This window comes from Polaromonas glacialis (genome assembly GCF_000709345.1).
Classification (GTDB): domain Bacteria; phylum Pseudomonadota; class Gammaproteobacteria; order Burkholderiales; family Burkholderiaceae_C; genus Polaromonas; species Polaromonas glacialis.
This window is the reverse complement of the sequence record NZ_KL448323.1, coordinates 3,176,858-3,287,740: the sequence shown is the minus strand read 5'-3', so window position 1 is coordinate 3,287,740 and position 110,883 is coordinate 3,176,858. Positions and strand designations below refer to the sequence as shown.

Annotated in this window: 107 protein-coding genes, 3 pseudogenes and 1 riboswitch (2 of these 111 only partly in view); of the genes and pseudogenes, 63 read left to right on the top strand and 47 right to left on the bottom strand. The window is 64.4% G+C overall.

Going from position 1 to position 110,883, the window contains the following annotated elements:
* Positions 1 to 259, top strand: partial view of a hypothetical protein gene (locus EC86_RS0116115; protein WP_029526788.1) — the 3' portion only. It extends 41 nt beyond the left edge of the window; 259 of the gene's 300 nt are visible here — the last part of the coding sequence; its start codon lies beyond the left edge, outside the window; it ends in the stop codon at positions 257 to 259.
* 98 nt (positions 260 to 357) lie between these two features.
* Positions 358 to 1,653, top strand: coding sequence for an acetyl-CoA hydrolase/transferase family protein (locus EC86_RS0116110; protein ID WP_029526787.1), 1,296 nt, complete (start codon positions 358 to 360; stop codon positions 1,651 to 1,653).
* A gap of 146 nt (positions 1,654 to 1,799) precedes the next feature.
* Here EC86_RS0116110 and EC86_RS0116105 read toward each other — a convergent pair whose 3' ends face one another.
* The 3 genes from EC86_RS0116105 to bktB form a co-directional block, all read right to left on the bottom strand.
* The gene (locus tag EC86_RS0116105) at positions 1,800 to 4,490 is read right to left on the bottom strand and encodes a bifunctional acetate--CoA ligase family protein/GNAT family N-acetyltransferase (RefSeq protein WP_029526786.1); all 2,691 of its coding nucleotides are present in this window, start codon (positions 4,488 to 4,490) and stop codon (positions 1,800 to 1,802) included.
* A gap of 109 nt (positions 4,491 to 4,599) precedes the next feature.
* Positions 4,600 to 5,526, bottom strand: a complete 927-nt coding sequence (locus EC86_RS0116100) for a histone deacetylase family protein (protein WP_029526785.1) — start codon at positions 5,524 to 5,526, stop codon at positions 4,600 to 4,602.
* Positions 5,527 to 5,761: 235 nt separating this feature from the next.
* Entirely contained in the window at positions 5,762 to 6,946 is a 1,185-nt protein-coding gene (bktB, locus tag EC86_RS0116095) for a beta-ketothiolase BktB (protein WP_029526784.1), read from the bottom strand.
* Between bktB and EC86_RS28915 the strand changes: the two genes are divergently transcribed.
* On the top strand, positions 6,945 to 7,112 hold the full coding sequence (locus tag EC86_RS28915) for a hypothetical protein (RefSeq protein ID WP_156955338.1): 168 nt from the start codon (positions 6,945 to 6,947) through the stop codon (positions 7,110 to 7,112). The genes bktB and EC86_RS28915 overlap by 2 nt on opposite strands.
* Positions 7,113 to 7,160: 48 nt before the next feature.
* Here the strand turns inward: EC86_RS28915 and EC86_RS0116085 are convergent, their stop codons facing one another.
* On the bottom strand, positions 7,161 to 7,760 hold the full coding sequence (locus EC86_RS0116085; RefSeq protein ID WP_029526783.1) for an NADPH-dependent FMN reductase: 600 nt from the start codon (positions 7,758 to 7,760) through the stop codon (positions 7,161 to 7,163).
* Positions 7,761 to 7,857: 97 nt separating this feature from the next.
* Here EC86_RS0116085 and EC86_RS0116080 point away from each other — a divergent pair, with 97 nt between their 5' ends.
* From EC86_RS0116080 to EC86_RS0116040, 9 genes are all read left to right on the top strand, one after another.
* Positions 7,858 to 8,103 (top strand): type II toxin-antitoxin system Phd/YefM family antitoxin, encoded by a 246-nt coding sequence (locus tag EC86_RS0116080; RefSeq protein ID WP_029526782.1) that lies wholly within the window; start codon positions 7,858 to 7,860, stop codon positions 8,101 to 8,103.
* 10 nt (positions 8,104 to 8,113) lie between these two features.
* The gene (locus EC86_RS27125) at positions 8,114 to 8,536 is read left to right on the top strand and encodes a type II toxin-antitoxin system VapC family toxin (protein WP_198026806.1); all 423 of its coding nucleotides are present in this window, start codon (positions 8,114 to 8,116) and stop codon (positions 8,534 to 8,536) included.
* On the top strand, positions 8,536 to 10,554 hold the full coding sequence (mnmG, locus tag EC86_RS0116070; RefSeq protein WP_029526780.1) for a tRNA uridine-5-carboxymethylaminomethyl(34) synthesis enzyme MnmG: 2,019 nt from the start codon (positions 8,536 to 8,538) through the stop codon (positions 10,552 to 10,554). Before EC86_RS27125 ends, mnmG begins: the two co-directional genes overlap by 1 nt.
* Positions 10,551 to 11,219, top strand: coding sequence for a 16S rRNA (guanine(527)-N(7))-methyltransferase RsmG (rsmG, locus tag EC86_RS0116065; RefSeq protein ID WP_408633925.1), 669 nt, complete (start codon positions 10,551 to 10,553; stop codon positions 11,217 to 11,219). The genes mnmG and rsmG overlap by 4 nt, the downstream gene beginning before the upstream one ends.
* 29 nt (positions 11,220 to 11,248) lie before the next feature.
* On the top strand, positions 11,249 to 11,875 hold the full coding sequence (locus tag EC86_RS0116060; RefSeq protein WP_029526776.1) for a LysE family transporter: 627 nt from the start codon (positions 11,249 to 11,251) through the stop codon (positions 11,873 to 11,875).
* Positions 11,876 to 11,930: 55 nt separating this feature from the next.
* Positions 11,931 to 12,695: a ParA family protein gene (locus EC86_RS0116055; RefSeq protein WP_029526775.1), complete on the top strand. Its 765-nt coding sequence runs from the start codon at positions 11,931 to 11,933 to the stop codon at positions 12,693 to 12,695.
* Between the two features lie 124 nt (positions 12,696 to 12,819).
* A complete protein-coding gene (locus tag EC86_RS0116050; RefSeq protein WP_029526774.1) occupies positions 12,820 to 13,380 on the top strand; it encodes an RBBP9/YdeN family alpha/beta hydrolase in 561 nt (186 codons plus the stop codon).
* 56 nt (positions 13,381 to 13,436) lie between these two features.
* Positions 13,437 to 14,372 (top strand): ParB/RepB/Spo0J family partition protein, encoded by a 936-nt coding sequence (locus tag EC86_RS0116045; protein WP_029526773.1) that lies wholly within the window; start codon positions 13,437 to 13,439, stop codon positions 14,370 to 14,372.
* A 213-nt stretch (positions 14,373 to 14,585) separates the two neighbouring features.
* Complete coding sequence (locus EC86_RS0116040; RefSeq protein ID WP_029526772.1) at positions 14,586 to 15,341, top strand: alpha/beta fold hydrolase; 756 nt, start codon at positions 14,586 to 14,588, stop codon at positions 15,339 to 15,341.
* A gap of 298 nt (positions 15,342 to 15,639) precedes the next feature.
* On the opposite strand, the gene EC86_RS0116035 is transcribed toward EC86_RS0116040, so the two are convergent.
* Both EC86_RS0116035 and EC86_RS28910 read right to left on the bottom strand, forming a co-directional pair.
* Complete coding sequence (locus EC86_RS0116035; RefSeq protein ID WP_051675986.1) at positions 15,640 to 16,221, bottom strand: hypothetical protein; 582 nt, start codon at positions 16,219 to 16,221, stop codon at positions 15,640 to 15,642.
* Between the two features lie 50 nt (positions 16,222 to 16,271).
* Positions 16,272 to 16,595, bottom strand: coding sequence for a hypothetical protein (locus tag EC86_RS28910; protein WP_156955337.1), 324 nt, complete (start codon positions 16,593 to 16,595; stop codon positions 16,272 to 16,274).
* Positions 16,596 to 16,792: 197 nt separating this feature from the next.
* Here EC86_RS28910 and EC86_RS29965 point away from each other — a divergent pair, with 197 nt between their 5' ends.
* A complete protein-coding gene (locus tag EC86_RS29965; RefSeq protein WP_232229916.1) occupies positions 16,793 to 17,542 on the top strand; it encodes a L,D-transpeptidase in 750 nt (249 codons plus the stop codon).
* A gap of 174 nt (positions 17,543 to 17,716) precedes the next feature.
* Here the strand turns inward: EC86_RS29965 and EC86_RS27120 are convergent, their stop codons facing one another.
* Together EC86_RS27120 and EC86_RS0116015 are read right to left on the bottom strand one after the other, a co-directional pair.
* A complete protein-coding gene (locus EC86_RS27120) occupies positions 17,717 to 20,416 on the bottom strand; it encodes a CHASE3 domain-containing protein (protein ID WP_051675984.1) in 2,700 nt (899 codons plus the stop codon).
* 418 nt (positions 20,417 to 20,834) lie between these two features.
* Complete coding sequence (locus tag EC86_RS0116015; RefSeq protein ID WP_029526765.1) at positions 20,835 to 22,256, bottom strand: FAD-binding oxidoreductase; 1,422 nt, start codon at positions 22,254 to 22,256, stop codon at positions 20,835 to 20,837.
* A 138-nt stretch (positions 22,257 to 22,394) separates the two neighbouring features.
* Here EC86_RS0116015 and EC86_RS0116010 point away from each other — a divergent pair, with 138 nt between their 5' ends.
* Positions 22,395 to 22,988 (top strand): cob(I)yrinic acid a,c-diamide adenosyltransferase, encoded by a 594-nt coding sequence (locus EC86_RS0116010; protein ID WP_029526764.1) that lies wholly within the window; start codon positions 22,395 to 22,397, stop codon positions 22,986 to 22,988.
* A 267-nt stretch (positions 22,989 to 23,255) separates the two neighbouring features.
* On the opposite strand, the gene EC86_RS0116005 is transcribed toward EC86_RS0116010, so the two are convergent.
* Entirely contained in the window at positions 23,256 to 24,806 is a 1,551-nt protein-coding gene (locus tag EC86_RS0116005) for an acetyl-CoA hydrolase/transferase family protein (protein ID WP_036772275.1), read from the bottom strand.
* 311 nt (positions 24,807 to 25,117) lie between these two features.
* On the opposite strand from EC86_RS0116005, the gene EC86_RS0116000 reads away from it, so the two are divergent.
* The 8 genes and pseudogenes from EC86_RS0116000 to EC86_RS28905 form a co-directional block, all read left to right on the top strand.
* Positions 25,118 to 25,468: a HesB/IscA family protein gene (locus tag EC86_RS0116000; RefSeq protein WP_029526762.1), complete on the top strand. Its 351-nt coding sequence runs from the start codon at positions 25,118 to 25,120 to the stop codon at positions 25,466 to 25,468.
* 72 nt (positions 25,469 to 25,540) lie between these two features.
* Positions 25,541 to 26,977: a Fe-S cluster assembly protein SufB gene (gene sufB / locus EC86_RS0115995; RefSeq protein WP_029526761.1), complete on the top strand. Its 1,437-nt coding sequence runs from the start codon at positions 25,541 to 25,543 to the stop codon at positions 26,975 to 26,977.
* The gene (gene sufC / locus EC86_RS0115990) at positions 26,974 to 27,774 is read left to right on the top strand and encodes a Fe-S cluster assembly ATPase SufC (protein ID WP_029526759.1); all 801 of its coding nucleotides are present in this window, start codon (positions 26,974 to 26,976) and stop codon (positions 27,772 to 27,774) included. Before sufB ends, sufC begins: the two co-directional genes overlap by 4 nt.
* On the top strand, positions 27,771 to 29,087 hold the full coding sequence (gene sufD, locus EC86_RS0115985; RefSeq protein ID WP_029526758.1) for a Fe-S cluster assembly protein SufD: 1,317 nt from the start codon (positions 27,771 to 27,773) through the stop codon (positions 29,085 to 29,087). The genes sufC and sufD overlap by 4 nt, the downstream gene beginning before the upstream one ends.
* Positions 29,084 to 30,337 (top strand): cysteine desulfurase, encoded by a 1,254-nt coding sequence (locus EC86_RS0115980; protein ID WP_029526757.1) that lies wholly within the window; start codon positions 29,084 to 29,086, stop codon positions 30,335 to 30,337. The genes sufD and EC86_RS0115980 overlap by 4 nt, the downstream gene beginning before the upstream one ends.
* The gene (gene sufU, locus EC86_RS0115975; protein ID WP_029526756.1) at positions 30,337 to 30,786 is read left to right on the top strand and encodes a Fe-S cluster assembly sulfur transfer protein SufU; all 450 of its coding nucleotides are present in this window, start codon (positions 30,337 to 30,339) and stop codon (positions 30,784 to 30,786) included. Before EC86_RS0115980 ends, sufU begins: the two co-directional genes overlap by 1 nt.
* Before the next feature lie 19 nt (positions 30,787 to 30,805).
* Positions 30,806 to 31,366, top strand: a complete 561-nt coding sequence (locus tag EC86_RS0115970; RefSeq protein ID WP_029526755.1) for a NifU family protein — start codon at positions 30,806 to 30,808, stop codon at positions 31,364 to 31,366.
* A gap of 314 nt (positions 31,367 to 31,680) precedes the next feature.
* Positions 31,681 to 31,944 (top strand): annotated as a pseudogene (locus EC86_RS28905) (lipoyl synthase); the annotation flags it as partial.
* 184 nt (positions 31,945 to 32,128) lie between these two features.
* Here the strand turns inward: EC86_RS28905 and EC86_RS0115960 are convergent.
* Entirely contained in the window at positions 32,129 to 32,551 is a 423-nt protein-coding gene (locus tag EC86_RS0115960) for a hotdog fold thioesterase (protein ID WP_029526752.1), read from the bottom strand.
* A gap of 108 nt (positions 32,552 to 32,659) precedes the next feature.
* Here EC86_RS0115960 and EC86_RS0115955 point away from each other — a divergent pair, with 108 nt between their 5' ends.
* Positions 32,660 to 33,979, top strand: a complete 1,320-nt coding sequence (locus tag EC86_RS0115955; RefSeq protein WP_232229915.1) for an AsmA family protein — start codon at positions 32,660 to 32,662, stop codon at positions 33,977 to 33,979.
* A 118-nt stretch (positions 33,980 to 34,097) separates the two neighbouring features.
* Positions 34,098 to 34,478: a hypothetical protein gene (locus EC86_RS0115950; RefSeq protein WP_198026805.1), complete on the top strand. Its 381-nt coding sequence runs from the start codon at positions 34,098 to 34,100 to the stop codon at positions 34,476 to 34,478.
* A 9-nt stretch (positions 34,479 to 34,487) separates the two neighbouring features.
* Here the strand turns inward: EC86_RS0115950 and EC86_RS0115945 are convergent, their stop codons facing one another.
* The 3 genes from EC86_RS0115945 to EC86_RS0115935 form a co-directional block, all read right to left on the bottom strand.
* On the bottom strand, positions 34,488 to 35,774 hold the full coding sequence (locus tag EC86_RS0115945) for a solute carrier family 23 protein (protein ID WP_029526747.1): 1,287 nt from the start codon (positions 35,772 to 35,774) through the stop codon (positions 34,488 to 34,490).
* A 125-nt stretch (positions 35,775 to 35,899) separates the two neighbouring features.
* Positions 35,900 to 37,393, bottom strand: a complete 1,494-nt coding sequence (locus EC86_RS0115940; protein ID WP_029526745.1) for an iron-containing redox enzyme family protein — start codon at positions 37,391 to 37,393, stop codon at positions 35,900 to 35,902.
* 112 nt (positions 37,394 to 37,505) lie between these two features.
* Positions 37,506 to 38,474 (bottom strand): methyltransferase, encoded by a 969-nt coding sequence (locus tag EC86_RS0115935; protein ID WP_029526744.1) that lies wholly within the window; start codon positions 38,472 to 38,474, stop codon positions 37,506 to 37,508.
* A 309-nt stretch (positions 38,475 to 38,783) separates the two neighbouring features.
* Between EC86_RS0115935 and EC86_RS0115925 the strand changes: the two genes are divergently transcribed.
* The 6 genes from EC86_RS0115925 (at position 38,784) to EC86_RS0115900 (ending at position 43,552) form a co-directional block, all read left to right on the top strand.
* A complete protein-coding gene (locus EC86_RS0115925; protein ID WP_029526743.1) occupies positions 38,784 to 40,028 on the top strand; it encodes an efflux RND transporter periplasmic adaptor subunit in 1,245 nt (414 codons plus the stop codon).
* A 16-nt stretch (positions 40,029 to 40,044) separates the two neighbouring features.
* Positions 40,045 to 41,310 carry an ABC transporter permease gene (locus EC86_RS0115920; protein WP_198026804.1) on the top strand — a complete coding sequence of 422 codons (1,266 nt, stop codon included), beginning with the start codon at positions 40,045 to 40,047 and terminating at the stop codon, positions 41,308 to 41,310.
* A gap of 97 nt (positions 41,311 to 41,407) precedes the next feature.
* A complete protein-coding gene (locus tag EC86_RS0115915) occupies positions 41,408 to 41,737 on the top strand; it encodes a type II toxin-antitoxin system RelE/ParE family toxin (RefSeq protein WP_029526740.1) in 330 nt (109 codons plus the stop codon).
* On the top strand, positions 41,730 to 42,053 hold the full coding sequence (locus EC86_RS0115910) for a helix-turn-helix domain-containing protein (RefSeq protein ID WP_232229914.1): 324 nt from the start codon (positions 41,730 to 41,732) through the stop codon (positions 42,051 to 42,053). The genes EC86_RS0115915 and EC86_RS0115910 overlap by 8 nt, the downstream gene beginning before the upstream one ends.
* Positions 42,054 to 42,233: 180 nt before the next feature.
* Positions 42,234 to 43,295, top strand: coding sequence for a PDDEXK nuclease domain-containing protein (locus EC86_RS0115905; RefSeq protein ID WP_029526737.1), 1,062 nt, complete (start codon positions 42,234 to 42,236; stop codon positions 43,293 to 43,295).
* Positions 43,292 to 43,552, top strand: coding sequence for a hypothetical protein (locus EC86_RS0115900; protein WP_029526736.1), 261 nt, complete (start codon positions 43,292 to 43,294; stop codon positions 43,550 to 43,552). Before EC86_RS0115905 ends, EC86_RS0115900 begins: the two co-directional genes overlap by 4 nt.
* Before the next feature lie 123 nt (positions 43,553 to 43,675).
* Here EC86_RS0115900 and EC86_RS0115895 read toward each other — a convergent pair whose 3' ends face one another.
* Positions 43,676 to 44,344 carry a phosphatase PAP2 family protein gene (locus EC86_RS0115895; RefSeq protein WP_084181392.1) on the bottom strand — a complete coding sequence of 223 codons (669 nt, stop codon included), beginning with the start codon at positions 44,342 to 44,344 and terminating at the stop codon, positions 43,676 to 43,678.
* 200 nt (positions 44,345 to 44,544) lie between these two features.
* Here EC86_RS0115895 and EC86_RS0115890 point away from each other — a divergent pair, with 200 nt between their 5' ends.
* Positions 44,545 to 45,240: an ABC transporter ATP-binding protein gene (locus tag EC86_RS0115890; protein WP_029526734.1), complete on the top strand. Its 696-nt coding sequence runs from the start codon at positions 44,545 to 44,547 to the stop codon at positions 45,238 to 45,240.
* A gap of 196 nt (positions 45,241 to 45,436) precedes the next feature.
* On the opposite strand, the gene EC86_RS0115885 is transcribed toward EC86_RS0115890, so the two are convergent.
* Positions 45,437 to 45,883: a YybH family protein gene (locus tag EC86_RS0115885; protein WP_084181390.1), complete on the bottom strand. Its 447-nt coding sequence runs from the start codon at positions 45,881 to 45,883 to the stop codon at positions 45,437 to 45,439.
* Positions 45,884 to 46,316: 433 nt separating this feature from the next.
* Between EC86_RS0115885 and EC86_RS0115880 the strand changes: the two genes are divergently transcribed.
* From EC86_RS0115880 to EC86_RS0115865, 4 genes are all read left to right on the top strand, one after another.
* A complete protein-coding gene (locus tag EC86_RS0115880) occupies positions 46,317 to 46,715 on the top strand; it encodes a nucleotidyltransferase domain-containing protein (RefSeq protein ID WP_084181388.1) in 399 nt (132 codons plus the stop codon).
* 279 nt (positions 46,716 to 46,994) lie between these two features.
* On the top strand, positions 46,995 to 47,969 hold the full coding sequence (locus tag EC86_RS0115875; RefSeq protein ID WP_029524292.1) for an IS1595 family transposase: 975 nt from the start codon (positions 46,995 to 46,997) through the stop codon (positions 47,967 to 47,969).
* Positions 47,970 to 48,218: 249 nt separating this feature from the next.
* A complete protein-coding gene (locus tag EC86_RS0115870) occupies positions 48,219 to 48,656 on the top strand; it encodes a hypothetical protein (protein ID WP_156955336.1) in 438 nt (145 codons plus the stop codon).
* Positions 48,657 to 48,658: 2 nt separating this feature from the next.
* Entirely contained in the window at positions 48,659 to 48,964 is a 306-nt protein-coding gene (locus EC86_RS0115865) for a hypothetical protein (protein WP_029526730.1), read from the top strand.
* Between the two features lie 134 nt (positions 48,965 to 49,098).
* On the opposite strand, the gene EC86_RS0115860 is transcribed toward EC86_RS0115865, so the two are convergent.
* Positions 49,099 to 49,431, bottom strand: coding sequence for a four-helix bundle copper-binding protein (locus tag EC86_RS0115860; RefSeq protein WP_029526729.1), 333 nt, complete (start codon positions 49,429 to 49,431; stop codon positions 49,099 to 49,101).
* A gap of 171 nt (positions 49,432 to 49,602) precedes the next feature.
* Positions 49,603 to 50,415 (bottom strand): annotated as a pseudogene (locus tag EC86_RS26240) (IclR family transcriptional regulator).
* On the opposite strand from EC86_RS26240, the gene EC86_RS0115850 reads away from it, so the two are divergent.
* Positions 50,369 to 50,860: a GMC family oxidoreductase gene (locus tag EC86_RS0115850; RefSeq protein WP_084181575.1), complete on the top strand. Its 492-nt coding sequence runs from the start codon at positions 50,369 to 50,371 to the stop codon at positions 50,858 to 50,860. The pseudogene EC86_RS26240 and the gene EC86_RS0115850 sit on opposite strands and share 47 nt — an antisense overlap.
* A gap of 173 nt (positions 50,861 to 51,033) precedes the next feature.
* A complete protein-coding gene (locus EC86_RS0115845) occupies positions 51,034 to 53,109 on the top strand; it encodes an acetoacetate--CoA ligase (RefSeq protein WP_029526727.1) in 2,076 nt (691 codons plus the stop codon).
* Between the two features lie 12 nt (positions 53,110 to 53,121).
* Here the strand turns inward: EC86_RS0115845 and EC86_RS0115840 are convergent, their stop codons facing one another.
* The gene (locus tag EC86_RS0115840) at positions 53,122 to 54,630 is read right to left on the bottom strand and encodes a CYTH and CHAD domain-containing protein (protein WP_029526726.1); all 1,509 of its coding nucleotides are present in this window, start codon (positions 54,628 to 54,630) and stop codon (positions 53,122 to 53,124) included.
* A gap of 277 nt (positions 54,631 to 54,907) precedes the next feature.
* Between EC86_RS0115840 and copM the strand changes: the two genes are divergently transcribed.
* Positions 54,908 to 55,312 carry a CopM family metallochaperone gene (gene copM / locus EC86_RS0115835; RefSeq protein ID WP_029526725.1) on the top strand — a complete coding sequence of 135 codons (405 nt, stop codon included), beginning with the start codon at positions 54,908 to 54,910 and terminating at the stop codon, positions 55,310 to 55,312.
* A 37-nt stretch (positions 55,313 to 55,349) separates the two neighbouring features.
* Here copM and EC86_RS0115830 read toward each other — a convergent pair whose 3' ends face one another.
* The 3 genes from EC86_RS0115830 to EC86_RS0115820 form a co-directional block, all read right to left on the bottom strand.
* Entirely contained in the window at positions 55,350 to 56,408 is a 1,059-nt protein-coding gene (locus EC86_RS0115830) for a DMT family transporter (protein ID WP_029526724.1), read from the bottom strand.
* A 155-nt stretch (positions 56,409 to 56,563) separates the two neighbouring features.
* Positions 56,564 to 57,052, bottom strand: a complete 489-nt coding sequence (locus EC86_RS27115; protein WP_269635744.1) for an ADP-dependent NAD(P)H-hydrate dehydratase — start codon at positions 57,050 to 57,052, stop codon at positions 56,564 to 56,566.
* 227 nt (positions 57,053 to 57,279) lie between these two features.
* Positions 57,280 to 58,050, bottom strand: a complete 771-nt coding sequence (locus EC86_RS0115820) for a histidine phosphatase family protein (RefSeq protein WP_036772265.1) — start codon at positions 58,048 to 58,050, stop codon at positions 57,280 to 57,282.
* Positions 58,051 to 58,559: 509 nt separating this feature from the next.
* Here EC86_RS0115820 and EC86_RS27110 point away from each other — a divergent pair.
* Positions 58,560 to 60,818, top strand: coding sequence for a PAS domain-containing protein (locus EC86_RS27110; protein WP_198026803.1), 2,259 nt, complete (start codon positions 58,560 to 58,562; stop codon positions 60,816 to 60,818).
* Between the two features lie 63 nt (positions 60,819 to 60,881).
* Here the strand turns inward: EC86_RS27110 and EC86_RS0115810 are convergent, their stop codons facing one another.
* The 4 genes from EC86_RS0115810 to EC86_RS0115795 all read right to left on the bottom strand — a co-directional run bounded on the left by EC86_RS0115810 (position 60,882) and on the right by EC86_RS0115795 (position 64,329).
* Positions 60,882 to 61,784, bottom strand: a complete 903-nt coding sequence (locus EC86_RS0115810; protein ID WP_029526721.1) for a DMT family transporter — start codon at positions 61,782 to 61,784, stop codon at positions 60,882 to 60,884.
* 84 nt (positions 61,785 to 61,868) lie between these two features.
* The gene (locus EC86_RS0115805) at positions 61,869 to 62,387 is read right to left on the bottom strand and encodes a flavin reductase family protein (RefSeq protein ID WP_029526719.1); all 519 of its coding nucleotides are present in this window, start codon (positions 62,385 to 62,387) and stop codon (positions 61,869 to 61,871) included.
* A gap of 172 nt (positions 62,388 to 62,559) precedes the next feature.
* Positions 62,560 to 62,856 carry a hypothetical protein gene (locus EC86_RS0115800; protein WP_029526718.1) on the bottom strand — a complete coding sequence of 99 codons (297 nt, stop codon included), beginning with the start codon at positions 62,854 to 62,856 and terminating at the stop codon, positions 62,560 to 62,562.
* A 105-nt stretch (positions 62,857 to 62,961) separates the two neighbouring features.
* Complete coding sequence (locus EC86_RS0115795) at positions 62,962 to 64,329, bottom strand: D-amino acid dehydrogenase (protein WP_029526717.1); 1,368 nt, start codon at positions 64,327 to 64,329, stop codon at positions 62,962 to 62,964.
* Positions 64,330 to 64,438: 109 nt separating this feature from the next.
* Here EC86_RS0115795 and EC86_RS0115790 point away from each other — a divergent pair, with 109 nt between their 5' ends.
* The 3 genes from EC86_RS0115790 to EC86_RS0115780 all read left to right on the top strand — a co-directional run bounded on the left by EC86_RS0115790 (position 64,439) and on the right by EC86_RS0115780 (position 70,814).
* The gene (locus EC86_RS0115790) at positions 64,439 to 65,353 is read left to right on the top strand and encodes a LysR family transcriptional regulator ArgP (RefSeq protein WP_029526716.1); all 915 of its coding nucleotides are present in this window, start codon (positions 64,439 to 64,441) and stop codon (positions 65,351 to 65,353) included.
* 58 nt (positions 65,354 to 65,411) lie between these two features.
* Positions 65,412 to 66,650, top strand: coding sequence for an ABC transporter substrate-binding protein (locus tag EC86_RS0115785; RefSeq protein WP_029526715.1), 1,239 nt, complete (start codon positions 65,412 to 65,414; stop codon positions 66,648 to 66,650).
* A gap of 114 nt (positions 66,651 to 66,764) precedes the next feature.
* Positions 66,765 to 70,814, top strand: a complete 4,050-nt coding sequence (locus EC86_RS0115780; protein WP_029526714.1) for a PAS domain S-box protein — start codon at positions 66,765 to 66,767, stop codon at positions 70,812 to 70,814.
* 109 nt (positions 70,815 to 70,923) lie between these two features.
* On the opposite strand, the gene EC86_RS0115775 is transcribed toward EC86_RS0115780, so the two are convergent.
* On the bottom strand, positions 70,924 to 71,346 hold the full coding sequence (locus EC86_RS0115775) for a universal stress protein (protein WP_029526713.1): 423 nt from the start codon (positions 71,344 to 71,346) through the stop codon (positions 70,924 to 70,926).
* A gap of 182 nt (positions 71,347 to 71,528) precedes the next feature.
* Positions 71,529 to 72,395 (bottom strand): metallophosphoesterase, encoded by an 867-nt coding sequence (locus tag EC86_RS0115770; protein WP_029526711.1) that lies wholly within the window; start codon positions 72,393 to 72,395, stop codon positions 71,529 to 71,531.
* 216 nt (positions 72,396 to 72,611) lie between these two features.
* On the opposite strand from EC86_RS0115770, the gene EC86_RS29520 reads away from it, so the two are divergent.
* The gene (locus EC86_RS29520; protein WP_198026855.1) at positions 72,612 to 72,755 is read left to right on the top strand and encodes a hypothetical protein; all 144 of its coding nucleotides are present in this window, start codon (positions 72,612 to 72,614) and stop codon (positions 72,753 to 72,755) included.
* A 36-nt stretch (positions 72,756 to 72,791) separates the two neighbouring features.
* On the opposite strand, the gene EC86_RS0115760 is transcribed toward EC86_RS29520, so the two are convergent.
* Positions 72,792 to 73,766, bottom strand: coding sequence for a LysR family transcriptional regulator (locus EC86_RS0115760; protein WP_029526709.1), 975 nt, complete (start codon positions 73,764 to 73,766; stop codon positions 72,792 to 72,794).
* 130 nt (positions 73,767 to 73,896) lie between these two features.
* Here EC86_RS0115760 and EC86_RS0115750 point away from each other — a divergent pair, with 130 nt between their 5' ends.
* Entirely contained in the window at positions 73,897 to 74,421 is a 525-nt protein-coding gene (locus tag EC86_RS0115750; protein ID WP_029526708.1) for a hypothetical protein, read from the top strand.
* Positions 74,422 to 74,580: 159 nt separating this feature from the next.
* Here the strand turns inward: EC86_RS0115750 and EC86_RS0115740 are convergent, their stop codons facing one another.
* The 3 genes from EC86_RS0115740 to EC86_RS29515 all read right to left on the bottom strand — a co-directional run bounded on the left by EC86_RS0115740 (position 74,581) and on the right by EC86_RS29515 (position 77,752).
* A complete protein-coding gene (locus EC86_RS0115740) occupies positions 74,581 to 76,449 on the bottom strand; it encodes a phosphoenolpyruvate carboxykinase (GTP) (protein WP_029526707.1) in 1,869 nt (622 codons plus the stop codon).
* A 339-nt stretch (positions 76,450 to 76,788) separates the two neighbouring features.
* A complete protein-coding gene (locus EC86_RS0115735; protein ID WP_232229913.1) occupies positions 76,789 to 77,436 on the bottom strand; it encodes an ABC transporter ATP-binding protein in 648 nt (215 codons plus the stop codon).
* 148 nt (positions 77,437 to 77,584) lie between these two features.
* Positions 77,585 to 77,752, bottom strand: a complete 168-nt coding sequence (locus EC86_RS29515) for a hypothetical protein (protein WP_198026802.1) — start codon at positions 77,750 to 77,752, stop codon at positions 77,585 to 77,587.
* A 104-nt stretch (positions 77,753 to 77,856) separates the two neighbouring features.
* Between EC86_RS29515 and EC86_RS0115725 the strand changes: the two genes are divergently transcribed.
* Positions 77,857 to 78,333, top strand: coding sequence for a glycine zipper family protein (locus tag EC86_RS0115725; protein ID WP_232229912.1), 477 nt, complete (start codon positions 77,857 to 77,859; stop codon positions 78,331 to 78,333).
* Between the two features lie 10 nt (positions 78,334 to 78,343).
* The gene (locus EC86_RS0115720; RefSeq protein WP_029526704.1) at positions 78,344 to 78,922 is read left to right on the top strand and encodes an MOSC domain-containing protein; all 579 of its coding nucleotides are present in this window, start codon (positions 78,344 to 78,346) and stop codon (positions 78,920 to 78,922) included.
* 106 nt (positions 78,923 to 79,028) lie between these two features.
* Here EC86_RS0115720 and EC86_RS0115715 read toward each other — a convergent pair whose 3' ends face one another.
* Positions 79,029 to 79,514: an Lrp/AsnC family transcriptional regulator gene (locus EC86_RS0115715; RefSeq protein ID WP_269635725.1), complete on the bottom strand. Its 486-nt coding sequence runs from the start codon at positions 79,512 to 79,514 to the stop codon at positions 79,029 to 79,031.
* 98 nt (positions 79,515 to 79,612) lie between these two features.
* Here EC86_RS0115715 and mdeB point away from each other — a divergent pair, with 98 nt between their 5' ends.
* From mdeB to EC86_RS0115680, 7 genes are read left to right on the top strand one after another with little or no spacing between them, the layout of a single operon-like run.
* Entirely contained in the window at positions 79,613 to 82,309 is a 2,697-nt protein-coding gene (mdeB, locus tag EC86_RS0115710) for an alpha-ketoglutarate dehydrogenase (RefSeq protein ID WP_029526702.1), read from the top strand.
* A gap of 53 nt (positions 82,310 to 82,362) precedes the next feature.
* The gene (locus EC86_RS0115705; protein WP_029526700.1) at positions 82,363 to 83,379 is read left to right on the top strand and encodes a methionine ABC transporter ATP-binding protein; all 1,017 of its coding nucleotides are present in this window, start codon (positions 82,363 to 82,365) and stop codon (positions 83,377 to 83,379) included.
* The gene (locus EC86_RS0115700; protein WP_029526699.1) at positions 83,379 to 84,056 is read left to right on the top strand and encodes a methionine ABC transporter permease; all 678 of its coding nucleotides are present in this window, start codon (positions 83,379 to 83,381) and stop codon (positions 84,054 to 84,056) included. The genes EC86_RS0115705 and EC86_RS0115700 overlap by 1 nt, the downstream gene beginning before the upstream one ends.
* A gap of 47 nt (positions 84,057 to 84,103) precedes the next feature.
* Positions 84,104 to 84,877 (top strand): MetQ/NlpA family ABC transporter substrate-binding protein, encoded by a 774-nt coding sequence (locus tag EC86_RS0115695; RefSeq protein ID WP_029526697.1) that lies wholly within the window; start codon positions 84,104 to 84,106, stop codon positions 84,875 to 84,877.
* 47 nt (positions 84,878 to 84,924) lie between these two features.
* Entirely contained in the window at positions 84,925 to 86,070 is a 1,146-nt protein-coding gene (locus EC86_RS0115690; protein WP_029526696.1) for a trans-sulfuration enzyme family protein, read from the top strand.
* Positions 86,067 to 87,296, top strand: a complete 1,230-nt coding sequence (locus EC86_RS0115685) for an MFS transporter (protein WP_051675972.1) — start codon at positions 86,067 to 86,069, stop codon at positions 87,294 to 87,296. The genes EC86_RS0115690 and EC86_RS0115685 overlap by 4 nt, the downstream gene beginning before the upstream one ends.
* An 11-nt stretch (positions 87,297 to 87,307) precedes the next feature.
* Entirely contained in the window at positions 87,308 to 88,492 is a 1,185-nt protein-coding gene (locus EC86_RS0115680; protein WP_029526694.1) for a M20 metallopeptidase family protein, read from the top strand.
* 156 nt (positions 88,493 to 88,648) lie between these two features.
* Here EC86_RS0115680 and EC86_RS0115675 read toward each other — a convergent pair whose 3' ends face one another.
* Entirely contained in the window at positions 88,649 to 89,851 is a 1,203-nt protein-coding gene (locus EC86_RS0115675) for a threonine ammonia-lyase (RefSeq protein WP_029526693.1), read from the bottom strand.
* 204 nt (positions 89,852 to 90,055) lie between these two features.
* On the opposite strand from EC86_RS0115675, the gene EC86_RS0115670 reads away from it, so the two are divergent.
* A complete protein-coding gene (locus EC86_RS0115670) occupies positions 90,056 to 92,425 on the top strand; it encodes an ATP-binding protein (protein WP_029526692.1) in 2,370 nt (789 codons plus the stop codon).
* Positions 92,426 to 92,477: 52 nt separating this feature from the next.
* Here the strand turns inward: EC86_RS0115670 and EC86_RS27845 are convergent, their stop codons facing one another.
* The 3 genes from EC86_RS27845 to EC86_RS27105 are packed head-to-tail and all read right to left on the bottom strand — an operon-like array spanning position 92,478 to position 93,532.
* Complete coding sequence (locus EC86_RS27845) at positions 92,478 to 92,930, bottom strand: helix-turn-helix domain-containing protein (protein ID WP_156955334.1); 453 nt, start codon at positions 92,928 to 92,930, stop codon at positions 92,478 to 92,480.
* 6 nt (positions 92,931 to 92,936) lie between these two features.
* Positions 92,937 to 93,311, bottom strand: a complete 375-nt coding sequence (locus EC86_RS0115665; RefSeq protein ID WP_029526691.1) for a type II toxin-antitoxin system VapC family toxin — start codon at positions 93,309 to 93,311, stop codon at positions 92,937 to 92,939.
* Entirely contained in the window at positions 93,308 to 93,532 is a 225-nt protein-coding gene (locus tag EC86_RS27105; RefSeq protein ID WP_051675970.1) for an AbrB/MazE/SpoVT family DNA-binding domain-containing protein, read from the bottom strand. Before EC86_RS27105 ends, EC86_RS0115665 begins: the two co-directional genes overlap by 4 nt.
* Before the next feature lie 349 nt (positions 93,533 to 93,881).
* On the opposite strand from EC86_RS27105, the gene EC86_RS0115655 reads away from it, so the two are divergent.
* Positions 93,882 to 94,139, top strand: a complete 258-nt coding sequence (locus EC86_RS0115655) for a PepSY domain-containing protein (RefSeq protein ID WP_029526690.1) — start codon at positions 93,882 to 93,884, stop codon at positions 94,137 to 94,139.
* Entirely contained in the window at positions 94,136 to 94,666 is a 531-nt protein-coding gene (locus EC86_RS0115650; protein ID WP_029526689.1) for a cytochrome b/b6 domain-containing protein, read from the top strand. Before EC86_RS0115655 ends, EC86_RS0115650 begins: the two co-directional genes overlap by 4 nt.
* A gap of 131 nt (positions 94,667 to 94,797) precedes the next feature.
* On the opposite strand, the gene recQ is transcribed toward EC86_RS0115650, so the two are convergent.
* The 6 genes and pseudogenes from recQ to EC86_RS26225 form a co-directional block, all read right to left on the bottom strand.
* Entirely contained in the window at positions 94,798 to 96,693 is a 1,896-nt protein-coding gene (recQ, locus tag EC86_RS0115645; protein WP_029526686.1) for a DNA helicase RecQ, read from the bottom strand.
* A gap of 94 nt (positions 96,694 to 96,787) precedes the next feature.
* The gene (locus EC86_RS0115640) at positions 96,788 to 97,294 is read right to left on the bottom strand and encodes a hypothetical protein (protein ID WP_156955333.1); all 507 of its coding nucleotides are present in this window, start codon (positions 97,292 to 97,294) and stop codon (positions 96,788 to 96,790) included.
* A gap of 33 nt (positions 97,295 to 97,327) precedes the next feature.
* The gene (locus tag EC86_RS0115635; protein WP_029526684.1) at positions 97,328 to 97,678 is read right to left on the bottom strand and encodes a hypothetical protein; all 351 of its coding nucleotides are present in this window, start codon (positions 97,676 to 97,678) and stop codon (positions 97,328 to 97,330) included.
* A gap of 129 nt (positions 97,679 to 97,807) precedes the next feature.
* A complete protein-coding gene (locus tag EC86_RS0115630) occupies positions 97,808 to 98,131 on the bottom strand; it encodes a helix-turn-helix domain-containing protein (RefSeq protein WP_029526681.1) in 324 nt (107 codons plus the stop codon).
* A gap of 104 nt (positions 98,132 to 98,235) precedes the next feature.
* Positions 98,236 to 98,772: a hypothetical protein gene (locus EC86_RS0115625; RefSeq protein WP_029526680.1), complete on the bottom strand. Its 537-nt coding sequence runs from the start codon at positions 98,770 to 98,772 to the stop codon at positions 98,236 to 98,238.
* A pseudogene (locus EC86_RS26225) lies at positions 98,769 to 98,990 on the bottom strand (transposase domain-containing protein); the annotation flags it as partial. The gene EC86_RS0115625 and the pseudogene EC86_RS26225, both read right to left, overlap by 4 nt.
* A gap of 104 nt (positions 98,991 to 99,094) precedes the next feature.
* On the opposite strand from EC86_RS26225, the gene EC86_RS26220 reads away from it, so the two are divergent.
* Positions 99,095 to 100,000: a transposase gene (locus EC86_RS26220; RefSeq protein ID WP_232229911.1), complete on the top strand. Its 906-nt coding sequence runs from the start codon at positions 99,095 to 99,097 to the stop codon at positions 99,998 to 100,000.
* A gap of 32 nt (positions 100,001 to 100,032) precedes the next feature.
* Complete coding sequence (locus tag EC86_RS30565) at positions 100,033 to 100,458, top strand: transposase (RefSeq protein ID WP_198026728.1); 426 nt, start codon at positions 100,033 to 100,035, stop codon at positions 100,456 to 100,458.
* A gap of 445 nt (positions 100,459 to 100,903) precedes the next feature.
* Here the strand turns inward: EC86_RS30565 and EC86_RS30400 are convergent, their stop codons facing one another.
* The 3 genes from EC86_RS30400 to EC86_RS30390 all read right to left on the bottom strand — a co-directional run bounded on the left by EC86_RS30400 (position 100,904) and on the right by EC86_RS30390 (position 102,001).
* On the bottom strand, positions 100,904 to 101,029 hold the full coding sequence (locus EC86_RS30400; protein ID WP_269635724.1) for a hypothetical protein: 126 nt from the start codon (positions 101,027 to 101,029) through the stop codon (positions 100,904 to 100,906).
* Positions 101,030 to 101,096: 67 nt separating this feature from the next.
* Positions 101,097 to 101,336, bottom strand: a complete 240-nt coding sequence (locus EC86_RS30395; protein ID WP_269635723.1) for a WCX domain-containing protein — start codon at positions 101,334 to 101,336, stop codon at positions 101,097 to 101,099.
* Positions 101,321 to 102,001 (bottom strand): helix-turn-helix transcriptional regulator, encoded by a 681-nt coding sequence (locus tag EC86_RS30390; protein WP_269635722.1) that lies wholly within the window; start codon positions 101,999 to 102,001, stop codon positions 101,321 to 101,323. The genes EC86_RS30395 and EC86_RS30390 overlap by 16 nt, the downstream gene beginning before the upstream one ends.
* Positions 102,002 to 102,165: 164 nt before the next feature.
* On the opposite strand from EC86_RS30390, the gene EC86_RS0115600 reads away from it, so the two are divergent.
* Positions 102,166 to 103,212, top strand: a complete 1,047-nt coding sequence (locus tag EC86_RS0115600; protein ID WP_029526679.1) for a homocysteine S-methyltransferase family protein — start codon at positions 102,166 to 102,168, stop codon at positions 103,210 to 103,212.
* A 28-nt stretch (positions 103,213 to 103,240) separates the two neighbouring features.
* On the opposite strand, the gene EC86_RS0115595 is transcribed toward EC86_RS0115600, so the two are convergent.
* Complete coding sequence (locus tag EC86_RS0115595; RefSeq protein ID WP_029526677.1) at positions 103,241 to 103,825, bottom strand: cyclic nucleotide-binding domain-containing protein; 585 nt, start codon at positions 103,823 to 103,825, stop codon at positions 103,241 to 103,243.
* Between the two features lie 65 nt (positions 103,826 to 103,890).
* Positions 103,891 to 103,982: riboswitch (S-adenosyl-L-homocysteine riboswitch) on the top strand.
* Positions 103,983 to 104,044: 62 nt separating this feature from the next.
* Between EC86_RS0115595 and metH the strand changes: the two genes are divergently transcribed.
* Entirely contained in the window at positions 104,045 to 106,828 is a 2,784-nt protein-coding gene (metH, locus tag EC86_RS0115590; RefSeq protein ID WP_029526676.1) for a methionine synthase, read from the top strand.
* 16 nt (positions 106,829 to 106,844) lie between these two features.
* Here the strand turns inward: metH and EC86_RS0115585 are convergent, their stop codons facing one another.
* Positions 106,845 to 108,389: a YifB family Mg chelatase-like AAA ATPase gene (locus EC86_RS0115585; protein ID WP_029526675.1), complete on the bottom strand. Its 1,545-nt coding sequence runs from the start codon at positions 108,387 to 108,389 to the stop codon at positions 106,845 to 106,847.
* A 337-nt stretch (positions 108,390 to 108,726) separates the two neighbouring features.
* Here EC86_RS0115585 and glnK point away from each other — a divergent pair, with 337 nt between their 5' ends.
* The 3 genes from glnK to EC86_RS0115565 form a co-directional block, all read left to right on the top strand.
* On the top strand, positions 108,727 to 109,065 hold the full coding sequence (glnK, locus tag EC86_RS0115575) for a P-II family nitrogen regulator (protein ID WP_029526674.1): 339 nt from the start codon (positions 108,727 to 108,729) through the stop codon (positions 109,063 to 109,065).
* 36 nt (positions 109,066 to 109,101) lie between these two features.
* On the top strand, positions 109,102 to 110,649 hold the full coding sequence (locus tag EC86_RS0115570; protein WP_029526673.1) for an ammonium transporter: 1,548 nt from the start codon (positions 109,102 to 109,104) through the stop codon (positions 110,647 to 110,649).
* Between the two features lie 138 nt (positions 110,650 to 110,787).
* Positions 110,788 to 110,883, top strand: the 5' portion of a protein-coding gene (locus EC86_RS0115565) for an SMP-30/gluconolactonase/LRE family protein (protein WP_029526671.1). 831 nt of this gene lie beyond the right edge of the window; the window shows 96 of its 927 coding nt (coding positions 1-96); the start codon lies at positions 110,788 to 110,790; the stop codon falls past the right edge of the window.

Below are 110,883 nucleotides of genomic sequence, written 5' to 3'. Positions count from 1 at the left end.
TTGCACCGAAGCCGAGTGGCTGGGCTGGCTGTCCGCCGCGCTGGGCGACCACGCCTGGCAGCGCGACGGCGCCAGGGTGGAGGTCCGCATCGGTCCGGGCAGCCTGCGGATTGCCTGGCAATCCGCCCCGCCCCGGATGCTGGGAAGCGTCCGGATTCCGCGCCTGCTGGCAGGGTTTTCTTTTACCGGACTCGACGAGCGCCAGCGCTACACTTTCATGAAGCGCTTTGACCTTTACATGCAGCGCGGCGGCGGCTGATCCGGGTTCCGGCCAGGGCCAGGCTGTCCATTGACCCCCGGGCTTCCCGATGGCACGCGGTGCCATGGCCCCAAGCCATTTAACCCAGAGAGCTGCCCTTGTCCATTCAAACCCTGTACCAGCAAAAACGCATGTCGGCCGCCGACGCCATCGGTGTCGTCATGAACGGCGACACCATCGTGGTGCCTACCGCCGTGGGCGAGCCGCCGGCCCTGCTCACGGCGCTCTCAAGCGCGCGCCGCGAATTCCGCAACGTGCAGGTTTCGCAAATCCTGCCGGTGCGCAAATACGACTACTTCGACCCGGACACCACCGGCCATGTGCGGCATGCGGCCTATTTCTTCAGCGGCATTTCACGCGCCGGCGGGCAGGAAGGCTGGATCGATTTCATCTCGGCGAACTTCTCCGAACTGCCCGACCTGCTCGGCCGCAAGCTGCTGCCTGCCGACGTGGTGCTGTCCATGGCCTCGCCGATGGACGCGCACGGATTTTTCTCGCTGTCGCTGGCGCCCGACTACACCATGGCGGCCATTGCGCAGGCCCGGGCGGTGGTGCTCGAAGTCAACCCGAACGTGCCGTTTGCCAACGGCAACTGCCACATCCACATTTCGCAGGTCACCGCGCTGACGGAAAGCGGGGACCCGCTGCTAGAAGTCGGCCTGCCCAAGATCGGCCCGGTGCAGGAAGCCATCGGCAAGTACGTCGCCGACATGATTCCGGACGGCGCGACGCTGCAGATCGGCTACGGCGGCATTCCCGATGCGGTGGTGATGCAGCTGACACACAAGCATGACCTGGGCGTGCACACCGAGATGATCGGCGACGGCATCATGACGCTGGTCGAGGCCGGCGCCATCACCAACCGCAAGAAGAATTATTTGCCCGGCAAGATGCTGGCGACCTTTGCGCTGGGCTCGAAAAAGTTGTACGACTTTTTGCACCGCAACCCGTCGGTCGAGATGCACCCGGTCAATTTCACCAACGACCCGTTCCTGGCTGGCCAGAACGACAACCTGCACGCCATCAATGCAACGATGCAGATCGACTTCATGGGCCAGTGCGGCTCGGAAAGCCTGGGCTTCGCGCCCTACTCCGGCACCGGCGGCCAGACCGACTTCGTTCGCGCCGCCAACCGCTCCAGCGGCGGCAAGGCCTTCATCGTGCTGCCCTCGACCGCCAAGCACGACACCATCTCGCGCATCGTGCCGGTACTCTCGCCCGGCACGCATGTCAGCACCAGCAAGAACGACATCAACTACGTGGTGACCGAATACGGCGTGGCCCAGCTGCGCGGCAAGACCGCGCGCCAGCGCTGCGAGGCGCTGATCGCGATTGCGCACCCGGACTTTCGCGCCGAGCTGCGCGATGCAGCGAAGAAGATGAAGCTGCTCTGAGGCAGGCGGGGCCATGGAAACCCTGCCGCACTGCAGGCAGGGTTTTTGCAGGTTTCAATGAAGAAATATGTCTTTTGCGCAGTCTGTATAAGCGCAAGCAGCTATTTTATCCATAGCAAATATCCGTTGGCTGGCCTGTCGCCAACTTACAGCGTATGCGTCACCAGCTTGAAATCGGGGTCTTCGGCAAACGGCTTGATGGTGTAGCCCAGGCTTTTCATGAGCTTGAGCATGCCGGGGTTGTGCGCCAGCACCAGGCCCTCTATTTCCGACAAGCCCTTTTCCCGGGCCACGTCCATGATGCTGAGCATCAGCCGCGAGCCCAGGCCCTTGCCGCTGAAGTCGTCGGCGACCACCAGCGCGAATTCGCAGCTCGACTGGTCGGGATTCGTGACGTAGCGTGACACGCCGACGATGCGCTCGGTTTCCGGCACCTCGCTGCTGGCGCCCGAGCGGCGTTCCTTGAACACGGCGACCAGCGCCATTTCGCGGTCGTAGTCGATCAGCGTGAAGCGCGCCAGCATGCTCGGCGGCAGCTCGACCATGGAAGAGACGAAGCGGAAATAGCGGCTTTCCTGCGACAGGTGCGACATCATTTCCTGCAGCATCTGGGCATCGTCCGGGTGGATCGGGCGCACGGTGTATTCGCCGCCGCCACGCAAGGGCCAGACCTGCTCGTAGCGCGCCGGGTACGGCAGGATGGACAGGTGGCTGTAGGTGTTGGCGCGGCCGCTGATGGCCTGCGGCGCATTGTCGATCGCGATGCGCGCATCGACCGCCACGGCGCCGGATTCGTCCACGATGATCGGGTTGATGTCCATCTCGCGCAGCTGCGGCAGCTCGCAGACCATTTCCGAGACGCGCAGCAAAATTTGCTCCAGCGCCTTCATGTTCACCGGCGTGGCGCCGCGCCAGGCGCCCAGGGTCTCGGCCACGCGCGAGCGGCCGATCAGGTGGCGCGCCAGGAACTGGTTGAGCGGCGGCAGCTCCATCGCCCGGTCGTCGATCAGCTCAATCATGGTGCCGCCCGCGCCAAAGGCAATCACCGGGCCGAACGGGTCGTCGGTGACCAGGCCGACGCAGACTTCGCGGCCACGCTTGGCGCGCGCCATGGTCTGCACCGTCACGCCGTTGATGCGCGCATTGGGCTTGAGGCGGGCGACGGTCTGCATCATCTCGGTGAAGGTGTCGCGCACGCCGGTGGCGTTCAGGATGTTCAGCGCCACGCCTTCGACGTCGGACTTGTGGCTGATGTCGGGCGAGTCGATCTTCAGCGCCACCGGAAAGCCGAGCTGCGTGGCGATCATCATGGCTTCGTTGGCGGTGCGCGCCAGGATGGTCTGCGTGACCGGAATGTGGAACGCCGACAGCAGCGTTTTCGACTCCATCTCGGTCAGCACCTTGCGGCGCTCGGCCAGCACGTTCTCGATGATCAAGCGCGCGCCCTCGATGTCGGGCTTGGCCAGCGTCGACAGCGGCGGCGGCGTTTGCTGCAGCAGCTGCTGGTTCTTGTAGAACGAGGCAATGTTGCCAAACGCGCCGACCGCCGCTTCCGGCGTGCGAAAGGTCGGAATCGCCGCATCGTTCAGAATCCCGCGCCCCGCCACCACCGACGCATCGCCCATCCAGCACGACAGCAGCGGCTTGCCCATGCTGCGCTTGACCTCGGCCAGCGTGCGCGCCACTTCGGCGGCATCGATGCCTTCCTTGGGCGAGAAGATCGCCAGCACGCCGTCGACCTGCCGGTCCTTGCCGGCGGCCTCGATGGCGGCCTTGTAGTGTTCAGGCGTGGCTTCCTCGGACAGGTCGATCAGGTCGGACAGCGACGCCAGTTCGGGCAAGAGCAGCTTCAGGGCGCTGGACGATTCCGGCGACAGCTTGCCCAGTTCCAGATGGATTTCATTCACCCAGTCGGCCGCCAGCACGCCGGGTCCGCCGCCGTTGGTGACGATGGCCAGCCGGTTGCCGACCGGGCGGTAACGCGAGGCCAGGCACTTGGCGGCCGAAAAAAGCTCGACAAACGAGCGCACGCGCACCGCGCCGGCGCGGCGCAGGGCGGCGTCGAACACATCGTCGCTGCCGACGATGGCGCCGCTGTGGGTTTGCGCGGCCTCGTTGCCGGCCGGCCGGCGGCCGGCCTTGAGCACCACCACCGGCTTGGCGTTGGCGGCCGAGCGCAGCGCGCTCATGAAGCGGCGCGCGCTGGAGATGCCTTCAAGGTAGATGACGATGCTCTGGGTGTGCCGGTCGTTGGCCAGGAAATCGAGCACCTGGGCAATATCGACCGAGGTGTTGGGCCCCAGCGACACCACCGATGAAAAGCCGACGCCGTTCTTGCTGGCCCAGTCGAGGATGGACGACGTCAGCGCGCCGGACTGCGACACCAGCGCCAGCGAACCCGCCCTTGCCATCGGCCCGGCGGCGCTGGCGTTGAGCATGAGGTGCGGGCGCTGCAGGCCCAGGCCGTTGGGCCCCATCAGGAAAACCCCTTCACGGCGCGCAATCCGCTTGAGTTCGGCGGCGCCGTCGGCATTGATGCCGCTGGTGATCACCAGCGCCGAGCGGCAGGTCATGCGCCCGGCAATTTCCAGCGCGGCGGCGACTTCCGCCGGCGGCAGCGCAATGATCGCCAGGTCGGCGCCGGTCTGCGCCAGGTCGGCCAGCGTGCCGGTGGTGTGGATGTCCAGGAACTGCAGGGTGCCGGTGTATTTCTGGGCGCGCAGGGCCTGGTGCAGCACCCGGGCGCGCGATGTCAGGCTGTCCGGGTCATCGACCTGGCCGGCAAAGACGACGATGGACTGCGGGGCGAAAAGCGGGGTGAGGTAGTGTTTGTCCATAAGAGGGCTTTCATTTCATTGCTATTTTTAGATTCGTTGGGCCGTGGCCCGCCCGCCCTGCACCGGCACTGGCCGCGACGATGCGCGTGCATCGTCGCGGCACGGGAAATCAGTCGGCGCCAATCAGCACCTTGACATGGGCCGCCACGCTGCGCGCCAGCGGGTTCAGCACATAGCCGCCTTCCAGGCAGGATATGACCCGGCCCTGGCAGTGCTGCACGGCCACTTTCATGATCTGCTTGGTGACCCATTCGTAGTCGGCCTCTACCAGTCCCAGGTTGCCCATGTCGTCCTCGCGGTGGCCGTCGAAGCCGGCGGAAACATAGATCAGCTCGGGCTTGAAGGCATTCAGGGCGGGCAGCCAGTGGGTGGTGACGGCTTCGCGGAACTTGTCGCTGCCCGAGCGCGACGGCAGGCCGACGTTGACCATGTTCGGCCCCGTGGCGTTTTCGCCGGTGAAGGGGTAGATGCCCTGCTCGAAGATCGAGCACATCAGCACGCGATCGTCGCCGCGAAAGATGTCTTCGCTGCCGTTGCCGTGGTGTACGTCGAAGTCGATCAGCGCGACGCGCTGCAGGCCGTGCCGGGTCAGCGCGTGGCGGATGCCGACGGCCACGTTGTTGAAAAAGCAAAAGCCCATGGCGGCGTCGCGCTGCGCATGGTGGCCGGGCGGGCGCACGCAGCAAAAGGCGCTGGGCGCTTCGCCCGTCAGCACCAGGTCGGTGGCCAGCACCGCCGAGCCGGCTGCGCGCAGGGCTGCCGTGACGGTGAACGGGTTCATGTCGGTGTCGGGATCGACCTTGTGGTAGCCCTCGGCCGGCGATGCGGCCATGAGTTCGCTGACATAGCGCGAGGAATGGGCATGGGCCAGCTGCTCTGGCGTGGCCAGCGGCGCGTCATACGGATGCATGTAGTCGAGCAGGCCCTTGACCAGCAGCATGTCGTTGATGGCTCCCAGCCGCTCCGGGCACTCGGGATGGTGCGCGCCCATTTCGTGGCGCGCGCAATCGGCGTGGGTGATGTAGGCAGGCAGCATGGTTTTGTCTCCTTGGGGGGTGCTCTGGCGACTGCGGCCAGATGCGCCTTTTAGTCTAGTCCGGCCTTGCTGCTGCATCTTGATGTAAAACAAATATCAAGGGTTGGCACGCACTCGGGACGCGGCATGCAGCGCTGGAAAAAAATGGAATCTGAATGTAAAAACGCCCCAGGCCGTTTCGAGGCGGGCTGGGGGCGCTGTCAATGACGCCTTAAAAAAGGGATGTCCGCACCAATCAGATGCGCTCGAAGATCGCCGCGATGCCCTGCCCGCCGCCGATGCACATCGTCACCAGCGCGTAGCGGCCCTGAATGCGCTGCAGCTCGTACACGGCCTTGACGGTGAGCAACGCGCCGGTGGCGCCAATCGGGTGGCCGAGCGAAATGCCCGAGCCGTTGGGGTTGACCTTGGCCGGGTCCAGGCCGAGGTCGCGCGTGACGGCGCAGGCTTGAGCGGCAAAGGCTTCGTTGGCCTCGATCACGTCCAGGTCGTTGACGCTCAAGCCGGCTTTTTTCAGCGCCATCTGCGTGGCTGGCACCGGGCCGATGCCCATGAACTTGGGGTCCACGCCAGCGTGCGCATAAGCGACCAGGCGGGCCAGCGGCTTGAGGCCACGGGCCTTGGCCACGCTAGATTCCATCAGCACCACGGCCGCCGCGGCGTCGTTGATGCCCGAGGCATTGCCGGCAGTCACCGTGCCGTTTTCCTTGATGAACACGGGTTTGAGCTTGGCCATGTCGGCCAGCGTGCAGTTGGGTCGGAAATGCTCGTCGGTGTCATAGGCGACTTCGCCCTTGCGGCTTTTCAGCATGACCGGGACGATCTGCTCCTTGAAGTAGCCCGCCTCGATGGCCTTCTGGGCGCGGTTGTGGCTTTCAACGGCCAGCGCGTCCTGCTCTTCGCGGCTGATGCCCCACTTGGCGGCAATGTTCTCGGCCGTCACGCCCATGTGGATGGTGTGGAAGGGGTCGTGCAGCGCGCCGACCACCATGTCGATCATCTTGGTGTCGCCCATGCGCGCGCCAAAGCGGGTGGCCAGGCTGGCGTAGGGGCCGCGGCTCATGTTCTCGGCGCCGCCGCCGATGGCGATGTCGGCATCGCCCAATAAAATGCTCTGGCTGGCCGAGATGATGGCCTGCAGGCCCGAGCCGCACAGGCGGTTGACGTTGAACGCCGGCGTGCCTTCGGCGCAGCCGCCGTTGACGGCCGCCACGCGCGACAAATACATGTCTTTTGCTTCAGTGTTGACCACATGGCCGAACACCACGTGGCCGACATCCTTGCCCTCGACGCCGGCGCGCGAGAGCGATTCACGCACCACCAGCGCGGCCAGTTCGGTGGGCGGCGTGTCCTTCAGGCTGCCGCCGAAGGTTCCAATGGCGGTGCGCACACCGCTGACAACTACAACTTCACGGGTCATGAATATCTCCTGGGTTTTAAAAAGCCGCTTGAAGTGTGAACCGTTTTGGCTACGCCCGGCTGACACGGGAATTGGCAAGAGTCAGTATGGCATTGATGGCGAAGACGGGCCGGGCATCCCGTTGATTTTCATCATTTGCAAGCTAAAAATGGCTTTTGCGCAATAACGGCGTGCGTTGACTGCTATCAAAAAATAAGAGGCCGAACCTGCCCGTTCACGCCGTCAGGCGCTGCGCGGCGAACAGCACCTGGTCAATCACTGCCTGCACTTTCTGGCGGTGGCTGTCGTTCACCAGCGCGCCTTGTGTATCGAATGCAGCCCCCGCGTTGCCCAGCGCAAAGGTCGTGGGCGCCACCCAGCATTGCGAATTGAACAGCAGCGGCACCAGGTGGCTTTGCGAGCGCAGGCCGCCCAGCGCGCCGGGCGAGGCGCTGAGCACGCCCACCACCTTGCCGGTGAAGGACTTGAAGCCGTCGCTCCAGTCCGCATCGCCCTTGACCGGGCTGGACACCCAGTCGATGGTGTTCTTCAGCAGCGCGGTGTAGCTGCCGTTGTATTCGGGCGAGCAGATGATCCATGCCGGGTGTGCGTGCATCATTTCCTTGAGCTTCATCACGTCGGGCGGCGTTCCACGCGCTTCCAGATCGGCGTTGTACATCGGAATGTCGAAGTCCACCAGTTCAATGTGCGTGACTTCGGCGCCGCTGGCGCGTCCCAAGGCGGCGGCCACGCCGGCCAGCTTGCGGTTGAACGAATCGAGGCGGGTGCTGCCGGCAAAAACGAGCAGCCTGGGGAGGGGTTTTGGAAGGGTCATGGAATTGATTTCATCACAGCCCGGCAGGCGAATGCCCTGGTGGTGGTCCGTTTTGGGAGGAAACGATAAAATGTACAAATAACCTTACTTGTACAAAATGCATACCATTCCCTTGAGCGAATTTCGCGCCAATGCATCCGCCATGATTGACCGGGTCGAGCGCGGTGAAACCGTCCTGATCCTGCGCCATGGCAAGCCCGTGGCCGAACTGGTGCCGGTCCGGGCCGACGTGGCGGCTGAGCTTCCCAGCTACAAGCGCCCGTTTGAACCCTTGCTCCAGCTGCCGCCCGGCTATTCGGCGGTCAAGGCCTTGCTCGATGAGCGTGACAGCGCACCGTGGTGAAAAAGCCTGCATGAAAATTCTTTTTGACACATCGGCTTTGCTCAAGCGCTACCTGCCTGAAAACGGCCGCGAGGCCGTCTTGAGGCTGGTGGCCAGCGCCACGACGGCGGTGGCCGCGCCGCATTGCAAGGTCGAGCTTTATTCGGCCCTGAACCGGGTGCGGCGCGAAACCCAGGCCAGCGACGCCTCCTACCACGACACCTGCGCCGAGGTGGAGCGCAATTTTTCCGACATGCAGGTGGTGCCCTTGAGCGCCGGTGTCGAGCGCTATGCGATCCGGGCGCTGGAAGCCAGTGCCATGCGCGGCATGGATGCCCTGCATGTGGGCGCCGCGCTGTCGGCCGGAGTCGATCTGTTCGTGACGGCGGATGTCCGCCAGTTCAACGGCGCCCAGGCGCTTGGCCTGAATGCCACTTTATTGAAGGATGCGTGATGACCTCACCCTATGTTTATCCCCAGGAATTTGACGTGATCGTGGTCGGCGGCGGCCATGCGGGCACCGAGGCCGCGCTGGCCGCAGCCCGCATGGGCTGCAAGACGCTGCTCTTGAGCCACAACATCGAGACGCTCGGGCAGATGAGCTGCAATCCGTCGATAGGCGGGATCGGCAAAGGCCATCTGGTCAAGGAAGTGGACGCCATGGGCGGCGCGATGGCGCTCGCCACCGACGAAGGCGGCATCCAGTTCCGCATCCTCAATTCCAGCAAGGGTCCGGCCGTGCGCGCCACCCGGGCGCAGGCCGACCGGATTTTGTACAAGGCGGCGATTCGCCGCATGGTCGAGAACCAGCCCAACCTGTGGCTGTTCCAGCAGGCGGTCGATGACCTGATGGTCGAGGGCGACCGCGTGGTTGGCGCGGTGACGCAGGTCGGCATCAGGTTCCGTTCGCGCACCGTGGTGCTGACGGCCGGGACTTTCCTGGACGGCAAGATCCATGTCGGCCTGAGCAACTATGCGGCGGGTCGCGCCGGCGACCCGCCGGCCGTGTCGCTCAGCAGCAGGCTGAAGGAGCTCAAGCTGCCGCAAGGCCGGCTGAAAACCGGCACGCCGCCGCGCATCGACGGCCGCTCGATCGACTTCAGCAAGTGCGGCGTCCAGCCGGGCGACGGCATGCCGGGCGGCACGCCCGGGCCGGTGCCGGTGTTCAGCTTCATGGGCGGAAATATTCCGCATCCGAGGCAGATGCCCTGCTGGATCACGCACACCAACGAGCGCACGCACGACATCATCCGCTCGGGCTTTGACCGCAGCCCGATGTTCACCGGCAAGATCGACGGCGTCGGGCCGCGCTACTGCCCGAGCGTGGAAGACAAGATCAACCGCTTTGCCGGCAAGGACAGCCACCAGATTTTCCTGGAGCCCGAAGGCTTGACGACGCACGAAATCTACCCCAATGGTATATCGACCAGCCTGCCCTTCGACATCCAGTACGCGCTGGTGCGGTCGATGTCTGGCATGGAAAACGCGCACATCCTGCGGCCCGGCTACGCAATTGAATACGACTATTTCGACCCGCGCGCCCTCAAGACGACATTCGAAACCCGGGCGATTGGCGGGCTGTTCTTTGCCGGCCAGATCAACGGCACCACGGGCTACGAGGAAGCCGCCGCCCAGGGCATGTTCGCCGGCATCAACGCAGCATTGCAATGCCAGGGCAAGGATGCATGGCTTCCCAAGCGCGACGAGGCTTACCTGGGCGTGCTGGTCGATGACCTGATCACCAAGGGTGTGACCGAGCCCTACCGCATGTTCACCAGCCGCGCCGAGTTCCGCCTGATGCTGCGCGAGGACAATGCCGACATGCGCCTGACAGAAAAAGGGCGCGAACTGGGCCTGGTCGATGACGCCCGCTGGGACGCCTTCAACCGCAAGCGCGACATTGTTTCACGTGAAACACAGCGCCTGCGCTCGCTCTGGATCAATCCGAACAACCTGCCCGCCAGCGAGGCCGAGCGCGTGCTGGGAAAGGCGATCGAGCGCGAATACAACCTGGCCGATCTGCTGCGCCGCCCCGATGTGAATTACGCCGGGCTGATGTCGCTCGATGGCGGGAAATATGCCAACCCTGAAATTTCGACAGGCGATTCCGATGTTTCACGTGAAACATCGACGGGCGAAGCATTGCCGGCAGATTTGATCAAAAGCGTGATCGAGCAAATCGAGATCACCGCCAAGTACGCCGGCTACATCGACCTGCAAAAAGTCGAGGTCGAACGCGCCGCGCATTACGAAAATCTCAAGCTCCCGGCTGATCTGGATTATCTGCAAGTCTCGGCATTGAGTTTTGAGGCGCGGCAGACCCTGTCCAAGCACCGGCCCGAAACCCTTGGACTGGCATCGCGCATCCAGGGCATCACGCCGGCCACCATTTCGCTGTTGCTGGTGCATTTGAAAAAGAATTTGTGGAAGAACACGGTTCCCCTGAAATCCACTGAACAGGCGGAAGTCTGATGGCGGCTACAGAAAAAGACCTGCGCGCCACTTTGCTGGCTGGACTCGCCGAACTGCGGTTGCAATTGAGCGAGCCGCAAATCAGCCAGTTGCTGGACTACCAGGCGATGATCGGCAAATGGACGCAGGTCTACAACCTGACCTCGGTGCGCGATCCCGCAGAAATGATGACGCATCATTTGCTCGACAGCTTGTCGGTGGTGCCAGCCTTGCAGCGCTACCTGCTGGGGGCCGGGCTGGCGCAGGGCAGCCGCTTGCTCGATGTGGGCTCGGGCGCGGGCCTGCCGGGCGTGGTGATTGCGATTTGCTGTCCGGCCGTCAGCGTGACCTGCGTGGACACCGTCGCCAAAAAGGCAGCCTTCATCAAGCAGGCGGCACTTGCCTTGAAGCTGCCGAACCTTGCCGGACTGCATGCGCGGGTCGAAAGCATCACCGAGCCCTTCGATGTGATCTGCTCGCGGGCGTTTGCCTCGCTGGCTGATTTCACCAATTGGTCAGTGGGTGCGCTGGCGCCGCAGGGCGTGTGGATGGCGATGAAGGGCAAGCATCCAGCCGATGAGTTGCTGACTTTGCCCAAAATCATTGCGATGTTTCACGTGGAACAATTGAAGGTTCCCGGCCTGGATGCCGAGCGCTGCCTCCTCTGGCTGCGGCCCGTGTCGTAAACTCAGGGTCTCTACTATTGGAACCATCCATGCCGGCTTCGTTCGTTGGTGTTGCCGACTATGGCGCTTTTGTTGTTGCCATCCTGGTCTTTCTGGCCATTCCCGGTCCCGGCAACCTGGCGTTGATCACCTCGACCGGCAAGGGCGGCATTGCCGGCGGCATGGGCGCTACCCTGGGCGTGATTGCCGGTGACCAGGTGCTGCTCTGGGCGGCCGTGGCGGGCGTGTCGGCCCTGATGGCGGCCTACCCTTCCGCTTTTCATGCCGTTCAGTGGCTGGGCGCCCTGTACCTGGCCTGGCTGGGTTTGAAGATGCTGCTGGCCAAGCCTGGCGCGGCCCCGATCCTGCAGATCAAGCCGCGCCACTATTTTCGCCAGGCGCTGCTGATCACGCTACTCAACCCCAAGGCCATCGTGTTTTACCTGGCTTTCTTTCCGCTGTTCGTCGATCCGGCGCAGCACCAGGGCCTCAAGACCTTTGGCGTGATGGCTGCCACCATCGCGGTGCTGACATTTCTTTATGGCCTGACGGCCGTGCTGCTGACCTGGAAACTGGCCGCGCGTATTCGGGCCAATCCCAAAATATCGATGATGCTTGAAAAGGCAGCCGGCATGTTCCTGATTGCCTTTGGCATCAAGCTCGCCCTTTCCCGGTAAATCGGACACTGCAATCCTCGATTCCCTCAACGGAACGACAACTCAACAAGACGCTATGGCCAAAATATTCTGCATTGCCAATCAAAAGGGCGGCGTGGGCAAGACCACCACCACCGTCAACCTGGCCGCCGGACTGGTCCAGGTCGGCCAGCGGGTGCTGATGGTGGACCTGGACCCGCAGGGCAATGCCACCATGGGCTCGGGTGTTGACAAGCGCAAGCTGGCCATGACGGTGTATGACGTGTTGCTCGAAGCCGCATCCATCGTCGATGCCCGGGTCCACAGCGAGAAAAGCGGCTACGACGTGCTCGGCGCCAACCGCGAGCTTTCAGGCGCCGAGATCGAGCTGGTGGCGCTGGAGCGCCGCGAAAAGCGTCTGAAGCAGGCACTGGCCAAGGTGGACAAGGACTACGATTTCATTTTGATCGACTGCCCGCCGTCGCTGTCGATGCTGACCCTCAACGGGCTGTGCGCGGCGCACGGCGTGATCGTTCCGATGCAGTGCGAGTACTTCGCGCTCGAAGGCGTGACCGACCTGGTCAACACCATCAAGCAGGTGCATGCCAACCTGAACAAGGACTTGCAGATCATCGGCCTGCTGCGCGTCATGTTCGACCCGCGCATCACGCTGCAGCAGCAGGTCAGCGAGCAGCTCAAGGGGCATTTCGGCGACAAGGTGTTCAACACCGTGATTCCGCGCAATGTCCGCTTGGCCGAAGCGCCGAGCTACGGCCTGCCCGGCGTGATTTTCGACCCGTCCTCCAAGGGCGCGCAGGCCTTCGTGGCCTTTGCGCAGGAGATGGTCGGGCGCATTTTGTAGGCACGACGCGTCATTTATTGATTAAAACCATCGTTTGCGCATGTCCAGCATGCATGAGTAGCTATAAAAAATGTAGCAAACGCATGATTTTTGCGTTTACCGCCCTGAAGGTTGGACCCGACCCATGAATCCTCGCAACGTATTGATTCTTCCCGGCTGGCAAGGCAGCAGCCTTGAGCACTGGCAAAGCCGCTGGGAGCGCCTGCACGGCTACACCCGGGTCGAGCAGCACGACTGGATGCGCCCGCTGCGGGGCGACTGGATTGCGCGGCTTGAGGATGTGCTGCTGTCGTGCGATATCGAAGGGGATGGGCCGGCCGTGCTGGTCGCGCACAGCCTGGGTTGCCAGCATGTGGCCGCCTGGGCCGCGCACAGCCGCAACACCCACCGGGTGAAGGCCGCGCTGCTGGTCGCGCCGCCCGATGTCGAGCGCGACGATGTGCGCGCGCTGCTGCCCAGCTGGTCACCGGTTGCATTGGGGAAACTGTCTTTCAGGACGGAGCTGCTTGCCAGCAGCAACGACCCCTTCTGCAGCCTGGAGCGCGCCCGGCAGTTTGCCTCGGCCTGGGGCGCCGACCTTGTCGATGCCGGCGCGTGCGGCCACCTGAATGCCGAAAGCGGCCTCGGCGACTGGCCGCAGGCGCATGCGCAACTGCTCAAGCTGATGCGTGATACTTCCGCCTGAGCGCGACCCGACCGCGCTACCGTTCATACCGATTCAAAGAAAGACAAGACAACGCCATGGTCACCAAAAAACAAAAAGGGCTGGGTCGCGGACTCGAAGCGCTGCTCGGCCCCAAGGTCGATGACTCGCCCGAGGCTGCCCAAGCCCTGAGCGCGGCCAGCAGCCCCGGCCTGCCGGCGTCGCTGCTGCTCGACGACCTGGTGCCGGGCCAGTACCAGCCGCGCACCCGCATGGACGAGGGCGCGCTATACGAGCTGGCCGAATCGATCAAGGTGCAGGGCATCATGCAGCCCATCCTGGTGCGCCGCCTCAAGGGCGGCAGCAACAGCGGCAAGTACGAGATCATTGCCGGTGAACGGCGCTTCCGGGCGGCGCGGCTGGCCGGGCTCGACAGCCTGCCGGTGCTGATCCGCGACGTGCCCGACGAGTCGGCGGCCGCCATGTCGCTGATCGAGAACATCCAGCGCGAAGACCTCAACCCGCTGGAGGAAGCGCAGGGCCTGCAGCGCCTGGTGAAGGAGTTCGGCATGACGCACGAGCTGGCGGCGCAGGCCGTGGGCCGCTCGCGCAGCGCCGCGTCCAACCTGCTGCGCCTGCTGAACCTGGCCGACCCGGTGCAAACCATGCTGATGGCCGGCGACCTGGACATGGGCCATGCGCGCGCGCTGCTGGCGCTGGACCGGGCCACGCAGATCACCGCCGCAAACCAGATCACCGCGCGCAAGCTGTCGGTGCGCGAGGCCGAAAGCCTGGTCAAAAAGCTCGGCAGCGAGTTTTCGCTGACGCCGAACCAGGCCAGGCCTGAAAAGGCGCGCGACACCCTGCGGGTTGAGGAAGAACTGGCCGACCTGCTGATGGCCGATGTCGATGTCCGCATCAAGAAGCAGGTCAAGCGCAACGGCAAGCGGGAAGCCGTGGGCGAGCTGGCGATCCAGTTCTCGTCGCTCGACGAGATCAACGGGCTGATCGAACGCCTGCGCCGTACCGCCTGACGCCCGTAACAAAGTTTCAGTAACCAGGTTACAGCGCCATTTCGCAGTGGAATACCGCGATGTTCCGGGCAGGCTGACAGCGCCAGGGCTGACGGTATGGCAGCTTGGCTGGCTTTATTCCTACGTTGACTAGGGCTTATTCCCGTTTTTTTTAAGCAGCCGCAGGCCTGAGCATGAAGGCATTCGAAACTTTTGGCCCATGCCCTTCATGCCATGCCTTCCACCGCCAGCCTTGAAATCTGCCGCCCGCCCTTGACGCTTCTGGCAACCGAACCGTGGCGCGCCGCGCTGGAGTTCCTGTCTTCCAGGTTCAGCGATGTCGGGCAAAGGAAGATGGTCCCCGCAGGCGACGGACACCCGGTCATCATTTTTCCGGGCCTTGCCACCGACAGTTCGGCCATTGCCCCGTTGCGCGACTACTGCGAATCCCTCGGCTACAGCACGCTGGACTGGGGCAGGGGTTTCAACACCGGCCCCAAAGGCGACCTGGACCGCTGGCTGGCAGACCTGGCCGCGCACACCGCCGATCTGCTGGGCGGGCACCAGGGCAAAGCCACGCTGATTGGCTGGAGCCTGGGCGGCATGTATGCCCGCGAAGTGGGAAAGCTGCTGGCGCCGCAGGTGCGCCAGGTCATCACCATCGGCACGCCGTTCAATGCCGAGGCGGACCACACCAACGTCGGCTGGCTGTTCCGGCTGCTCAGCGGCACGTCGGCGGCCATCGATCCGGCGCTGAGCCAGCGACTGCGCACGCCGCCGCCGCTGCCCACGACCTCGATCTACAGCCGCTCCGACGGCGTGGTGGCCTGGGAAACCTGCCGCCATGCGCGTCCCGCCAGGCAGGTGCAGGACATCGAGATCAAGGGCAGCCACATCGGCATGGGCTGGAACCCGGCGGTGCTGCAGATCGTCGGCGACCGCTTGGGCCAGCATCCGGCCAACTGGCAACCGTATCAACACGCCGCCTGAGTGTTGCGCTGGGTTGCGCGATTTTTCGGGCAGCGCTGCGCTGTAGGCAGCGTGCTTCATCCTTGCGCAAGGCTCCTTGGGCGCTATCCGGTTCGTCATCCTTGAAAATAGCGCGGCTGCGCATGAATCCAGTGGCAGGCCAGCACACCGCCAAGCCGCCGCGCTGCCGTCAATCGAAAGCTTCTATGCCCCGGCGCATCCGGAGCAAGACACAAAAAAGCGGCGCTCCCTCAGAAGAGCGCCGCTTTGTCAGCCTTTGCACAAGCCCTTTAGAAGGGCTCGACGCTATCGTTACTGCTTAACGATAAATATGCTGGCCGCCGTTTTGCTTCCACTCGTTTTCAAAGTGCAGCGCATCCTCGTCATTGCGGGTCTTCACACCCATCAGGATGCCGCCGTTCTTGACGCCTTCTTCGTATTCCTTGACACGCTCTTCGGGAATGTTCCAGCCGATCAGGGCACCCACCAGGCCGCCGCTGGCGGCACCGGCGCCGGCGCCCATGGCAGCAGCAGCCAGGGGGCCTGCAATGACCAGGCCAAGGCCCGGCAGGGCAATGCTCGTGCCCACGGCGGCAATGCCCGCCAGGATGGCGCCGATGGTGCCGCCGATGGCGCCACCGATGCCGGCGCCTTCAGCGGCCTTGTTGCCCAGTTCGGTTTCCTTGCCCATCGCGCTGCCGTCGGCAAAGTGGCGCTTGCGCGTGTCGTCCGACATCACCAGGTTGACATCGTCTTTTGAATAGCCGCGCGTATGGGCTGCGTTGTAGGCCGCTTCGGCGCTGGCGCGGTCAGGAAATAGGCCGGTCACCATGTTGCTGCTTCCCGTGGTGGAAGTTGCGGTGCTGCCGGTGTAAGGGGTGGCGTTGGTGTTCATGTTCATGACGATCTCCTTTTAATATCAACTTAGAAAAACAAAGCGAATTGCGGCAATCAGTTGCGGTCGGCGCGGGCTGCACGGGTCGTCCCCGTGGCTGTGTTGCCTGTCGTGCTGTTCATGGCCGCCGTGCCCCCGGTGGTGTTGCCAGTCATGGCACCACTGGCACGCTGCGCGGGCGACGGCGCGGTCCGCACCACGGTGGCCGTATCGCTGCGCGGCACGGCCTGCTGGTTGGCTGTCGCCGCTTCCTGCGGTGTCACGCCCACCGTGGCGGGCGCTGATGCAGCAGCTGCCGGCGCTGCCGTCTGGGCGGATACGCTGGCTACCGCAAGTGCCAACAAAGCCCCCAGGGAAATTGATCTGATGTGAAGTTTCATGGTCCTGTCCTTCTGAAAAAGTTTGCGGCCAACACGCATGGCGTGTCTTCGATAAGCTTCAATTGCAAGCTGGGTAGACTATAAAAACCGCAGCTCTGGTTGCGTTTCAGAGCTGGCCTTATGGCGCCGTAGGAGAGGGCCGCTAATCTTTCATGTCCGGTTTCCGACATTTTGACAATCAATTACCATTCCTTTCCATGAACGCCTGCCCTCTTGCTTCGCCGCTGAAAACCCGTTTCCCCCCCTGGCCGCGCACGCTGGCGGGCGCATTGCTTGTCGGGGGGCTGGTGGCGCTGCTTGGCCTTCCGCAGCCGTCGCGGGCGGCCACCCCGGCGGTCTTGGCCGCAGAAAACATTCGGCTACAGCCGCTTTCCGTAGGACAAGACGTGCCACGCATGACAGCCTGGATTCGCGCCACGCGCAATCACCAGGGCCTGCCTTTTGCCGTTATCGACAAAAAGGCCGCCATGCTGCATGTCTTCGATGCGGCCGGCAGCCCGCTTGGTTCGTCGCCGGTGCTGCTGGGCCTGGCGGTCGGAGACGACTCGGCGCCCGGCATCGGCACGCGCAAGCTGGCCGACATCCGGCCCGATGAACGCACCACGCCGGCAGGCCGCTTCGTGTCCGAGCCGGGCCGCAACCTGCAGGGCGAGGACATTGTCTGGATCGACTACGACGCGGCCGTCTCGATGCACCGCGTGCGCGCCAGCAACAAGGCCGACCGCCGGCTGGAGCGCCTGGCAACGCCGACGGCGGCCGACAACCGGATTTCCTACGGCTGCGTCAACGTGCCTGCCGCCTTTTATGACGCGCTGGTCAAGCCGGTGTTCGGCGCCCGGCCCGCCGTCATCTACGTGCTGCCCGAAACCCGCCCCGTGGGCACACTGCTCGGCCTGGGCGACGGCAGTGCGCGCGATGTTGCCCCGCTGGTGGCCGCGGCACCTTGAGCCAAGGGCCGCGAATCCAGCGCGCCCGTTTCAGCCCGCCGACACTTTTCAAGCATAAAAAAAGCCTTTTTCGCACGACCAGTATGCGTAAGCAGCTATGAATATAGTAGCAAAGAGATGTCCGGCGGCTGGCGCCGTGATGCAAAAGCTGGGTGATTTTTCGCCAGCGGGGCGCTACGCCACGGCCAGCAGAATCTTCTCTATGTCGCTGAAATCGGCGGGCTTGACCAGGTGGTGGTCGAAGCCTGCATCGTGCGAGCGCTGCCGGTCTGAATCCTGGCCATAGCCGGTCAGCGCCACCAGCACAACGTTTTCAAGCCCGGCCTGCTGGCGAATCCGCTGCGCCACCTTGTAGCCGTCGAGCCCCGGCAAGCCGATGTCCAGCAGCACCACGTCGGGCCGGTAGTCAATCGCTGCCTGCACCGCAGCCGGGCCGTCGTGCGCCTGCCGGGTGACATGGCCGGTCATTTCCAGCAGCATGGCCAGGCCCTGGGCGCCATCGACGTTGTCATCGACCACCAGAACGCGTTGCTGCGCCTTTGCGGGCGTCCTGGCGCTGTCGCCCAAGGCTGGCGCTGCCGGCGCAAGCGCCGTCAGCATGACCGGCAGCCGAACCACAAACTCGCTGCCCCGGCACAGCGTGCTCGACACCGTGACCGTGCCGCCATGCAGTTCCACCAGCTGCTTGACCAGGCTCAGGCCAATGCCCAGCCCGCCTTGCGAGCGGTCCAGCGAACGGTCCGCCTGCGCGAACAAATCAAAAATGCGCGGCAACAGCTCTGGCGCAATGCCCAGGCCGCTGTCGCGCACCCGGATCGCCACCATGGGCACGGCTGCATGCTCGCCGCTGGCCGTCGGCTCGTTTTCAACGCTCAGCCCGATGCGTCCGCCGGGCGAGGTGTATTTGGCCGCATTGGTGAGCAGGTTCATCAGCACCTGCTCCAGCCGCGTGGCATCGGCATGCACGAACACCGGCTCTGGCGGCAGGGACACCGTGAGTTCGTGCCGGTGTTCGGCGATGAGGGGGTTGGCCGCATCCACGGCGTTTTCCACGATGCTGTCCAGGCTGGCCTGTGCCAGGCGAAGCCGGACGTTGCCGGTCGTGATGCGCGAGACTTCCAGCAGGTCGTCCACCAGATGCTTCAGGTGCCTCAGCTGGCGCTCCATGATGCTGCGGCTCTGTAATTGCAGCGGGTCGGCGCCGGCGGGCAGGCGCAGCAGTTGCACCGCGTTGGAAAGCGCCGCCAGCGGGTTGCGCAATTCATGGCTGAGCATGGCCAGGAACTCGTCCTTGCGCCGGTGCAGGTCGGTCAGCGCCTGCGCCTGTTCGGCGGTCTCGTGCTGCAGGCGGGTGCGTTCGGTCACGTCATAGCAGCAGGTGATCGCGCCGGTGATCTCTCCCGCCTTGCCGATCAGGGGAACCACATGGGCCATGACGGTCATGCTCGGGCCGTCAGGCCGTTCGATCACGAACGCTTCGTCGTAGACCGCTGCAATGTTGCCCTTGAGCACCTCGGCCGTGCGGGACAGCAGGGTGGGCGCCAGCGTGCCGTCGGGCAGACGGGCTGGCGGCGCCTTGAAAAATGCGCTGTCGCCTTCGCCAGCCCCGGGCTCGGCGCCCCAGAGTTCCAGCGCGGCGCGGTTGCATTCCTGCAGCCGCCCGGCGACGTCGGATGAAAAAATGGCAATCGGCCCCCAGTCGAACAGGGCGCGAAAACGCGCCTCGCTCTGGCGCATGGCTTCGGCGGCTTTCATTCGCCCGGAAATGTCCCTGAAGAGCACCGCCACGCGTCCGCTTTCGGGTCCACCGAGCCGGAAGGCATAAACATCGAACCAGCGTCCCTGCATTCCCTTGGCTTCGTTGACAAAGCGATGCGGCTCGCCGGTCAGCGCGACCTTGCCGTAGATTCCAAACCAGTGCGCCTCCATGTCGGGAACCAGCTCCAGCATTCGCCTGCCCTTGGCGTCCGACATGCCGGTCTGCCGTTCAAAGGCCGGGTTGACCTCCAGGAAGCGATAGTCAACGGGCTTTCTGCCGTCATCAAAGATAAGTTCGACGATGCAAAAGCCTTCGTCAATCGAGTTGAACAGCATTTGATACCGCGAGGCGATATGGCGCAGTTCCTTTTCTGCCCGGTAGCGGCTCGCAAGTTCGCGGCGCAGGCAGACAAACAGCAGCAGCAGCGCCAGTGCGCCCAGCGTGCCGCCGAGCAACACCGCTTGCAGCGTGCGGCGGATGTCCGCGTCGCTTTGCGTTGCATGGATTTTCAGGTTTTCGGCTTCTTCGGCCTTGCCCTGTGCCACCAGCGCGCGAAGCTGGTCCATGCTTTTCTTGCCGGCCAGCAGCGTGACTGTCTGGCTGGCGGCCGGCAGGCCCTGGCTCTGGCTCTGGCTCTGGCTCTGGCTCTGGCTCTGGCGCAGCGCAATGGTTTCCTTCAGGATCGCCATTCTTTCCCCGGCCACCTGCGAGAGGACGGCAAGCCGCTGCTGCTGGCGGGGATTATTTGTGGTCAGCAAACGCAGGCTCTTCAGCCGCGCCGCCAACAGGTCCACGGAGGCATGGTAGGGCTCCAGGTATTGCGGCTGCCCCGTGATGAGAAAACCCCGCTCCCCGGTTTCCGCATCCTTGAGGCTGGACAGGAATTCATCGAACTGTGAAATGACCGCGCGGCTATGCGCTTCGCGCTGTCCCGATTCGGTCGCCGCCTGCATGCTTCGATAGGCCAGCCCGCCGACGCCGACCAGGCAGGCCAGCACCAGCATCAGCAAGCCGTTGATCAGTCTGCGCTTGACCACATCGGGCGGCACGCCGCTGGCGGCGATGTCATGGTCTTGCTGCAACGTTGGGTCGGCTGCCAGTTCAGCCGTGGTCATGGCCGCACCCCGCCCCGGGATCTGGCCATGTGCGCTGGCTGCGGTAGCGCGGTGACAGCGGGCTGTTCGCAAAAGTGAAAGGGAAGGGGTGTCATCAACAGTAAAAAAAGTAAACCGGTCAGGCGCTGAAGGCATCTTGACAGGGAATCACTCCCCCCACGCAACGCCTTGTACCAACGGCCATCCAGCAGCATTTGCTGAAGGCGCTGCAGCGCCGGGTTTTGTTGCTATTGTTTAAGTAGCGCAATGCGGCATGGTGGCTACATCGGGGCCAACGAGCGATGCGCTGTGCCGCAGGCAGGGCTTCGGGCCGGGCGGTGCAGAGTGTCTATTAATGCTGTCTTGAAAAAGACAAAATGCTACATTTAAACTGATAAAAGCGATAAATAACCAACAATTCAAGTCAATCAGTTTACATTCACAGCGAAAAAATCTTGCCCGGATTCATGATGTTCTTCGGATCAAGCGCGCGCTTGATGGTGCGCATCATGTCCACCGCTCCGCCGCCGGTCTCGCTCAGCAAAAAGTCCATCTTGCCCAGGCCGATGCCGTGCTCGCCGGTGCAGGTGCCTTCCAGCCGCAGGGCCCGGGCCACGAGCTTGTGGTTCAGGTCTTCGGCGGTTTCGCGCTCGGCGGCGTTGTCGGGGTCGATCAGGTAGCCGAAGTGGAAATTGCCGTCGCCGACATGGCCGACCAGGAAATAGGGAATGCCGCTGGCATCGGCCTCGGCCACCGATTCAAGCAGGCAGTCGGCCAGGCGCGAAATCGGCACGCAGGTGTCGGTCGAAATCGCCCGGCAGCCGGGCTTGCTCTGGATGGCGGCAAAGTAGGCGTTGTGCCGCGCGGTCCACAGCCGGGTTCGCTCTTCGGGCGTGCTGGCCCATTCAAAGGCATTGCCGCCCTGGCCGCTGGCGAGTTCCTGCACCAGCCCGGCCTGCTCCTTCACGCTGCCCGGCGTGCCGTGGAACTCCATCAGCAGCATCGGCTCCTCGCGCAGGCCGAGCTTGCTGTGGGCGTTGACCATGCGCACGGTGTGGGCGTCGATCAGCTCGACGCGCGCAATCGGCACGCCGAGCTGGATGATCTCGATGGTCGTGCGCACCGCCGCCTCGATGCTCGGGAACGAACAGATCGCCGCCGAAATCGCCTCGGGCAGCGGGTACAGCCGAACGGTGACTTCGGTGATCACGCCCAGCGTGCCTTCGCTGCCGACCATCAGCCGCGTCAGGTCGTAGCCGGCGGCGGACTTCTTGGCGCGCGTGCCGGTGCGGATGACGCTGCCGTCGGCGGTGACGACTTCCAGCGCCAGCACGTTTTCGCGCATGGTGCCGTAGCGCACGGCGTTGGTGCCGCTGGCGCGCGTGGCGCTCATGCCGCCCAGCGTCGCGTCGGCGCCGGGGTCGATGGGAAAGAACAGGCCGGTGCTCTTGATTTCTTCATTGAGCTGCTTGCGCGTCACGCCGGGCTGCACCGTCACCGTCAGGTCTTCGGCATGGATGGCCAGCACCTTGTTCATGCGGCTCACGTCGATGCTGATGCCGCCCTGCACGGCCAGCAGGTGGCCTTCAAGCGAGGTGCCGACGCCAAACGGAATCACCGGCACGCCGTACTGGCTGGCCAGCTTGACGGCGTCGGCCACATCCTGCGTGCTTTCGGCAAACACCACCGCAGCGGGCGGCGGCGAAGCGAAGGACGATTCGTCGCGGCCATGCTGCTCGCGCACCACCAGGGCGGTCGAGCAGCGTTCGGCAAAGCGGGTTTTGAGGGCATCGATCAGCGCCTGCGGCGTCTCGCGCTGGAGGATGCCGGGCAGCAGGTGGCCGGGCAGCGGTGCGTTCATGGCGTGTGTCTCCTGATGTGAAACCGGAGTTTACGGCTTGGGGCGGTGTGCGCGCTGGCCGCGCCGAAGCTTGATAAGCTTGCGGGCTTGCCCCATCAACCTTTTCAACCCACTGCGCCTTCAGCGCACTTCACTCCCATGGCCAACAGACTTTCACAAATTGCCACCCGCACCGGCGACAACGGCACCACAGGACTGGGCGACAACACCCGAGTTTCCAAGGACAGCCGGCGGGTTCACGCCATGGGCGACGTGGACGAGCTGAACTCGAACATCGGCGTGCTGCTGTGCGAAGACATGCCCGCTGACGTGCGCGACGTGCTGGTCGAGGTGCAGCACCAGCTGTTCAACCTGGGCGGCGAGCTGTCGATTCCGGGCTTCGAGCTGCTCAAGCCGGAAGCCTTGCTGCAGCTGGACGAGGCGCTGGAAACCTACAACGCCCAGTTGCCGCGCCTGGCCGAATTCATCCTGCCTGCCGGCAGCCGGGCCGCGTCGCTGGCCCATGTGTGCCGCACCGTCGCCCGCCGCGCCGAGCGCGCCGTGGTCGCCCTGGGCCAGCAGGACGCGCTGAAAGACACGCCGCGCCAGTATCTGAACCGCCTGAGCGACCTGATGTTCGTGCTGTCGCGCGTACTCAACCGCATGAACGGCGGCGACGACGTGTACTGGAAAAGCCAGCGCATGGCACGCATGGCGCAGGACGACGCGACAGGCGCGCAAACCGCGTCCTGAATGCGGCGGCCGCTGCGTTGAATTGCTATTGAAAAAATAGCTGTAACCGCACGCCCAGTATGCGCAAACGGCCTGAAAGGCTTGAGAATCGTAGTGATTCAGCGCATTGTTGAAACGTCTTTTTTCCCCTCTGTCATTGCGGGCTTGACCCGCAATCCACAGCACTCCAACCGGGCCGCAGACAGGCAACGGCTGCAAGTCACCGCACGGTTGACTGCGCGCGCATGGATTTCCCCGGATCAAGCCCGGGGCAGGCTCCCCAGCGCCTCAGACCAGATGCACCGGCTCCTGCGAGGCCGTGACCGGCAGCATGTCGCCGGTGGCCAGGTAGCGCGCATGCCAGGACAGCGCCTCGTCGAGCAGGTGCGGCGTGTGCTTGCCGGAGGCGCCATGCAGCGAGCGCTCGAAGTAGTCGCGCAGGGCAGGGCGGAAATCGGGATGCGCGCATTTTTCAATGATCAGCCGCGCCCGCTGCGTCGGCGACAGGCCGCGCAAATCGGCCAGGCCCTGCTCGGTGACGATGATCTCCACGTCGTGCTCGGTGTGGTCCACGTGCGAGGCCATCGGCACGATGCAGGAAATGGAGCCGTTTTTGGCGACCGATGGCGTCATGAAAAACGACAGATACGCATTGCGCGCAAAGTCGCCCGAGCCGCCAATGCCGTTCATGATGCTCGACCCCATGACGTGGGTGGAGTTGACGTTGCCGTAGATGTCGGCCTCGATCATCGCGTTCATCGCGATCACGCCCAGGCGGCGCACCACCTCCGGATGGTTGCTGATTTCCTGCGGCCGCAGCACGATGCGCTCGCGGTAAAAATCGATGTTGGCATTGAAGTCGGCCAGCGCGTCGGGGCTGAACGACAGCGCGGTGGCCGACGCCATCACCAGCGTGCCCGAGCGCAGCATGTCCAGCATGCCGTCCTGCAGCACCTCGGTGTAGGCCGACAGGCCGGTGAACGGCCCGTCGTTCAGGCCGGCCAGCACGGCGTTGGCGATGTTGCCCACGCCCGACTGCAAGGGCAGGAGTTCGGCCGGCAGGCGGCCGAGTTTCACCTCCTGCTGCAGGAATTCAATGATGTGGCTGGCAATGCGCCGCGAGTTTTCGTCCGGCGCGGCAAAGGCCGAGTTGCGGTCGGGCTGGCGCGTCGGCACCACGGCAATCACCTTGCTCAGGTCGCACGTCAGGTAGGGCTGGCCGATGCGGTCGCCGGGGCCGGTCAGCGGAATCGGCATGCGGTGCGGCGGCAGGCGGGTGCCGTAGTAGATGTCGTGCATGCCCTCCAGACCGGCGTTTTGCAGGCTGTTGACTTCCAGGATGATCTTGTCGGCCTGGTCCAGCCAGGTCTTGTTGTTGCCCACCGACGACGACGGAATCAGCCGCCCGTCGGGCAGGATGCCGGCGACTTCGACCACCGCCACGTCGAGCTTGCCCAGAAAGCCGAACCAGACAAACTGCGCCACGTTGGACAGGTGCATGTCGGTGTACTGCATTTCGCCGGCGTTGATCTGGCGGCGGCAGGTCGGGTCCGACTGGTAGGGCAGGCGCATGTCGATGCCGTGGACCTTGGCTAGAGCGCCGTCGAGTTCGGGCGCGGTCGAGGCGCCGGTCCACAGGCCGATGCGGAATTCCTCGCCGGCGGCATGCAGGCCTTCGATGCGCCTTGCCAGCGCCTGGGGCACGGCCTTGGGGTAGCCGGCGCCGGTAAAGCCGCTCATGCCGACATGCGCGCCGGCGGGAATCAGCGCGGCGGCCTCGTCGGCCGACATGATCTTGGTTTGCAGGGCAGGGTTCTGTACGCGGTCGGCGAAAGACATCAGGGCGGCTCCGGGGGTATGGGGACAGCGCGGCAGCGCAAGCGGGCGATTTTAGCAGGTGACGTCGTCAGAATCAGGGTTAACCCTAGGTCGGCACCGCACGCCATGGTTCATGTCATAGGAGCGCCCCAGGCACCCAGTGCCCTTCACTTTTCAATGTCAAAGGGCTGATAGTTGACTGATACAGTCGGGATATTTATAGTTGAGCAAATAAGTCAGGTATCGATTTTTCCATCAGGGACATCCCTCCCGAAAAAAACCGCCAGGCGGTCGCCCACAAGCGGCCTGGCCGCAACCCAGGAGTTTGACCCATGACCATGACACTGACTGAAAAAGCCGCGCTGCAGATCCAGCGCCAGCTTGAAAAGCGCGGCAAGGGAATTGCCCTGCGCATCGGCGTCAAAAAAGTCGGCTGCACCGGCCTGGCGCACACCTTTGACCTGATCGACGAGGTCGGGCCGGGCGACCACAGCTTCGAGTCGCACGGCGCGCGCATTGTGGTTGATGACCACAGCCTGGTGTACCTCGACGGCTCCAACATCGACTTTGTCACTGACGGCCTCAAGCAAAGCTTCAAGTTCGACAACCCCAACGTTGACAGCCAGTGCGGCTGCGGCGAAAGCTTCAACGTCAAGAAAAAGGCCGGCCCCGCCACAACATAAGCGACGCAAGCGACGTCAAGGCTTCACCGCCCGCGTTTTCTTCAAGCCATATCACCCGCCAGAAGGAACACCATGAGTGCAGTACTGCAAAATCTCGTCAACCAGCCCTACAAGCACGGCTTTGTCACCAACATCGAATCCGATGTCGCGCCCAAGGGCCTGAGCGAGCAAACCATCCGCATGATTTCGGCCAAGAAGAATGAGCCCGCGTGGCTGCTCGACTTCCGGCTCAAGGCCTACCAGGCCTGGCTGCTGATGACCGAGCCGGCCTGGCCCAACGTGCATTACCCGAAGATCGATTTCCAGGCCATCAGCTACTACGCCGCGCCCAAGCAAAAGCCCAAGCTGAGCAGCATGGACGAGGTCGATCCCGAGCTGCTGCGCACCTTCGAGAAGCTCGGCGTGCCGCTGCACGAGCGCATGGCGCTGGCCGGCGTGGCGGTCGACGTGATCTTTGACAGCGTGTCGGTGGCCACCACCTACAAGGCCAGGCTGGCCGAGGCCGGCATCATCTTCTGCTCGATGTCCGAGGCCGTGCTGGAACACCCGGAACTGGTGAAAAAATACCTGGGCACGGTGGTGCCCACGGGCGACAACTACTACGCCGCGCTCAACTCGGCGGTGTTCACCGACGGCTCGTTCTGCTTCATCCCCCGGGGCGTGAAGTGCCCGATGGATTTGTCGACCTACTTTCGCATCAACACCGAGGAGTCGGGCCAGTTCGAGCGCACGCTGATCGTGGCCGAAGAGGGCGCCTCGGTGTCTTACCTTGAAGGCTGCACCGCGCCCGCCTTCAGCAGCAACCAGCTGCATGCGGCGGTGGTCGAGCTGGTAGCGCTGGACAACGCCGACATCAAGTACTCGACGGTGCAGAACTGGTATGCGGGCGATGAAAACGGCGTCGGAGGCATCTACAACTTCGTCACCAAGCGCGGCCTGGCCAAGGGCGTGAACTCGCGCATTTCCTGGACCCAGGTCGAGACCGGCTCGGCCATCACCTGGAAGTACCCGTCGGTGATTCTGCGCGGCGACAACTCGGTCGGCGAGTTCTATTCGGTGGCGGTGACCAACCACCACCAGCAGGCCGACACCGGCACCAAGATGATCCACCTGGGCAAGAACACGCGCAGCACCATCGTCAGCAAGGGCATCTCGGCCGGTCAGTCGAACAACAGCTACCGCGGCCTGGTCAAGGTGATGCCCACGGCCACCGGCGCGCGCAATTATTCGCAGTGCGACTCGATGTTGATCGGCGACAAGTCGGGCGCGCACACCTTTCCCTACATCCAGGTGCGCAACCCGACCGCGCAGGTCGAGCACGAGGCCTCGACCTCCAAGATCGGCGAGGACCAGCTGTTTTATTTTGCCCAGCGCGGCATCAGCGCCGAAGCGGCGGTGTCCATGATCATCAATGGATTCTGCAAGGACGTTTTTCAACAATTGCCGATGGAGTTCGCGGTCGAAGCGACCCAACTGCTCGGCTTCAAACTCGAAGGAGCGGTCGGATGATCCACCCCAACAGCCCGGTATTGCTGGAAGTGCGCGGCCTGTGCGCCAGCGTCAACGGCATCGACATCCTCAAGGGCCTGGACCTGACGGTCAGGCGCGGCGAAGTGCATGCCATCATGGGGCCCAACGGCTCGGGCAAGAGCACGTTTGCCAAAGTGCTGGCCGGCCACACGGCCTATGAAGTCACGGCCGGCACCGTGCTATTTGAAGGCCGGGACCTGCTGGCGCTGGCGCCAGAAGCGCGCGCGCTGGCGGGCATGTTCCTGGGCTTTCAGTATCCGATTGAAATCCCCGGCGTGGCCAACAGCCAGTTTTTGCGCCTGAGCTACAACACGCTGCAGGCGCAGCGCGGCCGGGAAGAGCTGGACCCGCTGGAGTTCGACGACTTCGTGCGCGAGAAAATGTTGCTGCTCGAGATGAACCCCGATTTTCTGGACCGCAGCGTCAACGAAGGCTTTTCGGGCGGCGAGAAAAAGCGCAACGAAATTTTGCAGATGGCGCTGCTGGAGCCGCGCCTGGCGATTCTGGACGAGACCGATTCCGGCCTGGACATCGACGCGCTGCGCATCGTCTCGCAGGGTGTGAACCAGCTGATAACGCTTGAGAACGCCGTCATTCTGGTCACGCATTACCAGCGGCTGCTGAACTACATCGTGCCCGACTTCGTGCATGTGATGGAGGCCGGCCGCATCATCAAGACCGGCGGCAGGGAACTCGCGCTGGAACTCGAACAACGCGGTTACGACTGGGTCAGCGCCGAGCACCAGGCCGGGAGCGGCGTGGCGGTTAGCGCATGAGCACCCATACCGCACTTCGCCCGCCCACGGTGGACCACCTGGGCGCGCTGCTGGCCGGCCAGCCGCTGCTGGCGCCCAGCCCCTTGGCGCATGTCAACGCGCTGCGCGAACAGGCGCAGACGGCGCTGGGCGCGCTCGCCATGCCGACGCTGCGCGACGAAGCCTGGCGCTTCACCAGCCTGGCGCCGCTGCACCGGCTGACGTTCCAGCCGGTGCTCGCAGCCGGCCGGCTGCAGCCCGCCGACATCGCGCCGTTTGGCCTTGACGACGTCGCCTGCCGGCTGGTGTTTGTCGATGGCGTTTATGCGCCGCAGCTGTCCAGCCCTGCCACCGAGAGCGGCCTGCTGGTGACTGACTTGCCAACCGCCATGCTCACCCATGCGGCGGCCCTCGAGGCGCAACTGGGCCGCCCCCAGGCGCTGGGCGACAACGTGTTTGCCGCGCTCAACACGGCTTTTTTGCAGGATGCGGCGGTCGTGGTGGTGCCGCGCCACGTGGCGCTGGCCGCGCCGGTGCACCTGCTGTTCGTGGCGACGCAGGCGGGCGCGCTCAGCCACCCGCGCTGCCTCGTTCTGGCCGAAGCGGGCAGCCGCGTGACGCTGATCGAAGACTATGTGGCGCTGCAGGACGCAGCCTACCTGGTCAATCCGGTGACGGAAATCGTGCTGGCCGACCAGGCGCAGCTCACGCATGTGCGCGTGCAGCGCGACGGCCGGCAGGCGTTTCACATCGCCAACTGCGCGGTGTCGGTGGGGCGCTCGGCGAACTACCAGTCGGTCAGCGTGGCGATGGGTGCGCAGCTGTCCCGCTACCACCTGAGCGTGGTGCTGGGCGAGGGCGCCGAGTGCGCGGTCGACGGCCTCGCGCTGCTGGCCGGCAGCCAGCTGGCCGACACCCACAGCTGCATCGACCACGCCCAGCCGCACGGCACCAGCCGCCAGCTGCACAAATGCATTGCCGACGGCAGCGCGCATGCGGTGTTCAACGGCAAGGTGATCGTGCGCCCCGGCGCCCAGCGCACCGACTCCGCGCAGTCCAGCCGCAACCTGCTGCTCAGCAGCCGGGCGCAAGTGGATACCCAGCCGCAGCTGGAGATTTTTGCCGACGACGTGAAATGCACGCATGGCGCCACGATTGGCCAGCTCGACGCCGAGGAAGTGTTCTACCTGCAGAGCCGTGGCCTGTCCGACGGCGTCGCGCGACAGCTGCTGACCTATGCGTTCGGCGCCGAGATCATCGAGCGCATTCCCGTCGCCTCTTTAAAACACCAGCTGCAGCAGCGCATGCTGGCGCAAACCGGCAGCCAGCCATGAACGCCCGCGCCGAGCCAACACACGTCACGCCCGCCTTTGATGTCGAACGCGTGCGCGCCGACTTTCCCATCCTGCAAATTGAGGTCGAAGGCAAGCCGCTGGTCTACCTCGACAACGCCGCGTCGAGCCAGATGCCGCAGCAAGTCATCGACCGGCTGGTGCGCTACCAGAGCACCGAGCACGCCAACATCCACCGCGCGGTGCACACGCTGTCGGAACGCGCAACCGCTGCGTACGAGGAAGCGCGCGCCAAGCTGCAGCGCTTCATCAACGCGCCCGACGCGCGCGAAGTGATCTTTACCAGCGGCACCACCGAGGCCATCAACCTGGTGATGCACGGCTACGGCCGCAAGTTCATCAAGGCCGGTGACGAGATTATTTTGACCACGCTGGAGCACCATTCCAACATCGTGCCGTGGCAGATGCTGGCCGAGGAAACCGGCGCCATCCTCCGCGTGCTGCCGATCAACGACGCCGGCGAGCTGTGCCTGGACCAGTTCGAGCCGCTGTTCAACGCGCACACCAAACTGGTCGGCGTGAGCCATGTTTCCAACGCGCTGGGCAGCATCAACCCGGTCAGGCAGATGATTGCGCTGGCGCACGCGCGCGGCGTGCCGGTGCTGGTCGATGGCGCCCAGGCCGCGCCGCACATGCCGGTCGACGTGCAGGACCTGGAATGCGACTTCTACGCCTTCTCGGGCCACAAGCTGTGCGGCCCGACCGGCATTGGCGTGCTCTACGGCAAGGCGGCGCTGCTGGAGAAAATGCAGCCCTTCAAGGGCGGCGGCGACATGATCTTGTCGGTGTCGTTCGAGAAGACTATCTACAACACGATTCCCTACAAGTTCGAGGCCGGCACGCCGCCGATTGCCGCCGCCATCGGGCTGGGCGCGGCGGTCGATTACCTGTCGGCCATCGGCATGGACACCATCGCCCGCCACGAGCACGCGCTGCTGCAGTACGCCACCGCCCAGCTCAACGATTTGCCCGGCCTGCGCCTCATCGGCACGGCTGAAAACAAGGCGGCGGTGCTGTCCTTCACGCTGGACGGCATCCACCCGCACGATGTCGGCACGCTGTTGAACCAGGATGGCATCGCGGTGCGCACCGGCCACCATTGCGCGCAGCCGGTGATGGCGCGCTTCAAGGTGCCCGCCACCACGCGCGCCTCGTTTGCGTTCTACAACAGCATGGCCGAAGTCGATGCGCTGATCGCTGGCATCCGCAGTGTGCAGAAAGTGTTTGCGTGATGGCCGACTACAAGGCGCTCTACCAGGAAGTGATCCTGGACCACAACAAAAAGCCGCGCAACTACGGCACTTTGGCCCACCCCAGCCACCACGCCGAAGGCCACAACCCGCTGTGCGGCGACCACCTCAGCGTGGCGCTGCAGCTGCAGGGCGAGACCATAGACCAGATCGCCTTCCACGGCGAGTCGTGCGCGATCTGCAAGGCGTCGGCCTCGATGATGACGGCCGCCGTGAAGGGCAAGACACGTGAGCAAGCCCAGGCGCTGACCCGGGAGTTCCTCGCCATGGCGACCGGCAAGCTCGACCTGAGCCAGCCCAACCAGATCGGGCGGCTGGCGGTGTTTGCCGGCGTGCGCGACCTGCCGACGCGTGTCAAGTGCGCGATCTTGCCGTGGCACACGCTGCAGGCCGCCTTCAATTCGCAGGGCACGGCCAGTACCGAAGCGTGATGTTTTCCAGGAGATCCAGATGCCGAAAATTGCCGAAATCGACGACACCCCGAACCCGAACGCGGTCAAGTTCACGCTCCGCGAGCCGCTGACCTGGGGTGTTTCGCATTCCTACGAGAACGCAGAGCAGGCCAGGGACGACGCGCTGGCTTCCGCGCTATTCGCCATTCCGCATGTCAGCAACGTGTTCTACGTGGACCGCTGGCTCACCGTGACGCAGGACGGTGGCGCCGACTGGCCCGAGCTGGTGCGGCTGATTGCCGTGCCGCTGCGCGCCGCACCGGCCGCCGCCGCGCAGTCGGCCGCTGCCGTGTTTGCCGCGCGCGCGTCCATCGCCGACATGAGCGAGGAGGACCAGGCGCGGCTGGAAGTCATCAGCGAGCTGCTCGATGAGCGCATCCGGCCGTCGCTGCAGGCCGACGGCGGCGACCTGCATGTGGTGGGTCTCGCCGGCAACTACCTCAGCATCCACTACCAGGGTGCCTGCGGCAGCTGCCCGAGCTCGATCTCGGGCACGCTGGGCGCGATCGAGAACCTGGTGCGCACGATAGAGCCCGACCTCGCGGTGGTGGCGGTGTAGCCTGCTGCTGCGGCGCGCCAGCAGACGACAGCCTCCGTTTCAATCGCTGTTTCAACGCCCTGCGCATGGCAAGGCTAACCAGGACTCCCTGCAACATGACCGTTGAAACCATCCGCTTCAGAAACATCGTGTCGGAGTTGCCGCAGGCGTCCGCCTTTGCCCCCCGGCCGGACCAGCAACGCGGCAGCCTCAAGACCAAGCGCGAACCGGCCGACCCCGGCGACCGCCTGGCCAAGCCCGACTGGATTTGCGTCAAGGCGGCGATTCACACGGGCCGCTTTCGCGAGACCAAGGACATCGTGCGCGCCCAGCAGCTGGTGGGGCTGGGCGAGACCGACGACGAAATTCTGCAGGTGCTGCGCGCGCTGCGTGCCCAGCGCGTGGACATGCTGACCATCGGCCAGTACCTGCAGCCGTCCGGCGGCCACATGCCGGTGCGCCGCTATGTGGATCCGGACAGCTTCAAGCGCTATGCGGACGCCGCCTGCGCGATGGGTTTTGTGCACGCCGCCTCGGGTCCGCTGGTGCGCATCTCCTGCCATGCCGACCAGCAGGCGCATGCGGCAGGCGTGTTTTAAGGCTTGGCTTGGCAGGCCCCTGACGCCCTCTGGCGCTGGCGGCTCACCGGGGCCGGGCGGGCTGCATGATGCTATGAATTCAATAGCTGCCTGCGCCCGCCTGGATTGCGCAAAAGCCTGAAATGACGTAAAAATTCAGGCTGGCGCTGGCCCGACCCGGCCCGGCCAGTGCCGATTCACCCGGTCATTTCGCTGCCAGCACCGCCATCGTGATGCGCGACACGCAGGTCAGCTCGCCCGCGTCGTTGCGCAGCTCGATCGCCCAGACCTGCGTGCTGCGGCCAATATGCACCGGCCGGGTGATGCCCGTGACCCAGCCGCCGGTCGTTCCCTTCAGGTGGTTGGCATTGATGTCCAGGCCGACCACGCGCTGGCCCGCCGGCGCGCAATAGGCCGCGCCGCACGAGCCCAGCGTTTCGGCCAGCACCACCGACACGCCGCCGTGCAGCAGGCCGTAGGGCTGGACGGTGCGCGCATCGACCGGCACGCGGGCGCGGATGAAGTCGTCGCCGACTTCGAGAAACTCGATGCCCAGGTGGGGAACGGCGGTGTTGACGCTTGAGGCGGTGAGCAATTCGACAGAGATGGGCTGCTTCCAGATGCGCATGACGGGTTCCCTAAAGAGACAAAAAACCCATGACTATAAGGCGGTCGCCTACAGCCGATGGGTCGCTTGTCGTGCCGGCCGCCAGACCGGCCGATATATGCTGGAGCCATGGCAAGGACCGCACCCGCATTCATGACGCGCCGCCGCAAATGGCTGGCCGGCCTGGGTATCGCCCTGGGCGCGCTGGTCTTGCTGGTCATGGTCCTGGTCCGCCTGGTTCCCCCGGATGAGGAACTGGCGCAGCGCGCGTCCACCGAACTGGAGGCGGCGCTGGGCGTTCCGGTCAGCGTAGGGGCGCTGCACTGGCAGTTGCGGCCGTCCCCCCAGGTGGTGATCGAAAACGTCGTCACGCGGCAGCCGCAGCCGGTCGAGATCAAGAAGCTCACGCTCTACCTCGACACGGCGGCACTCTGGCAGCGCCGCCTGAAGGTGGACCGCGCCGAACTGCAGGGCGCGGTGCTGCCGCAGCTTTCCCTGCATGACCTGGGCCGTAGGGCGCCTGCTGCAGCGCCGCAAGAACAGCGCAGATTCAGCCTTGACGCGCTGCCCCTGGCGCAGATCGCCTTTCATGACGTCACCTGGATTTCGCGTCGCGGCAGCCGCATTGTTTACGATGGGGAAGCAGCCTTCGACGCGAACTGGCGGCCGCGCACGGCCCGCCTGTGGCGCCCGGGCGTCGTGCCCGCCGCCGAGATGACGCTGACCCGCCAGGGGCAGGACGACCGCTGGGATGCGCGCACCAACGTGGGCGGCGGCACCGCCAACGGCGAGCTGCAGCTGCAGACCCGGGACGATGGCGGGTTGCGCATGACCGGCAAGCTGCAGCCGCGCAACATCGAGGCGGCCAGCGCGCTCGAAGCCTTCATGCGCCGCGCCATCGTGGCCGGCAGGGTGTCGGGCGAAACCACGCTGTCGGCCAGCGGCGCCACGCTGGCCGAACTGGCGCGGTCGCTGCACACCCGCACGGCCTTCAGCATGGGCCGCTCAAGCTTGCTGCGCTTTGACCTGGACAAGGCGATTCGCAGCGCCGGCAAGGAGCATGCGGGAAAAACCCCGCTGGATGCCATCACCGGCCAGCTCGACACGCAAAACACGCAGCAGGGCATGGTGGTGGAGCTCACCCGGCTCAAGACGAGCTCGGGCGTGCTCAGCGCGTCGGGCCAGGCCAGGGTCGCCAACGAGCGCATCGAGGGCGAATTTGCCGTCGATCTGGTCGATGGCGTGGTCGGCGTGCCGCTCCAGGTCAGCGGTCCGCTGGAGCAGGTCCAGGTGTCGGTGCCCGCCAGCGCCCTGGCCGGCGCCGCCGTGGGAACGGCCGTGCTGCCGGGCGTCGGCACGGCCCTGGGCGCTCGCATCGGGTCGGCGATTGGCAGGCTGCTCGGTTCGCAGCCCGAGGGCCAGCGGCGCCTTGCGCCGGTTGAAAAATAGCCCGCCTGCACCGCGCTTTCCCCGCCGTCTGTCGGACAAGGCCTGCAGCTGCGTGTCTTTTTGGAGGGTCTGATAAGCTTTGCGCTTTTAATCGGATATCTTCTTGCAGGCTTTGACCATGTCATCACATTCGAACGCTTTACTCACGCCCACGTCGCTGGAGCATGCGCTTGACCAGAACGAGGCGATTCAGGAAGCTGTTGAACAGTCGGCCGCCGAGTTGTGCGTGGTCAACGCGGTGCTGACGCAGGAAGTCCCGGCGCACCTGCAAACCGGCGAGGTCGCCCAGGCCATCGAGCGCACCGAGGAACTTGAAAGCCGCATCCAGAACTCGGCCGACGAACTGGCGCAGGTCAACCTGGCGCTGAAGGAAGAAATCAGCCTGCGCGCCGACCTGGAGCGCCAGCTGGCCTCCACCCAGGCGGCGCTTGACCAGGTGCAGGTGCAGACCCAATTCAAGGCAAAAGACATTCCCGCCCAAGGCTCGGCTGCCCGCTAGAGCGCCCGGTTATTTCCTGCGGTCAAGCAGCGCGTAGAGCAAGATTGCGCCAAAAGTCGCGGTGCCGATGCCGCCCAGCGCGAACTGGCCGAACTTCAGCGTGAAGTCGCCGGTGCCCAGCACCAGGGTGATGGCAGCGACCAGCAAATTCTTGTTGTCCGAGAAATCGACCTTGTTCACGACCCAGATCCTGGCGCCGGCGACTGCGATCAGGCCGAACACCACGATGCTCACGCCGCCCATCACCGGTAGCGGAATCGCCTGGATCAGCGCGCCGAACTTGGGGCTGAAGCCCAGCACCACGGCAATCAGCGCCGCAAAGACAAACACCGCCGTCGAATAAATCTTGGTGGCCGCCATCACGCCGATGTTTTCGGCATAGGTGGTCACGCCGGTGCCGCCGGCGCTGCCCGATACCATGGTGGCAATGCCGTCGCCGATGAAGGCGCGGCCCATGTAGACGTCCAGGTTCTTGCCGGTCATGGCTGTCACCGCCTTGATGTGGCCCAGGTTCTCAGCCACCAGAATCACCACCACCGGAACGATCAGCAGCATGGCATTGGCGGTGAACACCGGCGCGGCAAAGCCGGGCAGGCCGAACCAGTCGGCGGTCGAGATGCCTGAGAGGTCAATCGGCTTGCCCAGGCCCAGGCCGTTGGTCAGCAGCGCATAGATCAGCGACGAGATGATGAGGCCGATCAAAATCAAGAGGCGCTGCAGCATGCCGCGCGTCATCACCGCGACCAGCGCCACGCTGACGAAGGTGACGACCTGCATCCACGAGTCAAAGTTGCTGGCCGCCATGTTCTTGATCGGGATGCCGGCCAGGTTCAGGCCAATGACCGCCACCACCGCGCCGGTCACCACCGGCGGCATGACCCGCTCGATCCAGCGCGTGCCCACCACCTGCACCAGCGCGCCAATGGCCGCATACACCGCGCCGCAGGCAATGATGCCGCCCAGCGCCACGCCGATGTTGGCATTCGGCCCCTTGCCGGCGTAACCCGTGGCCGCAATCACCACGCCGATAAAGGCAAAGCTCGACCCGAGGTAGCTGGGCACCTTGCCGCCGGTGACAACAAAGAAAATCAGCGTGCCGATGCCGCTCATCAAAATGGCGATGTTGGGGTCGAACCCCATCAGCAGCGGCGCCAGCACCGTGGCGCCAAACATGGCAATGACGTGCTGGACGCCCATGAGCGCCGTCTGCGGCCAGGGCAGCCGTTCATCCGGCCCGATGACACCGCCTTGCCCCAGCACCGCGCTGCTTTTTTCCGTCCAGTCCAGCATGCCCATTGATTGCTCCAGTTTTGAAAGTGGGGCAATGCTAAGGGCAATTGACGCGCCCGTCCCTCAAAGGCGGGCGCGGGGCAAAGAAACCGCGTTGCGCCAAGGGCGCGCCAGCCTGAAATTAATAAGCTTCAGGCGGCCAATTGCATGAACCGGCGCGTGGCGTACAGGCCTGCCGGCGTCCAGTGCAGGTCGGGCGACATGGCCCGGACCAGCAGTTGCCGATGCTGTCTGGCGTCAACGCTCGCAGCGAGTCCGGCCTTCAACGCCTGGAGGTCGGGGTCCGGCGCTTCATCGTGCAAGTTGTCCAGGACTTTTAGCTGGCCGGGATTGGAAGCACTGGCCTGATGCTGCTTCAAACGGGACTGCGCACGGAAGCTGGCACGCCTGCGGCCGGGCGGCATCGCGGCCTCGTTGTGCGCCTGGCCGTCGGCGCTGGCATCGCCGCGAATCCAGTCGTGGATGACCTGCACTTCATACGGGCTGAACACGCCGAACATTTCGGCCCTGTCGCCCTGCAGCAGTTTCCAGAAGCGGCTTTCCTGCGCCGGTGCATGGCGTTTGATCCAGCCGGCCTGCTCCAGCGCCGCCAGAAAGGCCGGAATACCGTCGGGCCGCGCCAGCCAGTCGTTGACGCTGCGGCCCGCCACCCGGCAATAGTCGGAGTGCGCGCCCTGGCCTGACATGCGTTTGCGCGAAAGAATGTTTTCCACTTCGCGCTGAATGTCGAAGCCGGCAATCACCTCGGTCGTGCCGACGCCGGCATTGCTGAGCTTGCAGCCACCTTGCACGCGCCGCCAAAAATCGGCGCTGTCGCCAAAGCGCGTCAGCGTGTCATGCACCGCCTGAACCGCCCGCTGCGCATGGCCGCTGTCGGCGTTGTCCACCGTGATGTGCAGGGTGAAGTAATACGGGTCGACGCCCAGCTCGTTCAACTCGTAGGCGGTGATCAGCAGGTGCAGCGGCAGCTGTTCATAGCCCAGGTTGAAGCCAATGATCTCGGGCAGGAATTCATCGGCGTTCCCTCCCAGTGCAAGTTGCAGCACGCCCTGCGTGTAGAAAGCGTCCGGCAGGCCGTGCAGCGGGTTCAGGCCGTGGCGCTCCAGCAGTTGGCGGTAGAGCAGCACATGGTTCTTGTCGGCGCGGCCTTCGCCAAGTTCCTCGACGTAGGTGGCGATCAGGTCGGTGAAGCGCGGATTGTGCGCATGTGCCAGCAGGCCGTACAGCCAGGCGCCATCGACCAGCTTGGTCGGCGCCACGGCGCGCAAAAAATACAGCGCATGGGCGCGGTTCTGAAAATACCGGCGTGGTGCGCCCGCCTTGCGCGCTTCAAGGTAGTCGCGGTAGCTGGCGCCGGCGCGCTGCGCCGAATCATGCATCCAATTGGCAAGTTCGCCCGGCGATTCGGGCAGGCCGCTCTCGTCGCCCTGCGTGTCGTGCAATGCCTGGCGCACAAACGCAATGGCGTCGTTCCTGGCGGTGTCGTCAAGCAGGCCGCCGGCCAGCCGGTCATACAGCTGACGCGTCCTGTCGTGGTCGTTGGGCGCTGCCATGCGCCTGGGCGATCCGGCGGGGCCGGTGGCCGCGTCGCCTGGCAAGGTCCATTCATGGGCTGCAACAAACATTGGCTTTTTCTGAAGTTGAAGAGCTTTCAGTCTGGGCCGGACAGCGCTGCCGTTTTATAGGTTCGCGGCCCTATTGCCCGTGGGCGTGCACCTACCGACGGCGTCGGCGCCGTCAGGCGGGCGGTGTCGCCACCAGCGCCACGGCGGCGATGCGCTCGACGCCGGCATAGGCGGGCAAGTCAAGTTCTTCGCCAAACACGTCGGGGTCGATTTCGCGGTAACTGAAAAGGCCGCCGGCTTGTTCCACCAGCGGCGCCACCTCTTTGAGGAACGGATCGTTTCCTTCGACGATGGGCGCGCCGGTGTAGAGGATCAACCTGCCGCCGGGCGCCAGCCGCTCCAGGCTTTCAGCCGCGATCCGCACCGACAGGCCGCTGCCCAGCGCACCGCCGCCGTGCCTGTAGGCGCGCTCGCCGGCATCGACCAGGTAGGGCGGGTTGGCAACGATGAGATCGAACCGGCCTTCAATCGATGCAAACAGGTCGCTTTGCACAAAACGCGCATCCAGCAGGCCCGCCAGTTGCGCATTGGCGCGTGCAAACGCCAGCGCCTGCGGGTTGATGTCAGCCAGAAACAACTCGGAGTCAAGGCTGGCCAGCGCCGCCGCGATGCCGCCAGGACCGGCGCCGCAACCGATGTCCAGGATGCGCGCGCCCGGGCCCAAGGGCTGGTGCCCCAGCTCGGCTTCAATCAGCGACACGAAGCGGTAGCTGTCGGGGCCGAAGAACACCGCGTCCGCCTCCAGCGTCGGATAGGCTGAATGCGCGTAGAGCTGGCCGCCCAGCGTGGAAAAACGCACCCGGCTGCGCAGCCCGCCGCCGCCTTGTTTCCCTTGCTCCCGTTGTCTGTCTTCCTGCAGCAGCCCGCCGCCCTGCAGCCAGTCCAGCGCCTCGGCAGGCAGCAGGCCGGCATGAAACGGCCGGCTCCAGCCGAACACATCGCGCAGGCTGCGCGCCATGTCAGCGCCGCTGCGCGCATTGACCCGCGCATGCGTGGCCGGCGTGACGCTGGTGAACTGATAGCCGGCGGCCTGCAGCCAGCGGCCCAGCAGCACCAGTGCGTCGGAAAGGGGAAGCGTCATGTGCGGCGAATCGGTTGGAAAAGAAGATTCGCCAGACTCTAGGCGCCCTGGGGTCCGCCGCCTGTCGGCAGGCCCGCCAAAGGCGCGTAGGAAGCGGCAGGCGCCTGGCGCGGCATCATGGCCTTCAACGCATGATGCTTGTGTGCTACTGAATTAATAGCTGCTAGTGCCCTCTGCTATTGCGCAAACGGCTCTTTTTATGCTGAAATTAATGAAAAAAAACGGCTAACGGCCCGCAGTGGCGAATTTCCGCCGCGCATTGACCCAGCACAGGCTTGCGCGGCCGTTCAACTGCTACGCTTGCCGGCTATGAAACCTCTTGTCAAATGGGGCGTCGGCGCGGCGCTGGTGCTTGCCCTGGCCGCCGCCGCTGTCTTGTCCAGCCGGCGCGGCACGCCGGTGCAACTGGTGCCGGTGGCGCGCACCGGCATCGTCCAGTCGGTCGTCGCCACCGGGCGGCTCAATGCCCCGGCGCGCATGGACATCGGCGCTGAAGTTACCGCCACGGTACACGAAGTGCGGGTGCGCGAAGGCGACCGCGTCAAGGCCGGCGAGGTGCTGCTGCGCCTGTCGGATGCCGAATCCCGCGCAGCCTTGCAGCAGGCCCGCGCGTCCCTGGGTGAAGCGCGTGGCCGCGCCCTGCAGCAGTCCACGGTGGCCGCGCCCGTCGCCAGCCAGGCCGTGGTGCAGGCCGAAGCCGCGTTCACCGCCGCCGAGCGCGAACACCAGCGCGCCCGGGACCTGGTGGCGCAGGGTTTCTTTTCGCAGCAAAAGCTCGACGATGCCCGGCGCGCACTCGACACGGCCAGAAGCGCGCTGCAATCGGCCCGCGTGCAGGCGCAGGCCAACCAGCCCAGCGGCATCGAGCACACGCTGGCCGCGTCGCGCATCGACCAGGCGCTGGCGGCGGTCGGCGTGGCCGAGGCCCGGCTGGCGCGCCTGCGCATCACCAGCCCGGTCGATGCCATCGTGCTGACGCGCGGCGTCGAGCCCGGCTCCATGGCCCAGCCCGGCCATGTGTTGCTCACCCTGGCCGCGCAGGGCGGCACCCGCATCGACGCGAACGTCGATGAAAAAAACCTGCGACTGCTCACCCCCGGCATGCCCGCCAGGGCGGTGGCCGATGCCTATCCCGGCCAGTCCTTCGACGCGCAGCTCAACTACATCGCCCCGGCCATCGATCCGCAGCGCGGCACGGTCGAGGTGCGGCTCGCCGTGCCGAACCCGCCGCCCTTTTTGCGGCCCGACATGACGGTGTCGGTCGAGCTGGTCGGCGGCCTGAAAAAAGACGCTCTGGTGCTGCCCTCTGGCGCGGTGCGCGATGCTGACCGCGAAGCGCCGTGGGTGCTGGCGCTGCAAGGCGGCGTGGCGGTGCGCGTGCCCGTCAAGCTGGGGCTGCGCGGCATCGGTTCGGTGGAAATCACCGAAGGCTTGAGTGAAGGCGACGCGGTCATTCCGCAGACCGAAAAAGCCGTTGCCGGCGACCGCGTGCGGCCCGGCCCGGTGCTCGCGCCCGTCAAGGGCATGGAAACGCCGTCCTTCATTTCGCGCTGAGCCGGAAATATCAACCATGGCCACTTCCCGACACCGCCCCGCCCTGAGTTCCTGGACCCGCTGGATGCCGTTCGAACTGCTGGTGGCGCTGCGCTTTCTGCGCGAAGGCCGCATGCAGAGCGTCTTGATCCTGGCCGGCGTGACCGGCGGCGTGGCGGTCATCATCTTCTTGACGCAGCTGATCAACCAGCTGCAATCGACCATCATCGACCGCGTGCTCGGCTCGCAGGCGCATGTGGTGATCCGGCCATTGGAAGAAGTCACGCAGCGCGCGCTCACGCCAAGCCAGGACCGCGCCGTGGCCGCCGTGGTGCAGCCGCGCGACCAGCGTCTGCGCTCGGTGGACCAGTGGGAGCGCATGGCCGCACTGGCCGCCGCCACGCCCGGCGTGCTGGCGGTGTCGCCCGTGGTCAGCGGCCCGGCATTTGCCTCGCGCGGCAACAGCAACAAGAGCGTCGCGCTGCTGGGCGTGCAGCCCGACGCCTACCGCCGCGTGGTGAAGATGGACGACTACATGACGCGCGGCCGCTTCGACGTGACCGGAACCAATGCCCTGATTGGCACCGACCTGGCGAGCGACCTGGGCGTGACCGTCGGCGACAAGCTGCGCGTGACCAGCGCCAGCGGCCGCAGCGAAACGCTGGACATCACCGGCCTGTTCGACATGGGCAACCGCGACCTGAACCGGCGCTGGGTCTTCGTCACGCTGAAATTGGCGCAGACGCTGCTCGACCTGCCCGGCGGCGTGTCGAACATCGACGTCACGGTCAAGGACCTGTTCGGCGCCAACGAAGTCGCCGACGCGGTGCGTGCCCAGACCGGCCTGACGGTGGACAGCTGGATGCAGACCAACTCGGGGCTTTTAAATGCCTTGTCGAACCAGACGGTTTCCAACAACCTGATCCGCAGCTTTGTCATCATCATCGTGGCGCTGGGCATTTCCAGCGTGCTGGTGGTCAGCGTGGTGCAAAAGCAGCGCGAGATCGGCATCCTGCGGGCGATGGGCACCGGGCGCCGCCGCATCATGATGGTGTTTTTGCTGCAGGGCGGGCTGGTCGGGCTGGCCGGCTCGGTGCTCGGCTCGGCGCTGGCGTTCGGGTTGCTGGTGGTGTTCTCGCACGTCTTCAAAAGCCCCGACGGCGGCTCGCTGTTTTCGGCGCAGCTGGACCCGATGCTGGTGCTGCTGGCGTCGGTGGTGGCCTGCGGCGTGGGGCTGGCGGCGGCGGCGATTCCGGCAAGGAGCGCGGCGAGGATGGACCCGGTGCAGGCGATTCGGGCTTGAGGGGCAAGGCGTCACATCGCCGTAGCACTGGTCAAGTCAGCACTCCGCACGCGGTAATTTTGTCATAGTATTATACGCCATTGACGTATAATTTCTCGTGCTAACCGTCGTTGAAACCCCCATCTTCCAGCGCACCTGGCCCCACTACTGGACAGAAGAAGAGCGCGGCGAGTTCTGTGCCTACGTTGCCGTGAACCATGAAGCAGGCGATGTGGTTGCCCAGTCGGGCGGCGTGCGCAAGCTTCGCTGGAGCCGTGCCGGCTCCGGCAAGTCTGGCGGCGTTCGGGTGATCTATTTCACCCGCACCGAAGCCGGCGAAGTTGTTTTGTTGATCATGTACGCCAAGAGCAATCTGGACACGCTCAAGGCATCCACCTTGAAGGAGTTGAAAAATGCCATCGAAAAAAGTCTCAAGGCCCATGACTGACGCCGAACTGGAGGCGTGGGAGTCGAGCCGCGACCTTGACGCCGAATTGATCGAGTCGGTCCGCCAGATGCTTGATGGCAAGACTTCGCTGGCTTACTCCCCTGTCATCGCTGCGCGCAAGGCCTCGGGGTTTTCTCAGGCCCAGTTCGCCGTCCTGCTGGGCGTGTCAGTCAGGACGCTGCAGGGTTGGGAGCAGGGACGCAGGCAACCCACGGGCGCGGCCAAAACGCTGATCGCCATCGCGCAAAGGAATCCGGAGGTGCTTGCCGCGCTTGCCGATGACGAGCGGTTTGCCCTTGCGGGTTCAATTATTTGATGCAAGCTGTTTTCCGAGTGGCTAGGGGCGATCCCGAAAGAGTGCGGGAAGGCATGACCACCCCGCCCACCGGTTCAAAAACGACACCGAGCGGCTCGAAAAGTGGTTTGATGTTTACACCAGGATGACGACGGCGGACAAGGCCAAAACAACACCGAAAGCGACAAAGGGAAAAAAAGCATGAGCGACAAGCCTGTCAGCCTGACTTCACCACCCGCCGGCTATGCCGACTGGCTGGCCGAGCTGAAAAACCGTATCCACACGGCCCAGCAGCGCGCCACGCTGGCGGTCAACCGCGAACTCGTGCTGTTGTACTGGCAGATCGGGAGTGACATTCTGGCAAGGCAGGCCGCACAGGGCTGGGGCGCCAAGGTGATCGAGCGGCTGGCGCATGACTTGCGCGTCGCCTTTCCTGAGATGAAGGGGTTTTCGCCGCGTAATCTCAAGTACATGCGCGCTTTTGCCGAGGCCTGGCCGGATGCGCAATTTGTGCAAGCGGTGCTTGCACAATTGCCCTGGTATCACCAGTTGGCGCTGCTTGACAAGCTGCCTGGCCCAGGAACCCGCCGCTGGTATGCGGCCAAAGCCATCGAGCACAACTGGTCGCGCAACATCCTGGTGATGCAGATTGAAACCCGCTTGCTGGAGCGCAGCGGCAACGCGGTCACCAACTTTGAATTCAGTTTGCCCAAACCTCAATCGGATTTGGCGCGGCAATCGTTAAAAGATCCCTACCGTTTCGACTTTCTGGGCCTGACCGATAAAGCGCAGGAACGCGAGGTCGAGAACGCCCTGGTCAAGCACGTTACCGAATTTCTGCTGGAGCTGGGCGCGGGCTTTGCCTTCGTCGGGCGGCAGGTGCTGCTGGATGTGGGCGGCGACGAGTTTTTCATCGACCTGCTGTTCTACCACCTCAAGCTGCGCTGCTATGTGGTGATCGAACTCAAGGGCGGCAAGTTCAAGCCTGAACACCTCGGTCAATTGGGCTTTTATCTCGCTGCCGTGGATGCCCAGGTCAAACATCCGCAAGACGGCCCCACCATCGGCCTGCTGCTGTGCAAGAGCAAAAACAAGGTGGTGGCCGAATACGCACTGCGCACCAATACCCAGCCGCTGGGCATCGCCGAATACCAATTGCTCGAATCCTTGCCAGCCGAACTGCAAACCAGCCTTCCCAGCATTGAACAGATTGAGCGCGAACTTGCGGGCAACGACACCTCCACGCAAGACGATTCGCCATGACCAACCCAAGCAATCGGGCTGCTGCGATGCACCGGACCAAGCAGCGCAGGCTGCCCGTGGTGTTGAGGGGCGCCGGCCTGCGTCAATGGCGCAGCCGGATGGGCAATACCAGACCGTGCGCGAAGCAGCTGTTCGATTTCCGGACCATTGGCCCGCTTCCACCGCCAGTTGCCAGCCTTGCCATTGAAAAGCCGCTGCGTGACGAGCGCGTTCGCGTCCCGCCCGAAGCTGTGGACCGGATGCAGCTAATCATTTAAGGCTACGCTTGTTTTCTGCTGGCACAGGCTGATTTTGGCGGCCTCAACAGCGGCCCGCTTGCAGGCGGGCAGCAAACCATGGCAATGACGTCAGCCGGGTTTGACTCGCCCGGCCATGCGCCATCAGCACGCAAGGGCGTTTTGGCGGCGTGCCGGGTGCAGCAGGTCGCTGCGCGTGAACGGCGTCTCGTTGCCGGACATGGCGACGGCCAGGCGTATGACGTAAGAGTGTGTCGGCGAGGCATGCAATTTGAAAGGCATGACCGCCACCCATGCCAGCAACAGTGCGGGCACTATGGGCCGGAGCACGATGGCCGAGGTTTGGGAAAGCGCCAGCGCCACGGCGCTCACCGCGCCGCCGACGGCCCATCCGGCCAGCACTTCGGACCAGGAATGCGCGCCCACTTTGACACGGCTCAGGCCCACCACCAGCGCCAGCGCGCAGCCCAGCGCGATAGACCACCGGTCAGCGCCGCGCCATCGTCCCGAGAAAAAAGTGACCATTAGCACCGGGTAGATCGCTGCCGCGAACATCGCATGCCCCGATACGCCCGTGAAGTTGATGTCGGCCCAGCCGATGCCCCAGCCGATGAAGGCAACCTTGCTGGCAGTGGTGATGACGGTCGCCACGATGATGAGCGCCATCCAGATGAAGCCCAGCCTGCGTGTGCTGGCGCGCGCGAGCAAGGCAAACAAGGTCAGCGCTACGGCAGGCAAAAGGATTTGCGCGTCGCCAAGGCGGGTCAGCAAGTGCCAAGGGGCCAGGGAATACAGGGAGTCCAGAAGAGTCATGCGCCAATTTTAGGGGAATACCCTGTCGGGCACGCAAGTGCCGGGTACCCAGCCGGCAGTTTCAAAAAGCTGCAGGGGGCTGCTTTGGGCCTTTGGCCGCCTTTGGGCTCGCAAGGCCTGAACCTCCGGGTTTCGACCTGTTGCAGTTCCTGGCGATGTGCTTGAGGTACTGCGCCTCAAGCGTTGACAATAGCCAGCGCATGACCACCCCACCCGCCCCCATCCTGCGCCTCACCGACATCCACCGCAGCTACAACGTCGGCACCGATGTTGAAACCGAGGTGCTGCACGGCATTTCCATCGCGCTGCAGAGCGCCGAGTTCGTCGCGCTCAAGGGGCCGTCGGGTTCGGGCAAGAGCACGCTGCTCAACATCATCGGCCTGCTGGAGCGGCCGACCTCGGGCCTGCTCGAAATTGCCGGCCAGCCCACCGGGTCACTTGACGATGCGGACCTGACGAAACTGCGCGGCGCGACCATCGGCTTCGTGTTCCAGTTCCACCACCTGCTGCCGGCCTTCACCGCGCTGGAAAACGTGCTGATGCCGTCGATCATCGCCCATGGCACCGCCACGCTTGAAGCTGAAGCCAACGCACGCGAACTGCTGGCGCGCGTCGGCCTGAAAGGCGCCGAATACAAGCGCCCCGGCGAGCTGTCGGGCGGCATGCAGCAGCGCGTGGCGATTGCGCGGGCGCTGTCGCTGCGGCCGCGCCTGATCCTGGCCGACGAGCCGACCGGCAACCTCGACACGGTGTCCGCCGACGAGGTGTTTGCCCTGCTGCGCGAGTTCAACCACGACCACGGCAGCGCCTGCCTGATCGTCACGCACGATCCGCGTCTGGCAGCGGGTTGCGACCGCATCATCGAACTGGTCGACGGGCGGGTGGTTTCCAATTAAATGCTATTGATTTGGTAGCTTCTGGCGCCCGCCCTGCATGCGCCAATGGCCTGAAGGGCACTGAATCTGCCAGCTGCCCCTGGGGTTATGAATCGCAGATGTCGGCTTACGCTTCGCTAACCCGGCCTGCCTGAAACCTTTGACTGCAGGCGTTGACGGGCTGACTGCCAGCGCTCCCTCGCGGCCGGGCGCCGGACTATGCCCCAGCCGTTCCTGACGGCGATTGCAATCGGCTCAGAACCTCCAGCATCGCCGCAGAAAGATCGGTGTGGTGATGGACTATTTTCCAGGCGCCGCTGACGCGCTGATAGATGTTCGTGACGCGATGCTCAAGCGTGACCGGGTGCCCGGAAATTTTGAGATGCCCCTGCTCAATGGCCACTTCGAAGGCCATGTCTCCAACCACCTGGATGCGCTGATCTTTGAGTCCAATCTGCCCGTCCGAGGAGAGTTGGGCCACCTGTTCAAACGATCCCCGGACGGCATCCCAGCCGACTTCCCGTCCGCCGATCGGGTGCATCGTCGTCACGGTCGGGCTGTGTGACCAGACCTCTGCCAGCGGGCCGGCATCCCCATTGGCCATGCGGTTCAAGGCAGCATAGAACTGCTCCGATGCTTTACGAACTTCGTCTTCTGCTGACATGAACAGCCTCCTTTGTCATTGATGCCCCTAATTCCATTTCTAATTCAAAGCGATATGTCGTTACTCCCGCCTTGCCGTGCTAAAGCACTGTCTGCGGCGGGGCGCCTAATCTCGCATTGAATTAGAAATGGAATAAACAATGCGCCATTTGGCGCGCGCTTTGAGCCGCCTGGTTTGCGAATTGTCAAGACATTCGGTCAATGGCATGGGTTTAGAAGTCAGCCGCTCGGCGCGACTTACGCAGCACCATGATTCGCGCCCATGCGGCCAAAATGGCAGAAGCATGGCAGCCGCATGGTGGCGGGTTGATTGCTATAGATTCAGTAGCAGTCTGTGCCCGCACGGCAGGCGCAACAGCCATGAATGGTGCTGAAATCATCCCCTGCGGTTCCGTGCCGCCGGTCAGCGTCAGGTCACAGGTAGACACGGACCTATGAACAGCGGGCTGTCCGGGTCCACAGTTGCCCGCATCCGGGGCGTGCTGGCGCGCTTTGGGGAAGTAGAAAAGGCGGTGCTGTACGGCTCCCGCGCCAAGGGCAACTTCCGCGCCGGCTCTGACATTGACCTGACGCTGCCCAGGCCAGGGCTCCGCTTTGACCAGCTGGGTCTGATTGGGAACGAGTTGGACGACCTGCTTTTGCCTTACACCATTGACCTGTCGATTTTCGAGCAGCTGGGCCACACAGAACTGCGTGAGCACATCGAGCGCGTGGGCAAGGTGTTTTATGAGCGAGAGGCATGGCCCCTGCATGCCTGGACTGGCCGTCACCCACGACCCGCGCCTGGCGGCCGGCTGATCGAACTGGTCGATGGGTGGCTGGTGTCCGCTTGATGCTATGAATAAAATAGCTGCACGCGCGCGTGTAATAAGCGCCAGAGCACTGAATGATGCTGAAAATTAGCCGGTGGTGCCGAATTTCCAGCCTTCCCGGCCTGCAGGGGCCGTTCTTGCCGCTGAAGCTGGCGTTTTCAAGAAAATTTCAAGCCAAATCGCCTGTTTGCGCATATTCCACGGGAGCAAGCAGCTATTATTTTGGCTCTGTCACTGTTAGATGTGGAATTTTTTTTCCAGAGGCGTAGAGTTCATAGCGAACCGTGAAGGAGGTTAGCCATGAACGCCGAGACTTTCAATGCGTTGATGAACCAACAGGTGCCCCGGCTCACGCTGCGCCAGCGTGAACTGCTCAAAAAGCGTCTGGATGAACTCGATGAGCAGCAAAAAGGGCTGGCCGTCATTGAGTCGTCCAGCGCGACTGAGCCGCGCTGCTGCCCACACTGCCAAGGCAGCGAGCTTTACCGGCATGGCCACGTCAGTGGGTTGCAGCGCTACCGCTGCCGGACATGCCACCGCACGTTCAATGCCCTGACGGGCACCGCGCTGGCGCGGCTGCGCAAGAAGGGCAAGTGGTTCGGTTTTAGTCAAGCCCTGGCCGCGTCCCTCACCCTTCGCCGGGCCGCTACTGCCCTGCAGGTTCACCGAAACACGGCGCTGCGCTGGCGCCATCGCTTTCTCAGCGGCCTCAAGGCAGACCGCGCGACAACGCTGCAAGGTATTACCGAGGCCGACGAGACCTATATCCTGGAGTCGCGCAAGGGCTGTCGCAAGCTGGACCGCCCGCCTCGCCGTCGCGGCAGCAAGGCGAGAAAAGCGGGCCTGTCCGGTGAACTGGTCTGCGTTTTGGTGGCTCGGGACCGTGCCGGACAGACGCTGGACTGGGTGATGGGACGCGGGCAGATGACAAAAGCCGCACTGGCCGGCGCACTGCAGCCCGTGCTGGCCAAGGATGCGCTGCTGGTGAGCGATGGCAACCGGACCTACTGCGGCTTTGCGCACGACGCGCACCTGGCGCACGAGGCGGTCAATCTGAACGCAGGCGTGCGCGTCAACGGCGCCATCCATGTCCAGAATGTCAACGCCTATCACGGCCGTCTCAAACAGTGGCTGCACCGCTTTCACGGCGTTGCCACGGGCTATCTGGACAACTACCTGGGCTGGTTTCGCGCCCTGGACAGCCACCATGGCGACTCTGGGCAAGCTGTCTTGGCGATGGCCTTGGGAAAATTTCCACATTTAACAGTGACATAGCCATTATTTTTGATGATTCGGCGGTTTGTGTCGGGCGTGTCCATCGGCGCCGTGCCAGGCGCTGCATCCCTACGTTTTCCGCACGCAATAACCGCCGCGTGGGCCATGGCAAAGGCCGCATGCGCCATTTCCGGAGGCTTTGTAAATCCTCAGCCTACAGGGGAAGGGTATGCCGACCCACACGCACGCCTCGGCAGCGATAGTCCAATGTTCATTGGCGCTGTTGCCAAGAAAATCCAAAGGACCGCCATGACTGACGACTTCAAGACTCCCTCGCAGATTGCCGACGAGGCCAGGCAAACCGGCCAGAATGCCGCCAATGCGGCGGGCCAGCTGGCCAACGAGGCGAAGGCCAGTGCGGCCAGCACGGTGCAGGCGATGCATCCCGCCATGGGCGACGCCAAGGCCACCGGCCGCGACGCGCTGAACACGGCCAAGGCCCTAGCGGGCGATGCCAAGGCGATTGCCGGCGACGCCTGGAACACGGCGCGCGGCTACGCCAAAAATGCAGGCGGCGTGGCCGGCGAAAAGCTCGGCGACTTCAAGGCCAAGGCATCCGACTTCCAGGAAACCGCCGCCCGCCGCATTGCCGATGAACCCCTCAAGGCGGTGGCCATTGGTGCCGCCGCTGGCGCGCTGCTGGCCGCGCTGGTCATGCGCCGTGGGCGCGACAGAAGGGACTACTGAGCATGGAACCGATGAAGCCGATGGAACCCATGAAGCCCATGAAACCGATGGACGGGCCTGATTCCAGCTGGTGGCCGAAGGGGCTGTCCAGTCCATCCAGCAGCGGAGGCCAGAACGGCGTGCGCTATGCCTTCTTTCCCGGCCAGCGCCGCCTGGCGGTGGAGCAGGACGGAAAAGTCAGGCAGTACGACACCGGCGAGCACCGCATTTCCGGCGTGAGCCAGGCGCAAGGCGGCCAGGGCGGCTCCCTGCGTTTCACCAGCCAGAGCGGCGATGTCGATTTGGGATCACTCAAGCAGGTGGACTGACACGACGCAGCCTGTCCGGGCTGCTTGTCGCTTCAAATCCGCGCCAGCCATGCTGGCACGGCAATGCCTGCCAAGCTGCATTTCATCGCACAAGCAAGGCGCTTTCTGAAATCGCCAGCCTCTCCCTGCGCTTGCTAGGCGGCGCTGGCCATGCGGCGGCATTCTTCCGCGCAGTTGAAGCAGACGGTGGCGCATTGCTGGCAGTGCTGCATATCATGCTGGATGCATTCTTCTGCGCACGACTGGCAAATGTCGGCGCAGAGGTCGCAAATGGCGGCCGCGTGCACGCTGTCACGGGCCATGGCCGCCGCCGCAAAGGCGCAGGCCTGGGCGCAATCGATGTCCAGCGCAATGCATTCCACCATCATCTCCACCTTGTCTTCCTGCAGGCAGGCGGCGGCGCAGTGGTTGCATTCTGCGGCGCAGTCGTTGCAAGCCTGCAGGCAATCGGCAAACTGTTCTTGCATGTGGAATCCTTTCCCCAGGCGCAGGTGAGTGCATGGAAGGCCACGGCAAAACCGGACCCGAAAATAACGCCTGGTCCTTGATTTTTCAGGACGCCAGCGCTGGGCCTGTAGGTGTTTTTCGTCTGGCGGCGTCGGCAAAGCGATTTGTTTGCCGCTGCGCGCCATGACGCGTCAGGTGCTGGCCGCCGCCGCGCTTCGGGAAAGCACCGGAGAAGCCGAACCCGCCAGCGCCAGTTCGGCGGCGGTCCCCAGCAGTTCAGGTGCGAGTTCAAGCATGCGCGGCTCGGTCAGGCGCATCAGCGGCCCGGCGATGGTGATGACGCCGATGGCGGGCTGCCCGGCCCGGCGAACCGGCGCGGCCATGGCGGTCATGCCCGGCGCATACATCTCGCTGATCATGCTGAAGCCCCGCTTGTGGTCAGCCTGCAGGATCTTGAGCAGCGCCTTGAGCGTCATGGGCGCCTTCGGTCCGTAATCCCTGGGGTCGCCGAATCCTTGTTTCGACACGATCTCGGCGGCGCGCTCGTTGGACAGCGTCATCAACCAGGCGTGGCCGCCGGCGCTGCACGACAGCCTCACGTCCAGGCCCATGTCCGGGTCATAGCGCAAGCCGAAGCGCGCGTCCTGCGCCTTGGCGACGAACGTCAGCCGGTCGCCATCGACGATCGCCAAGCGCACCAGCTCGCCCGATGCCTGCGCGACGTGGTCGATCAGGGGCTGCGCAATGTCCACGATGCCCGACTTGCTCAGCTAGCTCAGGCCCAGCGCGGCCAGCTTGGTCGTCAGGGCGTAGTCGCCCTGCTCGCGCAACTGGCGCAGGTAGCCGCAGCGCACCATCTCGGCCAGCAGGCGATGGCAGGCGCTGCACGGCACCTTCAGGTCGCCGGCAATCGCGATCAGCGTCGCGCCGTCCGGGTAGCCCGACAGGTATTCAAGAATGCCGAAGCTTCGTTCCAGGGTGCTGCTTGAAGTCTGGCAGAGCATTGAACCATCGCCCCATCCGGATAACCGGGTCACCTTGAGCCAGCAGCGCGACATGTTCGGATGCCCGAAACTGGAAGTTCACTGGCATTGGCCCGAAGAAGACATCCAGCAGACGCTGCGGGCCCAGACCCAGATCGCCGATGAGCTTGAGCGGTCAGTTCTGGGCAAGCTGCAGCTTGTCCACGACCCCGACGGACGGCCCAATATCGTCAGGCCTGTCGGTTCTCACCACCTGATGGGCACCACCCGGATGCATGACGATCCCAAACTTGGCGTCGTCGATGCCAATTGCCGGGTTCACGGCATCCATAATCTTTTCGTGGCGGGCAGTTCCACCTTCCCCGCCGGCGGCTACGCCAATCCCACCCTCACCATCGTGGCCATGGCGCTGCGTCTGGGCGATGTGCTGAAGCAGGAATTCACCGCAGGCGCCCTGTCGGCTTGATTGCTATTGTTTTGGTAGCTGCCCGGGCTTGGCCATCATGCGCAAACGGCCAATTAACGCCTGAAACCAGCTATTGCGCCCGTGTGCCCTGTTCCCCGGGTACGGCTTGCGACAGCAAGGCCCGCCCAACGCTGCTACGCTGGCCGTTCACCACCCGCACGGAGACAACAGGCATGAACGAGACAAGCACGGCGCCGCCCCATATTCCGCAAATCCGCCTTTACCAGGACTGGCTGCGCGACCGGCATGGCCTGGTGTTCGACAGCTACGACGCGCTCTGGCGCTGGTCCACCACCGAACTGGACGCGTTCTGGCAAAGCATCTGGGACTATTTTGACCTGCAGTCGCCCACGCCGCACGGCGCGGCGCTGGCCCGCAACGTCATGCCCGGCGCCCGGTGGTTTCCCGGCGCGCAGGTCAACTATGCGCGCCAGGTGCTGCGCCATGTCGATGCCGCGCATGCCGCCGGCCTGCCGGCGGTCGTCAGCAGCAATGAAAAGGGCCAGCGGCGCGACTTGAGCTGGCCCGAGCTGCGCCGCCAGGTGGCCTCGCTGGCGCTGCACCTGCAGGCGCAGGGCGTGCAACCTGGCGACCGGGTGGCAGCGTATCTGCCGAACATTCCCGAGACCATGGTGGCCTTCCTGGCGACGGTCAGCATCGGCGGCGTGTGGAGCCTGTGCGCCCCCGACATGGGCACGCACGCGGTGCTCGACCGCTTCCGGCAGATCGCGCCCACGGTGCTGATCGCCTGCGACGGCGTGACCCACGGCGGGCGCGACCACGACCGCCTGGGCGTACTGGCCGAGCTGCGCCAGGCGCTGCCCAGCGTGCGCCACACGCTGCTGCTGGGCAATTTGGATGCTACGGTTTCGATAGCTGGCTGCGCAAGCTGGACAAGCGCAACAGCACGAAATGATGCTGAAGTCGCCGGTTTCGAGCCGCTCTGGCTGGCGTTCGACCATCCGCTGTGGATCGTGTATTCCAGCGGCACCACCGGCCTGCCCAAGCCCATCGTGCATGGCCATGGCGGCATGCTGCTGGTGCAGCTGCAGCTCGGCGTCCTGCACAACGATGTGGGTTGCAGCTACCGGCCCAACTCGTTTGGCGAGCGCTACCACTGGTACAGCTCGACCGGCTGGGTGATGTGGAATGCGCAGCTGGCCGGGCTGCTGGGCGGCACCACCTGCGTGCTCTATGACGGCAACCCCGGCGGCGCCAAGGACCGGCCGGACTGGACCACGCTGTGGCGCTTCGCGGCGGATACCGGCGTGACCTTCTTCGGCGCGGGCGCGGCGTTTTACGCCAGCTGCATGAAGGCCGGCATCACGCCTGGCGCCTGCGGCGACCTGACCCGCATCCGCGCGCTCGGCTCGACCGGCTCGCCCTTGAGCGCCGAGGTGCAGCAATGGGGTTCAGCCTTCATGGCCAGTGCCGGCGTTCAGGACATCTGGTGGTGCAACATCTCGGGCGGCACCGACTTTGCCGGCGCCTTCATCGGCGGCAACCGCGAGCTGCCGCAGACACCCGGAAAAATGCAGTGCCGCCTGCTCGGCGCGGCGGTCGAAGCCTGGAACGAACAGGGCCGGCCGGTCATCGGCGAGGTCGGCGAGCTGGTCTGCACCCAGCCGATTCCGTCGATGCCGCTCTACCTCTGGGGCGACGACAGCGGCGCGCGCCTGCTGTCCAGCTATTTCGACATTTACCCGCCCGGCCACGGCCGCAGGCCCGGCGGCGGCGATGCCGGGGCCGAGCTGGGCGCGGTCTGGCGCCATGGCGACTGGCTGAAGATCGACCCGGGGCTGCAGGGCGGCTGCGTGATCTACGGCCGGTCGGATGCGACCATCAACCGCCACGGCCTGCGCATGGGCACCAGCGAGCTGTACAGCGCCATCGAGGCGCTGCCCGAAGTGCTCGACTCGCTGGTGGTCGATCTGGAATACCTGGGGCGCGCCAGCTACATGCCGCTGTTCGTGGTGCTCCGGGACGGCGCGGTGCTTGACGAAGGCGTGAAGGCCCGGCTGCACCACGCCATCAGGACCGCGCTGAGCCCGCGCTTCGTTCCCGACGACATCCTTCAGGTGGCCGAAATTCCGCGCACGCTGTCGGGCAAGAAGCAGGAGCTGCCGATCAAGAAGCTGCTGCTCGGCCAGCCGCTGGAAAAAGTCCTGAACCGCGACGCGATGGCCAATCCGCACTGCCTGGACTGGTATGTCGGTTTTGCGCAGCAGCGGCTGGCGCGGCCCGGCTGAAGCGCCGCCGGCTCAGCGCGGCGCTTGCTGCCCGACGCCGACGCCGCGCAGGAATTCGGCCAGCCCGGGGTCGATTTCCAGGCTGGCCGCGAGCACGCCGGCCTGCTGCAGGTCGCGCGTGGCGCCGATGTCGGCCTGAAGCCTAGTCGCCTTCGGCAGCCAGCGTTCCACGTGCCGCCCGGGCAGCAGCGACTGCAGCGCCTCGATGGCATAGCGCAGCCGCTTGGCCAGGATGCGGGCGCGGTGCAGGCTGTCCGGATGGGCGCTGTCGGCCAGTGCGCGCTTCATGTTCCGGTGCAGCCGATCGACGCGCTGCCGCGCCCAGCGGCGCAAGGGATGCCTGGACGCGTGAGCCTCGTGATCGGCCGGCCCGGCCTGCCTCGGCAGGTCTTCGAGCCACTGCGTGATGGCCAGCAGCGTGGCGCCCACGGCCGGCACTTCGAGCGCATGGCCGATGGATTTGCGCTGAAGCCGGGCCGCATCCGACAGCGCCTGGAGCATCGTCCGCCATTTTTCGGCCCGCTGCGCGCTGCCCGCGCGGTAGGCGTCTGCCAGCGCCGGCAGGGTTTCGGTCCGGGCCACGTCAATGTCGCGCAGCTCGCCGATGAAGGCCAGCAGCGGCGCCAGCGCCTGCCAGTCGGGCATCTGGCCGGCCGCCAGCGCAGGCTTGAACAGCCGCACCGCGCTTTTGAAGCGCCGCCAGCCGACGCGCGCCTGGTGCAGCACCTCCGGGTCGTCGGACTGGCTCAGCAGGTTGAGGTTGCTGGTGAACTGGCAGAACATTTCACGCAGCACCAGCTGCGCCGCCAGCGGCAGGGCCATGCCCTTGGCCAGCGCCGGCGGCCGGGCGCGCAGCGGCTGCCTCAAGCGGTTCTGCAGCAGCGCATAGCCGCGCTCGGACTTGCTGGTGTTGAGCGGCAGCACCGCCACGCTGCGGGCAATCTGCCGCGCGACCTCGAACAGCGCCGCCGGATCCCCGGCCATGAGTTCGAGTTCCAGTTCGCACAGCGGCGCGCACTGGTCGCCCGCCACGACCTGGCCGATGTCCAGCGACACCTCGACCACGCTGCTGCCGCGCTGGCGCACCGTCCAGGAGGTGCGTTCGAAGGCGGTGACCAGGCACGGCGCCAGCGCATCGAATCGGCTGCCGTCCGGGTCGAACTCGGGCCAGGGCGTGGCCTCCAGCGCTTCGCGCGACAGTTCGGCGCCGGCCAGCGGCACTTCCCACTCGCCGCGATGGCTCAGGGCCGAGTCGCTGCGCCCGCCCATCTTCAGCGTTTGCCGCCACTGCGGATCGGTGCTGCTGCCCACGCGGCGCAGGCGCAGGGCCACCCGCTCCTCGTACAGGTCCTGCCCGGGCGTGTCGTAGTAGATGTTGTGCAGGGGCTGCTGCGTGGGCTTGCGGCGCGCCAGCAGCGGCGTGCGCGCCAGCCGCCTGGCCAGGCCCTGCGGGTCGGCGGTGGGCAAGGCCAGCTTGAGTTCGATTTCTTCCGGGCGCGGAACAGGGGCGGGTAATTTCATGGGGTTCCGGCTGCCAGTCCGGCGCAGGCAGGGTTCGCTGATTCCGCGAAATCGCACTGGACGGGGGTTGGGATGGGGTAGCAGGGTTTGCATGGCAAAGGCGGGCCTTACGGTAGCAAAAAACCCCCTGTTCAGGCGTAAGGAATTGACACGCCTGCAAAAGCCCGGTTTTTCATGGGGTCAAGGCGCTTGACCTTCCCCCGGTGGGAAGCTTCACGATGGCGGCAGCATGCACCGGCATGGAAGCGATTTGACTCACCTTTCAGGAGATTTCCCCATGAACAATTCCCGCCTTCCCCAAACGCTGGCCTGCGCGCTCAGCGCCCTGGCCTTCTCCGCCGCAGCCTTCACCGTCCAGGCGCAGCCTGCCGCTTCCATGCCGGCGGAGCACGCGGGCATGAACCATGCCGCCGATGCCAAGGCTTCTGACTCGACCCGCGCCTTCCAGCAGGGCGAGGAAAAAATGATGAAGGACATGAGCCGTCCCTACACCGGCAATGCCGACAAGGATTTCGTGGCGCACATGATTCCGCACCACCAGGGCGCGGTGCATATGGCCGAGGTCCAGTTGAAGCACGGCAAGGACCCCGAACTGCGCAAGATGGCCCGGGACATCATCAAGGCGCAAAAGCAGGAAATTGCCTTCATGAAAAAGTGGCAGGCCCGGCATGGCGTGAAATAAGACTGGCCGCCAGCGTCCTGCGCGCCACCTCATGACGTCAATGCGGATGCCGGTGGTGAATGTCCGGGTAATGCGCATGCGTGTGCGCCAGCGGCGCATGCCGGTGCGGATGCGCATGCGGCGACGTCCCATCCCATGCAAAGTCATGCGCATGCTGGTGGTGCGCGTCGTGCCGGTGCGGGTGGCTGTGCTGCAACACCTCGTGCGTGTGTGGATGCGCATGCCGCTCGCTCAGGTGCAGCCAGACGCCCAGCCCCATCAGCGCGGCCGCCGCCCAGAACAGCCCGCCCGGCATCTCGGGCCAGAGGACCAGCGAAATCATCACACCGAACAAGGGCGCCACCGAAAAGTAGGCGCCAGTGCGCGCGGTTCCCAGCGTCCTGAGCGCCACCACGAACAGGCTCAGGCTCAGCCCGTAGCCCAGGAAACCCACCAAGCCGGCATAGCCCAGTGGCGCTGCACCCGGCAGTGAAGCGCCGACATACAGCGCGATGGCGGTGTTGGTCACGCCGGCGAGCAAGCCTTTCAGACAGGCCACCAGCAGGGCATCGTTGCCGGACACCCTGCGCGTCAGGTTGTTGTCCACGGCCCAGCCCAGGCAGGCGCCGGCAATCAGCAGGGCGCCGGGGGAGAAGCTGGCGCCACCCGGTTGCCACGACAGCAGCACGCCGCCCAGCGCGATGGCCGCCATGCCCAGCACGACGCGGCGGTCGGCGTTTTCACGGAAGGCCAGCCAGGCCACGACCGCCGTCAGCACGCCTTCCAGGTTCAGCAGCAGCGACGCGGACGCGGCACTGGTTTGCGCCAGGCCGAGCATGAACAGCGCAGGCGCCAGCATGCCGCCGGCCACGATGGCGCCCAGCAGCCAGGGCCGCTCGGCGCGGGGAATGTGCAGCCGGGTCACGGGCTGGCCGCCATGGCGTTCGCGCAGGCGCCGCACCAGCAGCAGCACGCCCAGGCCGAAGCCGCTGCCCAGGTAAAGCAGGCCGGCCAGCAGCAGCGGCGGCATGTTCCCGGCCAGCAGCTTGGCCAACGGCGTGCTGGCGCCGAACAGCAGCGCGGCGAGAAGGGCGGGAAGGGCAGAGCGAAGCGGCATGGCGAAGGTCCGGAAATAGGTGTCAGCCGTATTGAAACGCATCGCGCGCCAGCGTGCGCGAAATGGCAGCGAAACCCCGCGCTTCTTCAAACCGGCGCATTCAGGTTTGCAGTGGCGTCAATGTCAAAGGTCGCGCATCACCGACGGGATTTCCTTCAGGATTTCCCGGGCCAGAAAGCCCTGCCGGCCATGGCGTTCGGCCAGCCGCTGCCCCGCCAGCGCATGCAGGAAAACCCCCAGGCCGCCGCCTGCACCAGGGGCGCGCCGCGCGCCGCCAGGCCGGTCATGAGGCCCGCCAGCACGTCGCCCGAGCCCGAGGTGCCCAGGCCCGCATTGGCCGACACATGGCACCAGGCTTCACCTTCGGGCGCAATGATGAAGGTGGTCGCGCCTTTCAGCGCCACCACCGCGTTGTGCTTCACGGCCATGGCCCGCACCAGCGCAGGCGCATCGGCCTTCACGTCGTCCTTGCGCTGGCCGCTCAGGTGCGCCATTTCGCCCGCATGCGGCGTCAGCAGCACCGGCTGGTCAAAACGCGGTACCCGCAGCACCACATCCATGGCCAGCACATCGAGGATCACCGGAACGCCGGCCAGGTGGCGCAGCAGGCGTTCGACAAATTCGCAGCTGCCCTCGCTGTCCAGCAGGCCCGGCCAGTACGGCCGAACAGCGCGCCGCGCACGGCGCGAGTTGCTTGACGATTGACGCCAGCAGGCCGCCCGCCGGGGTTTCCGGCAGCCCGTTGGCGCGCGCTTCGGGCATCAAGAGCGCCAGGCCGGGCGCGACGCTTCGCGCGGTGGCAATGGTCAGCTTGCCCGCGCCGGCGGCCAGTCGCGCAGTGCCAGTCGGTCGAGGGTCTGCATGGCCGGTCTCAAGGGCTGGGCGCGACCGGTGCATCGGGCTCGGACTTCACCGGCGTGCCTTCCGCCAGCAGCGGCGCCAGGAAATTCACCAGGTCGACCACATGGCGGGGCTGGTCGTTGCCGTCGTCGTCGCCCACGGTCCGGTACGACGTCACGCTGCAGTTGGGAATGTCGCCCAGCCGGTCAATGTCCAAAATGGTGGCCTCGTCCATCTGCTCGATCAGGTAGCGCATGCAGTTCACGGTCACCTGGTGCGCCACGACCAGCACGCGCTGGCCGGCATATTCGCGTGTCGTCATTTCCAGCAGGCTGCGCAGCCGCAGGATCACGTCGCACAAGCTCTCGCCGCCCGGGGGGCGAAAGTAGAACTTGCCGACATGGCCGCGCTGTTCGCTCAGTTCGGGGTTTTTCCGGGTGATGCCCAGGTGCGTCAGGCGGTCCAGGATGCCGAATTCCTTTTCCCGCAGGCGTTCGTCCATGCGCAGCCTGACGGCCTGCGTGATGCCGCCGCTCTCCGGCAGCAGTTGCGCCGTCTCCCGCGCCCTGACGTAGGGCGAGCACAGCAGCACCTGGGGCCGCTCCTGCAGCGGCAGGCTGCCAAACCAGTGGCCCAGGCTTTGCGACTGGCGCCGGCCCAGCGCGGACAGCGGAAGGTCGATGTCGCGCGTGGCAATGTCGATGACATGCAGGCCATTGGCCTCGGCCGCATCGCGCGCCACGTTGCCGGCGCTCTGGCCGTGGCGCACCACCCACAGGATCTGCGGCAGCGTGGGCGTCATGGCGTCTGCCTTTCAGCCCCGCATGCCGTACCCGTGGTGTGAATGCGCAAGGAAGCCATGAAAGCCAAGATAACCCGCTTTTTTTCTGCTGGCTGTCAGACGGCGGACCGTCTGATGTGGGAGAGCACTGAAGCGCCCCCGCCGCCAGCGTCACGACACCTCGGCCGTGACTCCTTAGAATCGCGGGAATGAGAATTGTTCAGGTGTTTCGCGGTTTCCGAACCGCTGGCTTGCCGGATGTGCAGGAAGTCGCAAAAGCTGCTTTGTTAAGCACCTGAAACAGCGCAAACCGGACCGGTTTCGCCTTGTTCGATTAGTATGCGTTTTTGTAATTTTATTGGCTTAGTTAAAAAAATCAAATTTTGGCTCAAGAATCATCAAAAGCATCCCCCGGCTTTTTGAGGGACGGCGGCACGGCGGGCGCTTTGATGCGCAGCCATGACTGGACCAGTTCGCGGCTGGGTCACCCGCAAGACTGGCCGCAAGCGCTCCAGACCGTTGCCGGACTCATGCTGCGTTCCAGAACGCCGGTGTTCGTGGCCTGGGGGCCTGAGCTGCGCCTGCTGTACAACGACGCCTGCCTGAACATCCTGGGACAACGGCATCCGGCGGCGTTGGGCCAGCCCCTGTACGAGGTGTGGCCCGAAGTGCGCCCCGACATCGAGCCGCTGGTCAGCCAGACCCTGGCCGGGGAGTCTGTCCCTCTGGGGGCCGCGCCTTTTCTGCTGCGCCGCGATGGCGTCAACGGGCAGGCCTGGTGCAGCTTTTCGTGTGCGCCTGTCGATGGTCCTGACGGCACGGTGGCCGGGCTGTACTGCGCGCTGGCGCAAACCACCACCAGGGTGCTGGCGGAAAAAACCTGCCGGACCGAAACCCAGTGGCTCTACAGCCTGTTTGAACAGGCCCCCAGCTTCATGGCGGTGGTGCGCGAGCCTGGCCATGTGTACGAACTGGCCAACAGCGCTTACCTGCGGCTGGTCGGACGCGACGAGGTGGTCGGCAAGACCTTTCTGGACATTGGCCGAAAAGTCGAGGGCCAGGACTACGGCGCGCTGCTCGATGAGGTTTATGCCAGCGGCAAGCCCTTCATCGGCACCCGGATGCCGGTGATTTTTTCGCAGCATGCCAGGGGCCGGCCGGAGCAGCGCTTCGTCGATTTCATTTTTCAGCCCATCACCGGACCCGACGGTGCCGTCAGCGGCGTTTTCATCGAGGGCAATGACGTCACCGAGCATGCCCGCGCCGACGCCAAGTTGCGCAAAACCGTCCTCAAGTACCACACGATCGCCAATGCCATACCGCAGATCGTCTGGGGCACGACGCCTGACGGCTTGCTGGACTACTGCAACCAGCAGTGGTATGACTACACCGGCGTTGCGCAGGGCGCCATCGACGGCAAGGCGTGGACGGCGCTGTTTCATCCCGAGGACCGGGAGATGGTGCTGAAAAAATGGCACCACTGCCTGGACACCGGCGAGTGCTACGAGATCGAACACCGGCTGCGCCACCACTCCGGCCAATACCGCTGGGTGTTGGGCCGTGCCCGGCCGGTGCGCGACGCGCAGGGCGTGATCGTTCGCTGGATCGGGACCTGCACCGAGATTCATGAGCAGAAGCTGGCGCAGCAGGGCCTGCAGCACGCGGACCGGCTCAAGGACGAGTTCCTGGCCATGCTGGCCCATGAGCTCAGGAACCCGCTGGCGCCGATCGCCACCGCCGCCGACCTGCTGTCCAGGGGCACGCTGGATGACGCCGGGGTGTTGCAGCTGAGCGAAGTGATTTCGCGCCAGGCCCGGCACATGACCCGCCTGATCGACGACCTGCTCGACGTGTCCCGCGTCACCCGCGGCCAGGTGACGCTGGACCGGCAGCCAGTGGACCTGAAAACCATCGCCACCGAGGCGCTGGAGCAGATTCGTCCGCTGCTGGAGGCCAAGGCGCACCACCTGGACATCCAGCTGTCGCCCGAACGCACCCAGGTGATGGGCGACAGGCTGCGGCTGGTCCAGGTGCTGGTCAATGTGCTTGGCAACGCCATCCGCTACACGCCCAATGGCGGCCGCATCGACCTGCGGATGCTGGCGGACGATGGCCACCTGACGCTGCGCGTGCGCGACAACGGCATCGGCATGTCCAGCGAACTGCTGGACGTCGCCTTCGAGCTGTTCACCCAGGGCGAAAGAAGCTCCGACCGCTCCCAGGGCGGGCTGGGCATCGGCCTGGCGCTGGTCCGCAGCCTGGTGCAGCTGCATGGCGGAACCGTCAAGGTGCAAAGCGCCGGAATGGGCATGGGCAGCGAAGTGACGGTGGTCCTGCCGCGCCTGAAGCAGGACGACGCGCAGCGCCGCATCGAGGCGAGCGATGCGGATTCCCGCCCCGCAGGCAATTCGCTGCGTGTCCTGGTGGTCGATGACAACGTCGATGCGGCGCGCCTGCTGGGAATGTTCATCGAACTGCTCGGGCATGAGGTGTTCGTGCAGTTCCATCCCCTTGATGCAATCGAATGCGCGCGCCGGGTGTTGCCGCAGCTGTGCCTGCTTGACATCGGCCTGCCCGACATGGATGGCTACACGCTGGCGCGCCAGCTGCGCCTGATTCCGGGCGTGCAGACGGCGGTCATGGCGGCGGTGACCGGCTACAGCCAGCCCAAGGACAAGCAGGCCGCCTTTGCAGCAGGCTTCAACTTTCACTTTGCCAAGCCCATCGACTCAAGCCAGCTGGAGGCCTGGCTGGCGCAAGTGGCCGAGCAGGCCAGGCGCCAGGCGTAGCCGGTCATCGCGCTGGCATGACACGGCCTTGCCTGCGGGCTTCGCGTCCGGGCTTCGAACCGCTCAGGCGGCGGCGCGCGGCCTGCGGTTGACCAGCATGATGCCTGCCGCCACCGTGGCCAGCGCAGCCAGCAGGCCGGGCGTGACCGCCTCGCCCAGCCACAGGGCGCCGAACAGCAGCGCGAACAGCGGCGTGAAGAACACAAAGGTTGAAATCTGCGTGGCCGGGTAGCGGCCCAGCATCCACATCCACGCCAGGTAGCTGGCAAAGGCGCCAATCACCGTCTGCACGCCGAGCGACGCCAGGCCAAACGCGCTGAAGTGCCAGTTCCAGGCTTCGCCCAGCCCGAGCGACAGCGCCGGGAAGGCTGCTGCGCTGACGGCCAGCTGGTAGAACAGCAGCTTTTCCGCCGCAATGGTCACCAGCTTCGACGCCCGGATCACCACCGTCGTCAGGCCCCATAGCATGCCGGCCGCCAGCGCCAGCAGGTCGCCGCGAACAGTCGATGCCGTGCCGCCGGACAAGCCTTCGCGCAGCGCGAACACCACCGCCACGAAGGCGCACAGCAGCCCGGCCCACTGCAGGCCGCGCAGCCTTTCCGAGCGCGCCCAGAACGGCACCAGCAGCGCGACCCAGAACGGCGAGGTGTACAAAAACACCGTCAGCCGCGACGCCGTGGTGTATTGCAGGCCCAGGTAGATGCAGGCAAATTCAGCGCCGAACAGCGCGCCCGCCAGCAGCCCGGCCGCCAGCGAGCCGTCGCGGCTGAACAGGGGAATTTGGCGCCAGGCGCACCACCCCCAGAGCAGCGCCGTCGCGCCCGCCAGGCGCAGCGACGCCTGGAACATCGGCGGTATCTCGGCCAGCGTGGCCTTGATCAGGACCTGCTGCAACCCCCAGAACAGGCAGCAGCCGAGCAGCATGGTCACCGCCAGCGTGTCGAGATGGGTTTTTCGTTCAATCATGAAGAATCCGTGGCATGGGAAAACGCAGGGACGCGGGCGACCGCCGCCCGCCGGCCAGGCCGGCCGAAAGGGCGTGACGCCGGCTTACAGCGGATGCTCGGTGTAGAACCTGCCGCCGTGGTACAGCAGCGGCGCGGCGCCGGCCTGGTGGCTGCAGCGCTCGACCTCGCCGACGAAGATCACGTGGTCGCCTTCCTCGTAGCGGCTGCGGTTGAAGCATTCGAACGTCGCGGCTGCGCCATCCAGCAGCGGCGCGCCGCTGGCGCCTTCGCTGAATGCCACGTCCAGCCAGCGGTCCTCGCGCCGGCTGGCAAAGCGCTCGGCCAGTTCCTTCTGATCGGCCGACAGGATGTTGATGGCGTAGTGCGAACCGGTGCTCAGCGCGGCCATCGAGCTGGCGCCTTGCGACAGGCTCCAGAGCACCAGCGGCGGATTGAGCGATACCGAGTTGAAGGAATTGGCCGTCAGGCCGACCAGCACCCCGGCCGGCGTGCGTGCCGTGACGATGGTCACGCCGGTGGCGAACATCGCCAGGGAGGCGCGGAATTCCCGGGGCGAAAAGCTCGGGCTGCTCGCCTGGCGAGGGGGAGATAGGGGCAACATAGGGCGCTAATTTAACTGAAGCCACCGGCACGCGCCGGCTTCGGGGCTTGCGCCGCTCGCCTGCGCAGGACGGAGCCGGCGTTCATTTGGCGTTAAATGCTATGAGATAAATAGCTTACTATGCATGCCGGTCGTGCGCAAAAGCCGTATTTGGCTGAAAAACCGTGACCGCTCAAAGCTTCCTGTAGGTCTGATCCGTTTCGGTCGCCTTGCTCGTGTCCTTTTTGCCGTCCTTGACGTCCTTGGCTGCCTGCTCGATCCGGGGGTCGGGCTGATCGGCGGTCATGTCCTGCGCCTGGTCCCGGTCGCTCGGCAATTCCAGCTTGTCCTGGGCCGAGCCGTCCTTCAGGTCGGGCTGCTTGCCCACCATGGGGTCTTGCGCTTGCGGGGCTTTCGCCGGCATGCCCTTGCCGGCGGCCGGCTGGTCAGGTGTGTTGTTGGGTGAAGTGCGGGATTTTTGTGTCGTCATCCCTGCACTGTCGCCGGCTTTGCGCCTCCCGGCTGTCAGCCTGAAAAAGTATTGTCTGTAGGAAAAGGTGACCCTGCGGGCGCTGCCGGGGAGCAGGGAACAGGCTCAGGCGGCGGAGAGCCCGGGCTGGCGGTGGCCATTGTCGAATCCGTAAAAGCCGAAGGCCATCGCCGGCGATTCGCCGCTGATCAGCTCGGCCAGGGCCTTGCCCGAGCCCGCGCCGTGCGTCCAGCCCAGCGTGCCGTGGCCGGCGTTGACCCACAGACGCCTGACCCTGGTCTTGCCGATGTAGGGAATGTTGGTCGGCGTGGCCGGGCGCAGGCCGCACCAGAACTGCGGCGTGCCGCCTTCTTCTTCCAGCCGCGTGTCGCACACGCCGGGCAGCACCTGCTCGATGCGCCGGGCCAGCATGCGGCACCTGGCCTTGGCCAGCGGCGTGTCGAGCGACAGGTCGTAGCCGCCGACCTCGATGGTTCCGGCCACGCGCAACTCGTTGCCGAGCCGGCTGATGGCGCACTTCACTTCATCGTCGATGGTGCTGACGAACGGCGCCAACTCGGGCCTCCGCAGTTTGAACGTGGCGCTGTAGCCCTTGCCCGGGTAGATCGGCAAGTCCACGCCGACGGTGCGCAGCAGCGGCGCGCTGTAGGAACCGCAGGCCACCACCACCGCATCGGCCTTGAGTTGCTTGAAGGGCCTGAATTGAGCATCTTTTAGCCCTTTTGCGCTTGTTCCACGGGCGCGTATAGCTACGGATTCAATAGCATTGCCGGCTTTTTCAAGCCGCAGCACGTCGTGGTTGTACAAAAACGTCACGCCGCGCTCGGCGCAGCGCCTGGCCAGGGCCTGAGTGAACACCCGGGCGTCGCCGCTTTCGTCGCTGGCGGTGTAGGTGCCGCCGACGATATGGTCGGCAAAGGCGCTGAGGGCCGGTTCGATCTTCAGCAGCTCGGCGGTGGAAACGACCCGGCGCGCCACGCCGTACTTGCGCATCAGCTCGGCTGCGTCGCCGGCGGTGTCGAACGATTTCTGCTCGGTGTAGTAGTGGGCAATGCCGCGCTCCAGCCGGTGGTAGTCGATGCCGGTGGCCTGCACCACGTCCTTGAGCGCGGCATGGCTGTAGGCGCCCAGCGCGACGAGCTGCTGCACATTGCGCTCGAAGGCCGCGTCGTTGCACTGCGCCAGGAACTGCAGGCCCCAGCGCCATTGCCGCCAGCCCTCGCCAAACGGCGACTGCGGCCTGAACAGCAGCGGCGCATCGTCGCGGAACATCCATTTCAGCGCCTTCAGCGGCGCGTCGCGGTTGGCCCAGGGCTCGCAGTAGCTGACGGAAATCTGCGCGGCATTGGCAAAGCTGGTTTCCAGCGCGGCATCTGGCTGCCGGTCCACCACCGTGACCTCGTGCCCGCGCTGCTGCAGATGCCAGGCGGTACTCACGCCGATGATGCCTGCGCCTAAAACCACAACCTTCATGCCGTTCCCCTTTTGCAAAACGCAAGTGTGCAGGAGCTTGGCGCCGGATAACAGTCAAATTAAACTGTCAGCTAAATCATCAGGCCAACTAATACTGAAAGCCTTCCGAATGAGCACTTTTGACCCGGATGCCCTGGAATGCCTGGCGGCCATCGTGGAAGAGGGCGGCTTTGAGCGCGCCGCGCGGCGCCTGTCGATCACCCAGTCGGCGGTGTCGCAGCGCCTGCGCGCGCTGGAGGCGCAGGTCGGCACGGTGCTGATCGTGCGCAGCCGGCCGCTGAAGGCCACCTCGGCCGGGCAGTTGCTGCTCAAGCACACCCGCATGCTGCGCCTGCTGCGCGCCGACCTGGAGCGCGACCTGAAGGAACTCGCGCCGAGTTCGCTGCGCGGCGCGCGCGAGGAAGAGCGCATATCCATTGCCATCAACGCCGACAGCATCGCCACCTGGGCGCTGCCGGCGCTGACCGCGCTGGCGCAGTCGGGCCTGCCGATGGAAATCATCACCGACGACCAGGACTTCACGCACGAATGGCTGCGCCAGGGCCAGGTGCTGGGCTGCGTCACCACGCTCAAGCAGGCGCTGCGCGGCTGCAAGGTGGTGCCGCTCGGCGCGATGGAATACGTCGCGGTCGCCACGCCCGCGCTGGCGCAGGAGCGTCTGGGCCTAGATGCGTTGACGGCGCACAATTTCCGCGAGATTGCCTTCGTCGCCTTCAACCGCAAGGACGACATGCAGAGCGAATTCGTCGGCAAGGCCTTCGGGCTCAAGCGCGTCATGCTCAACCAGCTGTTCGTCCCTTCGTCCGAAGGCCAGGTGCGCGCCGTGCTGGCCGGCTGGGGCGCCAGCGTGCTGCCGGGCCTGCTCGCGCAACCCCTGCTGGACCAGGGCCTACTGGTCAACCTGGCGCCTTCGTGCGTGCTGCCGATCCAGCTCTACTGGCATTGCTGGAACCTGGAGTCCGAAGTGCTCGATGCCTTGAGCTGCGCGCTGACCCGGTCGGCCGAAGTGGCGCTGGCCGCCTGAAATGAACTGCACAAAAAACACACTGTTTCATATACTTGGGTAACCCAGGAGAAAAACGATGCCTTCCTTGACTTCCAGCGGCCTGCGCGCCGCCATGGCCGGAGCCCTTGCCGCCGCGCTGACTGTTTCGCTGCCGGCCAGCGCGCAGGGCGATCCGGCGGCGGGCGCAGCCGGCAATACGCTGAAGATCGGCGTCATCGGCCCATTCACCGGCGGCTCGGCGGACTTCGGCGTGCCGATGCTCAACGGCATCTTGCAGGCGGTCGATGAAATCAATGCCGTCGGCGGCTACCTGGGCCGCAAGATCGAGATCGTTCGCAAGGACGACCAGGCCAATCCCGACATCGGTCTGAAACTGTCGCAGGAACTGGTCGCTGAAAAGGTCGTGGCGACCATCGGCTTTTGCAACACCGGCGTCGCCGCCAAGTCGCTGGAGGTGTACCAGACCAGCCAGTTGCCGCTGATCATCCCGTGCGCCACCGGCAAGCCGCTCACCGCCAAATACCCCGCGCCCGACAGCTACATCTTTCGCACCTCGCCCAGCGACGCCATCCAGGCGCCCTTCGTGGTCGATGACATCGTCAAGCGTGGCTGGGACAAGGTGGCCATTTTTGCCGACACCACCGGCTACGGCGAGGCCGGCCTGAAGGATGTCGAGGCCGCGCTGGCCGCCAAACAGCTCAAGCCGGTGCATGTCGCCCGGTTTGCGCTGGGGGTGAAAGACCTGGGCGAGGAACTCAAGGCCGCCAGGGCGGCCGGCGCCAACGTGGTGTTCAGCTACACCGTCGGCCCGGAAAATGCGGTGATTGCCCGGGGCCGCCAGTCGCTGGGCTGGAAGGTGCCGCAGGTCGGTGCCTGGACGCTGTCGTTTCCCTTCTTCATCGACGGCGGCAAGGAAGCTGCCGAGGGCGCGCTGATGGCCCAGACCTTCATCGCCGAGCCCAGCAACGAGCGCCGGGCGTCGTTCCTGACCGGCTATGCGCGCAAGTACAAGGTCAAGAAGATTCCGGTCCCGATGGCCGCCGCGCAGGGCTATGACGCGGTGTACGTGCTGGTCCATTCGCTGTTCGGCGTGCGCGACGGCAAGCTCACCGGCCCGGCCATCAAGACCGCGCTGGAAAGCCGCAACCGCATCTACTACGGCGTCACCGCCACCTACGAGCAGCCCTTCAGCAAGCAGGACAAGGAGGCAACCACGCAGAACATGCTGGTGATGGGCATGGTCAAAAATGGCGCGGTGACCTTTGCCTACCCCGAAGACGCCAAGCGCAACCTGTTTGTGCAGCGCAAGCAGTAAAGCCAGGGCGCCTGTCAGCCATACCCCGCCACGCGCGCCGCACAGGCGTTCGCCCGACCCCATGCCCGCACCGCGTTTCACCCATTTCCCATTGATCCCGCCCGGAAATTCCCGATGTTGAGCCGGCTCGGCCTTCGTTCCCGCCTGGTCCTGCTCGTGCTGGCCGGGCTGGTGCCGGTCTTTGGCCTGTTCGCCTGGTCGGCGGCGAAAAACCAGCAGACGGTGCTGGCGCTGGCCCAGGCCGGCCTGCAGTCCAGTGCGCTGCTGGCGGCGGCGCACCAGCAGCGACTGGTCGAACGGGCCGCCCAGCTGCTGGGCGACATTGCCAGCGGCCCTTCCATCAAGGACACGCGAAACCGCCTGTGCGCGCAGTACCTGAAAAACCTGCAGACGCAGGACACGGCGTATTCCAACCTGGGCGTTGTGGACCTGGACGGCAGGCTGTCGTGCCATGCCGCCAGTCCGGTCGCCGATATAGATATCGGCGACCGGGCCTTTTTTACCCAGGCGCTTGAACAGCAGGCGTTTTCAGTCGGCGACTATGCGGTTTCGCGGTCCACGGGCCGGCCCGGCGTGGCCTTCGGCATGCCGGTGTACAGCACCGGGGGCATTCTCAACGGCGTGGCCTTTGCCGCCGTGGATGTCACGAGGTTTGTCGAAGTCCTGGCGGCGGAAAAAATCCTGGAAGGCGCACTGCTGCGGGTGATCGACCGCCAGGGTGTGGTCCTGGCATCCCATCCGGCCGCCGGCCAGGCCGGCAGCCAGGAGCGCGATCCGGTAGTGCTGAACGCGGCCCGGTCGTGGCAGCCGGGCGTCGGCCAGGCGGCTGATAGCCGCGGCGTCGAGCAGGTGTACGCCTATGCCCCGGTCGGCGCCTCCAAGGGCGGGCTGTTCGTGGCCATCAGCGTGCCGCGCAATGTCCTGGTCGCCACGCCGCGCACCCTGCTGATGGCTGATCTGGCCGCCCTGCTGGCCATGGCCGCCCTGGGCATGGCCAGCGCCTGGGCGATGGGCCGGCGCCTGGTGGTCAAACCTGCCAATGCCATCCTGAAGGAAGCCAACGAAATCGCGCGCGGCAATTTTCTGGCGCGCGTCAGCCTGGGCCTTTCGCACCACAACGAGATCGGCCGGCTGGCGCTGGCCTTCAACCGCATGGCCGAATCCCTGCAGGCGCAGCGCGGCGAACTCGATGCCGCCCTGCGCAAGGGCGATGCCGAGCGCGCCATGCTCGACCTGATCCTCAACAGCATGAGCGAAGGCGTGATCGCCATCGACACTCAGGGCCGTTTCCTGCTGTTCAACCGGCCCGCGCGCAAGGTATTCCCCACGCCCGGCGAAGACGCGCTGTTCAGCGACTGGCGGCACGTCAGCCCGCTCAAGTCGTTCGATGGAACCAGCCTCGAATCGAACGGGCCCTTGTCGCAGACCCTGGCGGGCGCCAGCATCGACAACTGGGACCTGAGATTTTCCCCGCCGCACGCCCCGGACCGTATCCTGCGCATGAGCACCCGTCCGCTGCTCGGCGCCGACCGCTGCTCGCTCGGCGCCCTGGCGGTGTTCGTCGATGTGACCGATGTCAAGGCGGCGGAAAGCTTTGCCCTGGCGCAGGAGGAAGTGCTGGTCCTGATCGCCAGGGGCGCGCCGGTGCGCGAGTCGATTGAGGCCATCCTCCGGCTGATCGAAAGCAGCGCGCCGGACAGCCTGTGTTCCATGCTCATGTCGCAGGGCGGGCAGCTGCGCCAGGCCATCGCGCCCAGCCTGCCGCCAGAATTCGTCCGCGCCACCGACGGCCTGAGCGTCGGGGAAGGCGTGGGCGCCTGCGGAACCGCAGCCTTTCGCCGCGAAAGCGTGATCGTCGAGGACGTTAGGCGCGACCCGCTGATGCACGATTTCCGGGAACTGCTGGCCACCCATGGGCTGCTGGCCTGCTGGAGTACGCCGGTCGTGGCGACCGATGGTGAAGTGCTGGCCACCTTTGCCATTTACCGCCGCACGCCCGGCAGGCCGCAGACTGCCGATCAGCGGCTGATCGAAGCGGCCATCCGGCTGGCGCGGCTGGCGCTGGAGCGCGCGCGCGCCGAGCAGGCGCTGGTCGGCAGCGAGGCGCGCTTTCGCGAACTGGCCGAAAACATCGAGGACGTGTTCTACAACGTCGATGCCCACCAGGGCCAGGTGCGCTATGTCAGCCCGGGCTATGAAAAAATCTGGGGCCGCAGTTGCGAGAGCCTGTACGCCGTGCCGGGCTCCCAGGTCGATGCCGTCCTGCCCGAAGACCTGCCGGTGCTGGCGCAGGCCAATGCGCTGAATGAAGCGGGACACAATTCGAGGGTCGAGTACCGCATCCTTTCGGCCGATGGCCGGATACGCTGGCTGCGCGACCGCTCCTACCCGGTGTTCAGCGACGCCGGCGAACTTGAGCGCGTGGTGGGCACCATACGCGACATCACCGACAGCAAGCTGGCCGAGATGGCGCTGGCCGCCACTCACCGGGCATTGGAGATGCTGAGCCGTTCCAGCATGGCCATCAACCGGATTCATGACGAAGCCGCCTTGCTGGCCGAGGTGTGCCGCGTGGCCGTGGAGGTCGGCGGCTACCGCATGGCCTGGGTCGGCTTTGCCAACGATGACGAGGAAAAAACCATCCAGCCCGTGGCCCATGCGGGCGCCGAGCAAGGGTATCTGGAAACCATCACCCTGTGCTGGCGCGACGACCGGCCGCAGGGGCGGGGGCCGGCGGGCCGGGCCATCCGCAGCGGGCTGCCGCAGCAAACCGGCGATGTCAGCCAGCTGGACAGCGAATTTCACTGGCGTGATGCGGCGATGCAGCGGGGTTATTTCAGCACCCTCGCATTGCCTTTGTGCAGCGACAGGCACAGTTTTGGCGTGCTGTGCCTGTATGCCGGCCAGCTTCAGCGATTTGCCCCCGAAGAGATCCAGCTCTTGCAGGAACTGGCCGACAACCTGGCCTTTGGCATCGTCAGCCTGCGCACCCGGCTGGAGCAGCGGCGCAGCGAGGAGGCCGAACGCAGGACGGCGGCGCGGCTGCATGAGCAGGCTTCGCTGATCGACCTGGCGCCGGGCGCCATCGTGGTGCGCAACCTGGACCTGAGCATCCGCTTCTGGAGCCGGGGCGCCGAGCGCCTCTATGGCTGGCCGGCGGAACAGGTACTGGGCAAGACCATGCAGACGCTGATGTACCGCGACCCGCAGGTGCTGACCGACGCCATCGAACAGATCAAGGCGGCCGAGGGCGACTGGACCGGCGAGGTGGAGCAGGCCGACTGCCACGGCTCGCCGGTGTATGTCGAGATGCGCGGGACCGTGGTGCGCGACGAAAGCGGACAGGTCAACGGCGTGATGATCGTCAACACCGACATTCGCGAGCGCCGCCAGGCACGCGAAGAAATCCTGCTGCTCAATTCCAGCCTCGAAGATCGCGTGCAAAAACGCACGGCGCAGCTGAAGTTTGCCAATGAGCAGCTGGAGGCGTTTTCCTATTCGGTGTCGCATGACTTGCGCAGCCCGCTGAGCAGCATCAACGGCTTCAGCAACCTGCTGGCCAAGTCAATCGCCGGCCAGGGCACGACGCCGCTGGCCGAGCGCAGCCAGCATTACCTCGCGCGCATTCGGGCCGGCGTCGGGCAGATGGGCGAGCTGATCGATGCCATGCTGTCGCTGGCCCAGGTGTCGCGCTCCAGCCTGACCTGGGAAACGGTGGACCTGAGCGCCAGGGCCGGGGTGGTGCTGGCCGGCCTGCAAGAGCGCGAGCCGGGCCGGTTGGTCCGCCTGGACGTGCAGCCTGGCCTGATGGCCCAGGGCGACCCGCGCCTGCTCACGCAGGTGCTGTACAACCTGCTCGGCAATGCCTGGAAATTTAGCGCCCGCAAGGACCGCGCCTGCATCACGCTGGGCCGCATGGTCGGCTCCGACGACGAGGATGTGTATTTCGTCCGGGACAACGGTGCCGGCTTTGACATGGCGTATGCCCCTAAGCTGTTCGGCGCTTTCCAGCGCCTGCATACCGAGGCTGAATTTGCCGGCACCGGGATCGGCCTGGCGACAGTGCACCGGATCGTGGCGCGCCATGGCGGCAGGGTCTGGGCCGAGTCGGTGCAAGGCGAAGGCGCCACGTTTTATTTCACCCTGGGCGCTGCGGCCGCCTGAGCCGGCAAACCTGCTTCCAAGGCGAAGTTTTCAAGCCTTTCAGGCCTTTTCCGCTTGCTGGCAAAGCGTATTCAGCTATTGTTTAGATAGCATTCTGCCCGCCGCGATGCTAGCGAACCAGCAGCAACGGCACCTTGCAGTGCGACAGCACCTGCGTCGCGACCGAGCCCATGACCAGGTTGCCAATCGTGCCATGGCCGTGCGAGCCCATCACGAGCAGGTCGAACTTGCCCTCGTCGGCAAAGTTGGCAATGGTTTCACCCACATGCCCCACCTTCCACTCGCGCTTGACCACCAGATTGTGGTGCGACAGGAATTCAGTGATCGGCGCCATGACCTTTTCGGTTTCGTCGGCGTAGTAGCCGTCAACGATTTCCTTGCCCACGGCCGCCCGCGCCCGGGGCGGCAAGGGGGGTTGCACCGTCAGGAGGGTGTATTCATTGCGCGGGCCGAACAGCTCGTCGTGCGTGGTCAGGTAGGCCAGCATTTTCTTGGTGTACGGGCTGCCGTCAACGGCCAGAAGAATCTTCATGGTGTGTGCTCCTTGGTCAATACCGTAGTTTATTCCGCTTCCAAATCAATCCGATATGTCGTTGCTTCGCCTTGCCGTGCCAAAGCACTGTCCGCGGCTTCGCGCCTAATCTCGGATTGATTTGGAAACGGAAATAGCCACCGGCAGGCCGCTGGCGCGACAATTCAACACCCCCTGTCAGGCTATGGATGAACCGCAATGCGCAGCGACGGCCGGAAGCCTTGCTGCTCGCCCTTGCGCGCGTAACCCAGCGGATTGGCCACCACGCGGCAGCCCTGCCTGACGTAGTCGTTCGGGCAATGCAGGTGGCCGTGCAGCCAGACCCTGGCCAGCGGCAGCAGGTCGTCCAGCGAATTGCAGAACCCGGCCGACCCCGGCGTCAGCCCATAGCGCGGGTCGGCGCTGAGCAGGCTGGGCGCAAAGTGCGTCACCACCACCGTGGGGCCGTCAAAGGGCACTGCCAGCGCCTCACGCAGCCAGGCCTGGCTGCGCAGGCCCTCCTCGCGCAGGGCTTCGGCAAGCACGGGCTGGCCCTGGCGCAGGGCATGGTTCTTCTTGAGGTAAAAATTGGCCGCGCGAAAGGCTTTTTCGCGCATCTTGAGCTGCTCGCCCAGCGTGATGCGGCCTGGCGCTGCCGGGTCCCTGCTGTTGGCGCTGGTCGTCAGCGCATCAAAATCGGTCCACAAGGTGCAGCCGATGAAGCGCACGCCCTGCAGCCGCACGCATTCGCGTTCCAGCCAGACGATTCCCAGGCGCTGGCAGGCTTCGCGCAGCCGGGCGTCGGCTTCATCGAATTCGAGTCCGTCGTATTCATGGTTGCCCGGCACGAACAGCACCGGCGTCGGCCAGAGCGCGCCGCCCTGCGCCGCCGGCAAGGGCGAAAACCGCGCCAGGCCAAAGTCGTCAATCGCCAGGCTGGTCAGCAGCGAACCCTGCTGATAGGAGCCGATGTCGCCCGCCAGCACCAGCACGTCGGCGCCGGGCAGCGGCGTGGGTTTGAAGTAGGGGTTGGACTCAAGATGCAGGTCGGAAAGAAGCTGGATGTTCACGGGCCGATTGTGCGGGAAGGTGCGGAATTCCTCCTGCACCGGTGCTTTTTACCCTGGTGCAAAGACCATTTTGAATGCGGCCATGCCGTATCGGCATGGGTTTGTGACCTGCCCCGGCTTGTAAACCTAGGGAAAACCCTTACTCTATCCCTGTCACCATTTTTAATACCGCACTGAGTTTTTATGTTTCGCATTCTCTCCAAAATTGCCTCTTTCATGTCTTCACGCAACGCGCTGGCGCCCGCCAGCGAGGTGGCGCACCAGTTGATGGAGCGCGCCGACGCCGGCGCCGGACGCGACCCGCGCCAGGCGCAGGAGCTGCGCGGCGCAGCCCGCGCCTTCCTGAGCGTCATTCGCTGAGCGCCAGCCGCCCGCGCAAAAGCACGGTCGGGTTTTTCAGGCCGTGAAGGCCTTCTCAGCCGCCCGCAGGACGGCACGCCGCAGCCAGGCATGCGCGCCGAGCCGGTCCGAACGCCGGTGCCACAGCGAGTCCACATGCACCGGCGACACCGCAAACGGCAGGGGCTGCAGCGCCAGTTCGGCGGCAAAGCCGGTGACGCGCACAAAATGGCGCGGCAGCACCGTGAGCAGGTTGGAGTGGGCGACCACCCGGCCGGCGGTAAAGAACTGGTTCACGGTCAGCACCACCCGCCGCTCCCGCCCCAGCGCGGCCAGCGACTCGTCGATGAAGCCATAAGGCCGGCCGGAAAAACTCACCAGCATGTGCCGGGCCGCGCAAAAGTCGTCCAGGCTCAGCCGCCCGCCGGCCAGCGGATGGTCCTTGCGCATCACGCAGACATATTCGCCGTCATACAGCCGCTGGAAATAAAACGGCATCGCCTCGCCGTTTTGCGCCTTGACCGTCAGGTCGGGCAGCACCGACGGGAAATGGCCGATGGCCAGATCGCAGGCCTCGGTGTCCAGCATCTGCCGCGGGTCGCGCGTGGTCAGGGGCAGAACCCGTATGCTCACGCCAGGCGCTTCGTGCTCCAGCGTTTCGCTCAAGCCCGGTATCAGCTCGGCGGCCGTCGCGTCGGCCATCGCCAGCACAAAGCTGCTGCTCGCCTGTCCCGGCACGAATTCATCGGGAACCAGTGACGCCTGCAACTGCCGCAGGGCTTCGCGCACGGCGGGCCAGATCACCACGGCGCGTGGCGTGGGCGCCATGCCCTGGCCGCTGCGCTGCACCAGCTCGTCGCCCAGGGTTTCGCGCAACCGGCTCAGGGCGTTGCTGACGGCGGGCTGTGTCAGCGACAGGTTGCGCGCGGCCCGCGTCAGGCTGCGCTCGGCCATGACCTCGTCGAACACGCGCAGCAGGTTCAGGTCGAGCGTGCGGAAGTTCGGCGGCTTGAAAGGTTTCGGTGAAGACATCACGGTTCAGTCATCAATTTTATGAATGACGAACATCACATATATAAAGTTGAACAGTATTAGTAAAAACCCTAATATCTCCCTACCCGCTACCCATACATGGAAGCTAACCAGACCCAAGGAAATCATCATGACCAGCTTTATCAACACCCCTCACCCCGACCATCACCACGGCGCCGACCGCATGGAGGCCCTGATGGACGCCGCCCAGCAGGTTCCGCGCAATGTGTCGGGCAAGCGCGGCGTGGTGCTGCTGCTGGGCTCCGCCGTGGCGGCGGCGGTGGCTGCGGTGGCTTATGAAGTCATGGACAGCACGGATGAAAGCCACTTGCTGATGATCTGGATGGCGCTGTGGATCGCGCTGTTCGCGCTGCTGGCCTTCTTCGCCGGCACCCTGCGCGCCGCCGGTCAGCGCATCAGCAGCAGCCTCGACGACTGGTCGCGCAGCATCGCCGAAGCCCGCGCCGACCAGCGCCTGTGGGCCATCGCCCGGCAGGACGACCGCGTGATGGCCGACCTGCAGTGCGCGATGTCGCGCAGCGAGGCGAATGTCACCACGGATTCGGTCGCACCCACCCAGGCCCTGAAGGCCGAGCGCGCAACGAAGTCGCGCAGCTATTCCATGCAGCGCGCCTACGAGCGTCACTACTTTTGAACGAATAGTTTTCCAAACGCCGCCGCTCAGTCGGCGGCCATGAAAAAAGCCACCTGGTCAGGTGGCTTTTTTGCGTCGTGCTGTCGTTTGCACGCCACGACCTGCCCGTGCAACAGGCCAGTGCGGTTCATGCGCTGGCCTGTTACACGGGCTCTTTCTTCAGGCCGCCAGGCGGCGCTCGATCTCGGCCTTGGTGTCGCCCAGTTCCTTGGGCAGGTGGTAGGCCAGCTGCTTGAACAGCTCGGCATGCAGTTCCAGCTCTTTCTGCCAGGCGGCCTTGTCGATGCTGGTGACGGTGTTGAACTGCTCGGCGCTGAAGTCCAGGCCGGTCCAGTTCAGGTCTTCATAGCTCGGGCTGACGCCGGTCACATGGTCCTCGCCCTGGCCCTTGCCTTCGATGCGGTCGATCATCCAGGCCAGCACGCGCATGTTCTCGCCGTAGCCGGGCCAGACGAACTTGCCGTCGGCGCCCTTGCGGAACCAGTTGGTGGTGTAGATTTTCGGCAGCGTGGCGCCGGAAGCGGCCAGCTTTTCGCCCAGGTCGAGCCAGTGCTGGAAGTAGTCGCTCATGTTGTAGCCCATGAAGGGCAGCATGGCGAACGGGTCGCGGCGCACCACGCCGGCTTGGCCGGCGGCGGCGGCGGTGGTTTCGCTGCCCATGGTCGCGGCCATGTACACGCCTTCGACCCAGCTGCGCGCCTCGGTCACCAGCGGCACGGTGGTCGAGCGGCGGCCGCCGAAGATGAAGGCGTCAATCGCCACGCCTTTCGGGTCGTCCCAGGCGCTGTCGAGCGCCGGGTTGTTGGTGGCAGCGACGGTGAAGCGCGAATTGGGGTGCGCGGCCTTGGCGCCGGTTTCCCTGGCGATTTGCGGCGTCCAGTCCTTGCCTTGCCAGTCGATCAGGTGCGCGGGCAGTGCCTTGCCGGGCGCGTCCTGCTCCATGCCTTCCCACCACACATCGCCGTCGTCGGTCAGCGCGACGTTGGTGAAAATCGTGTTGCCGCGAACGCTCAGCATGCAGTTCGGGTTGGTCAGCATGTTGGTGCCGGGGGCCACGCCAAAGTAGCCGGCTTCGGGGTTGATGGCGTAGAGCTTGCCGTCGGCGGCGGGCTTGATCCAGGCGATGTCGTCGCCAATGGTGGTGACCTTCCAGCCGTCAAAGCCGGCAGGCGGCACCAGCATCGAGAAGTTGGTCTTGCCGCAGGCGCTCGGAAACGCCGCCGCCACATGGTATTTTTTGCCAGCTGGATTGGTCACGCCCAGGATCAGCATGTGCTCGGCCAGCCAGCCTTCGTCGCGGCCCATGTTGGACGCGATGCGCAGCGCAAAGCATTTCTTGCCCAGCAGCGCATTGCCGCCATAGCCCGAGCCGTAGGACCAGATTTCGCGCGTTTCGGGGTAATGCACGATGTACTTGGTGGTGTTGCACGGCCAGGCCACGTCCTGTTGGCCTTCGGCCAGCGGCGCGCCGACGGTGTGCACGCAGGGAACGAAGTTGCCTTCGGCGCCGAGCACGTCGAACACCGCCTTGCCCATGCGCGTCATGATCTTCATGTTGACGGCCACGTACGGGCTGTCGGACAGCTCGATGCCGATGTGTGCAATCGGCGAGCCCAGCGGACCCATGCTGAACGGCACGACGTACATCGTGCGGCCCTTCATGCAGCCGTCGAACAGCGGCTGCAGCGTTGCGCGCATCTCGCTGGGTTCCATCCAGTTGTTGGTCGGGCCGGCGTTTTCCTTCAACGCCGAGCAGATGTAGGTGCGGTCCTCGACGCGGGCCACGTCGCTCGGGTCGGAGCAGGCCAGGAAACTGTTCGGACGCTTGGCTTCATTGAGTTTTTTGAAGGTGCCGGCGTCCACCAGCTGCTGGCACAGGCCCTGGTATTCGGCGTCGCTGCCGTCGCACCAGTACACGGCGTCGGGCTTGCACAGGAGCGCCATGTCGGCGACCCAGGCAATCAGTCTTGCGTTCTTGACGTAGGCGGGCGTATTGATTTCAAGCCCTTGCATGCTAGGTTGGTTCATCGAAAAAAACTCCAAAGTAAAAAAGCGGGATTTCGATAAACGTCAGGCAACGGCGCGGTTGACAACTGCGGTGGCGTGCGGACGTTTGTCGGGATGCGGCTTTGTGCTGCTTCACCACGGGTTGGCCAGAGAGCCATTTTAGGAACATCGGCTTCGGTTACCACCGGGTTACACGCAAAAGTTATGCAAAACAAACATGAGGTTATGTTTGATTAACCTCAAAAGGTTGCCCTTCATCGCGACGGCAGGAGCAGTCAGGCTGACAGAAAAACTATTTTTTTGATAGCTATAAGTGCAAGCTGGTAAAGCGAAAAAGGCTGATTTGGCCTTGTTTTTGGTTCAGCTGGGAAGTTCAACGGTGCTTGACAGCGCCACGCCCGGCGGCGCTTCGTAATCCGCCACCATCCAGGCGCGGCCGGCGTGGCGCGCCGCCTCGGCCAGCAAGTCCAGCAAATAGTCGATGGACGGCCGGTCCAGCGCCATGAAGGGCTGGTCGAGCAGGGTGAGCGGCGCGCTTGCCGCCAGCGCGGCGGCGATCAGCACCTTGCGCCGGGTGCCGCTGGACATCATGTAAAGCGCCTTGTCCAGATGCGGCGCCAGGCTCAGCCCGGCAATGTGTAACTGCAGCGCTTGCGGATTCCAGCCGGCGTGGTGCGCCGGCATGGCGGCAAAGATTTCGCGGGCGGTTTGCAGGTCGCGTGCGCCATCGCGCGGGTCCAGCCAGGCGACCTGCCGCCGGTAGGCGGACGGGTCTTGCGCCAGGCAAGCGCCGTGGAGCTCAAACTGGCCCTGCAGCGTATTCGCGGGCACGGCACCGGCCAGCAAGCGGAGCAGCATGGTTTTTCCGCTGCCTTCGCCGCCGCCCAGCCAGGTCACCCCGGGCGACAGCACAAAGGACAGGCGGTCAAACAGCAGCGGCGCGGGCAGCGGCGAATGGCTGAAGACCAGGCCTTGCACCCTCAAAATAGTCGTTTCCGGATGCATCATGCGAGCCCTTTCAATTTCTGCCGGGTGTCTGCCGCTCTGGCGGCCAAGCCTGTTGGCGGCCAGGTTTTCCCTGCCTGCGCGCCTTGCCAACAAAAAAAGTCCGCACGCGGCGGACTTTTTCAGCAGGCATGGCAGCGGCAAGGCCGGATCAAGCCATGGACACGGCGATGAAGGCCAGCAGGAAAATCAGCACGCCGCCGACGATGGGCAGCACGAAGGGAATCATCGGGACAATGGCGTCAACCGCGTCCTGCTCTTCGGCGGGCGTCGGGCTGCTGTGGGCGGCGTTGGTGGTGTGTTCGGCTGAAGGGTTCATGAGGGCTCCTGGAATGCTGGGTAAACTGCCGCAAGTTTACCTTCTTGGCATGGCCGGGCGCTTCTTGCGGCCTTCGGCAATTGCGCTAACCTTAAGGCATGCAGATGTCCGTATCCCCCACCATGAATTTTTCCACCCGCCTTTTGCCGCTCGCGGCCATTGCGCTGCTGGGGCTGGCCGGCTGCGCCAGCAGCGGCGAGGGCAGCGCCTCGGCCAGGCCGGTGCTCTACCCCAATGCCACGCTCAGCCGCGTCGGCGATGCGCAGGGCCGGATGGAAGTGAACGCCTGCCTGTCGCGCGCGCAGGCATCGGGCCTGAGTCCGACGCAAAACACCAACGAAGTGGGGCGCCGCGCCGGCGAAGGCGCGGCCACGGCCGGCGTGGCGTCGGTGGTCGGCGCCTTGATCACCGGCCGGGGCAGCGAAGGCGTGTTGCGCGCCGGCGCGGCGGGCGCGGCCATCGGCGGCTCGGCCGGCGCCGTGTCGGGCGCTTTCCACAACGACCGGCCCAATGGCGTCTACCGCAGCTTCGTGCAGCGCTGCCTGAGTGAAAAAGGCTTTGACGTCATCGGCTGGAACTGAGCGGCGCGCCATGCCGCAGCTTCTTTCGGTTCAGGTGGGAACGGCGCGCCGCATCAAAATCGGCGAGCGCAGCATCCTGAGCGCCTACGGCAAACAGCCGGTGGCTGGCGCCGTGCCGGTGCTGCCGCTGGGCCTGCTGGGCGACGAGCAGGCCGACCTGTCGATTCACGGCGGGCTGGAAAAAGCCGTCTATGCCTATCCGTCGGAGCATTACGCCTATTGGCAGGCGGCCCGGCGGCAAGCCGGGCTGGGCGACATCGACGACAGCCTGCCCCCCGGCAGCCTGGGTGAAAACCTGACGCTTGAAGGCCTGCTGGAAACCGGCGTCTGGGCCGGCGACGTGCTGAGGTTTCCCGGCTGCGAGCTGCGCGTGACGCTGCCGCGCGAGCCCTGCTACAAATTCAATGCCGCGATGGACTTTGGCCGCGCGTCAAAACTGATGGCGCAGACCGGCTTTTGCGGCTTTTATCTGGCGGTGCAAACGCCCGGAACGCTGCGCGCCGGCGACTCGTTTGAAGTCATCGCGGGCCGGCGCGGCGTCGGCATTCCGGCGCTGTTTGCCGCCAAGCTGTCCAAGCATTTGCGCTGATGGCGCCGTTTGTCAGTGCCCCACAGCCCTGCGCCAAGCCAGAGCGACTTCACGCTGACGGGCAAGCGGATGGTTTTCTCGACAGGCATTGTCTGCGCGCAAGAGCTCACCGCAAGCGATCCAGTGCGGGCAGCGGAAGCGCGGTCTTGTAGCGCACCTGCTTGAGGGCGAAGCTCGAACGGATCTTGTCGATGCCCGGAATCGGCGTGAGCTGCTCGACGATGAACTGCTCCAGCGCGGCAATGTCGGCGATCGCCACGCGGATCAGGTAGTCGCTGTCGCCGCTCATCAAATAGCATTCCATGACCTCGTCGTGCTCGGCAATGCGCCGCTCGAACTCGGCCAGCGCCGCCTTGCTCTGGCTCTTGAGGCTGATGGAAATAAAGACGTTCAGCCCCAGCCCCAAGGCTGCCGCGCTGGTCAGCGCCACATAGCGTTCGATCACGCCGGCGGCCTTCAGCGCCTTGACCCGGGCCAGGCAGGGCGAGGGCGACAGGTGGACCTGCCGGGCCAGTTCGATATTGCTCAGGCCGCCATCGCGCTGCAAAGCGTCAATAATTCGGTAATCTATCAAATCAAGCATAAAACTCATATTTTTTGTCATATTACGGCATATTATGCCGCTGACACGGGTAAATACCGCCTTGCTTCAGCAGCCTGTGCTGTCGCGATGTGCGTAAAGTCAACTAGATGAATTTGCCCACGCAACATCCATCGCCTTCAGCGAAACAGGTGGACGCCGATCCCCAGGAAACCGCCGAATGGCAAGACAGCTTCACCGCCATGCTGGCGGCGCAGGGGCCGGTTCGCGCCCGGTATCTGCTGCAGGCGCTCGTCCGGCAGGCACGCGCCCTGCGCGTCGGCTGGGTGCCCGAGCTGTCAACCCCGTATGTCAATACCCTGTCGGTGGACCAGCAAGCCGCGTTTCCCGGCGACCTGGCCATCGAGGAGCATCTGGCTTCGCTGATGCGCTGGAACGCCCTTGCCATGGTGGCGCGGGCCAACCAGGCCGAATCGGGCGGCTCCAGTGAACTGGGCGGGCACATCGCCAGCTATGCCAGCGCAGCGGACCTGTTCGAGGTCGGCTTCAACCATTTCTTTCATGCGCGCGACCAGCGGCCAGGCGCCACGCACCGGGGCGACCTGGTGTTTTTCCAGCCGCACAGTGCGCCCGGCGTGTACGCCCGCGCCTTCCTGGAAGGGCGCTTGAGCGAACAAGACCTGGGCTACTACCGCCAGGAACTGACCAGCCCGGCCGCCACCACCGGCAGCGGCGCGCGCGGCCTGTGCAGCTATCCGCATCCCTACCTGATGCCCGACTTCTGGCAGTTTCCTACCGGCTCGATGGGCATCGGGCCGATCAGCTCGATCTACCATGCGCGCTTCATGCGCTACCTGACGCACCGCCAGCTGCTCGACTGCGCGGCCCGCAAGGTCTGGGGCGTGTTCGGCGACGGCGAGATGGACGAGCCTGAAAGCATGAGCGCGCTGACGCTGGCCGCCCGGGAGGGGCTCGACAACCTGGTCTGGGTCGTCAACTGCAACCTGCAGCGGCTCGACGGCCCGGTGCGCGGCAACGGCCGCATCATCGACGAGCTGGAAAAGCTGTTCCTCGGCGCCGGCTGGAACGTCATCAAGCTCGTCTGGGGCAGCGACTGGGACGGCCTGTTCGCCCGCGATACGGCCGGCGCGCTGGCCCAGGCCTTTTCCCACACGGTCGATGGCCAGATGCAGACCTTCGCGGCCAAGGACGGCCGCTTCAACCGCGAGAATTTTTTCGGCCAGAACCCGGAACTGGCCCGCCTGGCGCAGGGCATGACCGACGAGCAGATCGACCGCCTCAAGCGCGGCGGTCACGACCTGGTCAAGATCCATGCCGCTTATGCGGCAGCGGCTGCGCACCAGGGCCAGCCGACGGTGATCCTGGCGCATACCAAAAAAGGCTATGGCATGGGCAAGGCCGGGCAGGGCAAGATGACCACCCACAGCCAGAAAAAGCTCGACGGCAACGAACTGATCGAGTTCAGGAACCGCTTCAACCTGCCGCTGAGCGACGCGCAGGCCACCTCGCTGTCTTTTTACAAGCCACCGGAAGGCAGCCCTGAAATGGCGTACCTGCATGCGCGCCGCCAAGCATTGGGCGGCTACCTGCCCCGGCGCGACACCGACTGCGCCGCCTTGCCGGTGCCGCCGCTGGCGCAGTACGCCACCTTTGCGCTGCAGCCCGGCGGCAAGGACATGAGCACCACCATGGCTTTCGTGCGCATGCTGGGCGGCTTGCTGAAAGACCCGGTGCTTGGCCCGCGCATCGTGCCCATTGTGGCCGACGAGGCGCGCACCTTCGGCATGGCCAACCTGTTCAAGCAGGTAGGCATTTATTCCAGCGTCGGGCAGTGCTACGCGCCCGAGGACATTGGCTCGGTGCTGAGCTACCGCGAAGCCCTGGACGGCCAGATTCTGGAAGAAGGCATCAGCGAGGCCGGCGCCATTGCCAGCTGGACGGCCGCCGCCACCAGCTACAGCGTGCATGGCCTGGCGATGCTGCCGTTCTACATCTACTACTCCATGTTCGGCTTTCAGCGCGTGGGCGACCAGATCTGGGCGGCCGCCGACCAGCGCACGCGCGGCTTCCTGCTGGGCGCCACGTCGGGCCGAACCACGCTGGGCGGCGAAGGGCTGCAGCACCAGGATGGCAGCAGCCACCTGATCGCCGCCACCATTCCCAATTGCAGGGCCTACGACCCGGCTTTCGCCGGCGAGATGGCGGTGATCGTGGACCACGGCATGCGCGAGATGCTGATCGGGCAGAAGGATGTTTTTTACTACCTGACGCTGATGAACGAGAACTATGCCCAGCCCGACCTGCCGGCCGGGGTGCATGCGCAGGTGATTGCTGGTTGCTATGAGTTTGGTAGCTACAAACCCAATGCAGATGTGCGAAAAAGCATTGAAAAGCTTGAAAATGTGACGCTGATGGGCTCTGGCGCGATCCTGACCGAGGTCATCAAGGCGGCCCAGGCGCTGGCGGCGCGCGGCGTGGCGGTGCGGGTGCTGAGCGTCACCAGCTGGAGCGAACTGGCGCGCCAGGCGCAGGCCAGTACCGCGCCAGCGCCGGGCGATGCGGATACCGGCAGCTTTCAGCCTGCGACCGCCTTCATCACCGCGCAACTGGCCCGTACCCAGGGGCCCATCGTGGCGGCCACCGACTATGTGCGGGCGGTGCCCGAAAGCATCCGGGCCTATCTGCCGCCCGGACGCAGCTATGTCACCCTGGGGACTGATGGCTTCGGCCGCAGCGACACGCGGGCCGCCTTGCGCCGATTTTTCTCGGTGGATGCGGCCAGCATCGAACGGACGGCATGGCGCGCGCTGCAGGGTAGCCACTGAACACGGGCAGGCGCAAGCCGCAGTTCAATCTAAAAAAAAAGAAAGAGACATCCGTGATCCATCTGCGAAACGTGCACAAGAGCTACACCGTCAAGGACAAGGTCATTCCGGCCCTGAACGGCATTGACCTGTCCATCGTGCGGGGCGAGATTTTCGGGGTCATCGGCCATTCGGGCGCCGGCAAGTCCACCCTGATCCGGCTCATCAACCTGCTGGAGCGCCCGACCGAAGGCGACATCACTGTCGATGGCGAGGCGATCCTGCACTACGACACGCTCGCGCTGCGCAATTTCCGCCGCAACATCGGCATGATCTTTCAGCACTTCAACCTGCTGTCGTCCAAGACCGTGGCGGAAAACGTGTCCTTTCCGATCCGCATCGCGGGCGAGCGCGACACCGCCAGGATCGACGCCCGGGTGGACCAGATGCTCGAACTGGTCGGCCTGGCCCGTCACAAGCACAAGTACCCCAAGCAGCTGTCCGGCGGGGAAAAGCAGCGCGTCGGCATTGCCCGCGCGCTGGCCAACCAGCCGAAAATCCTGCTGTGCGATGAAGCGACCAGCGCGCTGGATCCGCAGACCACCCGGTCCATCCTGCAATTGCTGCGGGAAATCAATGAAAAGCTGGGCCTGACGATCGTGCTCATCACGCACGAGATGGACGTGATCCGCACCATCTGCGACCGGGTCGCGGTGATCGACGGCGGAAAAATCGTCGAGAGCGGGCCGGTCACGCAGGTGTTCCTGCATCCCGCGCATCCCACCACGCGCAATTTCGTGCTGGAAGCCGAAAACGCGAGCGAAGACGACGGGCTGGGCGCCCTCGGCCAGGACAGCAGCGCCCTGGTGCGGCGCCTGACGTTCATGGGCGACGCCATGGCGCAACCAGTGTTCACCCAGGCGGCGCGGGAATGCGGCGTGGATTTCCTGATCCTGAACGGGCGCTTTGGCACCATCAAGGCCACGCCCTGCGGGCAGCTGACGGTGTCGGTGCGCGGAGACAAGGGCAAGGCCCTGGCCGCCCTGCGCCAGTTGTCCGATGCGGGTGTGGTGGTTGAGGAGAACTTTTGATGACCGAATTCCTGCAAGGCCTGCTGTCCGGCGGCGTGGACTGGAAAGACATTGGCTGGGCTTCCATCGACACCCTGCTGATGCTCGCCGGCGCCCTGTCGCTGACGCTGGCGCTCGGGCTGCCGCTGGGCATCGTGCTGTTCCTGACCAGTCCCCGCAAGCTGCTCGCTTCGCCCAGGACCTATGCATCCCTCTCCTTCGGCGTGAACATCCTGCGCTCGCTGCCTTTCGTCATCTTGCTGATTGCGATGATTCCGCTGACGGTGCTGCTGACGGGCACCTCGCTCGGCGTGGCCGGCGCGATTCCGCCGCTGGTGGTCGGCGGCACGCCGTTTTTTGCCCGGCTGGTGGAAACCGCGCTGCGCGAGGTGGACCACGGCATCATCGAGGCCAGCCAGGCCATGGGCGCCAGCGTGCGGCAGATCGTGATGGGCGCGCTGCTGCCCGAAGCATTGCCCGGCATCATCGCCGCGGCCACCGTGACCGCCATTGCGCTGGTGTCGTATACCGCCTTGTCGGGCGTGGTGGGCGGCGGCGGGCTGGGCGACCTGGCCATCCGCTACGGCTACCAGCGCTTCCAGCTGAACGTGATGTTCGTCACCATCATTTTGCTGCTCATCCTGGTGCAGGTGCTGCAGACGGTGGGCAACCGCCTGGTCATTCACTTCAGTCGTTGAAGTCCTTGAAGTCCTTTTGTGTCGGTTCTTTTTACCTTGGGAAAATCATGAAAAAGCTATTGATCGCGCTGCTGCTGGGTTCCTCGCTGATGGCGCATGCCGCCGACAAGCTGGTGGTGGGCGCCAGCCCGACGCCGCATGCCGAATTGCTGGAGCACCTCAAGCCGATGCTTGCCAAGGAGGGCGTCGAGCTCGACATCAAGGTCTACACCGACTACGTCCAGCCCAATGTGCAGCTCGTTGAAAAGCGCATCGACGCCAACTTTTTCCAGCACAAGCCCTACATGGACGAATTCAACCGCAGCCGGGGCGCCTCGCTGCAGTCGGTGGCCGACGTGCTGATCGCCCCGTTCGGCGCCTATTCGAAGAAGATCACCAACATGGCCGACCTCAGGGATGGCGCGGTGGTGGCGATTCCGAACGACGCGGTCAACGGCGGACGGGCGCTGCAGCTGCTCGACCAGGCCAAGGTCATCAAGCTGGTGGATGCCAAGAACAACATGGCGACCGAAAAGGACATTGCGCAAAATCCGAAGAACATCAAGATCAAGCAGCTTGAGGCACCGATGCTGCCGCGCGTGCTGGGCGAGGTCGACCTGGCCATCATCAACACCACCTTCGCGCTCGAAGCCAAGCTGAGCCCGAGCAAGGACGCGCTGGCGCTGGAAAGCGGCCAGTCCAACTACGTCAACCTGCTGGCGGCCCGCGCCGACAACAAGGACAGCCCGGCCATGAAGAAACTGGTGGCGGCCTTGCAGTCGCCCGAATCGAAAAAATTCATCCTGGAGCGCTTCAAGGGCAACCTGGTCCCTGCCTTCTGACTCATTTTCCGCGCAACCCTTCTTTTGAAAAGCAACCCTGGACCATCATGAAATCTGGAAAAAAATACAAGTTCGAAACCCTGGCCGTGCATGCGGGGCATTCCGTGGACGCCAGCACCGGCGCGGTGACCGAGGCCATTCACCTGTCGACCACCTTCGAGCGCGATGCCGACGGGGGCTATTCGCGCGGCTTCCTGTATTCGCGCAACCACAACCCGAACCGCAATGCCCTGGAAGCCGCGCTGGCGGCGCTCGAAGGCGGCGCGGGCGGCGCGGCTTTCGGTTCGGGCCTGGCGGCGGTGACGGCCGTCTTCCAGGGCCTGGCGCCCGGCGACCATGTCATCGCGCCCGTCGACATCTACCACGGCACGGCCAATGTGCTCAAGCACCTGTTCGCCAAGTGGGGTGTCACCGCGTCGTTCATCGACATGACCAACCTTGACACCATCCGCAGTGCGTTGACGCCGCAGACCAAGATCATCTGGATCGAAACCCCGTCCAACCCGCTGCTGCAATGCGTGGACATCACCGCGATTGCCGAGATTGCCCATGCGCACGGCGCCCGCGCCATTGCCGACAACACCTTTGCCAGCCCGGTGCTGCAGCAGCCGCTGGCGCTGGGCTGCGACATGGTGATGCATGCGACCACCAAATACCTTGGCGGACGCAGCGACGTGCTGGGCGGCGCGGTCGTGACCCGGGCGGACGACGCGCATTTCGCCCAGTTGCGCACGGCCCAGCTGTTCGGGGGCGCCGTGCCGTCGCCCTTTGACTGCTGGCTGGTCATGCGCAGCCTGCCGACCCTGCCCTACCGCATGCAGGCGCACTGCGCCAATGCGAAAAAGGTCGCCGAGTTCCTGCAGCAGCATGACCAGGTCAGCGTGGTGCATTACCCCGGGCTCGAAGGCAACGCCTTCCATGCGGTAGCGGCCCGGCAGATGTCCGGCTTTGGCGGCATGCTGTCGTTCGAGGTCAAGGGCGGCAAGGACGCTGCCATGGCGCTGGCGGCGAACGTGGAAATTTTCACCCGCGCCACCAGCCTGGGCGGCGTGGAAAGCCTGATCGAGCACCGTGCCTCCATCGAAGGCCCCGAGAGCAAGACGCCGCAGGGGCTGCTGCGGGTGTCGGTCGGCCTGGAAAATGCCGATGACCTGATCGACGACCTCGCCTCGGCGCTGACCCACGCTGCATGAACCCGGGGAAATGGGCCGTCGGCCTGATCGTGCTGGCCCAGTGGCTGGGCACCTCGCTGTGGTTCAGCCCGAACAGCGCCGCCGACGACCTGATGGCGGCCTGGCAGATCGGGCCGGCCCAGTTCGCCTGGCTGATTGCCGCCACCCAGGCCGGCTTCATTGCCGGCACGCTCTGGCTGGCCTGGTCCGGCTGGGCCGACCGGTATTCGACCAGCCGCATTTTTGCCATGGCCTGCATCGCCGGTGCTGTGGTGAATGCCGGGTTTTCCGGCGGCTGGACTGGTTTCGGCTCGGGCCTGGCGTTTCGCTTCGCGGTCGGCGTCTGCCTGGCGGGCATCTACCCGCTGGGCATGAAGATGATCGTCGGCTGGGTCGGCGCCAGGTCCGGCTCCGCCCTCGGCCTGCTGGTGGGCATGCTGACGCTGGGCACCGCCTTGCCCCACGGCGTACGCGCGCTGGGCGCCAGCCTGCCGTGGCAAAGCGTGGTCCAGGTGTCGTCTTTGCTGGCAGTGGCCGGGGCCGCGCTGGTCTACTTTCTGGGCGATGGTCCTTACCTGAAAAAAAGCGCGGGACCGCGCGGCGGTTCCTTCGGCCGGGCCTTTGGGGTGTTCAGGATTGCGGATTTCCGGGCGGCCGCCCTGGGCTACTTCGGCCACATGTGGGAGCTGTATGCGTTCTGGGCGGTGCTGCCCTGGCTGGCCGCGCAGTGGCTGCTCGATGCCCGGCAATGGCATCCCGCCATGCCGGGTTCGGTGGCGGCCATCAGCTTTCTCGGCATTGCCGCCGGATTTCTGGGCTGCGTTCTGGGCGGGCGCCTGAGCTTGCGGGTTGGCAGCGTGCCGGTGGCGGCGTGCGCCCTGCTGGCGTCGGGCCTGCTGTGCCTGGTCTATCCGCTGCTCGGCCCGGACTGGCTGCTGACGCGCCTGCTGGTGCTGCTGGCCTGGGGGTTTTTCGTGGTGGCCGATTCGCCGCAGTTTTCCTCACTGTCGGCCCGCAGCTGTCCGCCGCAGTCGGTGGGCAGTGCGCTGGCGATTCAAAATTCCATCGGATTTTCGATCACCATCGTCAGCATCACCGTGCTGCTGAACTTCATCGACGTGCTGGGCAGCAAGGCCTTGTGGATCTTGCTGCCCGGGCCGGCACTGGGCCTGCTGGGCATGTGGCCGCTGGTCAAGAAAACGCTGTCGGCCCACCGGGGCGGCAGCACAGGGGTTGGCAATCAATGAGGACACACACCATGAACGACATGACCGGCTCCGTGACGGAAATTTCCAGGCGCTACCAGGACTACATGGTGGGTTTGCGGCGCACGCTGCATGCAGCGCCCGAGCTGTCCTTCCAGGAGCAGGGCACCTCGCAACTGGTGCAGCGCGAACTGGCCGCCATGGGCATCGCCTATGAGGTGGTTGGCGACCACGGGGTGGTCGCGTCGATCGAGGGCACCAGCACCGGCCAGATGGTCGCCCTGCGGGCCGACATGGACGCCTTGCCCATCCATGAAAAAAACGAGCACCTGGACTACTGCTCGCAAACACCGGGCGTCATGCATGCCTGCGGTCACGATGGCCACGTGGCCATGCTGCTGGGCGCGGCCCGGGTGTTCCAGCACCTCAAGGGCACGATGAACGGCACGGTCAAGCTGTGCTTTCAGCAGGCCGAAGAGCGCGGCGGCGGTACGGCCGAGATTCTCAGGGCGCTGGCGCCGTTTCCTGTCAAGAGCGCCTTTGCCATTCACCTCTGGTCGGAGATCGAAACCGGCAAGGTGTCGGTGCAGGCCGGCCCGCGCATGGCCGCCGGCGACAATTTTGAAATCGTGGTGACCGGCGTGGGCTGCCACGGCGCCAATCCGCATCGCGGCATCGACCCGATCGTGGTGGCGTCTTCCATCGTGATGAATGTCTCGCACCTGATGGCGCGCGAGATCGACCCGACGCATGCGGCCGCGCTGACCTTCGGCAAACTGCACAGCGGCGAGGCGGCCAACGTCATTCCCGACCGGGCGGTGCTGGCCGGCACCCTGCGGACCACCGACCCGGCGGACCAGGCGTATTTGCAGGCGGCCCTGCGCCGGGTGGTGCAAAGCACCGCCACGGCCCTGCGCGCCACCGCTGAGATCAGCATCCGGCGCGGCGGCCCCCTGCTGACCAATGACGCCCGCTGCAGTGAGTTGGCCGCGCAAACGGTGCATGAGCTGTTCGGTGCGGGGCCGCTGATCCAGTTTCCATCGCTGATGGTGTCGGAGAATTTCGGCGACTTCCTGGAGGTGTATCCGGGGCTGATGGCGCTCATCGGCGCGCGCAATGCGCAAACCGGCGCCTGTTTCCCGCACCACCATCCGCAGTTCAACATCGACGAAGACGTTCTCTACATGGGGGCGGCGCTGCATGTGGGCTATGCCTTGAACTGCTTCAAGTCGCTGTAATTCCATTTCCAGATCAAACCGATATGTCGTTGCTTCGCCTTGTCGTGCTACAGCACTGCCTGCGGCTTCGCGCCTAATCTCGGATTGATCTGGAAACGGAATAAGAAGGGCAGGGCCTGCCTGAAGGCGCCTTTCCGGGCACTCGCGCAGCGCTGCTCAGTGCTGCTCTTCGGCCTCGAAGCCCGCCGCGCGCAAGGCCTGCAGCACCTGCTCGATGTGCGGCCGGCCGCGCGTCTGCACCACCAGTTCGATCTCGACGTTCAGCGCCGCCAGCATGGTGAAGGCGCGCTGGTGGTGCACTTCCTCGATGTTGGCGCCGGCGTCGGCGACCGTGGCAGTGATTTTGGCCAGCGAACCGGGAACGTCGCGCGCGCTGACCCGGATGCGCGCCAGCCGCCCGGCGCGCACCATGCCGCGCTCGATGATCGCCGCCAGCAGCAACGGGTCGATGTTGCCGCCGCACAGCACCAGCCCGACCTTCAGCCCGGCAAAGCGCGCCGGGTACTTGAGCAGCGCCGCCAGCCCGGCCGCGCCTGCGCCCTCGACCAGGGTTTTCTCGATCTCCAGCAGCATCACCATGGCCTGCTCGATGTCGCCTTCATCGACCAGCAGCAGGTCATCGACGCGCCGGGCAATGATGGCCTGCGCCAGCACGCCCGGCGTGCCGACCGCGATGCCGTCGGCAATCGTGCTGCTGCCCTGCGGGTGGTGCGTGCCCTTGATGGCGTTGACCATGCCGGGAAAGCGCGAGGTCTGCACGCCGATGATCTCGATGCCCGGCTTGAGCGCCTTGGCCGCCGTGGCCATGCCGGCGATCAGCCCGCCGCCGCCCACGGCCACTACCAGCACTTCGAGGTCGGGCACGGCGTGCAGCATTTCCAGCCCCACCGTGCCTTGGCCGGCCATGACGGCTTCATCGTCGTAGGGGTGGACAAACACCAGGCCTTCGCGTTCGGCCAGTTGCAAGGCATGGGCGCGCGATTCGTCGAGCGTGTCGCCCTCCAGCACCACCTCGGCGCCAAAGCCCCGCGTGCGCTCGATCTTCACGCCCGGGGTGAAACGCGGCATGACGATGACGGCGCGGATGCCCAGCCGCTGCGCATGGTAGGCCACGCCCTGCGCATGGTTCCCGGCGCTCATGGCGATTACCCCGCGCTGGCGCTCCGGCTCGGTGAGCTGCGCCAGCTTGTTGCACGCGCCGCGCTCCTTGAACGAAGCGGTGTACTGCAGGTTTTCAAATTTCAGGTAAATTTGCGCCCCGGTGAGCTGCGACAGGGTGCGCGATTCGACGCACGGCGTGTTCAGCAAATGGCCATGCAGGCGCTGGGCGGCTTGTTCGATATCGGTCAGGCAGAGCATGGATTTCCTTGTTGAAACATGGCGTGAAGCCGGCAGCAGGCATTTTCCGCGCCTTTGGAGCGCATCCTGCCGTCATGGACGCGCGGCACTATTCAAGTAGTGTCTTCCATGCCGCTTCAGCATGCGTTATGGTGCAGTTTCTTCGAATCAATAAAAATTTAGCGTGGGGGAGTTGTCGGTACCGTTGGAAACTGGAGTCTGTCCATGAACAAGCGTTCCCTTGTCGAGCATCCGCAGCAGTGGCTGCTGTCACCCGGCCTGAAAGAAGCGCCGGTGCTGGACCTGATGTGCTCGCATTTCGTGCTGACCCTGGCCGCCCGCCAGGGCGCCAAGTTCAATGTGCGGCGCGACCTGACCAGTTTGCTCTCGCTGTCCGGCCGGCACCTGGTCTGGCCCTTGCCGGCGCTGCAGCGGCTGCGCGAATTCCTGGGCCGGCGCTGCAAGGGCAACGAGTTCTGGCAGGACCACGAAACCCTGAGCGATGCCGAGTTCATGGCGCGCCATGGCGTCTGGCGCGGCCCTTACGAGGAAGGCACGCTGTTCTTTTATCTCGACGAGCATGCCAAGGACCAGCCCAAGGACCTGCTGTCGGTGCTGAGCGCCACCGGCGACTGGCTGACGCTGGCGCTGAAAAAGCAGTCCACGCTGGTCGAGAAAAACATCGAGTCGCTGGCCAGTTTGCTGCAGCTCAACCGCGCCGAGCGCGCGCTGTTGCTCTACGGCACGCTGGCGCGCTACCAGCGCGACCTGCGCTCGCTGCTGGTCGAGTTCAAGGTCAACAACGCGCCCGAGGCCTATGCGGCGATTGCCGACGTTGCCGGCGTCAAGGCACCCGAGGTGGCTGAGGCGCTGCGGCCCGGCTCGCGGCTGGAGCGCATCGGCATGGTTGAAAACCTGATTTCCGAGCACAACATCACCGACCTGGCCGACCTGATGAAGGTCAGCGAAAAACTGCCGCCGGTGCTGATGCGCAAGTACCGCGACCACAGCGAGCTGATGGCCGTCTTCACCCGGCCGGCGACCCGCAGCCTGTTGGGGCTGGCCGACTTCGCCTTTGTGCAGGAAGACGCGCAGGTGCTGGTGTCGCTGCTGCGCCATGCGGTGGCCGGCAAGGAGCAGGGCGTCAACGTGCTGTTGTACGGCCCGCCCGGCACCGGCAAGACCGAGCTGGCCAAGGTGGTGGCGCAGGCCGCCGGGCTGGATTTGTTCGAGGTCGAATACGCCGACCGCGATGGCAATTCATTGAGCGGGCGCGACCGCTACCGCTCGCTGCAGATTGCCCAGGTGTTCCTCAAGGGCAGCATGCATTCGGCACTGTTGTTCGACGAGGTCGAGGACGTGTTTCCGCCCATTTCGAGCGAGGCCGCGCAACTGCTGGCGCGCTCCGAGCAGCTGAGCGCGCCGGGCAGCGGCTCGGTCAGCGGCAAGGCCTGGGTCAACCAGATCCTTGAATCCAACCCGGTGCCCACGCTGTGGGTGACCAACCGCATCGAGCAGATCGACCCGGCTTTTCGCCGCCGCTTTGCCTATCACCTGGAACTGCGCTCGCCGCCGCCCGGCGCGCGCGAGGGCATTGTGCGCAAGTCACTCGAAGGCGTGCAGGTCAGCGATGCTTTCGTCGCCAAGCTCACCGCCCGCAAGGGTCTGACGCCGGCGCAGATCCGCACGGCGGTGCGCTTTGCCCGGCTGGCCAGCGCGCCTGAAAAGACCATGGACGCGCCCGTCGATGGCGCCGGATTGCAGGCCATCCTGGCGGGCGGGCGGCCGTCCCTGATGGAGTCGCTGATTGAGCGCCAGCTCAAAAATGCCGACGTGGCGCTGGGCAACAAGGCCGAAGCCTCAAGCCGGCGCAACGTGACGACGTATGACCTGGCGATGCTCAACGTCGAGTCGCGGTTCGAGATTGCGCGCGTCGTGCAGGCGCTGAAAAGCCGGGGCCACGGCAGCCTGTGCTTTTACGGCCCGCCCGGCACCGGCAAGACCGCGCTGGCCGAGCACATCGCCCAGGCGCTGGAGCAGCCGCTGCTGATCAAGCAGGCGAGTGATTTGATGAGCAAATACGTCGGCGAAACCGAGCAGGCCATGGCCGCCATGTTCCGCGAAGCCGAGGCTGAAAAAGCCGTGCTGCTGCTCGATGAGGCCGACAGCTTCCTGCAGGACCGGCGCGGCGCCCAGCGCACCTATGAGGTGACGGAAGTCAACGAAATGCTGCAGGGCATGGAGCGTTACGCCGGGATTTTCATCTGCACCACGAACCTGCTGGAAAGCCTGGACCAGGCGGCGCTGCGGCGCTTCACCTTCAAGATCAGGTTCATGCCGCTGACCGCCGGGCAGCGCGAAGCCATGTTTGTCACCGAAGCGCTGGCGGGGGAGGCTACGCTGCTTACCGGGGCGTTGCAGCGGCGGCTGGCGCAACTCACGCAGCTGTGCCCCGGCGATTTCGCGGCAGTCAAGCGGCAGGCGGTGATTCTGGATACGGAGTTGCCGGCCGAAGAGTTTCTGGCGCAATTGGAAGCCGAGCACCGCATCAAGCCCGAGGTGCGGGAAGCGCGTGGCATGGGGTTCATGCGGTGATGGGTGGTAATGAATTGGGAGTAGGGATGCGGGTGGAAACCTGACCATCATTTCACGGAATTTGCGGCGCATCTCCGGCTTGCAGTACTCTGAGAATAGTTGCGCTGGCTTGATTGAAGACGACGGCACGCAATATCAAATCAGTGGGCAGTTGGTCAAAAAGTAACGCCAACTGTTTGGCTTGCTGCGATGTTGAGGACCATGCCGCCGTAGGTTCTACGCTCTTTGTCCACACATTGCCTTTTCCGCTGATCAGCCATTTGTGATGAACGCCAAGCGCTTCGGCTATTTGAGGAAGGCTGCCTTTCGATTGCCTGGCACCACTTTCGATATTTCCAATTGTTCCAGGGCTCACCTCTGCGGCTACAGCCAAAAGGGATTGAGTCCAGCCTTTTTCTGCACGGACATATTTCAATCGTTCGGCCGTTGTTTTCATATTTGTATGATGTGGCGAAAGTGTTTCCAAAATTACGCTGAAATTGCGGTTGTATTCCAGTTGAGCCAATCCCTCTCAAGGTTTTGGACTGTAACTGACCCCCGGCAGCCCCTCGTAATCCACGTCCTGTGTCCACAGCGTGGCGCCGTGCTCCAGCGCCATGCTGTAAATCGCCGAATCGGCCAGGGCCAAACGATGCCGGGTCGCGGCCTCGGAGGCGGCGATGGCGCGGCGGTCGGTCAGGTCCAGCACGCGGCCCCGGCGCATCACATCCAGGCAGGTTTCGACGAGTTCGGCAGGCAGCGCGCGGCTCAAGACGCGATGGACCTCGAACAGTGAAATGGTCGGCACCAGCAGACGGTCGCGGTCTTCGATGGCTGCCGCGAACCAATTCGCACGTGGCGTGTCTTGAAAGTATTCGATCCAGCCCGAAGAATCGACGACATTCATTCAAAGTCCCTGTCTTTTTCTTTGGGGGGCTCAATATCACCCAGGTCGTAGCCTTTGAGAATCCCACGGTACGCGCTTGTGGGCACCTCGGGCTTGATCACCAGCTCGTTTCCACGCACCTCAAAACCGATGCGTGATCCGGGTTGAATCCCCAGCTTGGCCCGCATGGCAGCCGGGAGCGTGACTTGCCCCTTGCTTGAAACAATCGCATCTGCTTGCATGACAGGTTCCTTTACTTTAAATCAATGTAAGACATTTAAGGAAGTAAAGCAAATTCCAGCTGGCCCTATAGTCCAATGGCCCGTGATCGAGCCAATCAACGAGAGGTCAAACCCTAAGAAGACAGCACGCATCAAGATTGATCCGGCCGCATCGACCCGGCGCGGGGGATGCGACCACCGAAGCAGACAGTGTCGCCCAGCAGGTTTGCGCTGGTGGCATGGCGATGCGCGCACCGCATCAGGCGGTGAAGGGTTGATGGGCTTCGTCAAGCTTCAGACTGCCTTAATCTGGCCCGCCTCAAATACAGGGGTCAGCATGGTGCTGGCATCAACCTAAAGTGAACCTCCCATGAAATCGATTTACCTCGCTCCCCTGCTGATCGCCTTGTCCAGCGCCGCCTTTGCCGGCCCCACCTGCAGCGTTCCCCAGGACAAGTGGATGAAGGAGGCCGACTTCAAGAAAGGCCTTGAAACCCATGGCTACCAGATCAAGACCTTCAAGGTCAGCAAGGGCAAATGCTACGAAATCTATGGCTTCGACAAGGCCGGCAAGAAGGTCGAAATCTACTTTGATCCCGCAACCGGCGTGCCGATGGAAACCAAGTGAGCCTGATCGCCGATGCCCGGCCCGTGTGGGACCGCTTTGTGCGCCTGTTCCACTGGACGCTGGTGACGTGCGTGGCTGTCAACTACTTTGTGCTCGATGACGGAAAGACCTGGCACCAGTGGGTTGGCTACCTGGCTGTGGCGCTGGTGGCGGCGCGCATCGTCTGGGGCTTCATCGGTTCGCGCTACGCGCGGTTTGCAAACTTCTTTCCCACGCCCGCGCGGCTGCGGCGCCACATTGGCCAGCTGCGGGCCGGCAGGCCTGAAATGCACCGGGGACACAACCCCCTGGGCGCGCTGATGATCCTGGCGCTGATCAGCGTGGTGCTGGGGCTGGGCGTCACCGGCTGGATGCAGACGCTCGATGCCTACTGGGGCGACGAGCTGCTGCAGGACGTCCACGAAGTCCTGAGCAATGTGCTGATTGGCCTGGCAACGCTGCATGCCGCATCCGCCCTGGTCATGGGCCGGCTGGAGCGAACCCGCCTGATCCGGGCGATGTTCACCGGCGTCAAGGAACGGTTTTAACGCCTGCTGGATTTTCCCCTCGTGCGCTGCTGCAATTCAAAGCACCATTCATGATACTAAAAAAATAGCTGCTTAGGCCCGTCTGCATTGCGCAAGAGCCTTATTGCATCGTGAATATTAGCCTGAGACGGTCAGTCCGGCTCGGCGCACACCCTCAGCACCTCGGCGCCATAGGCCGCCAGCTTTTTCACGCCCATGCCGCTGATGCTGCTCAGCGCATGCAAGTCTTGCGGAGCCTGCTCGGCAATCGCGCGCAGCGTGGCGTCGTGAAAGATCACGAACGGCGGCAGGTTATGCTCGCGGGCCACGTCGGTGCGCCAGGCTTTCAGGCGGCCAAGGCGCTCCAGCGCGCCGGCGTTCAGCGTGGCTTCGGCCATGCCCTTGACCGACGTTTTGACGGTTGATTTGCTGCCGCGCCGCGTGCGTTCGGCCTTGGTGCTGGCGGCCTGCTGGCGCAGCAGCACGCTGACTTCGCCCTTGAGCACCGCTTTGGCATCAAGCATGAGCTGCAGCGTGTTGAAGGCTTCGGTGTTGACGCGCACCAGGTTGCTGGCGATCAGCTGGCGCAGCACGCCGCGCCATTGCGGCTCGGCCAAATCAGCGCCGATGCCGAAGGTGCTGAGCTGGTCGTGGCCGTACTGCACGACTTTTTCGGTCGGCTTGCCGCGCAGGATGTCCATGATGTGCCCGGCGCCAAAGCTGATGCCGCTGGCCTGCTGAACGCGGTAGATGCAGCTGAGCATCTTGCGCGCCGCCTCGGTCGCGTCCCACACGGCCGGCGGCGTCAAGCAGTTGTCGCAGTTGCCGCAGGGCTCGCTGGCTTCGCCGAAATAGCCCAGCAGGCTGACGCGCCGGCAGCGCGTGCCTTCGGCCAGCGTCAGCAGCGCATCTAACTTGCCGCGCATCACCGCCTTGAACTCCTCGCTGGCGACTTCGCTGGTGTCGATCATGCGGCGCTGGTTCACCACGTCCTGCAGGCCATAGACCATCCAGGCGTCGGCCGGCAAGCCATCGCGCCCGGCGCGGCCGGTTTCCTGGTAGTAGCCTTCGATGTTCTTGGGCATGTCCAGGTGCGCGACGAAGCGCACGTCGGGCTTGTCGATGCCCATGCCAAAGGCAATCGTCGCCACCATCACGCAGCCGTCTTCGCGCAAAAACCGGTCCTGGCGCTGCTGGCGCAGCCTGGCGTCGAGTCCGGCGTGGTAGGCCATGGCCTTGATGCCGGCGTCTTCGAGCATGCCGGCGATTTCTTCCACGCGCTTGCGCGACTGGCAATAGACGATGCCCGCCTCGCCGTGGTGCTCGGTCTGGATGAAGCGCAATAGCTGGCGCGTTGCGTCGGTTTTTTCGACGATGGTGTAGCGGATGTTGGGCCGGTCGAAGCTGCTGACGAAATGGCGCGCGTCCTCCAGCTTGAGCCGCTCGACCATGTCCTGGCGTGTCAGCGCGTCGGCCGTGGCGGTCAGCGCCATGCGCGGCACGTCGGGGAAGGTCTCGTGCAGCAGGCTCAAACTGCGGTATTCCGGCCGGAAGTCGTGGCCCCACTGGCTCACGCAATGCGCCTCGTCAATCGCGAACAGGCTGAGCAGCCCGCGCTCGTTCAGCGACGTTAAGAGGCTCTTCATGCGCGGCGTGTTGATGCGCTCGGGCGCGGCGTAGAGCAGGGTCAGTTCGTTGCGCAGCAACTGCTGTTCGATCTGGCTGCTTTCCTCATAGGACTGGGTCGAATTGAGGAAGGCCGCCGACACGCCGGCCTCGGTCAGCGCGCCGACCTGGTCGTGCATCAGCGCGATCAGCGGCGAGATCACGATGGTCACGCCATGGCCGGCGTTTTGCCGCACGATGGCCGGGATCTGGTAGCACAGCGACTTGCCGCCGCCGGTCGGCATCAAGACCAGCGCGTCGCCGCCCGCCACGACATGCTCGACGATGGCCTGCTGCGGGCCGCGAAAGTCGCTGTAGCCAAACACCTGGCCAAGCACGTCCAGCGGCGTGGGCTGGGTTGAGGAAACTGGTAGTGAAGACAAGAGGCAGGCCAAAAAGTGGAGGTGGACGGAACGTCATTCCCTATGAATGAATCGCTGCACAGTATCGCAAAGGCTGGGCCTGAGCGCTGCTTCGTTACGCAGGAAAGCGCAGGCTGGAAAACGCACGCCCCGCCTGTATTGCCCTGCGCTCAATCTCGATGGCTGACGCAAGCCAGCCCTTTTGCTCCAGGAACAAAAGGAATGCCCTGGTGCTGACTTTGCGGCAATTGTCCGGGACGATAAAACCGGCGCGGGCGATCTTGTGGTCTTCAAACAGGAATACGCCGGTTTTCGGCGGTGATTCAAAGGCAAAGTTGATCATTGTCTCTTGAATCGCCAGTTCGCCGAGATTCGATTTTCGGGACGCAACCAAGCTTGATGACAAGGCTTGCTGATAGCGTTGATTGATGCGGGTGGGGAGTACGGGCAACTGGTGGGCCTGCACCCATTGCGCCAGCTTCTGGCTGGTGGGTGTCTGGTTGCGCGTGATTTCGCACAGCACCATATCCACAAGCGCCACCGACCAGCCGGGCATGAACAGCACATCAAGCGCATCAGCGTAGGCCAGCGTGATCAATGGCCCGGCATCGGGCAGCAGCAAGATCTCTGCAGGCGGCGTCATCAATCCAGCCGATCAGGAGGAGGCCAGCGCGTGCAGGCTGTCCACCATATTTTGCGTATCGGCCTCGGGAAGACGCGGCATGGGCAAATGCGCCCGCGCCATCAGAAGGAACAAGTCTTCCTGACTGTCGATTCCTAAGGCAGCAAGCGCTTTGCCGTCCTCAATCCGCCCCAGCGAAAAATCGAGCAGTGTTTTGAAATTTTGATTACCGCTGCGCTCGGCGGCTTCAAAGGTTTCGACAAGGAAGCGAAGCTCGGCGTTGAACAAGGCGTTGATCGAAGTGTCTGACTTGGCCGCGATCACCTTGACCCGTTTGAGCAGGTCACGGTCAACGGACCCTGTGAAATTTACAGTTGCAGCCATGATGGTTCCCTTTTTTGCTTTCAGCTTTCAAGTTTTTAGCACATAAATAAGTGTAGTGCGTTATTGCGTGGCCATGTTTTTAGTCCTGTTTCAATGGCTGGACGTTTAAACCCTGAACCGTTGTCTGCTTCATGCAAGGACTTTGAGGCCGTGTTTTTGCACGACAGCCAACAACTTGAGCGCCATTCCGCTCGGCCGTTTTGCACCAGACTCCCACTTCTGGATAGTGGACTCGCTGGTATTGAGGTAGCGGGCAAAAACAGGCTGGCTCACATGGTTCATCTCACGAATTTCCTTGATCTTTTCGGGATTTATCTCCTGCGGCACGGCAAGGCATGATTCGTCGAAGTTGCGCAAGGTCGCCTTGTCAATGGCTCCTGCTTTGAACAGGGCGTGTGCGGAAGAATGAATCGTCTCGAAGGAGTCGCTTTTGAATTTCGGCTTAGTCGTCATGGCAAATCTCCATCAAGTCTTTATCGCTTAACAGTTGCGCAAGCGTAACCGGTAACCCTGCGGCGTTGTTGACGCGTAAGCCCGAATGCTCAGGAAGGTCGGAGTCAGGGCGCGGCTTGCTTGCCAGAAGAAGGACGGCGCTGAGGTGTGCCGCCGGGCGCGGTGGCGGCGATGCATTCGACGAGATTGAAGGACGCCAGCAGCAGGTATTTCTCGGCATCGCTGCGAACCGCCAGCAAGTCATGATCGCGCAAGTATCCGTGTACGAACGCCAGCAGATAGCGTTGCGCATGACCGTCGACGCGTTGTTGGACGGCTTGCCGCATAAGCTCGGGACTCAAACCTTCGTCGAACCGAATGCTGCCATTGAGGCGCTGCAGGCAGCGCTCCTGAACGTCCTCCGTGATGAGGGGCCAGTCCAGCCTAGAGGCCTTGATGGCCTGGTAGGCCACCATCAGGATGTAAATCGGTACTTCCAGCTGTTGCAGGCTCACGCCCATGCGCTCGAGCACCAGCACCGAGGCCAGCAAGTTGGGCTGGCGCAGATAAATTTCGTCGGCCAGTTGCACGCGCTGTGCAGCGCTCATGCGCTCCACAGAAACGACCGCCTGGACGACCTGAGCCTGGGACAGCTCGCTCATGGAGCCAGATCCGAACGCAAGGGACGCTCGGCGAAGTGTTGCTTCCACAGCCGCGGGATGAGCTCATGCACGCGCTGCGCCGGCTGCATGCTGATGCGCTGCAAGACATCGACGAGGTAGGTGTATGGATCGATATCGTGCAGCCGGCATGTCGCGATCAGGCTTTGCACGATGCCGGCATGCTTGGCGCCCACCTCCGTCCAACAAAATAACCAATTCTACTTCCTGAATCCGTGATCTCGTTGTCAGATTTTGGTGGTTTCCTTATTGAAATCAAGCACTTGTCCGCCAAGTTCAGTTCACCCTGCAGTTGAGCGAAAACATGACCGATTTTCTTATCAAGCGACTTCCCTACGACCTCAGTTCCCATGCCGGACTGGCGTTGATTGGCAGATATCTCAAGCGCATCAATATCAACGCGCTGATCGATCCGGCCTTCCCGGTCCGCTCGGGCATTGCCAATAGCGACATCCTCAAGAGCTACCTCGGGCTGCTGTGCCTGGGCAAGAACGACTTTGACGCCATCGAGAGCTTTCGGGGTAACGCTTTTTTCATGCGCGCGCTGGGGTTGCAGGCGGTGCCGTCGAGTCCGACGCTGCGCCAGCGCCTGAACACCCAGGCCAGCGACTGGTTTGAACTGGCCGCGCAGATCAACCAGGCGCTGCTGGGCAGCCGTATTGAAGGGCGGCCCATTGATTTTGGCGCGCTGGGCTGCGGCTACACGCCAGTGGATCTGGACACCTTCGCGATGGACAACAGCGACACGCAAAAGGAACTGGTCGGGCGTACCTACGCGGGGGTTGATGGTTACTGTCCGCTGGCGGTGTACCTGGGCCGCCTGGGTTACTGTCTAGAGTTGGCGCTGCGCCCCGGCGTGCAGCATTCGGCCCGGGAGAGCGAGTACAACCTCGAACGCGCGCTGCCCCTGGCGGCAAGCCTGGTCAAGGGGCCTTTGCTGGTGCGTGCCGATTCGGGCTTTTGCTCTTTGAAGCTGATGCAGGAAATCTCGGCCCAGGGCGCGGCTCTTGGACGCGAGATAGCTCCTCAATCATCAAGTGGAACCCGCGCAAGACCCCAGTTGAGACGGTGGCAGTGGGAAAGGCGGGCGATCCGAACAATGCCTGGCAGACGCTGCGCCCGGGCAAACGCGAGTGCGTCTGGCAGGATAGGCTCGATCTGGTCGATGTCGGCAACCCAGCGAATCCGGCCCGGCGCGTTTACCGCCTGACCGAGCGCACGATCGACAAGTACGGCAATGCTTTGTTGCTGCCCGAATATGTGCTCGACGGCTGGACGACGACGCTGCCCGAGCGCTTTGAGGCGAAAGACATCATTGCGCTGTACGCCGACCACGCCACGCACGAGCAGTTTCACGCCGAGTTCAAGTCCGATATGGACCTGGAGCGCCTGCCCAGTGGCAAGTTTGACACCAATTATCTGGTCTGTCGGCTCGCTGCGGTCGCCATGAACCTGCTGCGCCTGATTGGACAAAACACCCTGAACGAGCCCGATGCGCCCGTGCGCCACCCGGCCCAGCGCCGGCGTATCAAGACGGTGTTGCACGAGATGATGTTCAAAGCCGCCCGCATGATCCGCCATGCTGGGCGTTGGGTGCTCGGCCTGGGCGCGAACGACAGTGGCTTTGCGGTGTTTGACCGGCATTACGGGCAACTCGCAACCGCGTAGCAGCGCAAATCCTCGCGCTGCCCCATGCTCCATTTACCTGGCCTGCGCGCAGCGCGGCATGTTCAGCCCTGGGCTGGAAAATCTTCATGCTGCTCAAAACCTGGGAAAACCGCCTTGCCCGCCCTCATGGCGTCGCCATAAACCGCTTCAGTACGCGACAGCACGGCATATTCCACCGGGATTTGTCCACTCCAGTTTGAAAATCAGGCCGCGTTTTTTGAACTCACGGATTCAGGGTCTTGACTGGGGTTCATGCTGGCTGTTGTTTTCTTCATTAATTTGTTGTTGCCAACCGTTGAGACTGGACGCAACGGCTGATACTTCCCTTGTAACTCAAGGCAGTTTTGAAGTCAGGAGTTTCTGCCGCGACCAACTCATTCTGATTGCCCGGTGCTGCCGTCGAGCTTGACGGCATGCAGCAGCTGATACTTGACTGGTGAGGCTATCAAGCCTGACCTGTCTTGCGCACCCAGCTTGCATAGACACCTGCGGCGGCGGTGACCACTGCGCCTGCCGCAAAGGCAATAGCAAACGCAGCTAGGCTTTCAAGGGGTGATGTGGTGTTGATCATGGTTTAGTCTTTCTTGAAGTAAGTGGGATCAAAGGGAAACAGCGCTGTGGAGAATTAGGCAAATACGTCACATCTGCCCAAGGTAAGCCCGCAACTGCCCTTCCAGTTCCGCCTGCATGCCTTCCGGGCTGATGACGTGGATGCTGGGAAGCCAGTAGCGCACGATGGGCAAAATCTGGTTCGGGTGGGCGATGGTGCCGGAGACGATCAGGCCGCCGTCCTCCAGTTCTTTCTCGATCTTCTGGCCGCCAATGAGCTTGCGGCGCAAAAAGTAATCGGCCGCCTGCCGCGCTACCTTGAGCACCACTTCGGTTTTTTCAGGTTCAGCCAGATGCTGTCTTCCTCGTTGACGTTCTTGACGACGGCGGGGTCGGGCGTGAAGGTTTCTGGCCATACCAACAGCCGCTCTATTTTGCTGAACGCATAGGACTTGAGCTGGCCTGCATCCGTGGCGGCCAGGTACCTGATGCCGTCCTGGTTCACCAGCTTGTAGGGCCGCACGGCTTCAACCAGCTTGGAGCCGGCGGGTTTGAGGTATTCGTAACTGACGGCGTGGCATTCCTCGATGGCATGCTTGAGCTGGTTGAACAACTGCTCTTTGCCGCGCAGGTCTTCGTAGTTATGGCCCCGGATCAACAGGGCAATCTGGATGCGGTAGTCCAGAATAGACTTTAAAAAATCTGTCGATAGTCTCGGGTCCAGGCCCTGCAACCCAGCCAGGCTGGCGAAGCGCTGCACGTCCTTGAAGTTGAGCGTGCCCAGGCGCATTCGGTTGATCGAGTAAACGCCTTCTTTCTTTTCCAGCTCCAGGAAGGAAAAGCGCTCGTTCAGGTCACGCTGAATGGTACGCAGGTTGACGCCAAATTCTTCAACCAGCACCTGCGGGTCGAGTTTTTCGCCTTCATTGAGGCGGCGCAGGATCTCGGTCAGCCGGTACGCAATGGATTCTTGGTGGGTTGGCTTGCTGGACATGTCGGAAGGCTTCGATGGTGTGGTGCACCACAAAAAAGCTTGGCAGCATGTAACCCATCGTAAGCGTCGCTTCTGACAAACCATGTCGTATCTGGCGACGCCTCAAACTTTTTCCAAAAAGCCGGGCCAAGCGCGTAATGGCACGGCTTTCTACAATAGCGCCCATGAAGCCGATCACCTACACCCGCGCCCAGCAACTTCCCGCCCTCCTGGCGCAACGCATCCTGATTCTTGACGGCGCGATGGGCACCATGATCCAGCGCTTCAAGCTCAGCGAAGCCCAGTACCGGGGCGAGCGCTTCAAGGACTTTCACAAGGACGTGAAGGGCAACAACGAACTGCTGAGCTTGAGCCGGCCCGACGTGATCCGCGACATCCACGAAGGCTACCTGGCCGCCGGCGCCGACCTGATCGAGACCAACACCTTTGGCGCCACCACTGTGGCGCAGCTTGATTACGACATGGCCGACCTGGCGGTCGAAATGAACTACGAATCGGCCCGCCTGGCCCGGGCCGCCTGCGACAAGTTTTCCACGCTAGACAAACCGCGGTTTGTCGTCGGCGCCCTGGGCCCCACGCCCAAAACCGCCAGCATCAGCCCCGACGTGAACGATGCCGGCGCGCGCAACACCAGCTTCGAGGAACTGCGAAAAGCCTACTACGAGCAGACCGAGGCGCTGGTCAAGGGCGGCAGCGACGTGCTGATGGTCGAGACGATTTTCGACACGCTCAATGCCAAGGCGGCGCTGTTCGCCATCGACGAATACTTTGAAAACTCCGGTGAAAGATTACCGCTGATCATCAGCGGCACCGTGACCGATGCCTCGGGCCGCATCCTGAGCGGGCAGACCGTGACGGCTTTCTGGCACAGCGTGCGCCATGCCGAGCCGCTGGCCGTCGGCCTGAACTGCGCGCTGGGCGCGGCGCTGATGCGCCCCTACATCCAGGAACTGGCCAAGGTCGCGCCCGACACCTTCATCAGCTGCTACCCGAATGCCGGCCTGCCCAACCCGATGAGCGACACCGGCTTTGACGAGACGCCCGACGTGACCTCGCGCCTGCTGCACGAGTTTGCCGCCGAAGGGCTGGTCAACATCGTCGGCGGCTGCTGCGGCACCACGCCCGAGCACATCCAGGCGATTGCCCGCTCGGTGGCGCTGGTGGGCGGACGCAAGCTGCAGCGCGGTGTTTTCTACGCCGAAGCGGCCTGAGGGCTGTTCATCCGGGGTAAATGCGCTTTCAGGCGTCAGGCCGCGAAGCGATTTCCTGCTCCATCGCCTGCGTCAGCTGGACGTACATCTTGAGCTTGTCGGTCATCTCGCGCAGGCGCGCGCCGATGCGCAGCGACACGGCCAGCAGCAGCTTGGCGGCAACCGCCGGATTTTCCTGCATCAGGCTGTTCAGGGCCTTGCGCGTCAGGATGGCGCAGCGCAGCTGCGTGGCGGCAATGCAGCTGGCGTAGCGGGGCAGGCCGTCGAACATGCCCAACTCGCCAATCAGGCTGCCGGGCCCCAGCAGCGTGATGACGATGGGCTCGACGCGGCTGACCACCAGTGTTTCCACCGTCACTTCGCCATCGAGCAGCAGCATCAGGAAACCGGTGTCGCGGGCATCGCCTTCGCGGATGAAGATCGTCCCCTTGGCGACGATTTGCGGCTGCATGTAGCGCACCACCATGCGCGCCTCTGGCATCGTCAGCTGCATCAGCGCCGTAGGCGCCATCAGCATCTCGGCCGCCAGGTCGGCCGCTTCCGAGCCTTGGGTGGTGTCATGCCTTGGGTTGACCGAAGGGAAGTTTTTTTTTCTGAAGAAGGTGTTTAGCATGGGTCAACCCGGTGGATTATGTCGCTGGCGGCCTGCCTGCCGGCATTGGTGCTTAAAATCGAGCTTAACTCAAGGAGCGTTGCAGCGAAACACCGTTTCGTCAGGCTTGGGTGAACAGGGCGCCAGGCGTTCTTTTTAGCAACGACGCTCACCTTTGTTCCAAGGTGAGCCATGTCCGCAATTCCATCTATCCTGCCAGTCGCCCCGCACGTTCCGCCGATGAAGCTTTCCGGCCTGGAGCCGGTCACCATCGGCCCGGATTCCCTGTTCGTCAACATCGGCGAGCGCACCAACGTCACCGGCTCCAAGGCCTTCGCCCGCATGATTTTGAACGGTGACTTTGAAGCGGCGCTGGCCGTGGCCCGCCAGCAGGTTGAAAACGGCGCGCAGATCATCGACATCAACATGGACGAGGCCATGCTCGACAGCCAGGCGGCCATGGTGCGTTTCCTGAACCTCATCGCTGGCGAGCCCGACATCGCCCGCGTTCCCATCATGATCGACAGCTCCAAGTGGAGCGTGATCGAGGCCGGCCTGCGCTGCATCCAGGGCAAGGGCATCGTCAATTCGATCTCGATGAAGGAAGGCGTTGACGCCTTCAAGCACCAGGCCAGGCTGCTCAAGCGCTACGGCGCGGCCGCCGTGGTGATGGCGTTTGACGAAAAAGGCCAGGCCGACACCTATCAGCGCAAAGTCGAGATCTGCGAACGCGCCTACCGCGTGCTGGTCGATGACATCGGTTTTCCGCCCGAAGACATCATTTTCGACCCCAATATTTTTGCCATCGCCACTGGCATCGACGAGCACAACAACTATGCGGTCGATTTCATCAACGCCACGCGCTGGATCAAGCAGAACCTGCCGGGCGCCAAGGTGTCGGGCGGCGTGTCCAACGTGTCCTTCAGCTTTCGCGGCAACGACCCGGTGCGCGAGGCGATTCACACCGTGTTCCTGTACCACGCGATCCAGGCCGGCATGGACATGGGCATCGTCAACGCCGGCATGGTGGGCGTGTATGACGACCTGGAGCCGGTGCTGCGCGAGCGCGTCGAGGACGTGGTGCTGAACCGCCAGCCGGTGTACAAGCCGGGCGAAGCGCATCTCACGCCCGGCGAGCGCCTGATCGAAGTCGCCGAAACCGCGCAGAGCGGCGCGCGGGACGACAGCAAGAAGTACGAATGGCGCGCGCTGCCGATACGCGCCCGCCTGTCGCATGCGCTGGTGCATGGCAACAACGAGTTCATCACCGAGGACACCGAGGAAGTCTGGCAGGCTATTGCAGCTGACGGCGGCCGCCCGCTGCATGTCATCGAAGGCCCGCTGATGGACGGCATGAACGTCGTCGGCGACCTGTTCGGCCAGGGCAAGATGTTCCTGCCGCAGGTGGTGAAAAGCGCGCGCGTCATGAAGCAGGCGGTGGCGCACCTGCTGCCCTACATCGAGGCTGAAAAGCTGCTGCTGGAGGCCGCCGGCGGCGACGTCAAGACCAAGGGCAAGATCATCATTGCCACCGTCAAGGGCGACGTGCACGACATCGGCAAGAACATCGTCACCGTCGTTTTGCAGTGCAACAACTTCGAGGTGGTGAACATGGGCGTGATGGTGCCGTGCCACGAGATTCTGGCGCTGGCAAAAGCCGAGGGCGCGCACATCGTCGGCCTGTCGGGGCTGATCACGCCGAGCCTAGAAGAAATGCAGTATGTCGCCGCCGAGATGCAAAAGGACGACCATTTCCGCATCAACAAGATTCCGCTGATGATCGGCGGCGCGACCACCAGCCGCGTACACACGGCGGTGAAGATTTCACCGCACTACGAAGGCCCGGTGGTCTATGTGCCCGACGCGTCGCGCAGCGTCAGCGTGGCACAAAGCCTGCTGTCCGACCAGGCGGCCAAGTACATCGACGAGCTGAACGCCGACTACGACAAGGTGCGCACCCAGCACGCCAACAAGAAGCAGACGCCGATGTGGCCGCTGGCCAAGGCCCGCGCCAATGCCACGGCCATCGACTGGTCAAGCTACACGCCGCCTGTGCCCAAGTTCATTGGCCGGCGCGTGTTCAAGAATTTTGATCTGGCCGAACTGGCGCAATACATCGACTGGGGTCCGTTCTTCCAGACCTGGGACCTGGCAGGGCCGTTCCCGGCCATCCTGAGCGACGAAGTGGTCGGCGTCGAGGCGACGCGCGTTTACGAAGACGCGCAAAAGATGCTCAAGCGCCTGATCGAAGGGCGCTGGCTCACGGCCAGTGGCGTGATCGGTTTGTACCCGGCAAACCGCGTCGGCGACGACATCGAGCTTTACCTTGACGAAAGCCGCAGCGAGGTCGCCATGACCTGGCACGGCCTGCGCCAGCAGACCGAGAAAACCGCAGTCGATGGCGTGATGCGCCCGAGCCGCTGCCTGGCCGACTTTGTCGCGCCGAAAGTGTTGACTCCTGAATTGATAGCTGCCCGCACAGATGGGGTAAGCGCAAACAGCCAAAAAGACTTGAAAATTGCCGATTACATCGGGGTTTTTGCGGTCACCGCCGGCCTGGGCGCTGAGAAGAAGGAAAAGCAGTTCGTGGCCGAGCATGACGACTACTCGTCGATCATGTTCAAGTCGCTCGCCGACCGGCTGGCCGAAGCGTTTGCCGAAGTGCTGCACCAGCGGGTGCGCAAGGACTTGTGGGGCTACGCACCTGGCGAGTCGCTGGGCATGGACGCGATGATCGCCGAGAAATACCAGGGCATCCGTCCCGCGCCCGGCTACCCGGCCTGCCCGGACCACAGCGTCAAGAAGGACATGTTCGAGTTGCTCAAGGCCGAAGACATCGGCATGGCGCTGACGGAAAGCCTGGCGATGACGCCAGCGGCCAGCGTCAGCGGCTTTTACCTGAGCCATCCGCAAAGCACCTATTTCAGCGTCGGCAAGATTGGCGACGACCAGTTGCAGGACCTGGCCCAGCGGCGCGGCGCCCGCGCCGAAGACCTGCAACGCCTGCTGGCGCCCAACCTTTAACGGCGTCAGGGCGCCTTCAGTGCGCCGTCTTCAGCGCCCGCCGGTACTGCACCGCCTCGGCCACATGCGTGACCTGCACGGTTGTGGCGCCAGCCAGGTCGGCAATGGTACGCGCCACCTTCAGGCAGCGGTGAATGCCCCGGCCCGACCAGCCCAGCCGCGTCGCCGCCACATTGAGGAACTTGGCCGCTGCCGGGTCCATCTGGCACTGCGCGTCAATCGCCTGGCCTTCGAGCGCCTGGTTGGCGATGCCCTGCCGGGCCATCGCGCGGTTTCTAGCCTGGACAATCCGGCTGCGCACCGCCTCGGTGGATTCGCCCGGCGGCGCGTTCACCAGCTCGTCGGCGGCCAGGCTGCCGACTTCCACATGCAGATCGATGCGGTCGAGCAGTGGGCCGCTGAGCTTGCCCTGGTAGCGCGATACGGCTTCGGGCGAACAGCGGCAGGCGCGCAGGCTGGAGCCCAGGTAGCCGCACGGGCAGGGGTTCATGGCGGCAATCAGCTGAAAGCGCGCCGGGAATTCGGCGCGCTGCGCGGCGCGGGAAATGGTGATGTGTCCGGACTCCAGCGGTTCGCGCAGCGCCTCTAATGCGGCGCGTGGAAATTCGGGCAACTCGTCCAGAAAAAGCACCCCGCGATGCGCCAGCGATATCTCGCCCGGTTGCGGCGGCGAGCCGCCGCCCACCAGCGCCACCGCGCTGGCCGTGTGGTGCGGCGCGCAGGTCGGCCGCACCGCCCAATGGTCCAGCGTGAAGCGCCCGCCCAGCGAGGCGACGGCGGCAGTTTCCAGCGCTTCATCGGTCGTCATGGCCGGCAGCAGACCGGCAAAGCGCTGCGCCAGCATCGACTTGCCCGAACCCGGCGCGCCGACCATCAATAGGCTATGTCCGCCAGCCGCCGCGATCTCCAGCGCGCGGCGGGCGGCGGCCTGGCCCTTGACATCGGCCAGGTCGGCATAGGCGGGTTGCCGCGAGGGCGCGCTTGAGGCCACGCGCGTCCAGCCATCCGCGATTTCGGGAACGGCATCGCCCGGCAAAAACTGCCGGACCACGTCGAGCAGATGCAGCGCGCGGTAGACCTCGGCCTGCGGCACCAGCGCCGCTTCCTGCGCGCTGCCTTCGGGCAGCACCAGCCGGGGCAGTTTTTGCGGCGTGCCGCGCGCCGGCCGGGCAATGGCCAGGCTCATCGCCAGGGAGCCGCGCACCGGCCGCAGGTCGCCGCCCAGCGACAGTTCGCCGGCAAACTCGTAGCCCGCCAGCTTGCGCGCATCGATCTGGCCGCTGGCCGCCAGGATGCCGAGCGCAATCGGCAGGTCGAACCGGCCCGAGTCCTTGGGCAGGTCGGCGGGCGCCAGGTTGACCGTGATGCGCTTGTTGCCCGGGAAATCCAGCCCGGCATTCTGGATGGCCGAGCGCACCCGCTCGCGCGCTTCCTTGACCTCGGTGTCGGCCAGCCCGACCAGCGTGAAGCTCGGCAGGCCGTTGGCCAAGTGCACTTCAACGCACACCGGACGTGCTTCGAGCCCCAGCAAGGCACGGCTGTGCACTAAAGACAGGCTCATACGGTGACTTTCTTGTAAATGCATCAATGTTGTGCGCCGCGAGCGCACCAAAATGATGCGTAACAGCTTGTAAGCCTCTAGCGTAACCCGGTGGCCGGTGAAATCGGCCGGGCGCTCGCAGGCGACGCAAAAATAGCTGGCACGGTCCCTGCTAAAGAAGTTCCGCCCACTTTAAAAATTTTTCGGGGATTCCATGAAATCAATCATCGTCACCCTCGTTGAGAGCGGTCGCTTTCGCACCAAGAACACGCTGGACGTGATGCCTACAAAAACCCTGTAATGCGCCGGCAGCGCCACCCGATTGCTGCCTCGTCATTCATCCTGGAGGAAAACTGAAATGAAACTCGTCACTGCCATCATCAAACCGTTCAAGCTGGACGAGGTGCGCGAAGCCCTCTCCGGCATGGGCGTGCAGGGCATCACCGTGACCGAAGTCAAGGGCTTCGGCCGGCAAAAAGGTCATACCGAGCTGTACCGGGGCGCCGAGTACGTCGTCGATTTCCTGCCCAAGGTCAAGATCGAAGCGGCCGTGTCCGATGACCTGGTGGAACGCGTGATCGAGGCCATCGAGACCTCGGCGCGCACCGGCAAGATCGGCGACGGCAAGGTTTTTGTGTACAACCTGGAGCAGGTCGTGCGCATTCGCACCGGCGAGACCGGCAAGGAAGCCCTCTGACGTCACCCCACTGAAAAAAAAAAGAGAAACATTGCCATGAAAAAACTGATTGCTTCCCTCTTGCTGGGATTGAGCCTGCTGGGTTCAGGCGCCATTGCCCTGGCGCAGACCCCGGCAGAAGCGCCTGCCGCAACCGCATCCGCCCCGGCTGAAGCCAAGCCCGATGCTGCCGCCGCACCCGCCGCAACGGCCGCACCCGCCGCGGCCGTTGCAGCTCCGGCCGCCGAGGCTGCCGCCGCGCCGGCGCCCGTTCCTAACAAGGGCGACACCGCCTGGATGCTGGTCTCGACCATCCTGGTGATCCTGATGGTCGTGCCCGGCCTGGCGTTGTTCTACGGCGGCCTGGTGCGCAGCAAGAACATGCTGTCGGTGCTGATGCAGGTCATGGTGACGTTCTCGCTGATCGTCGTGCTGTGGTTCATTTACGGCTACAGCCTGGCCTTCACCGAAGGCAGCGCCTTCATCGGCGGCTTTGACCGCCTGTTCATGAAGGGCATCTGGGACAACGCCGCCGGCACCTTCGCCAACGCGGCCACGTTCAGCAAGGGCGTCGTGATTCCGGAAATCGTGTTTGCCGCCTTCCAGGCCACCTTTGCCGGCATCACCTGCTGCCTGATCGTCGGCGCCTTCGCCGAGCGCATCAAGTTTTCCGCCGTGCTGCTGTTCATGGTGATCTGGTTCACCTTCAGCTATGCGCCGATGGCCCACATGGTCTGGTTCTGGATGGGCCCTGACGCCTACACCGGCCCGGACGTGGTTGATGCGATGACCAGCAAGGCCGGCTATATCTGGCAGTCGGGCGCGCTGGACTTCGCCGGCGGCACCGTGGTACACATCAACGCCGCCGTGGCCGGCCTGGTCGGCGCCTTCATGGTCGGCAAGCGCATCGGCTACGGCAAGGAAGCCATGGCGCCGCACAGCCTGACGCTGACCATGGTCGGTGCTTCGCTGCTGTGGGTCGGCTGGTTCGGCTTCAACGCCGGATCGGCGCTGGAAGCCAACGGCTTTGCCGCGCTGGCCTTCATCAACACGCTGGGCGCCACCGCCGCCGCCGTGCTGGCCTGGTGCCTGGGTGAAGCGCTGATGCGCGGCAAGGCCTCGATGCTGGGCGCCGCTTCCGGCGCCGTGGCCGGCCTGGTCGCGATTACTCCCGCAGCCGGCAACGTCGGCATCGGCGGCGGCCTGGTGATTGGTTTCGTCGCCGGTTTTGCCTGCCTCTGGGGCGTGCATGGCCTGAAGAAGCTGCTCGGCGCGGACGACTCGCTTGACGTGTTCGGCGTGCATGGCGTGGGCGGTATCGTCGGCGCGCTGCTGACCGGCGTGTTCAACTCACCGGCCCTGGGCGGCCCGGGCTTTGTCGCCGACTGGGTGACCGTGGCCATGGTCACACCCGCCGACTATTCCATCGTGTCGCAGGTCTGGATTCAGGCCAAGGCCGTGTTGATCACCATCGTGTGGTCGGGCGTCGTGTCCTTCATCGCCTACAAGGTGGTTGACCTGACCGTCGGCCTGCGCGTCAGCGAAGAAGACGAGCGCGAAGGCCTGGACATCACGGCGCACGGCGAAACCGCCTACAACCGTTAAGGACGGCTTGACAAGCTGACAGAAGTCTCCGAGGGAAGTTCAGCCCGCTGGCAGCAATGCCAGCGGGCTTTTTTTTGCCGCTACAGTCGCAGGCGTGGCGGACCCTTCACCGAACCGCACCGCCCCAAGGAGAAACGCATGCCCTGGCAAATCGCCATTTCACAGCCCAGCGAACTGGGTGAATCACCGTTCTGGCACCCGGACGAGCAGCGCCTGTACTGGGTGGACATTGCT

Excerpts from the sequence above, each read along its gene's own strand:
- EC86_RS0115810 (WP_029526721.1), bottom strand. The coding sequence starts at position 61,784 with ATGATTGAACGAAAAACCCATCTCGACACGCTGGCGGTGACCATGCTG.
- EC86_RS0115680 (WP_029526694.1), top strand. The coding sequence starts at position 87,308 with ATGAACGACATGACCGGCTCCGTGACGGAAATTTCCAGGCGCTACCAG.
- EC86_RS26220 (WP_232229911.1), top strand. The coding sequence starts at position 99,095 with ATGACCGATTTTCTTATCAAGCGACTTCCCTACGACCTCAGTTCCCAT.
- EC86_RS0115675 (WP_029526693.1), bottom strand. The coding sequence starts at position 89,851 with ATGCTCTGCCTGACCGATATCGAACAAGCCGCCCAGCGCCTGCATGGC.
- EC86_RS0116000 (WP_029526762.1), top strand. The coding sequence starts at position 25,118 with ATGACCATGACACTGACTGAAAAAGCCGCGCTGCAGATCCAGCGCCAG.
- EC86_RS0116005 (WP_036772275.1), bottom strand. The coding sequence starts at position 24,806 with ATGTCTTTCGCCGACCGCGTACAGAACCCTGCCCTGCAAACCAAGATC.
- sufB (WP_029526761.1), top strand. The coding sequence starts at position 25,541 with ATGAGTGCAGTACTGCAAAATCTCGTCAACCAGCCCTACAAGCACGGC.
- EC86_RS0115635 (WP_029526684.1), bottom strand. The coding sequence starts at position 97,678 with ATGGCTGCAACTGTAAATTTCACAGGGTCCGTTGACCGTGACCTGCTC.
- EC86_RS0115960 (WP_029526752.1), bottom strand. The coding sequence starts at position 32,551 with ATGCGCATCTGGAAGCAGCCCATCTCTGTCGAATTGCTCACCGCCTCA.
- EC86_RS28910 (WP_156955337.1), bottom strand. The coding sequence starts at position 16,595 with ATGAAACTTCACATCAGATCAATTTCCCTGGGGGCTTTGTTGGCACTT.
- EC86_RS0115840 (WP_029526726.1), bottom strand. The coding sequence starts at position 54,630 with ATGAAATTACCCGCCCCTGTTCCGCGCCCGGAAGAAATCGAACTCAAG.
- EC86_RS0116085 (WP_029526783.1), bottom strand. The coding sequence starts at position 7,760 with ATGACCCTTCCAAAACCCCTCCCCAGGCTGCTCGTTTTTGCCGGCAGC.
- EC86_RS0115980 (WP_029526757.1), top strand. The coding sequence starts at position 29,084 with ATGAACGCCCGCGCCGAGCCAACACACGTCACGCCCGCCTTTGATGTC.
- EC86_RS0115750 (WP_029526708.1), top strand. The coding sequence starts at position 73,897 with ATGACCAGCTTTATCAACACCCCTCACCCCGACCATCACCACGGCGCC.
- EC86_RS0115785 (WP_029526715.1), top strand. The coding sequence starts at position 65,412 with ATGCCTTCCTTGACTTCCAGCGGCCTGCGCGCCGCCATGGCCGGAGCC.
- EC86_RS0115895 (WP_084181392.1), bottom strand. The coding sequence starts at position 44,344 with ATGACTCTTCTGGACTCCCTGTATTCCCTGGCCCCTTGGCACTTGCTG.
- copM (WP_029526725.1), top strand. The coding sequence starts at position 54,908 with ATGAACAATTCCCGCCTTCCCCAAACGCTGGCCTGCGCGCTCAGCGCC.
- EC86_RS0115780 (WP_029526714.1), top strand. The coding sequence starts at position 66,765 with ATGTTGAGCCGGCTCGGCCTTCGTTCCCGCCTGGTCCTGCTCGTGCTG.
- EC86_RS0115945 (WP_029526747.1), bottom strand. The coding sequence starts at position 35,774 with ATGGGCATGCTGGACTGGACGGAAAAAAGCAGCGCGGTGCTGGGGCAA.
- EC86_RS0115940 (WP_029526745.1), bottom strand. The coding sequence starts at position 37,393 with ATGTTTGTTGCAGCCCATGAATGGACCTTGCCAGGCGACGCGGCCACC.
- EC86_RS0115775 (WP_029526713.1), bottom strand. The coding sequence starts at position 71,346 with ATGAAGATTCTTCTGGCCGTTGACGGCAGCCCGTACACCAAGAAAATG.
- EC86_RS30390 (WP_269635722.1), bottom strand. The coding sequence starts at position 102,001 with ATGTCCAGCAAGCCAACCCACCAAGAATCCATTGCGTACCGGCTGACC.
- EC86_RS0116045 (WP_029526773.1), top strand. The coding sequence starts at position 13,437 with ATGGTCACCAAAAAACAAAAAGGGCTGGGTCGCGGACTCGAAGCGCTG.
- EC86_RS0116105 (WP_029526786.1), bottom strand. The coding sequence starts at position 4,490 with ATGGACAAACACTACCTCACCCCGCTTTTCGCCCCGCAGTCCATCGTC.
- EC86_RS0115865 (WP_029526730.1), top strand. The coding sequence starts at position 48,659 with ATGGAACCGATGAAGCCGATGGAACCCATGAAGCCCATGAAACCGATG.
- EC86_RS0115795 (WP_029526717.1), bottom strand. The coding sequence starts at position 64,329 with ATGAAGGTTGTGGTTTTAGGCGCAGGCATCATCGGCGTGAGTACCGCC.
- EC86_RS0115900 (WP_029526736.1), top strand. The coding sequence starts at position 43,292 with ATGACCAACCCAAGCAATCGGGCTGCTGCGATGCACCGGACCAAGCAG.
- EC86_RS0115700 (WP_029526699.1), top strand. The coding sequence starts at position 83,379 with ATGACCGAATTCCTGCAAGGCCTGCTGTCCGGCGGCGTGGACTGGAAA.
- EC86_RS30400 (WP_269635724.1), bottom strand. The coding sequence starts at position 101,029 with ATGATCAACACCACATCACCCCTTGAAAGCCTAGCTGCGTTTGCTATT.
- EC86_RS0116010 (WP_029526764.1), top strand. The coding sequence starts at position 22,395 with ATGGCCAACAGACTTTCACAAATTGCCACCCGCACCGGCGACAACGGC.
- EC86_RS0115860 (WP_029526729.1), bottom strand. The coding sequence starts at position 49,431 with ATGCAAGAACAGTTTGCCGATTGCCTGCAGGCTTGCAACGACTGCGCC.
- EC86_RS0115570 (WP_029526673.1), top strand. The coding sequence starts at position 109,102 with ATGAAAAAACTGATTGCTTCCCTCTTGCTGGGATTGAGCCTGCTGGGT.
- EC86_RS29515 (WP_198026802.1), bottom strand. The coding sequence starts at position 77,752 with ATGAACCCTTCAGCCGAACACACCACCAACGCCGCCCACAGCAGCCCG.
- EC86_RS0115925 (WP_029526743.1), top strand. The coding sequence starts at position 38,784 with ATGAAACCTCTTGTCAAATGGGGCGTCGGCGCGGCGCTGGTGCTTGCC.
- EC86_RS0115805 (WP_029526719.1), bottom strand. The coding sequence starts at position 62,387 with ATGTTGCCCCTATCTCCCCCTCGCCAGGCGAGCAGCCCGAGCTTTTCG.
- EC86_RS0115595 (WP_029526677.1), bottom strand. The coding sequence starts at position 103,825 with ATGCTAAACACCTTCTTCAGAAAAAAAAACTTCCCTTCGGTCAACCCA.
- EC86_RS27125 (WP_198026806.1), top strand. The coding sequence starts at position 8,114 with ATGAAAATTCTTTTTGACACATCGGCTTTGCTCAAGCGCTACCTGCCT.
- EC86_RS0116060 (WP_029526776.1), top strand. The coding sequence starts at position 11,249 with ATGCCGGCTTCGTTCGTTGGTGTTGCCGACTATGGCGCTTTTGTTGTT.
- EC86_RS0115740 (WP_029526707.1), bottom strand. The coding sequence starts at position 76,449 with ATGAACCAACCTAGCATGCAAGGGCTTGAAATCAATACGCCCGCCTAC.
- EC86_RS0115950 (WP_198026805.1), top strand. The coding sequence starts at position 34,098 with ATGTCATCACATTCGAACGCTTTACTCACGCCCACGTCGCTGGAGCAT.
- sufD (WP_029526758.1), top strand. The coding sequence starts at position 27,771 with ATGAGCACCCATACCGCACTTCGCCCGCCCACGGTGGACCACCTGGGC.
- glnK (WP_029526674.1), top strand. The coding sequence starts at position 108,727 with ATGAAACTCGTCACTGCCATCATCAAACCGTTCAAGCTGGACGAGGTG.
- EC86_RS0115920 (WP_198026804.1), top strand. The coding sequence starts at position 40,045 with ATGGCCACTTCCCGACACCGCCCCGCCCTGAGTTCCTGGACCCGCTGG.
- metH (WP_029526676.1), top strand. The coding sequence starts at position 104,045 with ATGAAGCTTTCCGGCCTGGAGCCGGTCACCATCGGCCCGGATTCCCTG.
- EC86_RS0115800 (WP_029526718.1), bottom strand. The coding sequence starts at position 62,856 with ATGACGACACAAAAATCCCGCACTTCACCCAACAACACACCTGACCAG.
- EC86_RS0115830 (WP_029526724.1), bottom strand. The coding sequence starts at position 56,408 with ATGCCGCTTCGCTCTGCCCTTCCCGCCCTTCTCGCCGCGCTGCTGTTC.
- EC86_RS0115695 (WP_029526697.1), top strand. The coding sequence starts at position 84,104 with ATGAAAAAGCTATTGATCGCGCTGCTGCTGGGTTCCTCGCTGATGGCG.
- EC86_RS0115585 (WP_029526675.1), bottom strand. The coding sequence starts at position 108,389 with ATGAGCCTGTCTTTAGTGCACAGCCGTGCCTTGCTGGGGCTCGAAGCA.
- EC86_RS0115670 (WP_029526692.1), top strand. The coding sequence starts at position 90,056 with ATGAACAAGCGTTCCCTTGTCGAGCATCCGCAGCAGTGGCTGCTGTCA.
- EC86_RS0115880 (WP_084181388.1), top strand. The coding sequence starts at position 46,317 with ATGAACAGCGGGCTGTCCGGGTCCACAGTTGCCCGCATCCGGGGCGTG.
- EC86_RS0115715 (WP_269635725.1), bottom strand. The coding sequence starts at position 79,514 with ATGAGTTTTATGCTTGATTTGATAGATTACCGAATTATTGACGCTTTG.
- EC86_RS0115870 (WP_156955336.1), top strand. The coding sequence starts at position 48,219 with ATGACTGACGACTTCAAGACTCCCTCGCAGATTGCCGACGAGGCCAGG.
- EC86_RS0115735 (WP_232229913.1), bottom strand. The coding sequence starts at position 77,436 with ATGATGCATCCGGAAACGACTATTTTGAGGGTGCAAGGCCTGGTCTTC.
- EC86_RS0115790 (WP_029526716.1), top strand. The coding sequence starts at position 64,439 with ATGAGCACTTTTGACCCGGATGCCCTGGAATGCCTGGCGGCCATCGTG.
- EC86_RS0115625 (WP_029526680.1), bottom strand. The coding sequence starts at position 98,772 with ATGAGCGAGCTGTCCCAGGCTCAGGTCGTCCAGGCGGTCGTTTCTGTG.
- EC86_RS0115760 (WP_029526709.1), bottom strand. The coding sequence starts at position 73,766 with ATGTCTTCACCGAAACCTTTCAAGCCGCCGAACTTCCGCACGCTCGAC.
- EC86_RS0115655 (WP_029526690.1), top strand. The coding sequence starts at position 93,882 with ATGAAATCGATTTACCTCGCTCCCCTGCTGATCGCCTTGTCCAGCGCC.
- EC86_RS0115725 (WP_232229912.1), top strand. The coding sequence starts at position 77,857 with ATGTCCGTATCCCCCACCATGAATTTTTCCACCCGCCTTTTGCCGCTC.
- EC86_RS0115910 (WP_232229914.1), top strand. The coding sequence starts at position 41,730 with ATGACTGACGCCGAACTGGAGGCGTGGGAGTCGAGCCGCGACCTTGAC.
- EC86_RS0115970 (WP_029526755.1), top strand. The coding sequence starts at position 30,806 with ATGCCGAAAATTGCCGAAATCGACGACACCCCGAACCCGAACGCGGTC.
- EC86_RS0116050 (WP_029526774.1), top strand. The coding sequence starts at position 12,820 with ATGAATCCTCGCAACGTATTGATTCTTCCCGGCTGGCAAGGCAGCAGC.
- EC86_RS0116040 (WP_029526772.1), top strand. The coding sequence starts at position 14,586 with ATGCCTTCCACCGCCAGCCTTGAAATCTGCCGCCCGCCCTTGACGCTT.
- EC86_RS27105 (WP_051675970.1), bottom strand. The coding sequence starts at position 93,532 with ATGCAAGCAGATGCGATTGTTTCAAGCAAGGGGCAAGTCACGCTCCCG.
- EC86_RS0115665 (WP_029526691.1), bottom strand. The coding sequence starts at position 93,311 with ATGAATGTCGTCGATTCTTCGGGCTGGATCGAATACTTTCAAGACACG.
- mdeB (WP_029526702.1), top strand. The coding sequence starts at position 79,613 with ATGAATTTGCCCACGCAACATCCATCGCCTTCAGCGAAACAGGTGGAC.
- EC86_RS0116100 (WP_029526785.1), bottom strand. The coding sequence starts at position 5,526 with ATGCTGCCTGCCTACATCACCCACGCCGATTGCGCGCGCCACGAAATG.
- EC86_RS27120 (WP_051675984.1), bottom strand. The coding sequence starts at position 20,416 with ATGACCACGGCTGAACTGGCAGCCGACCCAACGTTGCAGCAAGACCAT.
- sufU (WP_029526756.1), top strand. The coding sequence starts at position 30,337 with ATGGCCGACTACAAGGCGCTCTACCAGGAAGTGATCCTGGACCACAAC.
- EC86_RS0116015 (WP_029526765.1), bottom strand. The coding sequence starts at position 22,256 with ATGAACGCACCGCTGCCCGGCCACCTGCTGCCCGGCATCCTCCAGCGC.
- EC86_RS0115630 (WP_029526681.1), bottom strand. The coding sequence starts at position 98,131 with ATGACGACTAAGCCGAAATTCAAAAGCGACTCCTTCGAGACGATTCAT.
- EC86_RS0115850 (WP_084181575.1), top strand. The coding sequence starts at position 50,369 with ATGCCGAAGCTTCGTTCCAGGGTGCTGCTTGAAGTCTGGCAGAGCATT.
- EC86_RS0116055 (WP_029526775.1), top strand. The coding sequence starts at position 11,931 with ATGGCCAAAATATTCTGCATTGCCAATCAAAAGGGCGGCGTGGGCAAG.
- EC86_RS29520 (WP_198026855.1), top strand. The coding sequence starts at position 72,612 with ATGTCTTCACGCAACGCGCTGGCGCCCGCCAGCGAGGTGGCGCACCAG.
- EC86_RS27110 (WP_198026803.1), top strand. The coding sequence starts at position 58,560 with ATGCTGCGTTCCAGAACGCCGGTGTTCGTGGCCTGGGGGCCTGAGCTG.
- EC86_RS0115600 (WP_029526679.1), top strand. The coding sequence starts at position 102,166 with ATGAAGCCGATCACCTACACCCGCGCCCAGCAACTTCCCGCCCTCCTG.
- EC86_RS0116080 (WP_029526782.1), top strand. The coding sequence starts at position 7,858 with ATGCATACCATTCCCTTGAGCGAATTTCGCGCCAATGCATCCGCCATG.
- EC86_RS0115685 (WP_051675972.1), top strand. The coding sequence starts at position 86,067 with ATGAACCCGGGGAAATGGGCCGTCGGCCTGATCGTGCTGGCCCAGTGG.
- EC86_RS0115720 (WP_029526704.1), top strand. The coding sequence starts at position 78,344 with ATGCCGCAGCTTCTTTCGGTTCAGGTGGGAACGGCGCGCCGCATCAAA.
- EC86_RS28915 (WP_156955338.1), top strand. The coding sequence starts at position 6,945 with ATGAATATCTCCTGGGTTTTAAAAAGCCGCTTGAAGTGTGAACCGTTT.
- EC86_RS0115905 (WP_029526737.1), top strand. The coding sequence starts at position 42,234 with ATGAGCGACAAGCCTGTCAGCCTGACTTCACCACCCGCCGGCTATGCC.
- EC86_RS0115935 (WP_029526744.1), bottom strand. The coding sequence starts at position 38,474 with ATGACGCTTCCCCTTTCCGACGCACTGGTGCTGCTGGGCCGCTGGCTG.
- mnmG (WP_029526780.1), top strand. The coding sequence starts at position 8,536 with ATGACCTCACCCTATGTTTATCCCCAGGAATTTGACGTGATCGTGGTC.
- sufC (WP_029526759.1), top strand. The coding sequence starts at position 26,974 with ATGATCCACCCCAACAGCCCGGTATTGCTGGAAGTGCGCGGCCTGTGC.
- EC86_RS0115690 (WP_029526696.1), top strand. The coding sequence starts at position 84,925 with ATGAAATCTGGAAAAAAATACAAGTTCGAAACCCTGGCCGTGCATGCG.
- EC86_RS0115845 (WP_029526727.1), top strand. The coding sequence starts at position 51,034 with ATGAACGAGACAAGCACGGCGCCGCCCCATATTCCGCAAATCCGCCTT.
- bktB (WP_029526784.1), bottom strand. The coding sequence starts at position 6,946 with ATGACCCGTGAAGTTGTAGTTGTCAGCGGTGTGCGCACCGCCATTGGA.
- EC86_RS0115890 (WP_029526734.1), top strand. The coding sequence starts at position 44,545 with ATGACCACCCCACCCGCCCCCATCCTGCGCCTCACCGACATCCACCGC.
- EC86_RS0115955 (WP_232229915.1), top strand. The coding sequence starts at position 32,660 with ATGGCAAGGACCGCACCCGCATTCATGACGCGCCGCCGCAAATGGCTG.
- EC86_RS29965 (WP_232229916.1), top strand. The coding sequence starts at position 16,793 with ATGAACGCCTGCCCTCTTGCTTCGCCGCTGAAAACCCGTTTCCCCCCC.
- EC86_RS0115875 (WP_029524292.1), top strand. The coding sequence starts at position 46,995 with ATGAACGCCGAGACTTTCAATGCGTTGATGAACCAACAGGTGCCCCGG.
- EC86_RS0115820 (WP_036772265.1), bottom strand. The coding sequence starts at position 58,050 with ATGACGCCCACGCTGCCGCAGATCCTGTGGGTGGTGCGCCACGGCCAG.
- EC86_RS0116035 (WP_051675986.1), bottom strand. The coding sequence starts at position 16,221 with ATGAACATGAACACCAACGCCACCCCTTACACCGGCAGCACCGCAACT.
- EC86_RS0115885 (WP_084181390.1), bottom strand. The coding sequence starts at position 45,883 with ATGTCAGCAGAAGACGAAGTTCGTAAAGCATCGGAGCAGTTCTATGCT.